This window comes from Rhodococcus sp. Q1, assembly GCF_004153645.1.
GTDB lineage: Bacteria > Actinomycetota > Actinomycetes > Mycobacteriales > Mycobacteriaceae > Rhodococcus > Rhodococcus gordoniae.
The window spans coordinates 679151-794493 of record NZ_SDMJ01000002.1 but is presented as its reverse complement, the minus strand read 5'-3'; the positions used below and the strand labels follow the sequence as shown (position 1 = coordinate 794493).

Here is a 115343-nt window from a genome sequence, read left to right as displayed (position 1 = left end):
CACTTCCGGTGGATGCCTGGTCGTTCCGCCGCCCGGACGGTATCTCGACCCTGCGGCGATGCTGGCCTTGATGGATCGGGAGGAGGTCACCACCTTCCACTCCGTACCGACCATGCTCGATATGCTCACCGCGGCAGCGACCGGCGGATACCCCGCCTCGTTGCGCCGGGTGCTGTCCATCGGGGAAGCGCTGTCGCCCGCCTCGGCCGAGGGATTCCGGAAGTGCTCGGATGCCGTGCTGACGAATCTCTACGGTCCCACCGAGGCGACCGTCTCGGTCACTGCCCACGAGGTGCGGGAGGACGACCGGCATGTCGTTCCGATCGGTGTGCCCGCATGGAACACGACCGTGCGCGTGCTCGATGGGCGCCTGAACCCGGTTCCGGTGGGGGTCGTGGGCGAGCTGTATCTGGGTGGGGTACAGCTTGCGCGCGGATACCTCGGCCGTACGGCGGAGACCGCCGCTCGGTTCGTCGCGGACCCGTTCGGCGACGGACGGTTGTACCGCACCGGTGATCTCGTGCGGTGGGTGGAGACATCGGCCGGCACCGAACTCGAGTATGTGGGACGTCGGGACCAGCAGGTGAAGATCCGCGGTTTCCGGGTCGAACTCGCCGAGATCGAGGATGCGCTGCGTTCGTGCCCGGGGGTGATCACCGCCGCCGCGGCGGTGCAGAAGGACGCGGACCGGGGAGACCGGCTGGTGGCCTTCGTCGTGGCGGACGACGACACCGACCTCGACGTGGAAGCGCTACGACCCGCCCTCACCGAGCGGCTGCCGGGATACATGATTCCGACCGCGATCGGCCTGCTCGACCGACTGCCCCGGGGGACCACCGGAAAACTCGACCGCAATGCTCTTCCCGTTCTGCGGGCCGAAGCCTCTCGGTACCGTCCGCCACGGACGGACACCGAAGCAGCTGTCGCGTCGGCATTCGCTCGCACGCTCCGGATCGAGCGAGTGGGACGGGACGACGACTTCTTCGCACTCGGCGGTACGTCGTTGCTCGCGATCGCCGTCAACGGCGAGTTGGCGGCTGCGGTGGGGCACACCGTGCCGGTCGAGTGGATCTTCGACAGTCCTGTGGTCGCCGATCTCGCGGAACGGATCGATCGCACCGACCCGACCGGCGAGGACGGACGCAGCGCGGCTTTCGACATCGTGCTACCGCTGCGCACACCGGATGCCGATGGTCCACCGGTGTTCTTCGTGCATCCCGTCGTCGGCCTGGCGTGGAGTTTCGCCGGGCTGGCCGAGTATGTGGAGGACGGACGCCCGGTTTACGGACTGCAGTCACCGGCACTGTCGGGTGACGCGCCGCTACCCGGGTCCATCGAGGAATGGGCGGCCGTCTACGTCGAGGCCGTTCGTGAAGTCCGGCCCGCCGGTCCGTATCACCTCGTCGGTTGGTCGATGGGTGGCGTCATCGCCCACGAGATGGCGGTCCGGTTGCAGCGTGCGGGATCGATCGTCTCGTCGCTGACCCTCCTCGACGCGCACGTACGGATCGTCCTGACCGATCGGGTCGATCCGGCGGAGGTCGCGATGGCAGGCCTGATGGGGGCCGGGCAGGGTGGCGACACACCACCCGCAGGTGTGTTTCGTTTCACAAACAACCCGGCCGACGACAACGGGCCGGCGCTCGGGTCGCTTCCCCTCGACGGGATTCTGCGCGGCATAACCCACTCCTTCGAGGTGCTCGAAGGTCACACACCGGGCCTGTTCGACGGGAACATGTTGTTCGTCGAGGCCGGGAAATCCTCCCGCCGGGAACAGCCTTCGCTTCGGGAGTGGGATCCGTTCGTCACCGGTCGCGTGGTGCGGCACATCGTGGACGTCGATCACTGGGGCATCACCTCCGATGAAGGATGCCGTGAGATCGGGCCGATCCTGGCGAAGTTCACCTGCGGTGAGAATGTCCGAATTGCCCAGTCGGGCAACCGGCGAGACGGAGTCGGTCCGTCCGTTCGAGTGGAGCCCTAGCCCGGCCTGTGCCAGACTCGATCACGATCGGCAGGTGTGGACCGGTAGTCGGGGACCAGTCCACACGGATGCTCGATCGATGGGCGCCGCGAACTCTCGCGACGTCTGGTTCTGCGTACCCCCGGCGAGATCGGGGAGGGCATGACCACCAGTGCAATCGGGCCGGAATCGAGTCCGGCGGTGTCCGCAGACGCTCACCGACAGCGCGGTTCTCGCCGGTGGAAGCACCGTCTACGCCGCCGTCCCGCGACCGCGCTTCTCCCGCATCTGCTGGCCGCGGCGGTCGAGCGCGATCCTTCCGGTATCGCGATGCTCTCCGAATCGGGATCGACGACCTACGCGGAACTCGACGCCGCTTCGTCACGTCTGGCGCGACTGCTGATCGGCCGTGGTATCGGCCCCGAGGACGTCGTAGCGCTGGCTTTCGTCCGGTCGCCGGAATCGGTGGTCGCCACCTGGGCCGTCGCCAAGACGGGCGCGGCCTTCGTACCCGTCGACCCCACATACCCGCCCGATCGGGTCGAGCACATGGTGGTCGACTCCGGCGCTGTTACCGGACTGACCCTTTCGGACACCGCTTCCTCGTTGCCGGAGACCGTCGAGTGGCTGCGGATCGATGCACCGGACGTGTCGTCCGAAGCGGAGGCGCTGGCCTCGACCCCGGTGGGCTTCGACGAGCGACGCGGTCCGCTGCGACCGGACAACGCCGCCTACGTCATCTACACGTCCGGTTCGACCGGACGGCCCAAGGGTGTGGTCGTCACCCACACCGGTCTCGCGAACTTCTGTGCGGAGCAGGTCGAACGCTACGGCCTGACGGCCGATTCGCGCACCCTGCACTTCGCATCGCCGAGTTTCGACGCTTCCGTCCTCGAACTGCTCCTGGCGATCGGGGCGTCGTCGACCATGGTCGTGACGCCGCGCTCGGTCTTCGGCGGTGGCGAATTCGCAGAATTCGTTCTGCGACACGGGGTCACCCACGCCTTCGTCACTCCGGCCGCGTTGTCCTCGGTGGACCCGTCCGGGCTCGGCGTGCTGGACACGGTCGTCGTCGGTGGTGAGGCGTGCCCGCCCGAACTGGTGACGCGATGGGCTCCCGGACGCCGATTCTTCAACGGCTACGGCCCCACCGAGACGACGATCATGTCGAACATCTCGGACGAACTCGCTCCCGGCGACCGGGTGACGATCGGGCCCCCGATCCGCAACGTGTCGGAGTCCGTGCTGGACTCGCGTCTGCATCCGGTTCCCGCAGGTGTCGTGGGGGAACTGTACGTCTCGGGTCCGGGCGTGGCCCGCGGCTATCACGGACGTCCCGGATTGACGGCGACACGATTCGTCGCGGCTGCCGGAGGCGCACGGATGTACCGCACCGGTGACGTCGTACGCGGACCCGAAAGCGCCGATGCGGGCATCGTCTACGTGGGCCGCAACGACTTCCAGGTGAAGGTGCGCGGATTCCGCATCGAACTCGGGGAGATCGACGGGGCGCTGTCGTCCTTCCCCGGAGTGGATTTCGCCGTCACCCTCGGCCGCCCGACACCTGCCGGGGAGACACGTCTCGTGGCGTACGTGCACGGGGCCGGCGCGGCGCTCGATGCGGATGTCCTCACCCGCCACGTCGCAGACCTGCTTCCGGCGTACATGGTTCCCGCAGCCGTCGTCGTCCTCGACCGGATTCCCCTCACCCCGTCCGGCAAGGTCGACCGCGCCGCCCTGCCGGAACCCGAGATCACGGCCACCGAGTTCCGTTCCCCCGCCACGGTATCGGAACGGGCGATCGCCGAGGTGTTCGCCGACGTGCTCGGTGTGGACCGGGTCGGGCTCGACGACAACTTCTTCGATCTCGGCGGCAACTCGCTGCTCGCGACCTCCGTCACCGGTCGTCTCCGGACACGTCTCGGAGTCACGGTCGGTGCCGCGGCGCTGTTCGAGGAACCGACCGTCGCGGGGCTCGCGGGCCGTCTCGACGCCACCTCGTCCGGCGGAACGGTGCCGCTCGTCGCACGGCCCAGACCCGCACGCCTGCCGCTGTCCTACGCCCAGCAGCGCATGTGGTTCCTCAACCGCCTCGATCCCGAGTCCGCCGTCTACAACATTCCGCTGGCGGTCCGGCTCGCGGGCACGCTCGACATCGACGCGATGCGTACGGCGTTCGCCGACATCGTCGAACGTCACGAGACCCTGCGCACGGTCTACCCGGAGGTCGACGGCACCGGGGAACAGCGCATCCTCGAACCCGGGAGGGTCGCGGTCGACGTGCCGGTGGAGCAGATTCCGGCAGAGGCACTGGTCGAGCGGCTCGCGGCCGTCGCCGGACGTGGATTCGACGTGACCGCGGAGGTGCCGGTCCGCGCGGCCCTGTTCGAGACCGGAACCGACGACCACGTGCTCATGCTCGTGATGCACCACATCGCCGGTGACGGCACGTCGCTCGCGCCGCTCGTGCGCGATCTCGTGACCGCGTACACCGCCCGCGCCGGAGGCCGTCCGCCGGCGTGGACGCCGCTGCCGGTGCAGTACGCCGACTACACGCTGTGGCAGCGCGAGGTCCTCGGCAGCGACGACGATCCCGGCTCCGTCGCCGGCCGGCAACTGGCGTACTGGACCGAAGCGCTCGCCGGTATCCCCGACCACCTCGACCTCGCCACCGACCACGTCCGCCCCGCCATCCTCGGCTCGGGCGGCGGCACCGTGCGCACCGAACTCGACGGCGACACCTACGAGTCGATCACCGCGCTGGCACGCCGCACCGGGACGACGCCGTTCATGGTCGTCCACGCCGCGCTCGCGGCGCTGCTGGCGCGACTGTCGAACACCCACGACGTGGTGATCGGGACGCCCGTCGCGGGCCGATCGGCACCCGAACTCGACGACCTCGTGGGCATGTTCGTCAACATGCTCGCCCTGCGCACCGACGTCGACCTCGGCGCGTCCTTCACCGAACTGCTCGACCAGGCGCGCCGGGTGGACATCGCGGCCTTCGACCACGCCGACGTCCCGTTCGAGCGGCTCGTGGAGGTGCTCGACCCGGTTCGGTCGCCGGCGCGCCATCCCCTCTTCCAAGTGGGCCTGTCGTACCACAATTTCACTCTCGACGCGCTCGAGTTGCCGGGCCTGCGGGTCGAACCGCTCGACGCCTCGTCCTCGTCGGTCCGGTTCGACCTCCACGTCACGATCGTCGACCGCGGCGTGAACGGCGGACCCGGTGGGTTCGACATCGAATTCGGTTACGCCACCGACCTGTTCGACGAGTCGTCCGTCCGCCGCATGGTCGACCGTTACCTGCGGATCCTGTCGGTCGTCGCCGACGACGCGGACGTCGTGGTCGGCGACATCGACCTGCACGATCCCGACCAGCTCGCCGCCATGCTCGAAGCATGGGAGGCCGAGCAGGTCGCGGTGGGCCCCGGCCGGACCCTCGCCGACCTGTTCGCCGACCAGGTCCGCGCAACACCGTCGGCCTGCGCGCTCGTCGATGCGAAGGGCGAACTCACCTACGGTGAATTCGCCACGCGGGTACGCCGTCTCGCACGGATGCTGATCGAACACGGAGTCGGCCCCGAGACGGTCGTCGCCCTCCCCATCCGTCGTTCGATCGATCTCGTCGTCGCGATGTATGCCGTCGTCGAGGCCGGTGGAGCGTACCTGCCGCTCGACCCCGACCATCCCCGCGAGCGGATCGAGTACATCGTGGAGTCGGCCGACCCGGCGTGTGTGCTCACCACCGGCCGCGACCGGATCGACCTCCCCGGTGACCGCCCGACGATCGAGGTCGACACGGTCGATCTCGCCGCGTACGACGGTCGCGCCCTGCGGAACTCCGACCGTCTCGCACCCCTGCGCGCCGGGAACGCGGCGTATGTGATCTACACCTCGGGCTCGACCGGCCGTCCGAAGGGAGTCGTCGTCTCGCACGAGGCGATCGTCAATCAGCTGGTCTGGAAGAAGAACGAGTACCGGCTCGGCGAGGGGGACGCGGTCCTCCTCAAGACCGCCGCGACCTTCGACCTGTCGGTGTGGGAGTTCTGGTCGGCGCCGACCTCGGGTGCGAAGCTCGTCGTCGCGTCGCCCGACGGACACCGTGACCCCGCCTACCTCAACGACTTGATCCGCCGCGAGAACGTGACGACCCTGCACGTCGTCCCCTCGATGCTCGATGCGCTGCTCGACGACGCAGAAGGAGAACTGCCGGGTTCGCTGCGACGCGTCCTGGCGATCGGCGAGGTACTTCCGGTCGACACCGCGGAGCGCACCCTCGAGCACTCCGACACGGACCTCGTCAACCTCTACGGTCCGACCGAGGCGGCGGTCTCGGTGACGGCTCACCGAGTCACCGAGACGGCGGACACATCCGTGCCCATCGGGGCGCCGATCCCCAACACGCAGGTGTTCGTCCTCGACGACCGCCTGCATCCGGTGCCGCCGGGTGTCGCGGGAGAGCTGTATCTCGCCGGTGCCCAGCTCGCTCGCGGTTACCTCGGGCGTCCCGAGCTCACCTCCGAACGGTTCGTGGCGAACCCGTTCGGTGCACCCGGTACGCGTCTGTACCGCACCGGCGACGTCGTGCGCTGGCGGTTCGACGAGGACGGGCTGTCGGGCACGCTCGAATACCTCGATCGCGCCGACTTCCAGGTGAAGGTGCGGGGTTTCCGCATCGAACTGGGGGAGATCGAATCGGCGTTGCGTGCGCTTCCGCAGGTTCGTGACGCCGTCGTCACCGTGCAGAACGGCGATCGGATCGTGGCATTCGTGGTTCCCGTCGCCGAATCGCCGGACATCGCGTCGATCCGCGCCGCGCTGACCCGGACCCTGCCGTCCTACATGGTCCCCCAGGGCTTCGTCACGCTCGACGTGCTGCCGCTCAACGTCAACGGCAAGGTCGACCGCAAGGCTCTTCCGGAAGCGGAGGTCGCCTCGGCGCCGTATCGCGCCCCGCGCAGCCGCACGGAGACGGTCGTCGCCTCGATCTACGCGGAAGTGCTCGGTACCCGGGACCGCGTGGGTCTCGACGACGACTTCTTCGGAATCGGGGGCAACTCGCTCAGCGCCGTGAAGGTCGCCGCACGCCTGCGGGACGTCCTCGACGCCCACGTCGAGTTGCCGTGGCTCTTCCTTCATCCGGGCGTCGAGGAACTCGCCGCCCGGATCGATGCGCACGGCGACTCGGCGCGAGACGCACTCGGCGACGCAGGCCTGGATCTCGTTCTACCCCTGCGTGCCGGTGGGGAGGGTGCGCCGGTGTTCTGCATCCATCCCGTGACGGGACTCGCATGGGGTTTCGCCGGTCTCGTCCCGTATCTGGGCGACCGTCCCGTCTACGGCCTGCAGTCGCCCGCCCTCGGGGCGAGTGGCGCTCTCCCCTCGAGCATCGATGCGTGGGCGGACGAGTACGCCCGGCGTATCCGGGAGATCCACCCTCACGGTCCCTACCATCTCGTCGGCTGGTCGATGGGAGGCATCCTCGCCCAGGCCGTCGCGATACGACTGCGCCGCGCCGGGCAGGAGGTTCCGACCCTCGCGCTGCTCGACGCCTACCCGGAGACACGAGGCGCTGCGGCTCCGGAGCGGGCGACCGCACCCACCGTCGCCGAGGTCCTCGGTTTCGGCGGGGACGTCCCGGAGGCCTCGGTGCCCTTCACCGAGCTCACCCCCGAGAACGCGCAGAAGATCGTCGAGGGTCTACCGGCCCCGTTCGACGTACTCACCCCGGAGCGGATCGAACGGATCGTCGAGGGTGTGCGTCACTCCTACACCCTCCTCGCGTCACATCGACCCGAGGTCTACGACGGGGACCTGACGGTCTTCGTCGCCGAGGCCGACCGCTCCGCGTCATCCGCGGAGACGTGGTATCCGTTCGTGAACGGACTGGTGACCACGCGCGAGGTCCCCGTCTCCCACTGGGACCTCGCCACCCGGAAGGCCTGGGCCGTGATCGGTCCCGCCCTCGGCCGACGGCTCGATTCGGGGCGCTGACCGGCAAGAACTCGATATCTCTGCCGCATGGGGCGAACCGCCGAGGGTCGCCCCATGCGGGCGTGCCCGAGGCTCGCCGTAACATGACGCCTTGCCCCGCGATGCTCTAATGGGGCAACTGACCACCCGGTAACAACGGGTGGTCGCGGCCGAAACGGGACGTTCGAGGGAATCGGTACCAGTGGTGAGTGAGTTCTCGCGCGAGGTCGGCGGGCAGCAGGGGGACGGGGCTCGGACGAACCTCGACGACGTCCGGAACGCCGATCCGGCACGGACGGACCGCGGCAGCCGGCCCCGTCGGCGCCCCGCCCGGCGGCGCGGACCGCGTGCCGTGCTCCTTCCGCAGTTGCTGGCGGCTGCCGTGGAACGAGACCCGGCGGCCACGGCCGTGGTCTTCGGCGACCGTTCCCTGACCTACGCCGAACTCGACGCCGCGTCGTCGCGAACGGCTCGTCTCCTGATCGACCGGGGGATCGGCCCCGAGGACGTGGTCGCGGTATCGCTCGCCCGTTCGATCGAGTCCGTGCTCGCGGTGTGGTCGGTCGCCAAGTCGGGCGCGGCATTCGTTCCCGTCGACCCGAACTATCCGGCAGACCGCATCGAGTTCATGATCGCCGACTCCGGCGCACGCCTGGGTCTGACCCGGGCGGCCTCGGTTGCCGCGCTGCCCGAGACCGTCGACTGGATCGCGCTCGACGATCCGCAGACGATCACCGATGCCGACGCTCTGCCGTCCGCTCCCGTGAGCTTCGACGAGCGGGTGCTGCCGCTGCGGGCCGAGAACCCGGCCTATGTCATCTACACCTCGGGTTCGACGGGCCGGCCGAAGGGCGTCCCCGTCACCCACACGGGCCTCGACGACCTCGCGCAGGAAGTCGCGGCACGCTTCGATCTGACACCGCAGTCGCGCGTGCTGCACGTGGCGTCGCCGAGCTTCGACGCGTCGGTCTTCGAATGGCTGATGACGATCTCCGTCGGCGCGACCATGGTCGTCGCACCGCCCACCGTGTTCGGCGGGGACGAGCTCGCCGAACTGCTACGCCGCGAGCGCGTGACGCACGCCGTGATCACCCCGGCCGTGCTGACCTCGATCGACCCGAGCACTCTGACCGATCTGGAGATGGTGCTCTCCGCTGGTGAGGCATGTCCGCCGGATGTCGTGGAGCGCTGGGCACCCGGGCGCCGATTCTTCAACGGTTACGGACCGACCGAGTCGACGATCATGACGCACTGCAGCGGGCCGCTCGAACCGGGACGGCCTGTGACGATCGGTACGCCGGTTCGCAATCTGAGCGCGTCCGTCCTCGACGCCCGCCTGAATCCGGTCGCTCCCGGCGTGGCCGGTGAACTGTACGTGTCCGGGACGGCTCTGGCCAGAGGCTATCGGGGACGCCCCGGTCTGACCGCAGAACGATTCGTCGCAGGACCGGGCGGTACCAGGCTCTACCGTACCGGCGATCTCGTCCGTACCTCCCGCGGCACGAACGGCGAATTGATCTACCTGGGACGCAACGACTTCCAGGTCAAGATCCGCGGTTTCCGAGTCGAACTCGGTGAGATAGACGCAGCGCTCGCCGCCTGTGACGGAGTCGATTTCGCGATGACGGTGGGTCGCGAGACGCCGGCGGGTCAAGCGCAGTTGGTGTCCTACCTGCACTCCTCGGAGGGGGTGGGGATCGACACCCGCGTGGTTACCGAAGAGATATCGAACGTTCTCCCGTCGCATATGGTTCCGTCGGTGATCGTCGTACTGGACGAGATCCCGCTGACGCCGTCCGGCAAGGTCGATCGCGCGGCGCTGCCGGACCCCGATCCGGTGACCGTCGAGTTCCGCCCGCCTGTCACGGATACCGAGATCGCTGTCGCCGAGGAGTTCGCGACGCTGCTCGGCCTGGAACGGGTGGGTCTCGACGACGACTTCTTCGATCTCGGCGGCAACTCGCTCGTGGCGACCCGGGTGGCGGCCCGGCTCGGTGAACGCCTCGACACCCGTGTGCCGGCCCGACTGTTGTTCGAGGGCTCGACCGTGGCTGCGCTCGCCGCGCTGATCGAACCCCTCGGCACCGGCGGCCGTATCCCGCTCACCGCCGGTACGCGGCCCGAGACGATTCCGCTGTCGCTCGCCCAGCAACGGATGTGGTTCCTCAGCCGGTTCGACACCGGCTCGGCAGCGAACAACATCCCCGTCGCGCTCCGGTTGCGCGGGGCGCTCGACGTCGACGCGCTCCGCGCGGCGATCGCCGACCTCGTGGATCGGCACGAAACGCTCCGCACCGTCTACCCCGATCGCGACGGGGTGGGCAGTCAGGTGATCCTTCCCCCGTCGGCGGCCACCCCGACGGTGCGTGTCGAGGACGTCCCGGTCTCCGAAGTGGAGAACCGCGTCCTGCGCACCGTGTCGGCCGGTTTCGACGTGACGACGGAGGTGCCGCTGCGGCTCGAACTCCTGCGGGTCGCGCTCGACGAGCACGTCCTGGTCATCGTCGTTCACCACATCGCCGCAGACGGGGCGTCCACCGAACCGTTCGTACGCGACCTCGTCACCGCCTACCTCGCCCGCACCGCCGGAGCGGTCCCCGGGTGGCAACCGCTCGCCGTGCAGTACGCCGACTACACCCTGTGGCAGCGTGCGGTGCTCGGCTCCGAGGACGATCCCGATTCTCCGGTGGCGAAGGAGATCGCGTACTGGACGTCAGTTCTCGCCGACCTACCGGACCGGCTCGAACTCCCTACGGACCGGCCCCGGCCGGTCGAGGCGTCGGGTCGCGGCGCCACCGTCGATTTCGAGATCGATCCGGCACTGCACGCGGCCGTCGCCGAACTCGGCCGGGCAGCGGGATGTTCGCCGTTCATGGTCGTCCACGCAGCCTTCGCGGTGTTGTTGTCGAGGATCTCGGGCGCACGCGACATCGCTATCGGCACACCCGTCGCCGGGCGTGGCGAACAGGCCCTCGACGACCTCATCGGCATGTTCGTCAACACCCTTGTGCTGCGCACCGACATCACGCCCGACCTGAGCTGCGCCGAGCTCCTGCACCGGGTCCGCGATACCGACATCGACGCATTCGCGCACGCCGATCTGCCGTTCGAGCGGCTCGTGGAGATCCTCGATCCGGTCCGCTCCGCGGGGCACCACCCGCTCTTCCAGGTCGCCCTGTTCTTCCAGAACATGGCGCAGCCCGAACTCGCGCTGCGCGATCTCGAGCTCGTACCGGTGGATCTCGGCGGAAGCATCGCCAAGTTCGATCTCCAGCTCACGGTGACCCCCCGGGAGGTGGACGGACGCCCCGCCGGAATCGGAGCCCAGTTCACCTACGCCACCGATCTTTTCGACGACTCGACCGTTCGCGCCCTGGCGGAGCGCCTCGTGTCGGTGCTCGGAGCCTTCGCGAGCGACGCCGACATCCCGGTCGGGGAGATCGACCTGCTGACCCCGCACGAGCGTCATGCACTCACCGTCGGGGTCAACGCGACCGACCATCCGACGGACACGGGGACACTGCTGTCACGCTATCGGGCCCAGGTCGACCGCGTCCCGGGAGCCACCGCGGTCCTCTTCGGCGACGAGTCGCTCACCTATGCCGAGTTCGACGCACGCGTCAACCGACTCGCGCGGCACCTGATCTCGTCCGGGGTCGGACCGGAATCGCTCGTGGCCCTGGGGATCCGGAGGTCGATCGATCTCGTGGTCGCCATGTACGCGGTCGTCACCGCCGGCGGTGCCTACGTGCCGCTCGATCCCGACCATCCGGCCGACCGGATCGGTCACATCCTCGACACCGCCCGACCGGTGTGTGTGCTCAGCACGAGCGCGGACACCGGCGACCTCCCCGAGGGAATCGCCCCGATCCTCCTCGACACCCTGGAGACGGATGGGTACGACGCGCATCCTGTCCGGGAGGACGAACTGCGCGGCACCGTACAGCCCGCATCACCGGCCTACGTGATCTTCACGTCGGGTTCGACGGGACGGCCGAAGGGTGTGTCCGTCCCCCACGAAGCGATCGTCAACCAGCTCGAGTGGATGGCTGCCGAGTACGACATCGCCGGGAGCGATGTGTACCTGCAGAAGACCGCCACGACCTTCGACGTCTCCCTCTGGGGCTACTTCCTGCCACTGCGCACCGGGGGCACCCTCGTCGTGGCGCCGCACGACGCCCATCGCGACCCCGCCTGGGTGGCGGATGCCGTCACACGCCACCGCGTCACCCTCACCGATTTCGTCCCGTCGATGCTCACCGTCTTCGCCGCACAGGCACCCGCCGGCAGCTGCGCGAGCCTGCGGCACGTGTTCGTCATCGGAGAGGCACTGCCGCCGGAAACGGTGTCGGCCTTCCGCCGGCTCGGCGATGCGGCGCTCCACAATCTCTACGGCCCGACCGAGGCGGCGGTCTCGGCGACCTACTGGCCGGCCGACGGCGACGGTCACGCCGTGCCGATCGGTGTGCCCGAGTGGAACGTGCAGGTCTACGTCCTCGACTCGGGCCTGGCTCCCACACCGGTCGGGACGCCGGGCGAGCTGTATCTCGGCGGGGTTCAACTCGCTCGGGGTTACGAGAAGCGCCCCGACCTGTCCTCCGACAGGTTCGTCGCGAGTCCGCTCGGACGACCGGGGAGCCGGATGTACCGCACCGGCGACCTCGTGCGGTGGCGTCGTACCGCTGCGGGAGAGCTCGTCCTGGACTATCTGGGTCGCACCGACTTCCAGGTCAAGTTCCGCGGCCAGCGCATCGAACTCGGCGAGATCGAGACGGCTCTGCTCGGCTGCGCCGAGGTATCGCAGGCAGTCGCGCTCGTCGTGCCCACCTCCACCGGTGAGCAACTGGTCGCGTACGTCGTGCCGGCACCGGGACACACCGTCGACCGGGCGGCGCTGCTCGATGCGGTGAAGAAGACGTTGCCTTCCTACATGGTGCCCTCGGCCGTCGTCGCGCTCGACGAGTTCCCCTTGAACACCAGCGGAAAGCTCGACCGCAAGGCCCTGCCCGCACCGGTCTTCGAAGCACGCGAGTTCCGTGCGGCCCGTACCCCGATCGAGGAGATCGTGGCAGGTGTCTACGCCGACGTGCTCGGCGTGGCCCGGGTGGGTGCCGACGACGACTTCTTCGAACTCGGCGGCAACTCGCTCGTCGCGACGCGCGTCGCATCACGGATCTCCGACGCACTCGGCACGCGGGTCCCGGTTCGGGAACTGTTCGAATCGCCCACGGTCGCGGCGCTGGCCGTGCGCCTCGAATCGCGCGGGACGGGTGAGGACCGGCCCCGTCTCGAGGCCCGGCCCCGTCCCGAGCGCGTGCCACTGTCGCTCGCACAGCAGCGCATGTGGTTCCTCAACCGATTCGATCCGGACTCGCCGGCCTACAACCTGCCGGTGGCGCTCCGGATCACGGGATCTCTCGACGCCCGGGCTCTCGAAGCCGCGGTCGCCGACGTGATCGATCGGCACGAAATCCTGCGCACCGTCTACCCGGAGTCCGAGGACGGTCCGGTGCAGGTCGTGCTGCCGGCGGCCGGGGCCGTTCCCGACCTGACACCGGTCGAGGTCGTCCCCGGCGATCTCGAGGCCGCCGTCACCGCGCTGGCCGTCGCCGGATTCGACGTCACAGCCGATGCCCCGCTTCGTGCCAGGCTGTTCCGCTTGGATGCCGACGACCACGTGCTCGCGTTCGTCGTCCACCACATCAGTGCCGACGCGTCGTCGATGGCGCCGCTCACCCGCGACCTGATGACCGCGTACATGTCGCGACTCGCAGGTGAACGTCCGTCGTGGACGCCGCTGCCGGTGCAGTACGCCGACTACAGCCTGTGGCAACGCGAGGTGCTCGGCTCCGAATCCGATGCGGATTCCGTCGCGGCAGCGCAGATCCGGTACTGGGTCGAGACCCTCGACGGTCTTCCCGACCAGCTGGAACTGCCGATCGACCGTCCCCGCCCACCGGTGCAGTCCCTGCGGGGCCGCCGCGTTCCGTTGCGGATCCCGGCGGACGTGCACTCCGCGCTGTCGTCTCTCTCGCGCGAGCGCGGGGCGTCGCTGTTCATGACGTTCCATGCAGCGCTCGCGGTCCTCCTGTCACGATTGAGCGCGAGTTCCGACGTCGCGGTCGGCACGCCGATCGCGGGTCGCGGCGAGGCCCGGCTCGACGACGTCATCGGCATGTTCGTCAACACGCTCGTGTTCCGCACCCGAGTGGACGACGACGCGCGATTCGGCGAGCTCCTCGACCGCGTGCGGGAGATCGATCTCGACGCCTACGCCAATGCGGACCTGCCGTTCGAGAGGATCGTCGAGATCCTCAACCCCACCAGATCGCAGGCGCGGCACCCCCTGTTCCAGGTCGGCCTGTCGTTCCAGAACGTCGAGCGGTCGAGCCTCGAACTGCCGGGCCTGACGGTCACGGGTCTCGACATCGAGACCGAGATCTCCCAATTCGACCTGCACTTCATCGTCGCGGACCATTACGCCGAGGACGGATCGCCCCTCGGTGTCGGCGGTTTCGTCACCTACGCCACCGACCTGTTCGACGAGTCCACGGTCGTGCGGTTCACCGAACTGCTCGAGACGGTCCTGCGCGCGGTGACCGCCGACCCGCACGTGGTGGTGGGCGACATCGATCTGCTCGGGGAGGCCGATCGGCGACGGCTCGCCGAGCTCGACGACACCGACCGGACCACGGACGGTTCCGCCACATTGGTGACCCTGTTCGACGAGCAGGTCGCACGCCGACCGGACGCGGTGGCTCTCGTATCGGGTGACAGGCACTGGACCTATGCGGAGCTCGACACCGAGGTCAACCGGCTCGCGCACATGCTGCTCGAGCGGGGTGTCGGTACGGAGGATCGTGTCGCGCTCCTCCTGCCGCGTTGTGCGGAGCTCCCCATCGCGATGTACGCGGTCGCGAAGACGGGTGCGGCATACGTACCGATCGATCCCGCGATGCCCGTGGCCCGCGTCGAGTACATCCTGGAGACGAGCGCCCCCACGGTCGTCCTCACGAACGGCGACGCTCGCCGGACCTGCGCCCTCGATCTGCCGAAGATCGTCGACCTCGACGAGATCGACACGGCCAGGTATCCGTCCGGTCCGGTACTCGACGCGCATCGGAGCTCACCGCTGCGGCCCGACGATCTCGCATACGTGATCTTCACGTCCGGGTCGACCGGCCGGCCGAAGGGCGTCGCGGTCGGCCACCGCGCCGTCACCAACCAGTTGCTCTGGAAGGCCGAGGAATTCGATCTCGGCCCCGACGACGTCGTGCTTCTCAAGACCGCCTCGACGTTCGACCTGTCGGTGTGGGAGTTCTGGTCGGCGCCCACCACAGGCGGCCGGTTGGTCGTGGCACGACCGGACGGTCATCAGGACCCGGACTATCTGCTTGCCACGATGCAGGAGCAGGGTGTCACCGTCGTGCACCTGGTGCCCTCGATGCTCGAGATGCTCATGACCGCCTCGGAGGGGTCGCTCCCCGAATCCGTGCGCGCCGTCCTCGCGATCGGTGAAGCGCTGCCGGCCACGACCGCTCGCGCGTTCCGCCGCACCCACCGTGCAGCACTGTTCAACCTCTACGGCCCGACCGAAGCCGCCGTGTCGGTCACCTCGCACGAGGTCGACGACGCGGACGAGCACGTCGTGCCCATCGGCACACCCGAATGGAACACCCGCGTCCACATCCTCGATCGGCGCCTCCATCCGGTGCCCGCCGGGGTGATCGGGGAGCTCTACCTCGCCGGTATCCAGCTCGCACGCGGCTACCAGGATCGACCGGCCCTGACGGCGGACCGCTTCGTCGCCGACCCGTTCGGACCGGCCGGGACGCGCATGTACCGCACCGGTGATCTCGCGGTGCTCCGCACCGACGGCGAGATCGAATACCGGGGCCGCTCCGACTTCCAGGTGAAGATCCGCGGTTTCCGCATCGAACTCGAGGAGATCGAATCGGCACTCCGTCGCCTCGACGACATCGCTGCGGCCGTCGTGACCGCGCACCACGATGCGCGTCTCGGTGATCGGCTCGTCGCGTACCTGGTTCCCGCTGCCGGTGCGGTCGTCGACACCGGCCGGGTTGCCGAGGCTCTCGCCCGGGAACTGCCCGGATACATGATCCCCGGGGCGTTCGTCGTTCTGACCGAGCTTCCGCTGACCGCCAACGGAAAGCTCCACCGCGCAGCACTTCCCGCGCCCGTCTTCGAGTCCACGGAGTTCCGCGCCCCGACCACGACGATCGAGCAGACCGTGGCCGGTGTGTTCGCGGATGTGCTCGGCGTCGACCGCATCGGTCTGGACGACGACTTCTTCGATCTCGGCGGCAACTCGTTGCTCGCCACCCAGGTCGTCGCGCGTCTCGGTAAGACGTCGGGACTGCGCGTTCCCGTCCGCGCACTGTTCGAGGCCCCCGGCGTGGGTGCGCTCGCTGCCCGCCTCGAGCAGTTCTCCGCGGTCGAACACCACGAACCTCTCGTCCCGGTGATTCGCCCGGTGGAGATTCCCCTCTCGCTCGCGCAGCAGCGGATGTGGTTCGTCAACCAGTTCGACACGTCCTCGCCCGCCTACAACGTCGCCGCGGCGGTGCGGCTGTCCGGATCGCTCGACGCCGAGGCCCTGCAGCACGCCGTCAACGACGTCGTGGCGCGACACGAGACCCTCCGTACGCGATATCCGCGCGGGACGGAAGGTCCGATCCAGCAGATCCTCCCGGCAGTGGAGGCCACCGTTCGCCTCGAACCCGTCGACGTGACCGAGACCGACCTGCCGGCCCGGGTACACGACATCGTCGCGCGCGGCTTCGATGTCACCACCGAGATCCCGGTCCGGCTCGCGCTGTTCCGTCTCGCCGCGACCGAGCACGTCCTCGTGACGGTGGTGCACCACATCAGCGCCGACGGCTGGTCGGTCGGGCCGCTCACGCGAGACCTCGTGGTCGCCTACAGCGCACGCTCGACGGGCGCGGTGCCCGCCTGGGCGGCACTCCCGATCCAGTACGCCGACTTCGCTCTGTGGCAGCGACGGATGCTCGGTTCGGAGGACGATCCCGCCTCGGTCCTCGCCGGACAGGCGGCCTACTGGAAGAACGCCCTCGCCGGGATCGCCGACGAGATCGCCCTGCCCACCGATCGTCCGCGCCCGCCCGTGCAGTCGATGCGAGGTGGCAAGGTGCGCTTCGTCGTCGACCCGTCGACCCATCACGGGCTCACCGAGGTCGCCCGCACGCACAACGCGACCCTGTTCATGGTGCTGCACGCCGCACTCGCCGGCTTCCTGCACCGCATCACCGGTGACGTCGACATCGCGATCGGTACGCCCGTCGCCGGCCGCGGACACGAGGAACTCGACGACCTGATCGGTATGTTCGTCAACACTCTCGTGCTGCGGACCGCGCCGCGTGGCGACCGGTCGTTCGCCGACCTGCTCGCCGAGGTACGTGAGACGGATCTCGATGCGTTCGCACACGCCGATATCCCGTTCGAGAGACTGGTCGAGATCCTGGCGCCGGAACGGTCCACCGCGCGGCAGCCACTGTTCCAGGTCGCACTCTCCTTCGAGAACCTGGGCCGGACCGGTTTCGATCTGCCGGGCCTGAGTTTCGGCATCGTGGATTCCGATATCGACGTCGCCAAATTCGACCTGTCGCTCACCCTCGCCGAACAATTCGATCAGGCCGGCGAACCGGCCGGTATGGCAGCCGAGTTCTCGTATGCGCGAGACCTGTTCGACGAGAACACGATCGACGGCTTCGCGCGTCGCTTCGTGCGTTTCCTCGACGGTGTCCTCACCGACACCGACCGGGCGATCGGCGACGTGGACATCCTCGACGCCGACGAACGTGCACGTCTCGCGGGAGTGCGTGGCGCCGAATCGGTCGAGCCGCAGACCCTGTCACGGCTCCTGTCGCTCGCCGTGGCGGGGGGGCCGGACCGCACCGCCGTGCGTTGCGGCGACGAGGCACTGACCTATCGCGAGCTGGACGAGCAGACGAACCGTCTCGCCCGGGTGCTCCTCGACCACGGTGCCGGTCCGGAGACGTTCGTCGGCCTCGCCTTCCCACGCTCGATCGACATGATCCGGGCGGTATGGGCGGTCGCCAAGACGGGGGCGGCCTATGTGCCCATCGACCCCGACTATCCGGCCGACCGTATCGCCTACATGCTGGAGGATTCGGGAGCACGTCTCGGCGTCACCTCCTCGGCTCACGCCGGCAGGCTCCCCGACGCCGAGTGGCTCGTGCTCGACGACGACGAGTTCCGGGACAGATGCGACCGGATGTCGTCCGAACCGATCGAGGCGACGGAACTGCACGGCGCGATCCGCGTCGGCAACGCGGCCTACGTCATCTACACTTCCGGCTCCACCGGCCGGCCGAAAGGTGTCGTCTCGACCCATGCGGGCCTGGCGAATCTCGCACGCGCGCAATGCGAGACCTTCCGAATCACGGCCGACGCACGCACCCTGCAGTTCGCTTCACCGAGCTTCGACGCGTCCGTGCTCGAGATGCTTCTCGCGGTCGGAGCGGGAGCGACGATGGTGATCGTGCCGCCCGCGATCTACGGCGGCGAGGAACTTGCGGCCGTCCTGCGGCGCGAGGCCGTCACGCACGCCTTCGTCACTCCGGCCGCGCTGGCCACCGTCGATCCGTCCGGCCTCGGTGAACTCGAGGCGGTGATGGTCGGCGGCGAGGCGTACTCCTCCGATCTGGTGACCCGGTGGGGAAGCGACCGTCGGTTCTACAACGTGTACGGCCCGACCGAGACCACGTGTATCACCACCAGCTCCGAACCGCTCGTGCCGGGAGGCGCGATGCCTATCGGTCATCCGTTGCGCGGTGTGGGTGCGCACGTGCTCGATGCCCGGCTGCATCCCGTCCCGCTCGGCGTCACCGGCGAGCTCTACCTCTCGGGACCGGCGCTGACCCGCGGATATCACCGCCGGGCCGGGCTCACCTCGGAACGGTTCGTCGCATCCCCGTTCGGCGACGGGCAACGCCTGTACCGCACGGGCGATCTCGTCCGCTGGGCCGCAGGCGGAGAACTCGAGTACGTCGGACGTGCCGACCAGCAGGTCAAGATCCGCGGGTTCCGGATCGAGCTGGGGGAGGTCGACGCGGCCTTCGTCGCACATCCGGACGTCGACTTCGCGGCTACTCTCGGGCACGAGACCGCAGCCGGCGCCGTAGTTCTCGTGACCTACGTCAAGCCGTGCGAAGCGCGGACCGTCGACACCGACGAACTGCTCGGGTTCGTGGCCGGGTCACTGCCCGACTACATGGTGCCCACGGCCGTCGTCGTCATCGACCGGGTGCCGTTGACCCCGGTGGGCAAGCTCGACAAGAAGGCCCTGCCGGAACCGGTGTTCGCTTCCACGGAGCGTCGCGCACCGTCGACTCCGGCGGAGACCGCGATCGCCGGGATCTTCGCCGAGATCCTCGGTGTCGACGAGATCGGCGCCGACGACTCGTTCTTCGCCCTCGGTGGCGACAGTATCGTGTCCATCCAGTTCGTCGCCCGAGCCCGGGCGCTCGGATTCGAACTGAGCCCGCGCGACGTCTTCGAACGGAAGACGGTCGCGGCGCTCGCCGAACTCGTCGATGCCGGGGCTGCCACGGAGGCAGGGGAGGCGGAGGCGGATCCTGCAGCCGAGGACACCGCTCCTCGGACACCCGAGATCGCGCGTGTTCGCGCAGGCGGGCACCCCGGTGTCACGAGTGTCGTCATCGAGATGCCGGGCGGAGTCGACGACGACGGGCCGGCCGAGTGCCTGACCGCTGTACTCGCGGCGCATCCGCTGCTACGTCTGGTCGTGCCGCGCGAGGTCGACGAGTCCCCGCGGGTCGTTGCCGCGTCGGCCCTCGATATCTCGAAGGTGTTGCGGCACCAGGTGATCGAAGGCCCCCTTGCGCTCGAGGAGATCGTCGACCGCGTCGTGTGGGAGGCCGCAGACCGGCTGGACCCGGCTGCCGGCATCGTCGTGCAATTCGTCCGGGTGTCCGCCGGTGACTCCGATCTGCTCGTGGCCGTCGGCGACGCGGTCGCCGTCGACGGAGTGTCGTGGCAGGTGCTCGCCGACGATCTGGCCGCCGCCTGGACCGCCCGTGCCGCCGGTCGCACCCCCACCGTGGCGGCCGAGAAGGTCTCGGCGCGGGCATGGTCGAACACGTTCGCGACGCCTCCGGCCGCGCCGGTGACGAGAGTCACGACTGCGGATTCGGACGAGCGGGCTCCCCTCGGGGCCACCGTCCGTCATTCGGCCTCGGACACCGCATCCGTCTTCGCCGATCTGGCTGCGGCCTTCCGCGCCGAACCGATCGACGTGCTCGTCGCGGTCGCTGCGGTCGCGGTCACCGGCACCGGCGGGTCGACACAGGTCGATCTCGTGGTGGGCGCCGACGGGCGACGACTCGCATCTGCGGCCGGTACGTCCCGGACGGTCGGCGGCCTGCAGGTGCAGTATCCGGCGCGCATTGACCTGGACGGGGTCGGGGAACTCACCGGGCCCGAAGGGGCGGCCCCACTCGTCAAGGCCGTCAAGGAACAACTCCGTGCGGCGCTGCGCCGGTCGCCCGACGACGCGGTGACGGCTGGTCCCGACACGATGGTGACCCTGCACGGCGAACCACGCGCCGGGGACATGCGTGAGGCCTGGCGGTTGTCCGCCGAGTACGGGATCCGGCCCGTCTTCCGTACCGCACCGGAACATCGGCTCGAAATCCACGCCTCGTCGGTTGCGGGGGAACTCGCCGTGACCCTCACCGCCGATCCCGCGCGCGTCCACGAAGACGAACTCGCCGACGTGGTCCGGACATGGACCGCGACGGTGGACGCACTCGCCCGGTACGCGGCACAACCCGGTATCGGCGGACTCACCCCCTCCGACCTGCCCCTCGTCGACGCGGATGCCGACGACATCGAGATATGGGAGCAGCGGTACCCGGGCCTCGAGGACGTGTGGCCGCTCACCCCGCTGCAGCAGGGCATGTTGTTCCACGCCCTGCTCGCGAGCGACGGCGTCGACGTGTACACGACCCAGTTCGTGCTCCGTCTCCGCGGTGATCTCGACACCGCCCGCTTGCACCGGGCCGCACAGACCCTGCTCGACCGTTACCCCAACCTGTGCGCGGCGTTCACCACGACGCGCAGCGGTGTGCCGGTGCAGGTCGTGCAGCGCGGGATCGAGGTTCCGTGGCGTGAGGTGGACGTCACCGAGGCCGGCGACCCGGACGCGATCGACGCGCGCATCGAGCAGGCGAAAGCAGAGGATCTCGCAACGCATTTCGTGATGGACCGCGCCCCGCTGCTGCGGTTCACCCTGTTCCGTGCCGCCTCGGACCGTGTCGATCTGCTCGTCACGAGCCATCACATCCTCATCGACGGCTGGTCGATGCCGCTGCTGATGCGCGACATGCTCGTGCTGTACGCAGCCGACGCGGATCCGGCCGTGCTGCCGCCCGTCGCTCCCTATCGGGACTATCTCGAGTGGCTGCACGCACGGGATCACGCCGAATCGAGGGAGGCATGGAAGCGCTCGCTCGACGGCCTGGACGGTCCCACGACGATCACCACGCTCGACACCGCTCGCGGGATCGAGGCGGGCATCGGCGAAGCCGGTTTCGAACTCACGCCGGACACCACGGCGAAGCTGTCCGCGACGGCGCGCCGACTCGGCGTCACCCTCAACACCATGGTGCAGACGGCATGGGGGCTGTTGCTCTCCCGGATGACCGACCGCGACGACGTCGTCTTCGGCGCCACCGTATCCGGACGTCCGCCACAGCTACCCGGTATCGAGTCGATGGTCGGCCTGTTCCTCAACGCCGTCCCCGTCCGGGTGCGCATCGACCCGGACGAGACCGTCGCGAACCTGGCGTCGACGGTGCAACGCGAACAGGGCGCGCTCCTCGACCACCACTATCTCGGGTTGGCCGAGATCCAGGAGTCGGCCGGTGCGGACGCACTGTTCGACTCGCTCGTGGTCTTCGAATCGTTCCCGGTGGACGCGGCCGCCCTGTCGGAGGCGCGTTCCGGCATCGGTCTCGACGTCGCCGCCGTGGACGCGGCCAGCGGCACACACTATCCGCTGACACTCATGGTGGTCGCCGACGACCGGGTTCGGGTGACGGTGAAGTATCTGGAGGACGTGATCGGCGGGACCTTCGCGCGCGACGTGGCCGGCCGGCTGGAGGTCGTGCTCGACGCGTTCGCCGAGTCGGTCGACCGGCGGATCGGGCAGCTCGACGTGTCGACCGGACACGATCGGGCGCGTCTCGACCGATGGAATGCGACGGACGTCCCCGAACTGCTCGACGAGGCGACGCTGGTGTCGTTGTTCGAGGAGCAGGCGGCCCGCACCCCACAGGTGCCGGCGCTCGTGTTCGAGGAGACCGAGTGGGACTACGCGACCTTCGACGCGGAAGCCAACCGGCTCGCCCGGCACCTCGTCGCACTGGGCGTGGGGCCGGAGACGCTCGTCGCGGTGGCGATGCGGCGCTCGCTCGAACTGCCGCTCGCGATCTACGCGATCGTCAAAGCCGGTGGTGGGTACGTACCCATCGACCCGGATCATCCCGCCGATCGCACCGCGCTCGTACTCGACGGGGCGCGTCCCGCATGCGTCCTCACCACGAGCCGTGACGGTGTCGACGTCGCGACGACCGTTCCGGTGATCGACGTGGACCGCCTCGACCTCGGTCACCTGCCCTCTCACCCCCTCGACGACTGCGAACGGCTCGGCTCCCTGAGGCCCGACAACACGGCCTACGTGATCTACACGTCGGGGTCGACGGGCCGTCCCAAGGGCGTCCAGATCACCCACCGGCAGGTCGCCAACCAGTTCCGCTGGGCGCAGCGCACATTCCCGCATTCCGTGGGGGATGTGGTCCTGCACAAGACTCCCGTCACCTTCGACATCTCCACATGGGAATTGTTCTGGCCGTTGCAGACCGGGGCGACGGTCGTGGTGGCCCGGCCCGACGGGCACCGCGACCCGCAGTATCTCGCCGAGACGATCCGTCGCCGGTCGGTGAGCTCGGTGCATTTCGTGCCGTCCATGCTCGATGTCTTCTGCGAGTCCGCGGATGCCGGCGACCTCGCATCGCTGAAGTACGTCTTCGCGGCCGGGGAGGAACTGACCGCCGACACCGTCGACGCCTACCGGGCGATCGGCACGGCGGCACTCGTCAACTGGTACGGCCCTGCGGAAGCAACCGTGGTCACCAGTGTGGACACGGCCCGAGTGCACGGCCGGCCGGTGCCGATCGGTGCACCGGTCGCCAACACGACGGTGCACGTACTCGACAGCCGGCTCCGGCCGGTGCCGGTCGGAAGCGTCGGCGAACTGTACGTCGGGGGAGTGCAACTCTCCCGCGGATACGCCCACGCAGCGGTTCTCACGGCGGAGCGTTTCGTCGCCGATCCCCGCAACACCGGAGCGCGGTTGTACCGCACCGGAGACCTCGTCCGGTGGAGGGAGGACGGCAGACTCGACTACCTCGGCCGGTCCGATTTCCAGGTCAAACTGCGCGGGCAGCGCATCGAGCTCGGTGAGATCGAAGCAGTGCTCGTATCGCGACCCGAGGTGGCGCGCGCCGTGGTCACCGTCGTCGCGGGACCGGACGGAGGCGACCGTCTCGCGGCCTATGTCGTCGCTGCCGAAGGATCGTCGCTGGATGTCGGCGAACTCGCCGTGCATGCGCGGCATTCGCTGCCGTCGTACATGGTGCCTGCGGTCCTCGTGCCCTTGCGCGAACTGCCGCTCAACGCCAACGGCAAGCTCGACCGGAAGGCGCTGCCCACCCCGGTGATCGACACCGTCGCGTACACGGCGCCGCGTACTCCGCTCGAGGAGCTCGTCGCAGGCGTCGTCGAGGAGGTCCTCGGCGTCGAGAAAGTCGGTGTGGACGACGACTTCTTCGCGCTCGGCGGCAACTCGTTGAATGCGACGCAGGTCGCGAGCCGGCTCCGCGACAGCGTGGGCGCCGACGTCCGCGTCCAGTGGTTGTTCACCGACCCCACCGTCGCTGCACTGGCAGGACGCATCTCGGCCGAACGCGACGCCGGCGAGGAGTTCGATCCCTTCGCCGACAGTGCGATGCAGGTGCTGCTCCCGCTCCGGGCACGCGGTTCCCGGGCCCCACTGTTCTGTGTCCATCCGATGTACGGACTCGCGTGGACGTACTCGGGCCTGACCCGCTTCGTGCACGATCGGCCGATCTACGGCATCCAGTCGAAGGCGCTGTCGGAGGACGGATACCTGCCGGACTCCCTGGCCGGGATGGCGGCGCGATACGTCGAGGAGATCCGGACGGTGCAGCCACACGGTCCGTACAACCTCATGGGCTGGTCGCTCGGTGGTGTGCTCGCGCACGAGATGGCCGTGCAACTGCAGGCGGCGGGGGAGAGCGTCGACTGCCTCGCCATGCTCGACAGCCATCTGAATCTCGATGTCGGCGACTTCCGGGGAGCGATCCGCGACGAGCTCGAACAGATCGGCGTCGTCCTCGACGACTCGGCCGACGTGACGAGCCTGTCGGACGAGCACCTCCAGCGCGTGATGGAGACCGTTCCGCAGGAGATGGTCACGCTCACCGCGGAGCGTTTCCGCAATCTGTACGAGAGTGCGCTGCGATCGGCGGAACTCATCGCGTCGCACACCCCAGGGGTGTTCGAAGGAGACCTGATGTACTTCAGCGCGGCCGATCATCCGCCCGCCCAGGACGGTGCCGCGGGACGCTGGTCGCACCTGGTGACCGGCACCATCTCGGACGTTCCGATCGACTGTGTGCACGGCGCGATGACCACACCCGAGTCGCTGGCAGCGATCGGGCCGGTGCTCGAGGAACACCTCCACAGGGAGTGGATGTAACGAGTTGCTCCCGGACGACGACGCATGTAACTGTACGTAGGCCGCCATCGGGTAGGTTCCGTTCGAGCATCGGACCGCACCGCGCCCGACGCCGACCACCACTGCCTATTCGAAAAGGTGAGAGAACCGTATGAGGCATCCGATGCGAGGATCCGGACGACTTCGCGTACTGACCGTCGGCGCGGCATGCGCAGTTTTCTCGGCTGCGTTGTCGGTGGCTCCGGCAATTGCCCAGCCGGCAGACCCTGTGGCCGAGAGCCAACAGCCGCTCCAGTCGGTGACCAGCGAAAACGGCTCGAAGATCACCCGTATCGAAAACTACGGCGAGCAGCAGCTGCTCGTCTACGTCTACTCCGCCTCGATGGACAAGGAGATCCTGCTCGACGTCTGGCGTCCCGCCGACACCAGCGAGCCGCGCCCGACGCTGTATCTCCTCAACGGAGCCGGTGGTGGCGAGGACAGCGCGACCTGGCGCTTCCGCACCGACGCGATCGAGTTCATGAAGGACAAGAACGTCAACGTCGTCTCCCCGGTCGGTGGCAAGTGGAGCTATTACACCGACTGGAAGGAAGAGGACCCGGTTCTCGGTGTCAACAAGTGGGAGACCTTCCTGACGAAGGAGATCCCGCCGCTGATCGACGCGGCGCTCGGTACGAACGGTATCAACGCGATCGCGGGTCTGTCGTCCTCGGGTACGTCGGTCCTGCAGCTGCCCATCGCTGCACCCGGCCTGTACCAGGGCGTCGCGGCGTACAGCGGCTGCGCCCAGACCTCCGACCCGATCGGGCAGCAGTTCGTCAAGCTCGTCGTCGAGACCTGGGGTGGCGGCGACACCCGCAACATGTGGGGTGAGTTGAACGATCCGGCCTGGGCCGAGAACGATCCCTACGTGCACGCCGAGGAGCTGCGCGGTCTCGATCTCTACATCTCCAACGGCACGGGCCTGCCGGGGCGCTACGACACCCTGAACGGTCCGGAGATCGACGGCCAGGTCGACGTGCTCGCCAACCAGATCGTGGTCGGCGGCGTCATCGAAGCGGCGACCAACTACTGCACGCACAACCTCCGTACCCGCCTCGACGAGCTGGACATCCCCGCCACCTACAACTTCCGCGACTCCGGCACCCATTCGTGGGGTTACTGGCAGGACGATCTGAAGGACTCGTGGCCGGTGCTGCAGAAGGCCCTCGGCCTCTGACCGTCCTCGTCGGTCGGTTCGTGTGACCGACCGGAAAGGCCCCTACCGCTTCCGGGCGGTAGGGGCCTTTCCGTGTCGACGAGCGAATCGCCGGGTGGCCGTGGCGACCGAGGTCGCCGACGCTATCCGTTCTCGGGTAGGTCGCACGGCACCGCGTGGGCCGCAGCGTATCCGGGGTCGAGCGCCGACTTCACGAGGTGGAGTGATTCGGGTCGTACGAGGATCGTGGAGTGGTCGGCGGGCGAAGCCGGGCAGCCGTCCTGAACCCACACGTTGTGGACCTCGGCGTCCGGTCCCGGGCGCAGGAACGAGCTCTCGGGCGGTGTGACGATCTGATCGTGGCGCGTCGCGATCGAGGTGTAGGTCACGCCGGGAAGCGTGTCGCCACCCTCGTTGAGATTGCTGAGCATGCGCGACCCGATCAGCTGCTGCTGCCCGGCCGCGCCGAGATTGCTCCCGCGGAACAGCAACTCGGCCACGGCATCGTTGCCGTTCGTCACGCCGAGCACCGCGAGCACCGTGTACAGCTGCTGCAGGCCGTTGAAGGTGGTGCCGTGATTCGTCGCGCCCAGCATGACGAGGTTCCGGACCCGGTTGCGGGAGGGATCCGTCGCGTCCGTCCCACCCTCGAACTTGAGGTACTGACGGGAGACGACGCCGCCCTGCGAGTGGCCGACCAGATCCACCTGTTCGGAGCCGGTGTGCTCGCGAACGGCATCGACGAACGTTCCGAGTTCCACGGCGGACCGTTCGATGTCCGAGACACCCCAGACCGTGCGCTCGGGATCGAAGTATCCCTGCGCAGCGCCGTAGTTCAACGCGTATACGCAGTAGCCGAGCCGTGCGAGTTCGGGAGCGACGTAGACCCATGTGGGGTACATGCCCGTCCCGGTGCCGTGCACGAGGACGACCGGCCGGGGATGGTCCGGCGACGGGACGCAACCGAGGTCGTTGGCTCCCTCGACCCCCTCGCCCATCGTGCTCAACAGGGTCGCGAGGGGGCTCCCCGGAGCGTCTGCCGAGGTGGGCAGGGGAACCGGATCGGGCACGGTGATGGTAGGCGCCGGCTCGGCCGGCGCGGCAGGGGCAGGATCGGCCGCCGATATCGCCGGGGTGGCGAACATCGACGACGCAAGGGCGAGGGCAGCAGTGGCTGTGGCTACGACGCTGCGACGCGCACGGATCATCGGTACTCCTCGACGAACATGGGGATCGTATGTTCGTGCTGGTTGGGGGATCGCCGAGTAGGTTAGCAGCCCGTCGGGGGACGTTCCGGGCAGCGGAAGATCAATTCTGTTCGGCCGAGCGCCGGTAACCGACGACGGCGGGGACCACGAAGACCGCCACCATCCCCACCGACCACGCGACCGTCTTCAGGAAGGGCTCGGCGACAGGCCCTCCCATCGCCAGCGCGCGCATCGTGTCGATCGCGCAGGACATCGGCTGGTTCGCCACGATGGGTTGCAACCAGCTCGGATACGCCATGACCGGCACGAACCCCGAGTTGAAGAACATGAGCAGGGTGCACAGGATCGAGACGGTCTCGACCAGGGGTGTGCGCCCCGGCAGGGTCGCCAGGGCGGTCACCATCATCGCGAAGCCCAGACCGAAGATCAGTGGGACCACGAGGATGAGCAGGGTGGGACCGAGGCCCTGGGTGAACCGGAAGCCCAGCGCCATGCCGGCGGCGAAGATCACGAGAGAGGTGACGAACACGCGCACCATCTCGGCCGTCAACCGGCCCACGAGCCCCGCCGAACGATGAACGGGCAGCGTGTGGAATCGGCTCAGCAGGCCGGAATCACGTTCGGTGCGCAATCCCACCGCGCTGACCACCGAACCGAACATCGCGCCGACGAGCACGATCATGGGGACGGTGCCGAAGATCGACGAATATCCGGTCGCGGCAGTGATGCTGTCACCGAGCACGATACGGAACATCACGAGCGTCAGCGCCGGATAGACGAGCGCCTGGATCATCGTGGCGGGATCGCGGGCCCACCTCAGCAGCAGCCGTCCGCACTGGAGACGGCTGTGCTCCCACAGGGCACCGAGCGAACGCTCGCCGCGGATGCGATCCGGCTCCGGGTAGGCGAAGCCGTGGCCCGGCCCCCGCGACGTCTCGACGGTTCCGCTCATCGCCTCACGCCCGTCTCGTCGCGGCCCATACGGCCCCCGGAATGCAGATCACGGCCAGCCCGATCATCCAGAACAGACTCGGGCGGAAGACCTCCCAGGTCACCCCGTCCTGGGCCATGTCGCGCATCGCGAAGGAGAACTGGGAGATCGGCTGGTTGCGGACGAACGGCCTGATCCACTCGGGGAACCCTTCCTCGGGCACGAAACCGCACGACAGCATCCCGAGGATCAACTGCGGCAGGGTCAGCGCCTGCGCGGTCGCTTCGGGGCTCCGGGACAGACAGCCGATCGCATCGGCGCCCAGGCACAACAGCACGCTGATGATCAGTGCGGTCGCGCAGAACAACACCGCCTGCCCGAGCCCTGCGGAGAAACGGAAACCGATCAGATAACCGAATCCGATCGCGGCCGCCAGGGAGATGACCGATCGCACCGTGCTCGCCGTCATCCGCGACGCCAACGGCGCCGCGGCGGCGACGGGCATCGTCTGCAGGCGGGAGGTCACACCGGTCGTGCCCTCCTGCGCCGCCAGCTGCGCCGCGGAGATGGCGGTGAACGCCATCGACTGCAACACGATGATGGGCATGAGGAACTGCGCGTAGTCGATGCCCTGCAGCTGCATGACGAACTTGAGCGGCAGGTAGAAACCCAGGCCGAAGACGAACGGTGCCAGGACCGCGAGGACCAGCTCGCCGTATCTGGCCATCGTGCGCAGCGAACGGACCGTCAGCACCCACCACTGGTCGAGCGAGGACGGGGTGATCCGGCGGTGCGCGCCGCCCCGGCGTGACGGAGGAGCGAACGAGGAGGACTCCGGTGAGCTTGCCACCGTCACCTCGTCGGTGCGGGCGGTCACGGTCGTTCCCCTGCCGGGGCAGGTCCCGCTCGCTCGGACGGAGGCGCAGCGGTTCCCTGGGCGAGCGCGGTCGGGTCGGTGTCGGACGCTTCCGGATCACAGCCGTCCGGGGTGGACGCTCCCGGAGCGTGACCGTCCGGAGTGGACGCCGAGTGCCCGGTGAGCCGGAGGAAGACGTCGTCGAGGGAGGGCCGCCGCAGGCCGATGTCGGCGAGCTCGACACCCAGGGGTTCGATACGCCGCAGCACCTCGGTGAGGGTCGCGGCGCCGCCGGGCGCCGGAACGGACACCCGATCCGTCTCGGGGACCGTGCCCTTCCTCGGATCCCGCGGGAGGAGACCGTCGAGTGCCCGGAGGAGCTCGGGTATCGCGCGCGGGTCGACCGGGACGATCTCGCAATGGGTGCCGCCTGCGGACGACTTCAACTGGTTCGCGGTGCCCTCCGCGATCACCGTCCCCTTGTCGATGACGATGATGTTGTCGCTCAGCACATCCGCTTCTTCGAGGTACTGCGTCGTCAGCAACACCGTGATGCCCTGCTCCTTGAGTGCCGCCACCAGCGACCACACACCCTGCCGGCTACGCGGGTCGAGTCCGGTGGTGGGCTCGTCGAGGAAGACCACCTTGGGGCGGACCACGAGGCCGCACGCGATGTCGACCCGTCGGCGCATGCCGCCGGAATAGCCCTTCACGGGGCGGCGACCGGCGTCGACGAGATCGAACTCCTCGAGCAGTTCGTCGGCCCGTCGCGTGGCGGACTTCTTGTCGAGCCCCATCAGGCGACCGAACAGGATCAGATTCTCGCGACCGGTGAGGGTGTCGTCGAGCGCGGCGAACTGACCGGTCATCATGATCGAACGCCGGACCGCAGCGGCCTCGGTCACCACGTCGTGCCCGGCGACCACGGCGCGACCCGAGGTGGGCCGCAGGAGGGTCGACAGCACTTTGACCATCGTGGTCTTGCCGGCACCGTTGGGGCCGAGAATGCCGAGGACGCGGCCCGGCGGTGCGGAAAAACTGATCCCGTCGAGCGCGTGGACCTCGCCGAAGGACTTGTGGACGTCCTCTACGAGAACTGCCTGGTCGTGATCGCTCACATCACACCCCGCCGTAGATCTCGGTCCCTGTCGGGGACGGGTCGGTCCGTCACCGTCGGAATCGTACCGGGACGCACGGTTCCGGGAGGTGCGGACGGACACGCTCGTCCGCGTCCGCAGGTCAGGACTGGACGCCGAGATCGTCGCGATGATCGACGAGGCGGCGGGCCCGTCGGTGAGGTGCGCGCGCCCGGCGGCTTCGACGTCGTCGCGGCGCAGTGCCTGCAGCAGCCGCTCGTGGGACGCGACCGCCTCCGTTCCCCGACCGCGATCGCGCAGGCCCCTCCCGACCCCGGTCCCGTCCCGGCGGATACGATGGAGCGGCTGCGCCGGTACGGACACTGCCGAGGAACCCATCGGCCAGGCTCGATCGCGCAGACCCGACCGCGCGGCGTGCCCTGTGGAGGCGCACATCACGCACCGTCGTGAGTTGAACTCTCGGCCGTGCTCCTGCATACTGGTCGGGTTGCCTTGACCGGGCCATGGATGTTTCGCGGCTCGGATCGGGAAAGACGTGACAGTCGCGGATCGAGCCTCACGGCCTGGTCGCGGCCACATGCAAGACGGAAGCAGTACCCCTGTGTGCTCCTGCGAGCACAGCCGGTTCCGTTCCTTGCGGTGTCGAAGCCTACGAGTCTCGACGCCGGGGAATGAGCGGCGGGCCGACACGCCCGACCGCGTGGGCCGGAGAACAATGACAGATGAACAGCGGCAAGCGGATCGGATACGTCCGGCTCGCACTGTGTTTCGAGTGCTGTTCTCGGTCGCCGTTCCTCGGGGAACTGTGCAGACGAGGTGATTTCCCGGCTCCGCCGGGGATCACGAAACGCGGCAAGAAAAGGACACTAAGCGTGGCGGGACAGAAGATCCGCATCAGGCTCAAGGCCTATGACCACGAGGCGATCGACGCATCTGCGCGCAAGATCGTCGAGACGGTGACCCGTACGGGTGCCCGCGTGGTCGGCCCGGTGCCGTTGCCCACTGAAAAGAACGTGTACTGCGTCATCCGCTCGCCGCACAAGTACAAGGACTCGCGCGAGCACTTCGAGATGCGGACGCACAAGCGGCTCATCGACATCCTCGACCCGACGCCGAAGACCGTCGACGCGCTCATGCGCATCGATCTCCCGGCAAGCGTCGACGTCAACATTCAGTGACATTCGATTACAGCGAGCTTGTGAAAGACGCAGCGGAGACAACACATGACTAACCAGATCAAGGGAATCCTGGGCACCAAGCTCGGCATGACCCAGGTCTTCGACGAGAACAACCGGGTCGTCCCGGTGACCGTCGTCAAGGCCGGACCGAACGTGGTCACGCAGATCCGTACCGAGGAGCGCGACGGCTACAACGCCGTGCAGCTCGCCTACGGTGCCATCGCGCCGCGCAAGGTCAACAAGCCGGTTCGCGGCCAGTTCGACAAGGCCGGCGTCACGCCGCGCCGTCACCTGGTCGAGCTCCGGGTCGAGGACGCCTCCGAGTACGAGGTCGGCCAGGAACTCACCGCGGAGGTCTTCGAGGACGGCGCCTACGTCGACGTCACCGGAACTTCCAAGGGCAAGGGCTTCGCCGGCACCATGAAGCGTCACGGCTTCGCCGGCCAGGGCGCGTCGCACGGTACGCAGGCCGTGCACCGCCGTCCGGGTTCCATCGGTGGCTGCGCCACCCCGGGCCGCGTGTTCAAGGGCACGCGCATGTCCGGCCGTATGGGCTCCGACCGCATCACGACGCAGAACCTCTCGGTCCACAAGGTGGACGCCGAGAACGGGCTGCTGCTGATCAAGGGCGCGATCCCGGGTCGCAAGGGCGGCCTCGTGATCGTCAAGACCGCAGTGAAGGGTGGTGCACGGGCATGACCAGCACCGAGACCGCAACCAAGCTGACCTTGGACGTCAAGGCCCCCGGTGGCCAGACCTCCGGCTCCGTCGATCTCCCCGCCGAGATCTTCGACGCTCCCGCGAACATCGCGCTGCTGCACCAGGTCGTCACCGCGCAGCTCGCCGCGGCTCGTCAGGGAACGCACTCCACCAAGACCCGCGGCGACGTCCGCGGTGGTGGCAAGAAGCCGTACCGCCAGAAGGGCACCGGCCGCGCACGTCAGGGCTCGACCCGTGCGCCGCAGTTCGCCGGCGGTGGCGTCGTCCACGGCCCGCAGCCGCGCGACTACAGCCAGCGCACCCCCAAGAAGATGAAGGCCGCCGCTCTGCGCGGTGCCCTCTCCGACCGGGCGCGCAACGAGCGCATCCACGTGATCACCGAGCTCGTCGCGGGCCAGACCCCGTCGACCAAGGGTGCCCGCACCTTCCTCGCTGAGCTGTCGGATCGCAAGAACCTGCTGCTCGTCGTCGGTCGCCAGGACATCGCGGCGTGGAAGTCCGCGCAGAACCTGCCGAACGTCCACGTGCTCGCGCCGGATCAGCTGAACACCTACGACGTGCTCTACAGCGATGACGTCGTGTTCAGCGTCGAGGCGCTCAACACGTTCATCCACGGGCCGGCCGAGTCCGGCCAGGAAGTGAAGGAGGAGAGCAAGTGAGCACGATCGCCGATCCTCGCGACATCCTGCTGGCTCCCGTCGTCTCCGAGAAGTCCTACGGGCTGATGGAAGAGGGCACCTACACCTTCCTGGTGCACCCGGACTCGAACAAGACGCAGATCAAGATTGCCGTCGAGAAGGTCTTCGGCGTCAAGGTGAGCAGCGTCAACACCGCCAACCGTCAGGGCAAGCGCAAGCGGACCCGTTTCGGTTACGGCAAGCGCAAGGACACCAAGCGCGCGCTCGTGACCCTCGCGGCCGACAGCAAGCCCATCGAGATCTTCGGAGGCCCGGTCGCCTAGCGATCGGAACTCTCGAGAGATAGAGGACGAGAAGACTCATGGCAATCCGTAAGTACAAGCCGACTACGCCGGGCCGCCGTGGCGCCAGCGTGTCGGACTTCGCCGAGATCACTCGGTCGACGCCCGAGAAGTCGCTGATCCGCCCGCTGCACGGTCGCGGTGGACGTAACGCGCACGGCCGCATCACCACCCGTCACAAGGGTGGCGGACACAAGCGCGCCTACCGCCTGATCGATTTCCGTCGCAACGACAAGGACGGCGTGCCGGCCAAGGTCGCTCACATCGAGTACGACCCCAACCGCACCGCGCGCATCGCGCTGCTCCACTACGTGGACGGCGAGAAGCGCTACATCATCGCTCCCAAGGGACTCGTGCAGGGCGCCGCGATCGAGTCGGGCCCCAACGCCGACATCAAGCCGGGCAACAACCTGCCGCTGCGCAACATCCCGACGGGTACGACCATCCACGCGGTCGAGCTGCGTCCGGGTGGCGGCGCCAAGATGGCCCGTTCCGCCGGTGCGAGCATCCAGCTCCTCGGTAAGGAAGGCACCTACGCCACGCTGCGTATGCCCTCCGGTGAGATCCGTCGCGTCGACGTGCGCTGCCGCGCCACCGTCGGCGAGGTCGGCAACGCCGAGCAGTCGAACATCAACTGGGGCAAGGCCGGCCGTATGCGCTGGAAGGGCAAGCGCCCGACGGTCCGTGGTGTCGTGATGAACCCGGTCGACCACCCGCACGGTGGTGGCGAGGGCAAGACCTCGGGTGGTCGCCACCCGGTCAGCCCGTGGGGCAAGCCCGAGGGCCGCACCCGCAAGAACAAGGCGTCCGACAAGCTCATCGTCCGTCGTCGCCGTACCGGCAAGAAGCGCTAGTCAAGGAGGGAGTTAGAGAATGCCACGCAGCCTCAAGAAGGGCCCGTTCGTCGACGACCACCTCCTGGCGAAGGTGGACACGCAGAACGAGAAGGGCACCAAGCAGGTCATCAAGACCTGGTCGCGCCGTTCCACGATTCTGCCCGACTTCATCGGTCATACGTTCGCTGTCCACGATGGACGCAAGCACGTGCCGGTGTTCGTCTCGGAGTCCATGGTCGGTCACAAGCTCGGTGAGTTCGCGCCGACCCGTACGTTCAAGGGCCACATCAAGGACGACCGGAAGAGCAAGCGTCGATGAGCACTGAAACCACCACCAACAGCGCTCGGGCTGTTGCGCGCCACGTGCGCGTGACCCCGATGAAGGCGCGCCGCGTCGTCGACATCGTTCGCGGTAAGTCCGTCGAGGAGGCCCTGGCCATCCTCAAGTTCGCGCCGCAGGCCGCGGCCGAGCCGGTCGCCAAGGTGATCGCGTCGGCCGCTGCGAACGCGCAGAACAACTACAACCTCGACCCCAGCACGCTCGTCGTCGCGACGGCGTACGTGGACGAGGGCGCGACCCTGAAGCGGTTCCAGCCGCGTGCCCAGGGCCGTGCGTTCCGCATCCGCAAGCGGTCGAGCCACATCACCGTGATCGTGGAAAGCGTCGGGTCGGCTTCGACTCGTAACCGCCGGAAGGGAGCTCAGTAGTGGGCCAGAAGATCAACCCGCACGGCTTCCGTCTGGGCATCACCACCGACTGGAAGTCTCGTTGGTACGCCGACAAGCAGTACGCGGACTACGTCAAGGAAGATGTCGCGATCCGCAAGTTCCTGGCCTCCGGCCTCGAGCGCGCCGGCATCGCGAAGGTCGAGATCGAGCGCACCCGCGACCGTGTGCGTGTGGACATCCACACCGCTCGTCCGGGCATCGTCATCGGACGCCGCGGCGCCGAGGCCGATCGCATCCGCGCCGAGCTGGAGAAGCTGACCGGTAAGCAGGTCCAGCTGAACATCCTCGAGGTCAAGAACTCGGAGTCCGAGGCTCAGCTCGTGGCGCAGGGCGTCGCCGAGCAGCTCTCGAACCGTGTCGCCTTCCGTCGTGCGATGCGCAAGGCCATCCAGTCGGCCATGCGTCAGCCGAACGTCAAGGGCATCCGCGTGCAGTGCTCGGGCCGCCTCGGTGGCGCCGAGATGTCGCGTTCGGAGTTCTACCGCGAAGGTCGCGTCCCGCTGCACACGCTGCGCGCGGATATCGACTACGGCCTCTACGAGGCACGGACCACCTTCGGTCGTATCGGCGTGAAGGTCTGGATCTACAAGGGCGACATCGTCGGTGGCCGTCGTGAGCTCGCTGCTGCTGCAGCCGCTCCCGCCGACCGGCCGCGTCGTGAGCGTCCGAGCCGCCCGCGTCGTTCCGGCGCGTCGGGCACCACCGCGACGAGCACCGAGGCCGGCCGCGCCGCATCGAGCGACGCTCCTGCCTCGACCGAGAACAAGGAGGGCTGACGCAATGTTGATCCCCCGGCGGGTCAAACACCGCAAGCAGCACCATCCGAGCCGTACGGGTGCCGCCAAGGGCGGAACCCAGGTGGCCTTCGGTGACTACGGCATCCAGGCTCTCGAGCCGGCCTACATCACCAACCGGCAGATCGAGTCCGCTCGTATCGCCATGACCCGGCACATCAAGCGTGGCGGCAAGATCTGGATCAACATCTTCCCGGATCGTCCGCTCACGAAGAAGCCCGCCGAGACCCGCATGGGTTCCGGTAAGGGTTCGCCGGAGTGGTGGGTCGCGAACGTCAAGCCCGGTCGCGTGCTGTTCGAGATGAGCTACCCCAACGAGGAGATTGCGCGCGAGGCCCTGCGTCGTGCGATGCACAAGCTCCCCTGCAAGTGCCGCATCGTGACGAGGGAGGAGCAGTTCTGATGGCTACCGGTACCCCCGCCGCAGAACTCCGCGAGCTGAGCGACGAGGAGCTGACCGACAAGCTCCGCGAGGCCAAGGAAGAGCTGTTCAACCTCCGCTTCCAGATGGCCACCGGCCAGCTGGACAACAACCGTCGGCTTCGCGTCGTGCGCAACGAGATCGCCCGTATCTACACGGTGCTGCGCGAGCGCGAGCTCGGACTGGCCACCGGCCCGAATGCGGGTGACGTGGCATGAGTGAGGAAAAGGCAGTGAGCAACCAGGAACAGCGCGCGAGCCGTAAGGTCCGCATCGGCTACGTCGTCTCCGACAAGATGGAGAAGACCATCGTCGTCGAGCTCGAGGACCGCGTGAAGCACCCGCTGTACGGCAAGATCATCCGCCGTACCACCAAGGTGAAGGCGCACGACGAGAACGGTCTGGCCGGCATCGGCGACCGCGTTCAGCTGATGGAGACCCGTCCGCTGTCCGCGTCGAAGCGCTGGCGTCTGGTCGAGGTGCTCGAGAAGGCCAAGTAGGCCTCCTCGTCCTCGACGGAACGAGATCATGCAGCACCCCACCGCCCGCATCACGGGTGGTGGGGTGCTGTGCGTCCGGTAGGCACCGCCGCTCGCGACACGCCCGGTTCCGGGGTGGGGAGGGGCATCACAATTCGCGAATTTGCCCTGCGTACGGTATATGGCCTACTCTGGACGGGTTGCTTACAGGACCCGTGTGTGATTCGCACGTGCGTCGTGTGCAGCCGACGACCGCGTACGTCCAGGTCGGAAATCTGACGTACACACCAATCCAGGTCAAGGAGAAGTAAGTGATCCAGCAGGAGTCGCGACTGCGTGTCGCCGACAACACGGGTGCCAAGGAGATCCTCTGCATCCGCGTTCTCGGTGGCTCGTCCCGTCGCTACGCCGGAATCGGTGACGTCATCGTCGCCACCGTCAAGGACGCGATCCCCGGCGGCAACGTCAAGCGCGGCGACGTCGTCAAGGCCGTGATCGTGCGCACCGCCAAGGAGCGCCGCCGGCCGGACGGCTCGTACATCAAGTTCGACGAGAACGCTGCCGTCATCATCAAGGGCGACAACGATCCTCGCGGCACCCGCATCTTCGGACCCGTCGGTCGCGAACTCCGCGACAAGCGGTTCATGAAGATCGTCTCGCTCGCTCCGGAGGTGCTGTGATGAAGGTGCACAAGGGTGACACCGTGCTCGTCATCTCGGGCAAGGACAAGGGCGCCAAGGGCAAGGTCATCGCGGCCTACCCGGCGACCGGCAAGGTCCTCGTCGAGGGCGTGAACCGTATCAAGAAGCACACCGCCGTCTCTGCGAACGAGCGTGGCGCCTCCTCCGGCGGCATCGTGACGCAGGAGGCCCCGATCCACGTTTCCAACGTTGCGGTCGTCGACTCGGACGGAAACCCCACTCGCGTGGGCTACCGCACCGACGAGGAAACCGGCAAGCGCGTTCGGATTTCCCGGAAGAACGGGAAGGACCTCTGACATGACTTCCACCGAGAACAAGACCCAGCCGCGCCTGAAGGCCCGCTACCGTGCCGAGATCAAGGACGCGCTGAACGCGGAGTTCGACTACGCGAACGTCATGCAGATCCCCGGCGTCGTGAAGGTCGTCGTCAACATGGGTGTCGGCGACGCCGCCCGCGACGCGAAGCTCATCAACGGAGCCGTCAACGACCTCGCGCTCATCACCGGTCAGAAGCCGGAGATCCGCAAGGCCCGCAAGTCCATCGCACAGTTCAAGCTGCGCGAGGGCATGCCGATCGGTGCGCGCGTCACGCTGCGCGGCGACCGCATGTGGGAGTTCCTGGACCGTCTCGTGTCCATCGCGCTTCCCCGTATCCGGGACTTCCGCGGCCTCAACGGCAACCAGTTCGACGGCAACGGCAACTACACGTTCGGCCTGAACGAGCAGTCGATGTTCCACGAGATCGACGTGGACAAGATCGACCGCCCGCGCGGCATGGACATCACTGTCGTGACCACCGCTACCAACAACGAAGAAGGCCGTGCCCTGCTCAAGCACCTCGGCTTCCCGTTCAAGGAGAACTGAGCCCATGGCTAAGAAGGCACTGGTCAACAAGGCCAACAAGAAGCCGAAGTTCGCGGTGCGCGCCTACACCCGCTGCCAGCGCTGCGGGCGCCCGCACTCGGTCTTCCGCAAGTTCGGACTCTGCCGCATCTGCCTTCGCGAGATGGCACACCGCGGAGAACTTCCGGGAGTTCACAAGAGCTCCTGGTGACGTGAGCGGTGGGCGGAGGACCGAGTAGTTCTCCGCCCACTGTCACGCTGTCATGGGTTCGTCGCCGATCCGTCGACGAATCCGCTATCGAAACCGAGTTTCGATGTAGGCCCACGGCCGGCATGTTCCGGCGTTGCATGGGAACCGCATCGAGAAAGGTGAACAGGTCAGCCATGACCATGACCGACCCCATCGCAGACTTCTTGACGCGTCTGCGTAACGCCAACACGGCGTACCACGACGAGGTCAAGCTCCCGTCCTCGAAGATCAAGGTGAACATCGCCGAGATCCTCAAGCGCGAGGGCTACATCTCCGACTACCGCACCGAGGACGCCGAGGTGGGCAAGACCCTCATCGTCGACCTCAAGTACGGACCTTCCCGTGAGCGCAGCCTTGCCGGCGTGCGCCGCGTGTCGAAGCCCGGCCTGCGCGTGTACGCGAAATCCACCAACCTGCCCAAGGTCCTGGGCGGCCTCGGCGTGGCGATCATCTCCACGTCCTCCGGCCTGCTCACCGATCGCCAGGCGGCCAAGCAGGGAGTGGGCGGGGAAGTCCTCGCCTACGTCTGGTAAAGGGAGGCCACCACAATGTCGCGAATCGGAAAACTCCCCGTTGCAGTTCCTTCGGGCGTCGAGATCACCATCGACGGCCAGGATGTTGCAGTCAAGGGCCCCAAGGGCAACCTGTCCCTGACGATCGCCGAGCCGATCGCCGTCGCCAAGGGCGAGGACGGGGCAATCAACGTCACGCGCCCGAACGACGAGCGTCGCAGCCGCGCGCTGCACGGCCTGTCGCGGACGCTCGTGCAGAACCTCATCGTCGGTGTGACCGAGGGTTACACCACCAAGATGGAGATCCACGGCGTCGGCTACCGCGTGGCCCTCAAGGGCAAGGACCTCGAGTTCTCGCTCGGCTACAGCCACCCCGTGCTGATCGAGGCGCCCGAGGGCATCACGTTCGCCGTCGAGAACCCCACGCGCTTCTCGATCTCGGGCATCGACAAGCAGAAGGTCGGCCAGATCGCGGCCAACATCCGCCGGCTGCGCAAGTCCGACCCCTACAAGGGCAAGGGCATCCGCTACGAGGGTGAACAGGTCCGTCGCAAGGTCGGAAAGACGGGTAAGTGATCATGAGCCAGACCGAGAACCAGAAGGCCAAGCGCATCCCGCGCGGCAAGGACGCCTCCACCACGCGTCGCCTTTCGAAGACGCGTCGTCACTTCCGCCTCCGCAAGAAGATCTCCGGCACCGCCGAGCGTCCCCGCCTCGTCGTCAACCGGTCGTCGCGTCACCTGCACGTGCAGCTGATCGACGATCTGACGGGCACCACCCTCGCCGCAGCGTCGTCCATCGAACCCGATGTGCGCGCTCTCGAGGGCGACAAGAAGGCTCGCGGCGCGAAGGTCGGTCAGCTGATCGCCGAGCGCGCGAAGGCTGCCGGCGTGGAAGCCGTGGTCTTCGACCGCGGTGGCCACACCTACAGCGGACGCATCGCGGCCCTCGCGGACGCGGCTCGCGAAAGCGGGTTGAAGTTCTGATGACCATTTTCTCGAACGGAAGGAACGCCTGATGCCGGGACGTCAGCGGCGTGACGGCGGCAACGGCCCCGCCGGACAGAACCCCAACAGCGGTGACAACCGCGGCGGTCGCGACCGCCGCGACCGCGACTCGCGTGGCGGCAACGCTGCCGAGAAGTCGAACTACATCGAGCGTGTCGTCTCGATCAACCGTGTGTCGAAGGTCGTCAAGGGCGGTCGTCGCTTCAGCTTCACCGCTCTGGTGATCGTGGGCGACGGCAACGGTCTGGTCGGCGTCGGCTACGGCAAGGCCAAGGAAGTTCCCGCGGCCATCCAGAAGGGTGTCGAGGAAGCTCGCAAGAACTTCTTCCGCGTCCCGCTCATCGGCGGAACCATCACCCACCCCGTTCAGGGAGAGGCTGCAGCCGGTGTCGTCCTGCTGCGTCCGGCTTCCCCCGGTACCGGTGTCATCGCCGGTGGCGCTGTGCGCGCGGTGCTGGAGTGCGCGGGTGTCCACGACATCCTGTCGAAGTCGCTCGGCTCCGACAACGCCATCAACGTGGTGCACGCGACGGTTGCGGCCCTCAAGGGTCTGCAGCGTCCCGAGGAAGTCGCGGCTCGCCGTGGCCTCACCCTCGAGGAAGTTGCCCCCGCCGGCATGCTGCGCGCACGTGCACAGGCTGCTGGGAGCGTGAAGTAATGGCAGAGCTGAAGATCACCCAGATCAAGAGCACCATCGGGGCCAAGTCGAATCAGCGCGACAGCCTCCGGACCCTCGGTCTGCGGAAGATCCGCCAGTCCGTCGTCCGCGAGGACAATGCGCAGAACCGTGGCCTCATCAACGTGGTGCGTCACCTCGTCACCGTTGAGGAGGTCTGAGAATGACCATCAAGCTGCATCACCTGCGCCCGGCTCCGGGTGCGAAGACGGACAAGACCCGCGTCGGACGCGGTGAGGGTTCGAAGGGCAAGACCGCCGGCCGCGGTACGAAGGGCACGAAGGCACGCAAGAACGTGTCGCCGGCCTTCGAGGGTGGCCAGATGCCCATCCACATGCGTCTGCCGAAGCTCAAGGGTTTCAAGAACGCATTCCGTACCGAGTACCAGATCGTCAACGTCGGGGACATCGCTCGCGTGTTCCCCGAGGGTGGACAGATCGGTGTCGCGGACCTCGTGGCGAAGGGTCTGGTTCGCAAGAACCAGCTCGTCAAGGTCCTCGGCGAGGGCGAGCTGACGGTGGCCGTGCAGGTCACCGCCCACAAGTTCTCCGCCTCCGCTCAGGAGAAGATCGCTGCCGCCGGTGGCAGCGCGACCGTCCAGGCCTGACCTGTACTTTCGCGTGTGAGTCACGGCTGTCGAACGGCCGCGGTGCAGATCCCTGCACCGCGGCCGTTCGCGCGTTCGCAGCGGTGACATAGGCTACCGGGCTACCCCTCTCCTCGGGGGCCACTGTTAGAGTTTCAGAGTTGTCTACCGTCCGACGGATCCTTCTCGATCCGTCGTCCCCGATCGGCCCGCCAGGAGGATCTTTGCTTTCCGCCTTCGTCTCGGCCCTCAGGACACCGGACCTGAGGCGGAAGATTCTCATCGCCCTCGGGCTCGTGGCGCTGTACCGCCTCGGCGCTACCGTGCCGTCCCCGGGCGTCGACTACGGCAACGTCCAGGCCTGTGTCGATCAGCTCGCCGGCAGCGAGCAGGCCGGTATCTACTCGCTGATCAACCTGTTCTCCGGCGGCGCGCTGTTGCAGCTGTCGGTCTTCGCGATCGGCATCATGCCGTTCATCACCGCGAGCATCATCGTGCAGCTGCTCACCGTGGTCATTCCACGCTTCGAGGAACTGCGCAAGGAAGGCCAGTCCGGCCAGGCCAAGATGACGCAGTACACGCGTTATCTCGCCGTCGCGCTCGCCGTTCTGCAAGCGACCGGCATCGTCGCCCTCGCCGCCCGAGGGCAGCTGCTGCAGGGCTGTTCGGAACCGATCCTCGCCGACGACAGCATCTTTGCGATGGTCGTCATCGTGCTGGTGATGACCGCGGGCGCCGCCGTCGTGATGTGGTTCGGTGAGCTCATCACCGAACGCGGGGTCGGCAACGGCATGTCGCTGCTGATCTTCTCGGGTATCGCGGCCGCGCTGCCGAGCGAGGGCCGCATGATCCTCGAATCCCGCGGTGGTCTCGTCTTCGCGATCGTCTGCGTCGTGGCCCTGGTCCTCATCACGGGTGTCGTGTTCATCGAGCAGGGACAGCGCCGGATCCCTGTCCAGTACGCCAAGCGCATGGTCGGCCGGCGCATGTACGGCGGGTCGTCGACCTACCTGCCGCTGAAGGTCAACCAGGCGGGCATCATCCCCGTCATCTTCGCGTCGTCGCTGCTGTACCTGCCGAATCTCGTCGCGCAGCTCACCGGTGCCACGACGAACCCCGATCCGAGCTGGTGGCAGCGGATCATCAACGAGTACCTGGTCAACCCGAACAACCCGGTCTATATCGCGATCTACTTCGCGCTGATCGTGTTCTTCGTCTTCTTCTACGTCGCCATCACCTTCAATCCGGAGGAACGAGCCGACGAGATGAAGAAGTACGGCGGGTTCATCCCGGGCATCCGGCCCGGGCGGCCGACCGCCGAATATCTCAGTTTCGTGCTCAACCGCATCACGGTTCCGGGCTCGATCTACCTCGGTCTCATCGCGACGCTGCCGAACTTCTTCCTGTCCGGCAGCCAGACGGCCTCGAGCATCTTCGGTGGCGCCGCGGTTCTCATTCTCGTCAGTGTCGCGCTGGACACTGTCAAGCAGATCGAAAGTCAATTGATGCAGCGCAACTACGAAGGGTTCCTCAAGTGAGACTTGTACTCCTCGGTCCTCCCGGTGCCGGCAAGGGCACGCAGGCCGCGATTCTGTCCGAGAAGCTCGGCGTCCCCGCCATCTCGACGGGCGATCTCTTCCGCGCGAACATCGGGCAGGGCACCCCGCTCGGCGTCGAGGCCAAGAAGTACATCGACGCTGGGGAGCTCGTCCCCGCCGAGATCACCAACAACATGGTGCGGGAGCGTCTGGCCGAGCCGGACGCCGCCAACGGCTTCCTCCTCGACGGTTTCCCGCGGAGCGTGGAGCAGGCCGAGGAACTCCGGAACATCTTGAAGGATCTCGGTGTCGAACTCGACGGCGTGCTGTCCTTCGTCGTCGACGAGGACGTGGTCGTCGAGCGCATGCTCGCCCGCGGTCGCGCCGACGACACCGAGGACGTGATCCGCAACCGCCTCCGGGTCTACCGTGAGGAGACGGCACCGCTTCTCGACTACTACACCGATTCGATCATCACGGTCGACGCGATCGGCGAGGTCGAGGAGATCAACGAGCGGGCTCTGTCCGCACTCGGAAAGTAGACGGGTAGTACGACATGGGTTTCGGGCGCAAGCGCTCAGTGGTTCCGTTCCGCACCTCGGGTGAACTCGACGCGATGGCGGCGGCCGGAGCCGTGGTCGGTTCCGCACTCGTCGCAGTGCGTGAGGCCGCCGAGCCGGGCGTGAGCACCCTCGAACTCGACCAGGTGGCGGAATCGGTCATCCGTGACGCGGGGGCCGTTCCGTCCTTCCTGGGCTACCACGGTTTCACCGGTTCGATCTGCTCGTCGGTCAACGAGGTCGTCGTCCACGGCATCCCGTCGACGTCGGTGGTCCTCGCGGAGGGCGATCTCGTCTCGATCGACTGCGGTGCGATCCTCGACGGCTGGCACGGCGACTCGGCGTGGACCTTCGGCATCGGCGAGCTGTCGCAGGCCGACATCGACCTCAGCGAGGCCACCCGCCTGTCGCTCGAGGCCGGCATCGCGGCGATGCTTCCGGGGAACCGTTTGACCGACGTCTCGCACGCGATCGAGCAGGGCACACACGCCGCGGAGAAGCTGCACGGCCGGTCGTACGGCATCGTCGACGGCTACGGCGGGCACGGTATCGGACGCGAGATGCACATGGATCCGTTCCTCCCCAACGAGGGCAAGCCCGGCAAGGGCCCGAAGCTCGTCGTCGGCTCGGTGCTCGCAGTCGAGCCGATGCTCACCCTCGGCACCTACGAGACCGAGGTCCTCGACGACGAGTGGACGGTCGTGACCGTCGACGGCAGCCGGGCCGCGCACTGGGAGCACACGGTCGCGGTGACCGAGGACGGCCCGCGGATCCTCACGCTCCGCCCCGAGTGACGAACCGGGTCACACCTCGACGAGGAGCGTGACGGGGCCGTCGTTGACGAGGCTCACTTCCATGTGTGCCCCGAACTTCCCCGTCTCGACGCTCGCGCCGAGATCGCGCAGGGCGTTCGCGAAGGCATCGACGAGAGGCTCGGCGACCGCACGTGGAGCGGCGGCCGACCAGGACGGGCGCCGGCTCTTCCTCGTGTCGGCCATGAGCGTGAACTGGCTGACCACGAGGATCGGAGCGTCGACGTCGGAAGCGGATCTCTCGTCCTCGAGGATGCGCATCGTCCACACCTTCCGGGCGAGCGTCGCGGCCTTCGCCTCGTCGTCGTCGTGCGTGACGCCGACGAGCACGAGAAGGCCGTGACTGCCGCCGGCCGGGATGATACGGGCCACCTCGACTCCGTCGACCGACACTGCCGCCGTGGTCACCCGTTGAATCAACGCCCGCACGCGACGTCCTCCTCGTAGTTGCAGGCACACGTGTGCCCGAGCTCATTTGTCCTGGACGGTCAACTTCCCGTACCATTGATCGGTGGTGCGCGCTGCGCTCCGATCGGTCCCGTGTCGATTTCCTGTCGAATGTCGGTTCGTGTCCGGTTCCGGAGTTGCCGAGCGTCACGGTAACGGATGCCGATGCAACCACAACGCCGAACAACGGATCGCGGAGGATATGGCTAAGAAAGACGGGGCAATCGAGGTCGAGGGCCGGGTAATCGAACCGCTGCCCAATGCGATGTTCCGCATCGAGCTGGAGAACGGGCACAAGGTTCTCGCCCACATCAGCGGAAAGATGCGTCAGCACTACATTCGTATCCTTCCCGAGGACCGCGTTGTCGTGGAGCTTTCTCCTTACGACCTCACGCGTGGACGCATCGTCTACCGCTACAAGTAACGAAGCTTCCCCGGCCACACGGTCGGGGGGAATCATGTCGCCGGGCCGGCTTCTGCCGTGTCCGGCGGCGCACATACAGGAGATCGGACTTACGTGAAGGTTCAGCCTAGCGTCAAGAAGATCTGCGAGAAGTGCAAGGTGATCCGCCGTAACGGGCGGGTCATGGTGATCTGCGAGAACCTGCGTCACAAGCAGCGTCAGGGCTAGATCCACCTTCGTCTCGAAGATCTGCTTGGCAACAAGCACGAAGACCTTCCAGCACCAGTCGCGTGGTTACGATCCTCGATCCGTCGAGGAGCTGCGCGATCAACCCCCGGTACGGAGGCCGGGGCCCCACTGTGTTCATGATCTACACAGTTCTTCGACGCAGGGGACGGGCTGGGAGCAGACCTCCGCACACCGAATAGGAATGCCACATGGCACGTCTCGCAGGTGTCGATCTTCCCCGCGAAAAGCGGATGGAGATCGCACTCACGTACATCTACGGCATCGGCCGTACCCGCTCCAAGGAGATCCTCGAGGCCACCGGCGTCAGCCCGGACCTGCGCAGCAAGGATCTGACGGACGAGGACCTCGCCAAGCTCCGCGAGTACATCGAGGAGAGCTACAAGGTCGAGGGCGACCTCCGTCGCGAGGTTCAGGCGGACATCCGCCGCAAGATCGAGATCGGCTGCTACCAGGGCCTGCGACACCGTCGTGGTCTGCCCGTGCGTGGACAGCGCACCAAGACCAACGCCCGCACCCGTAAGGGTCCGAAGCGCACCGTCGCAGGAAAGAAGAAGTAATGCCTCCCAAGTCACGCAGCACCGGTCCGAAGAAGACCCAGAAGGCACGGCGCAGGGACAAGAAGAACGTTCCGCACGGCGCCGCTCACATCAAGAGCACGTTCAACAACACCATCGTGTCCATCACGGACCCGCAGGGCAACGTGATCTCCTGGGCGTCCTCCGGCCACGTCGGCTTCAAGGGCTCGCGCAAGTCGACCCCGTTCGCCGCGCAGCTCGCCGCCGAGAACGCCGCCCGCAAGGCGCAGGAACACGGTGTCAAGAAGGTCGACGTCTTCGTCAAGGGCCCGGGTTCGGGTCGCGAGACGGCGATCCGTTCGCTCCAGGCCGCAGGCCTCGAGGTCGGCACCATCTCCGATGTCACCCCGCAGCCGCACAACGGTTGCCGTCCGCCCAAGCGGCGTCGCGTCTAACGGGAAAGGAAGGTAAAGAATAATGGCTCGTTATACCGGTCCCGTCACCCGTAAGTCGCGTCGTCTCCGTGTCGACCTGGTCGGAGGCGATCAGGCCTTCGAGCGTCGCCCCTACCCGCCCGGCCAGCACGGCCGCGCGCGGATCAAGGAGAGCGAGTACCTGCTCCAGCTGCAGGAGAAGCAGAAGGCCCGCTTCTCCTACGGTGTCATGGAGAAGCAGTTCCGCCGCTACTACGAAGAGGCCGCAAGCCGTCCCGGCAAGACCGGTGAGGTTCTGCTGGCCATCCTCGAGTCGCGTCTGGACAACGTCGTCTACCGTGCCGGCCTCGCCCGCACGCGTCGTCAGGCCCGCCAGCTGGTCAGCCACGGCCACTTCCTGGTCAACGGCAAGAAGGTCGACATCCCCAGCTACCGCGTCTCGCAGTACGACATCATCGATGTCCGCGAGAAGTCGCTGAGCACGCTGCCCTTCCAGGTCGCGCGCGAGACCCAGGGCGAGCGCCCGATCCCGGGTTGGCTGCAGGTCGTCGGTCCGCGTCTGCGGGTGCTGGTCCACCAGCTCCCCGAGCGCGCACAGATCGACATCCCGCTGCAGGAACAGCTGATCGTCGAGTACTACTCGAAGTAAGACACCTCGGTGTCGTGGTGTCCTCCGGTCCGCCCGGACGGGAGGACACCACTCCATTCCACTAGGGCGTCATATGGCGGACGCCCACAAGGAGGCAACAGATGCTCATCTCTCAGCGACCCACACTGACCGAAGAGGTCATCGCTGACAACCGCTCGAAGTTCGTCATCGAGCCGCTCGAGCCTGGCTTCGGGTACACCCTCGGCAACTCGCTTCGTCGCACCCTGCTCTCCTCGATCCCGGGCGCAGCCGTCACCAGCATCCGCATCGACGGCGTGCTCCACGAGTTCACCACCGTTCCCGGCGTGAAGGAGGATGTCACCGACATCATCCTGAACCTCAAGGGTCTCGTGGTCGGCTCGGAAGAGGACGAGCCGGTCACCATGTACGTCCGCAAGCAGGGACCGGGCACCGTCACGGCCGGCGACATCGTGCCCCCGGCCGGTGTCACCATCCACAACCCGGACCTGCACATCGCCACCCTGAACGACAAGGGCAAGCTGGAGATCGAGCTCGTCGTCGAGCGCGGTCGCGGCTACGTTCCTGCCGTGCAGAACAAGGCGTCCGGCGCCGAGATCGGCCGCATCCCGGTCGACTCGATCTACTCGCCGGTGCTCAAGGTGACGTACAAGGTGGAAGCGACCCGCGTCGAGCAGCGCACCGACTTCGATCGGCTCATTCTCGACGTGGAGACCAAGAACTCGATCAGCGCGCGGGACGCGCTCGCCTCGGCGGGCAAGACCCTCGTGGAGCTCTTCGGTCTGGCTCGTGAGCTGAACGTCGAAGCAGAAGGCATCGAGATCGGTCCCTCGCCCGCCGAGGCCGACCACATCGCCTCCTTCGGACTTCCGATCGAGGACCTCGACCTCACGGTCCGGTCCTACAACTGCCTCAAGCGCGAGGGTGTTCACACCGTCGGCGAGCTCGTGGCACGCACGGAGTCCGACCTGCTCGACATCCGCAACTTCGGCCAGAAGTCCATCGACGAGGTCAAGGTCAAGCTGCACTCGCTCGGCCTGTCCCTCAAGGACAGCCCGGCATCGTTCGACCCCAGCACCGTCGCCGGTTACGACGCCGCGACCGGTACCTGGAGCGACACCGACGCCGGCTCCTTCGGTGACAACGACGGCAACGAGGACTACGCCGAGACCGAGCAGCTGTAGCAGCTCACGGTCCGTTACTAGGAGAAAATCATGCCCAAGCCCAAGAAGGGCGCCCGCTTCGGCGGATCGGCCTCGCATCAGAAGGCGCTCATGGCCAACCTGGCCACCGCGCTCTTCGAGCACGGCCGCATCACCACCACCGAGGCCAAGGCCAAGGCCCTGCGCCCGTACGCCGAGAAGCTCGTCACGCACGCCAAGGCCGGCACGCTGGCCTCGCGTCGTGAGGTGCTGAAGGTCATCCGCAACAAGGACGTCGTCCACTCGCTGTTCGCGGAGATCGGTCCCTCCTTCGAGGACCGCAACGGCGGTTACACCCGCATCATCAAGACGATGCCGCGCAAGGGCGACAACGCCCCCATGGCCATCATCGAACTGGTGCGCGAGAAGACCGTCACCTCCGAGGCCGACCGCGCACGTCGCGTCGCCGCCTCGCAGGCACCCGCCGAGGACAACGCGGTCCAGGCCGTCGAGGCCGAGGCCACCGACGCCGAGGTCGCGAACGCCGACGCCGTCGTCGAGGGTGTCGAGGACACCAACGCCACGGCTGCCGACGCACCCGAGGCCGACGAGGCCAAGAAGGACTAGTCCACTTGGTTTCGGCATCTGCTGAAGCTCACGAGCCCGCCGTCCCTTCCGAGGGCGGCGGGCTCGTGGCTTCTCACGAGACGACACGTCTGCGACTCGACATCGCCTACGACGGCACCGACTTCTCCGGCTGGGCACGGCAACCCGGTCGCCGCACGGTGTGCGGGGAGATCGAGGAGAAGCTCTCCGCGATCGTCCGGACCCCCGTGCTGCTCACCGTCGCCGGTCGCACCGATGCCGGCGTGCACGCTTCCGGGCAGGTCGCACACGTGGACGTACCCACCGCGGCGCTGCCCGACGATCCGTCGCGCTGGGTCCGGCGTCTCGCGCGGTTCCTGCCCCGCGACGTGCGTGTCACCGGGATCTCCGTCGCCCCCGAGCATTTCGACGCGCGCTTCTCGGCGATTCGGCGTCACTACGAATACCGCCTCACCACAGCGGTGTACGGCGCCGAGCCGCTGCGGGCGCGCGACACCGTTTCGTGGCCGAAGGCCGTCGATCTCGATGCGATGCGACGCGCCTCGCACTCACTGCTCGGTCTCCACGACTTCGCCGCCTTCTGCAAGCGTCGCGAGGGTGCGACGACCGTACGCCAACTGCAGCGATACGACTGGACCCGCGAGGACGACATCCTCACCGCCTACGTCAGCGCCGACGCCTTCTGCTGGTCGATGGTGCGCAGTCTCGTCGGAGCGGCCCTGGCCGTGGGGGAGGGGCGCCGCAGCGTCGAGTGGATGACGGCCCTGCTCGAGGCGCGCGAACGCGCGGCGTCCGTTGCGGTGGCACCGGCTCACGGCCTGTCATTGGTCCGCGTCGACTACCCTGCTGACGAGGAACTGGCCGCGCGCAACGCTGCGACGCGGGAGATGCGCGGGCCCATCACGCCCGGCTGCTGCGGATGAAGGGAACGAATGTGCGCGCACGACGGTTTGCGTTGATGGGGACGATCGGGGCGCTCGCCGTCTCGTCGCTGGTCCTGCCCGGTGCCGCGGTTGCCCACGCCGACGAGTCCCCGGCTGCCGCGACCGGCGAGACCCGGTCGCAGAGCGCGACTGTCGAACGCATCGAGAAGCACACGGACCGCGACTGGTCGTTGTTCGTGTACTCGCCGTCGATGGATCGCACGATCGAGTTGCAGGTGCTGCGTCCGGCCGACACGAGCGCTCCGCGACCGGTCTTCTACCTGCTCAACGGTGCCGGCGGGGGACAGGACCGGGCGACCTGGCGCGAGCAGACCGACGTCGTGGAGTTCTTCGGCGACAAGAACGTCAACGTCGTCACCCCGATCGGTGGCGCGTTCAGCTACTACACCGACTGGCTCGAGGACGATCCCGTTCTCGGACGCAACAAGTGGACGACCTTCCTCACCGAGGAGGTCCCGTCGGTGGTCGACGCGACGCTCGGGGCGAGCGGCCGGAACGCGATCGCGGGTGTGTCGATGTCGGCGACGTCGGCGCTGGCCCTCGCCCAGCACGCGCCGGATCTCTACCAGGGTGTGGGGTCGTACAGCGGATGCGCCGAGACCGCCACGGAGACCGGTTCGCGTTACGCGGAGATCGTCGTCGGGTTCGGGGGCGGTGAGGCCGAGAACATGTGGGGACCGGTCGCAGGCGAATACTGGAACGAACAGGACGTCGTGCGCAACGCGGAGAAGTTGCGCGGCAAGGCCGTCTACGTCTCCACGAGTAGCGGTGTCCCCGGTCCGTACGAACTGAAGGCGTGGGAGCAGTCCGGTGTCGCCGTCCTTCCCGACGTGGCTCTGCTGGGGCTCATCGAGGCCGGTGTGAGCGACTGCACGACGCGGCTGCGTGGTGCGCTGGACGCAGCCGGCGTCGAGGCGACCTATTCCATCCGGTCCGAGGGCACCCATACCTGGGGTTACTGGCAGGAGGCCTTGCACGAGTCGTGGTCGGTGCTCGGCGAGGCCATCGCCGCCTGACACGACAACACTGCGCGGCACGCGCCGAGGGGGTGAGGTCCGCGACCTCGCCCCCTCGGGCGTTCTCATGTGCTCGTCGGATCAGCCGGTCCGGGAACTCGGGGACGTTGCCGATGAGCGCATCGAGCGAACCGAGAAGCATGTGATCGTCTCCGTGTATGCGTCGATGCGCTAGAACCGAGGGGCGAGCAGGAGCCTCGCGATCATGCGATGGCCCTCGGCCTCGTAGGAGTCGTCGCCCACATGGAAAGCCCACACCGCGACCGCGACCGCCGCGCGCACGCGCTGACGGAACCAGGCCTCCGCCTCCCGCGGATCCTCTCCGTAGCCGCGCAGGAAGGCCTGCTCGGCGCCCGGAACCCGGAGGAACTCGCGCACCGCGAGCCGTTCGAAGTCCTCACCCGCGGGACGCAGGGCGGCGCGGCCGAAATCGATCACCTTCACCACTCCCGCGTCGTCGGCGAGCCAGTTCCGGCTCTGCCAATCGCCGTGGGTGGGCACCAGGGTGGCCGTCGGTGTCGGCCATCCTTCGACCATCGCCCGCAGCCGGCCGGCGGCCTCGGGACCGATGCGGTGCGCCGCCGCCAGCCACCGCAGGGTCTTCGCGTTCGCCGATCGCTCGTACCCCTCGTCCACGATCCGCTCCTGGCGGTGGAACTGCGCGAGCAGCGCCCCGGCCTGCTCGTAGACATCGAGGGACGACGAGGCTGCCGTACCCTGGATCAACCGGCCCGGAAGATACTCCGTCACCACGAGTTTCGTCGCCCGGTCGGCGAACACCATCCGGGCGGCCCGCCCGCACCCCACCCACGGACCGGTCCAGCGCTCGTGGGCGCTGATCTCGCGTCCGATGTGGCGATCGGGCGCCCCACCGGCCTTCACGACGAGCCGACCCTCGGCGGTGTCGATCGCGAGGACGGTGGTCGACACCAGTCCCCAGCTCATGTCGGCGACCACGACCGTGCGGCCGAATCGCTGCGTCAGCAGGTGACGTTGCTGTGGGGTGAGCCGCTCCAGGGCGTCCGGCATGAAGGCACTCTAGCGACCTTCGTGCCGTGCGGCTGTCGTCCGATCGGTTATCCCGCCAGCGACCGCGCGATCACCAGCCGCTGAATCTGATTGGTGCCCTCGAAGATCTGGGTGATCTTCGCATCGCGCATGAAACGCTCGACCGGGAAGTCGCGGGTGTAGCCGTATCCACCGAGGACCTGGACGGCATCCGTCGTGACCTTCATCGCGGCGTCCGTCGCGACGAGCTTGGCCACCGACGCCTGCCGCGAGTAGGGCCGACCGGCATCCTTGCGCCGGGCGGCGTCGAGATAGGTGGCGCGGGCGGAGTCGACCGCGGCGGCCATGTCGGCGAGGACGAACCCGAGGCCCTGATGGTCGATGATGCGCTTGCCGAAGGCCTGCCGTTCCTTGGCGTAGGCCGTCGCCTCGTCGAGAGCGGCCTGGGCCAGGCCCGTCGCGACCGCGGCGATCCCCAGGCGTCCGGAGTCCAGCGCGCTGAACGCGATCGGCAGCCCCTGCCCCTCGGCGCCGATCCGGCGTTCGGCCGGGACGAAGGCGTCGTCGTAGTGGGCGGAGGTGGTGGGGATCGCGTGCAGGCCCATCTTCTCCTCGGGCTTGCCGAAGGACAGGCCCTCGGTGCCGGCGGGCACGAGGAAGCACGAGATGCCCTTGCTGCCGGTGTCGGCCGTGCGGGCGAACAGGGTGTAGAAGTCGGCCTTGCCGCCGTTGGTGATCCACGCTTTCGAGCCCGTGATGCGGTAGCCGCCCTCGACGGGCTTCGCGCGGCACGCGAGCGCCGCGGCGTCGGAGCCGGCCTGCGGCTCGGACAGGCTGTATGCACCGATGGTGTTGCCGCCCAGCATCTCCGGAAGCCACGTGTTCTTCTGCTCGTCGGTGCCGTGGGTGGCGAGCGCGAAGCACGACAGGCCGTGCACACTCACCGCGACCGCCACTGCGGCCCAACGGGCGCCGAGTTCTTCGAGGACCTGCAGGTACACCTCGTACGGCTGGTCGCCGCCGCCGAACTCCTCGGGGTACGGCAGGCTCAGCAGTCCGGCGGCGCCGAGTGCGGGGAACACGCCTTCGGGGAAGGTCTCCGCGCGTTCGTGCTCGTCGACGCGCGGCGCGAGCACCTTGTCGGCGACGTCGCGGGTGAGGTCGATCAGGTCGTAGGCCTCGCGGGTGGGAAGCAGACGCTCGACGGGCACGGTGGTTCCTCCTGGAAGGCTGGGACCGAAAGTAGTACTGACCATGATACTGCAGTACTGTTTTCCGTATGGCAAGAGTCGGTAGCCGGCGACCCACCGCCCGGCAGGCCCAACTGTTCGACGATCTGGTTGCGTTGTTCCTGGCAGAAGGCTTCGCACACCTGACCCTCGACGACGTCGCCGCGCGCCTGCGCTGCTCGAAATCCACGCTCTACGCACTCGCGGAGAACAAGAACCGGCTCGTCCACGCGGCAACCGTGCACTTCTTCAAGGGTGCCGCCGAGCGGGTCGAGGCCGACGTCGCACAGGCCGCGGACGCACAGGCACGCATCGGCACTTATCTCGAGGCCGTGGGACGCGAACTCGAACCGGCGTCCTCCCGATTCATGGAGGACATCGCCCACACGCCGGTCGCGCGCGAGGTGTACGAACGCAACACCCGCTTCGCTGCCGACCGGGTCCGCCAGCTCATCGCCGACGGCGTCACGTCCGGGGAACTGCGCGACGTCCACGCCGCCTTCGTCGCCGATGTCGTCGCGTCGGTCATGGTCCGCATCCAGCAACGACAGGTGGCCGAGGCGACGGGACTCGAAGACGCACGCGCCTACCGCGAACTCGCCGCACTGCTCGCACACGGACTGTCCGCCGCGCCCCACCTACGATCGACCCCATGACCACGGCAGCACCGAACGAACCGATCCGTCTCGAGGTCGTCGTCGCGAGTGTCCGTGCCGGTCGCATCGCCCCGATCGTCGCCGACTGGTTCGCGGCCACCGCGCGGAGCCGCTCCGAGTTCGACGTCGGCGTTCTCGATCTCGCCGAGACCCCGCTCCCGCAGGACCTCTCGGGCGGGCCCGGCGCCGACGCCTTCACCCGTCGTATCGGTGCCGCGGACGCCTTCGTGGTGGTGACCTCCGAGTACAACCACGGCTATCCCGCCGCACTGAAGACGGCCATCGACACCGTCAAGCACGAATGGCGCACCAAACCGGTCGGATTCGTCTCCTACGGCGGCCTGTCCGGCGGCCTGCGCGCGGTCGAACAGCTGCGGCAGGTCGTCGTCGAGGTCCACATGGTGCCGGTGCGGCAGTCGGTGAGTTTCCACCGCGTCAAGCACGCCTTCGCTGCCGACGGCACCACCACGGACGAGGCCGCGATCGACGGCGCGGAACGCATGCTCGACCAGATCGTATGGTGGGCGCGCACCGTCCGTGCCGGAAGCGCCCTCGACCGTTATCCCGGCTGAGGCGCCGGATCCGCCATGCGCGACCGGCCGAGATGGGTGCTCTCCGCCGCGATCGTCACGAGGGTGAGGGGTGTGCGTTCGTCGCCCGCCGTGAGCATGACGCGGTCCCCGGCCGCCCCGGGCTGCAGCAGCGACACCGTGGGACGCTCGCGCGGCCATCCGTCCGGGTGGATGTGCACGTGGATCGCGGTCGCGTGCGGCATGGACGAGGTGGGCGGGACACCGTCGTAGACGACCGTGTCGAAATCGCGGTCGCCCGCGTACTCGCCCGCCAGCCGCAGCCGGTCGGGTCCGGCGGCGGATCCGACCAGGCCGCGCCACGCGCCGGGGCGGTCGGTGTGGACGACGACCCGCGCCCCCACCGCGACGGCCCGGAAGACCACCTGCCGGGCGAGGTACAACTCGCCCGCGATATGGACCGAGCGGATGCCGGGACCGGTGAGGCGGGCGGTGACGGCGCGACCGGCGTCGTCCGATCCGACGAGTTGCCCGCACCCGCCGGCCGGCAGGGCGAGGGCATCGAGTTCCTCGGCGTCCGACTCGCGCAGGGGAACGAGCTCCTCCAGATGGGGGACACCGAGTGGCAGTGCTGCTGTGAGAAGTTCGGCGTGACGCCCGTAGGCCGGAAGCAGACCCGCAGCGGACGGGACGTCCGGCTCGCGCGTGGTGAACCGTGCCAGTGCCCCGAGCCGGACCGAACCGCGGTCGCCCGGCCGCAGCCGGAGTACCAGCGTCGACGCCGACGTCGGATGTGCCCACACCGCGGCGGTGTGGTGCCGGTCGATCCGTCGGGGTTCGAACATCCCTCCGGAATCGAAGGCGGAGGACAACGTGACGTGCCGGTGCGTCGGTACCCATTCCGTCGCCGGCACACCGTGGGAGATGCGCAGTGCCGCCTGTTCGATCTCGTTCGCGTTCAGCAGCCGCGCGGCGTATCCGTCGTCGCCGAGTGCGCGGATCACACGCCGCCCCGCCGCGACGACCGTGCGCGCGGCGCCCTCGGAGCCGCCGCCCCGGCGGGCCGCGGCGGCCGCACAGGACGTGACATCGAGGCGGAGCACCACGCGGACCGTACGTTCGGCAGCGGCAGGAAGCGGTCCGAGCAACTGCGCGTAGGCCTGTCCGGCGGGCGTCGAGTCGAGAACCCGGCGCCCCTGCACCACGACGTCGATCCCGTCGAGGACGACGTCGTGCCGGTACAGGCATGCGGCGATCGCACTCAGGGGGAGTGTTCGTCCCGATTCCTCGCTGTCACGGCCGAGCCTGGTGATCCTGCCGGCCGGTGGCGCGAGCTCGAGGACGACGGTCGCGTACGGGCCGTCCCATCGCACCCCCACCGGACCTGCCGCCCCGGCGTGGAAGTCGCGGAGGACACCCGACACGGGAACGCCGCCGGGGCGGCGCAAGACGGTCGCGATCCAGTCGGCTGTACCGCGTCCGCCGATCCGGAGGAGGCACGCCGCGGCGACCGGTACGGCGATCGCACAGGCCACCCACGCGGACGACCCCAGCGCCACCGCGAGCACCCCCATGGCGACGGCCACGCACTGCGCCCCCGTCAACCGGACTGCGACACGACTTCTCGCTTCACCTGCCGCGGTGACGATTCGCGCGTGCTCCGACGCGGTCACGAATTGCGCGTGCTCCGACGCGGTCACGAATTGCGCGTGCTCCGACGCGGTCACGAATTGCGCGTGCTCCGACGCGGACACGGTCCGTTGCATCGATCCCCCCGAACGACGGCCGGCAATCATTTCGACGCGGTACCGGCCTTCCCCTGTGCCGCGCGGCGCGCGTGCGATGAGCGCCCGACAGGACTGTACTGTGTTGCGCCAGAGAGCGTGCCGTACGGGGGGAGATCGATGGCAGCGCAACCGACCACACGGTGGCAGGTCAGTGGATACCGGTTCCTGGCACGACGCATGGATCATGCGTTGGTGCGGGGAGACGTACGGATGATCCACGACCCCATGCGTTCCCAGTTCCGGGCATCGGTCGTCGGAACGGTCGTCGCGTGTGTCGTGCTGGGAGGCTGTGCCGCACTCGCCCTGTTCCGTCCCCAGGACCGGGTCGGTGATGCCGCCGTCGTCGTCGGACGCGACTCCGGTGCGCTCTACGTCGCGATCGACACCACCTTCCACCCCGTCCTGAACCTGGCGTCGGCGCGGTTGATCCTCGGAGCTCCGGCCGAACCGGCGGTCGTGGCCGACGAGGAACTGACGAAGCGTCCGCGCGGCCCGCTCGTAGGGATACCGGGTGCGCCGTCCTCCCTGGTCCACGACGCGGAGGACACGCCGTGGACGGTCTGCGACGTCGCCGACCCCGACGGCCTGCAGTCCTCGACCACCGCCGTGCTCGCGGGCACCCCCGATCATCGGACGGGATCGGTGCTCGACGACGACGAAGCGCTCCTCGTGACGGCGGACGGCAGGTACCACCTGCTCTACGAGGGCAGACGCGCCGAGATCGATCCGAACGACCGGTCGCTCGTGCGGCTGCTGGGCATCGACATCTCCCGCGCACGACCCGCGAGTACCGGACTGCTCGCCGCCGTCCCGGAGGTGCCGAGGCTGACCGCACCTCCCATCGCCGGAGCCGGGGGTCCGCCGGTCGTGCCGATCCCGGGTACGCGCATCGGGTCGGTCGTCGCGGTGTCCGAACCCGACGGCCAGAGTTTCCACGTGGTGCTCGGGAACGGTGTGCAGGAGGTGTCACGGGCCACCGCGCACCTCATCCACTTCTCGGATTCGCAGGGGGCACCGGAGATTCCGGTGGTACCGCCCGACGTCCTCGCGGCCGCGCCGACGGTGCACGAACTCCCGGTCGACACCTTTCCCGAGTCCGTCCCGCGGATCGTCGACCCGGGGGAGAGCCCGGTGGCCTGCTCGACCTGGCAACCCGACGCGGGTGAGGACGACCGGCACCGGTCGTCGCTGCGACTGTCGGCGGGGACCGCGCTGCCCGTGGGGAAGGACGCCGTCCCCGTGACCCCGGCTCAGGCCGACGGTGCGGGACCACAGGTCGACGCGATCCACATCCCGCCGGGCCGTGGCCGATACGTGCAGGCCACCTCGCTGACCTCCGATACCGACCGACTCGGGTCGTTGTTCTACGTCGCCGACACCGGTGTGCGATACGGCATCACCGATGCGGCCGCCGCTGCGGCGCTCGGCTTCACGGATCCACCCGTCCGGGTCCCGTGGCCCGTCCTGCAGCTACTTGCTCCGGGACCCACGCTCGGCCGGGAGCAGGCGCTGCTCGCACACGACGGTGTCGCTGCCGATCCGGGAGCGGTCCCCGTACGGGCCGGCAACCGGCCGTCAGGTCCGTGACCGGGTGAGGCGTCGTGCCGGTGCGGTGAGGACGAGAACGAGGACGGTCACGGTGAGCACGGCCGCAGCCGAGACCAGCGCGATGCTGCGCGGCCGGTGATCCGGTACCGGGGGAGAGCTCGGTTCGTCCACGGACACCGCCGGCACCGGCGCCGCGCGATCGGCCGGCAATGGGGCGGTGACGGCCGCGAGCGGATCGACGACACCGTGCCCCACCCGTGGATTCCACCCTTCCGCAGGAGAGTGGGCGGTCCTCTCGATGCGCGCCATCACCTCCCGCGCGGACAACCGGGGGTGCCGGGACCGCACGAGCGCGACCGTCGCCGCGACGAGCGGTGCCGCGAAACTCGTTCCGGACACCGGCCTGCCGCCTTGCGGGCCGGGAATCAGATCGGCCAGTCCGTCGGTGCCGGGATCGAGCGACACGAGCCCGCTCCCGGGAGCAGCGACATCGACCCACGGCCCGGGAAGGCTGTATTCGGCGGGGGTACCGTCGTCCTCGACCGCGCCGACGGTGAGGACGTACTCGTCGTACCAGGCGGGAGACGCCAGGGTGACGACCGAATCCCACGGATCGGCACCGGGATCGGCCGGATCCACCGAGGACGGATTGCCCTCGCGGCAGGTGTCGGTGTTGCCGGCCGCCGCGACGACGACCGCGTCGTGCACATCGGTCGCGTACTGCACCGCCGCTCCCAGCGGACCGTCGGCGAGACCCTCGGCGACGGTCCGGCACGCGACCTCCGAGATGTTGACGACGGTGGCGCCGAGATCCACGGCGCGACGGACGGCCGCGGCGAGGGTCCGCACGTCGCCGTACCCGGATGCGTTGCGCGCAGCATCGTCGTCCGGCCGGGAGCGATCGGCGAAATGACCGCTGGACTGACGGATGGCGATCACCTCCACCTCGGGCGCGCCGCCGGCGAAGCCCGAGCCGGGTGCCGGGCGTGCCGCGATCAGTCCGGCGACGAGGGTGCCGTGCGCGTCGCAATCCTCGGTGCCGTCGCCCGTGGACACGTAGTCGCCGCCCGGCAGCGGAGCCGGCAGGCGCGGGTGCGGATGGACTCCGGTGTCGATGACGGCGACGACCTGTCCGGCCCCGCGTGTGATCGGCCAGACCGACGCGAAGTCGAGGATCCGTTGTGCCCGAGGGATCTGCGGCCCGTCGGGGGCGCGGGGAAGCTCCGCGCACAGCACCCGCAGTTCGGTGGCCTCGGGAGGTGCGGGCGTCGCCCCGGGAGGCAGTTGCGCGGGATCGGGTACCGGCGGCGCGGCGGCCGCGACACCCGTCGGGGCGGATGCCAGCAGGAGGGCCACGAGAAGGACCGTGAACGCCCGTAGCGGCTGCACCGTCACAGTCCGCGGATCGCCGCGTACACGCCGGCGACCCAGCACGCCAGTGGCACGACGGTTGTGATGGTCGCGTACTCGGCGAGTTCGGCGATCCGGCGTTGTACCGGAGTGAACGTCCGTCGCGGTGCGACCGCACCGAAGAGGAAGCCGGCAGACGCGAGTCCGGTTGCCGCCGTGAACGCCGCCCACGGTGGCAGCACCCCGGTCGCCGATGCACTCGCGAGCAACCCGAGCAGAAGCACCGCGCCGCCCGCTACGAGCGGAGCGGCCTGTGCGGCCGCGGTGTAGGTACGCCCCCGGAAGACCAGTACGACGGCTGCCGCAACGGCCAGTGCCACCGCGGGAACGAAGACCTCTCCGCCCCAAGGGAATGCGGCCCACCACGCCCCGGCCGCCGTGAGTACGACCACGGCGTGGACCATCCCGGTGAGTGCGCTCCGCGCGCGGTCGGCGCGGTGTTCGAGCTCCGCCGGTGACGGCAGTCCCGATATGTTCCCGTCCTCGGACGTCTCCGATTCGGGCGGTGCGCCGGGTGCGGGGACCGGTGGGATGGGAAGTTTCGCGAGCATTCCCGCGAGACGAGGCGCCATCCCGGCGAGCAGCAGTGCGGCCACCACCGTTCCGGATCCGAGGGCACGCGCCTCGAGATCGGTGGTCGAGGCGAGGACGGCGTTCACGCCGGCACCCGCAGCGATCACGGCGACCGCCGTGCACGACGCGAGGCCGATGCGGGCGACGCGCACGGCGATCACCGCGATCGTGCCGGTGAGTGCTGCCGCGAGAACGAGGCGAGGTGCCGGCGAACTCCCCGGGACGAGCAGCGCGCCGGCGGTCGACGCGAGTGGGAAGGCGCACCACAACAGCGCTGTGGCGGTGCGTCGATCGTCGTGCAGTCGCGCGAGGATGCCCGCGGCGAGCAGCAACAGAAGCGGCAGCACCGCGCACAGCCCACCCAGGACGAGACGGCTCACGCCGTCGGGCAGGGACAGCAACGGCAGGCATCCCGCAGCGAGGGCGACCGGGCCCAGGACCGCTGCCAGGAGACCCGCCGGACCCGCACCCCACGGCGTCGCCGTCCGGTCCGAGGATGCGACGCTGTACATGACGTCGTCGAACAACGGTGGAGGAGCGGGTGATCCGGCGTCCTCCAGGACGAGGATCTCGCCGTCGCGGACGCCGTGTTCGTCGAGGCTCAGCGCACCGGGCAGAGGAGCCCGGCCGATGCGTGCGAGCGCCCAGCCGTCGGGTTCCGTACGTTCCGGCGTCGCGTCGAAGTCGTTGTCCGGCCGGTGCCCGGCGACGAGATCCACGATCCCCGGCAGCAGCAGCGCCACCGGAACGTCGAGGGGCAGAGCGAGATCGACCTCGGTGTGGCGGGCGAGTACGGTGATCCGGCACAGATCCGGGGCTCCCACCTGCCCCGGGGTCTCGGATCGCGCACGCACAGATGTCATCGGCCTCGGTTCCCCCCGTCACTGCAGTCCGAACGACGCAGACCATACGACATCGTCCCGGGCGATGTCCCGTCCGAGTTCCCCGTCGAGGTACCGGCGGACGAGGAGGGGTACGGAAGGCCGCAGCGGTAGGTTAGTCTTCCACGACCGTGGGGCCGTAGGGGGCGGCCGACGGCGTTCCGGGGGGTGGCGAACGTGAGTACCGTACGTTTCGTGCGGAGAGCACGGCGGGAGGCGCCGCGCGTGCCCAGTGGCGAGGTGAGTGTCCAACCGCCGCCCGACATTCCCCGTGCCACACCCGGCAACCTGGTGACCAAACTGCTCCCGCTCGTAATGGTCGCGGCGATGATCGGGATGGTCGCGCTGATGTTCGGCACGGGAGCGGCGCGCAGCCCCATGGCGATGATCTTCCCGCTCATGATGGTCGTGTCCCTGGTGGGCATGCTCGCCAACGGTGGTCGCAGCGGTGGGACGAAGACCGCCGAGGCGAACGAGGACCGCAAGGACTATCTGAGATATCTCGACCGACTCCGGCGCGAGGTCACCGAGACGGCGCACGAACAACGTCGGGCGCTCGAATGGACGCATCCCGATCCGGCCCTGCTGTGGACCCTCGCCGGCACCGTCCGGATGTGGGAGCGGCGCAGCACCGATCCGGACTTCGGTCATCTCAGGGTGGGGCGCGGAGGCCAGCGACTCGCGACCCGGCTCGTGCCACCCGACACGGGACCGGTCGAGGATCTCGAACCGGTCGCCGCCGTTTCTCTGCGCCGGTTCGTGCGCGCGCATTCGGTGGTGCCGGCACTGCCCACGGCCGTGTCGCTGCGAGGTTTCGCCGCCATCGGTATCGACGGACACCGTGAGACGGCACGTTCGCTCGCGCGGGCGATGCTCGCGCAGGCGTGCACCTTCCACGGACCCGACATGCTGCAGGTCGCCGTCGTGTGCGGGCCCGACACCGCTGCGGAGTGGGAGTGGATCAAGTGGCTGCCGCACGCGCAGAACCCGGTCCTGCGCGACGGTGCGGGTAGCGCACGCACGGTGTTCGGCTCGGTGCTCGAACTCGAGACGGATCTCGCGACGGTGCTGGCCGGTCGCAGCAGGTTCGTCCGGAACGCCCCGGCCGACGAGGGCGCCGTGCACCTCGTCGTGGTCGTCGACGGCGGAGTCACGGGATCGGGTTCGGGTGTGCTCGACGACGGTCTCGACGCGGTGACCGTGCTCGACCTCTCCGGATACGCCGCACGGCTGAGCGCGACACGCGGTCTGCGTCTGGTGGTCGAGGAGGGGCGGGTCGGGGTCGCGACCGGCACCGACGTCGACGTCTTCGCCGATACCGACTCCATCGACGCCGCACAGGCACAGACCCTGGCGAGGCGGCTCGCCCCGTATCGGGTGACGAGCGGCGCGGTGGACGACAGCGCCGGCGACGACCGGCCGTCGAGCTGGCAGGAGTTGCTCGGGCTCGGGGACGTGGCGCGATTCGACCCCGACCAGGCGTGGGTCCCGCGCCGTGGACGCGACCGTCTGCGGGTTCCCATCGGCGTGGGCATCGACGGTGCGCCCGTCGAACTCGACCTCAAGGAGGCCGCCGAGAACGGGATGGGTCCGCACGGATTGTGCATCGGCGCAACTGGATCGGGAAAGAGTGAGTTCCTGCGGACACTGGTTCTGGGCCTCGTGGCGACGCACCCACCCGAGGCGCTCAACCTGGTCCTGGTGGACTTCAAGGGCGGCGCGACCTTCCTCGGACTCGAGCAGATCGCACACGTCGCGGCGGTGATCACCAATCTCGCGGACGAGATCGCGATGGTCGACCGTATGAAGGACGCGCTCGAAGGTGAGATGAACCGCCGGCAGGAGCTCCTCCGGACCGCAGGGAACTTCGCCAATGTCGGCGACTACGAGAAGGCCAGGGCGGCGGGCGCCCCGCTCGACCCGCTGCCCGCGCTGTTCATCGTGGTCGACGAGTTCTCCGAACTGCTCTCGCAGCAACCCGAATTCGCCGATCTCTTCGCGGCGATCGGGCGGCTGGGACGGTCGCTGCACATGCACCTGTTGCTGGCGAGCCAGCGACTCGACGAGGGCCGGCTCCGCGGCCTCGACAGTCACCTGTCGTACCGCATCGGTCTGAAGACGTTCTCCGCCAACGAATCGCGGAGCGTCCTCGGCGTCCCCGACGCCTACCACCTGCCGTCGACGCCCGGCGCGGGATACCTCCGGACCGATTCCGCAGACATCCAGCGGTTCTCCGCGGCGTACGTCTCGGGACCGTACGAACCCGGCCCTCCCACCCGGCGCATCCGGTCGGCGGCGCCGACCGGCGCGTCCCGGCCCCGCATCTTCACGGCCCGGACGGTGCCGGTCGAGTCCGGTCCGCCCGCTCCGGTCGCCGAGCCGCTCCCGGTCCCCGCCGCAGGCGACGGACGGAGCGTTCTCGAGGTGGTCGTCGACCGGATCCGGGGGCACGGCACACCGGCCCACGAGGTGTGGCTGCCCCCGCTCGACGAATCCCCGTCGCTGGACATACTCCTGCCCCGGTCGGTGCTCGCCGGCGACGTGCCACGTCATGCTGCGCTGCGCACCGTCGTCGGTGTCGTGGACCGGCCGTTCGAGCAACGCCGCGACCCGCTGGTGGTCGACCTGTCGGGGTCCGCCGGCAACGTCGTGGTCGTCGGTGGCCCGCAGTCCGGCAAGTCCACCCTGGTGCGCAGCCTCGTCCTGTCGATGGCACTGACGCACACCGCCGAACAGGTGCAGTTCTACGCTCTCGATTTCGGTGGCGGCACGTTGTCGGGTCTGGCCGGCCTGCCGCATGTCGGTTCCGTCGCCGGACGGCACGACACCGATCGGGTGCGCCGGACCGTTGCGGAGATGATGTCGCTGCTGCGCCGCCGCGAACGATCCTTCGCCGAGAACGGCATCGAGTCCATGGCCCAGGTGCGACGGATGCGCGCCGACGGAAACGCGCTCACCACCGACGATCCGTTCGGCGACGTCTTCCTCGTCGTCGACGGGTGGCCCAGCATCCGGCAGGATTTCGAGTCGCTGGAACAGACGATCGGGATCCTGGCGGCCCAAGGCCTGTCCTACGGCATCCACGTGGTGCTCAGCGCACCGCGCTGGGGCGACGTCCGGCCTGCCATGCGCGACCTGCTGGGTACGCGGCTCGAACTCCGACTCGGCGATCCGTCCGACTCCGAGTACGGCCGCAAGAGAGCGGCGACGGTGCCGGAAGGGCGACCCGGACGCGGCATCGACCGCGACGGACTGCACATCCTGGGCGCGTTGCCCCGGGTGGACGGAAGCTCCGATCCGGCCGATCTCGCGGCCGGTGTCGCCGCGGCGGTCGAGGCCGTCCGCGCTACCGCGTCCGGACGGTCGGCGCCGCCGGTCCGCATGCTGCCCGAGCACATCGACAGGTCCGACCTGCTCGCGGCAATGCCCACCGGATGGCCGCCGCCGGCCGATGCCTCCCGGTCCGCCCGGCTCCGTATCCCGATCGGCATCGACGAATCCGAACTCGCGCCCGTGTCGGTGGATCTCGCCGACAGTCCCCACCTGTTGATCTTCGGCGACTCGGAATGCGGCAAGACGAACCTGCTCCGGGGACTGTGCCGCGGATTGACCGAGTCCGGCAGCGGCGCCGAGATCAGGATCGTCATCGGCGACTACCGCCGGACCATGCTCGGCGTCGTCGGCGGTGGCCATCTCGGCGGATATGCGCCGTCGGCCACGGTCCTCGCGGCCATGATCCGGGAACTCGCCGCCATCTGCGAGCGTCGGCTGCCGGGCCCCGACACGACACAACAGCAGCTGCGCGACCGGTCGTGGTGGACCGGGCCCGAGGTGTTCGTGGTGATCGACGATTACGACATGGTCGCGACGTCGGGTCAGAACCCGGTGCTGCCGCTGCTCGACTACCTCCCACAAGGGCGGGACATCGGGTTGCACCTGGTGGTCGCGCGCCGTTCGGGCGGAGCGGGACGTGCGATGTACGAACCGATTCTGGGGCGCCTGCGGGAGCTGTCGAGTCCGGGTCTGATCATGAGCGGAAGCCGCGAGGAGGGAGCGCTCGTCGGCGCGGTCCGTCCGTCACCGATGCCACCGGGCCGCGGCACGCTCGTGCGACGCGACGGCACGTCGCTCGTCCAGACGGCATGGGCGCCGGAGGCGTGATGACGAGCCGGGACGAGGCGGTGGTTGCTGCGGTCGCGTTCACGATGACATCCGGGTCGATTCACATCGGATGGCCCGGAACGACGCGCAGTGTGCCGGCTCTGACGGCAGATGTGGGCGAGCGCCGGGTATTCGGAGCTCCCGCCGGTGAGGTGGCGGATCCGCTCGACGTCACAGAGTTCGCGGATATCGCCGCGGTCGGAACCGAACGCGAACTCGGGGAGTTGCTGACCGGACTCGTCGCGTACGGCGCGGCGACCGCGGGTGCGCCCGACACGGCCGGGCCGGCATGTGCGATACACCCCACCTGGTGGAACGAGCGGCGCCGCGACCTTCTCCGGACCGCCGTGCGGCAGGTCGCGGGCGACACGATCCTGCTCCCGGTCGCGGTGGCCGCCGCACGCGCCGCCGACACCGCTCCGCACGAGCGGTGCGCGGTGCTCGAATTCGCCGCCAGCGGAGTCACCGCGGTGAGTGTCGCCGGGTTCGCCCCCGACGGGCCGACCGTCCAGCGCGTCGCGCGGGATCCGGATCTGTCGCTGTATTCCCCGGACGCCGCGGCGCGTCTCGAGAGCCTGCTGACCTCGGTGTGCGGCGGGTCCGGACCGGAGGTGGTGGTGGTGACCGGCGGGCCGGGCGAACCGTCCGGTGTCGAACCGCTGGCCCTCGCGGTCGATCTCGTGGGTCCGGGCCGACGGGTCGTGCCCGTCGCGGCCTCGGAGATGCTCGTCGCGGTGACCGGTTCCCCCTCGGCGCCGACCACCCCGGGATCGGGTGCGCGGGGCGCACCTACCAGGTCGACGATCGACGGACCCGACCGGACGCTGCCGTGGCTGAACGAGGTACGCGCACGCCCGGATGCCGGCCGCCCCGGGCGGGACGGCCGGGTGCGCACATTGTTCGTGGCCGGCGCGGTGGTCCCGGCCCTGCTCGCCGGCGCGATATTCCTGTGGCCGCTCCTCGCAGGAGGAGACGACGCGGACGTTCGGAATCTGCCCGAAGTCGTTGCCGCGGAGGAGATGCCGAACACCGTCGAATCGCCCTCGGTGGTGCCCACCGGCGACCCCGGACATCGGGCGTCGACTCGGGTCGACGTCGGTCCGCTGAATCTCGAACTGCCCGACGGCTGGCGCATCCGGGACCCCGAGACCGTATCTGCGGGTCGTGCGGAACTGATACCGCTCGGCGGGGCCGATCGTCGGATCCTGGTCGTGTACCGGGATCTTCCCGACGGGACGGACGCGGGTTCCGTCGCATCCGCGTTGGTTGCGCGGGCGGCCGAACGTGCACCCGTCATCCGCGATCTCGACGCCGACACGACCTTCGCCGACCGCAAGGTCGTGGCGTACACGGAGGTTCCCGACGACTATTCGGTGGTGCGGTGGTCGGTGCTCGTCTTCCCCGGACTCCAGGTCTCGGTGGGATGCCAGTACCTCGAGGAGGATTGGACTCGTATCCGCAGTGAATGCGAGCAGGCCGTCCACACCCTCCGGCTCGGCTGACGACGAAGATTCGCGAATTTTCCGGACACGGCGGAACCGATACCGCACCGGGCGCGTCCAACCACATGTAAGAGCGAAGACCGGCTCGACGCCGAGCCGGGTGATCCACGCACGAGCGAAGGAGTACGCCGTTGAGTCAACCGACCGGCAATTCGAATCAACTCACCACCGATGTGGCGACCATGGAGGTCGTCGCGGGACAACTCCAGGACTCCCGCGCCGAACTCGACGCGATCCTCGGACGGCTGACGGGCGTGGTGCAGTCCGCGCCGGCGGTCTGGCGGAGCCGCTCGGCGGAACAGTTCGCCGGAATCATGGAGCGCTGGAACGTCAACCACACCAAGCTGTCGAACGCGTTGGACGAACTGGCCGAGGCCGTCCGCACCAGCGGACGGTCGTACGCCGCCGCCGAGGATCACCAGGCCCGGTCCCTGTCGGCGATCGACCCCGACGGCGGTTCGGTTCTCAACGGCTCGTTCACCTGATCCCCGGTCCTTCCGGCACACATTCGAGAACAAGGAGAACGATCCGTGTCCGAGATCTATCAGAACTTCGCCGGCGTCGCCGACCTGCACGCCCAGCTCGTGTCCGGTCAGAAGGCGATCGAGGCGACGCTCGACCGCATCGAGGGGCAGGTCGCGCCTCTCGTGGCCAGCTGGGACAGCGACGCGAAGGAGCGTTACGCCGCCACGCAGGCCCGCTGGAACGAGGCCGAGGCCGGTCTCATCCAGGTGCTGCACGACATCGGCCGGGTGGTCTCGACCGGTAACGACAACATGCAGGAGGTCGAGCGACTGAACCAGCAGCGCTTCCCGGGCTGATCCGGGTTCGTCGGATCCGACCGGTCCGGCGCTGTCACGTCCCGGTGGTGGAGAGGCCACCGGGACGTGACATGTCTCGGCGGCGCGTGCTCCCTGCACGGAGGCCGAGCACAGGAGCCTGCCGAGGCGCTTTGACCCGTCCGGTCTCGGCCCGGTAGAGTGTCCCCTCGGCGTGTCGCACGTCGTCGTGCCCTGTGGCGCGAGGAACATCTCTCCCGGGTCTCAACTGGCCGCCGGGCGTGACCATCGTCGACATGCAGGCCAGCAGCGAAACGATAGACGAGGAAGATCTGTGTCTACGTACACACCGAAGGCCGGCGACGTGACCCATCAGTGGCACGTCATCGACGCCACCGACGTGGTGCTCGGCCGCCTCGCGGTGCAGGCGGCAAACCTGCTCCGCGGCAAGCACAAGCCCACATTCGCGCCGCACGTCGACGGTGGTGACTTCGTCGTCATCATCAACGCCGACAAGGTTGCCGTCTCCGGCAACAAGCGGACCGACAAGTTCCTCTACAGCCACTCCGGTCACCCGGGCGGTCTGCGGGCTCGTTCGGTCGGCGAGGTTCTCGAGAAGAACCCCGACCGCCTCGTGGAGAAGGCCGTCACCGGCATGCTCCCGAAGAACAAGCTCGGTCGCGCCATCGCGAAGAAGCTGAAGGTCTACGCGGGCCCGAACCACCCCCACGCCGCGCAGCAGCCGGTGCCGTTCGAGATCAAGCAGGTGGCACAGTGACGACGCCCGAGGAACAGAACGTGAACCCCGAAGAGTACGTCGAGAACGTCGAGGTCGCTGCCGAGGAGTACGTCGAGGACGTCGTCGAGGCACCTGCTGCCCCGATCGTCTTCGACCGTCCGGTCCAGACCGTCGGTCGCCGTAAGGAGGCCGTCGTCCGCGTCCGCCTCGTGCCCGGCACCGGCAACTTCACCCTCAACGGCCGCACCATCGAGGACTACTTCCCGAACAAGGTGCACCAGCAGCTCGTGAAGTCGCCCCTGGTGACGGTCGAGCGCACCGAGTCGTTCGACATCCACGCACGCCTGCACGGCGGCGGCCCGTCCGGCCAGGCCGGCGCGCTGCGTCTCGCCATCGCGCGTGCACTCACCGAGGTCACCCCCGAGGATCGCCCCGCGCTCAAGCGTGCCGGCTTCCTCACGCGTGACCCGCGTGCCGTCGAGCGCAAGAAGTACGGCCTGAAGAAGGCCCGCAAGGCATCGCAGTACTCCAAGCGCTGATGTGCCGCCGACGCTGATTTCGTCAGAGTCGGCACCTGTTCCACCACGAGAGCAGGCGTCGGTAGACATTTCCTACCGGCGCCTGCTTTCGTGCATTCTGTCCTCTATCGGCACCCGCGGCGGGGGCCGCACACGACTGGGAGGCTGTGTACATGGGTCGGTTGTTCGGCACCGACGGAGTCCGGGGCTTGGCCAATGCCGAGCTCACAGTGGAGCTGGCAGTGCGCCTCGCAGGCGCTGCCGCAGCGGTGCTGGCCCCGCAGGGTGCCGACCGGCGGCCGGTTGCGGTCGTGGGTCGCGATCCCCGCGCGAGCGGCGAGATGCTCGAGGCGGCCGTCACGGCCGGACTCACCGCCGCCGGAGTCGACGTGCTGTCGGTGGGCGTGCTGCCCACCCCGGCCGTCGCATTCCTCACCGGTGACTACGAAGCCGACCTCGGTGTGATGATCTCCGCGTCGCACAATCCCATGCCCGACAACGGCATCAAAATCTTCGCGGCCGGCGGGCGCAAGCTCGACGACGAGGTCGAGGACCGGATCGAAGCGGTGCTGCACGGCGACGCCGCGACGGCCGCACGCCCGACCGGCGCCGGCATAGGCCGCGTACGCGCCGTGTCCGACGCACTCGACCGTTACCTCGCGCATCTCGCGGCTGCCGTGCACCGGCCCCTCACGGGTACGACCGTCGTGGTCGACTGTGCGCACGGTGCCGCCTCGACGGCCGGCCCGGCCGCCTACGCTGCCGCAGGCGCGACGGTGATCGCGATCAATGCCGAACCCGACGGACTGAACATCAACGACGGGTGCGGCTCCACGCACCTGTCCGTGCTGCAGCAAGCTGTGCTCGAGCACGGCGCCGACCTGGGCCTCGCGCACGACGGCGACGCCGATCGCTGCCTCGCGGTCGACGCGACCGGCACGGTGATCGACGGCGACGCCATCATGGCGATCCTCGCCCTCGGCATGCACGAAGCCGGCGAACTTCCCGACGACACCCTCGTCGCCACAGTGATGAGCAATCTCGGTCTGCACCTCGCGATGCGCGCGGCGGGGATCGAGGTGCGCACGGTCGGTGTGGGCGACCGCTACGTGCTCGAGGAGCTCCGGCGCGGTGGCTACGGCCTCGGTGGTGAACAGTCGGGTCACATCGTCCTTCCCGCGCACGGCACGACCGGCGACGGCGTGCTCACCGGTCTCCGCCTGATGGAACGGGTCGCGACGACGGGTCTGCCCCTCGCGAAGCTCGCCTCGGTGATGACTTCGCTCCCGCAGGTTCTCGTGAACGTGCGGGTCCACGACAAGGTCGCGGTGGCGAACGATCCTGCGGTGGCGGCTGCGGTCGCGGCCGCCGAGAGCGAACTCGGTGAGACCGGCCGGGTGCTGTTGCGTCCCTCGGGCACCGAACAGCTCGTGAGGGTCATGGTCGAAGCCGCCGACGACGATCACGCTCGCGCCGTCGCCGACCGTCTCGCGGAAGTCGTCGCCGCCGTCTGATCGCGAGCGGAACCGGATCGCCGCGCGCTGCGTCCAACCCCTTCGAGAGGGTTCGTCGGGACGGAGAGCGGACATGGACATACGGCAGGGCACGATCCGGTTCGACGGCGACGCGGTGCACGCGGTCGCGGCACGGCTGGCGGAGGTGGCCGAGGACGCCGACCGCGAGATCCGTCGCGGATTCGGCGGTCTCCGATTCGACGGGTCCGGCACCGGAGCGGCGCACCGCTCGGCCGGCGTCTGCGCCGAGACCGGATATCGCAGGGTGCGCGCCGCGTGCGAGACCTGGGTGGCCACCGTACAGGCGCATGCCGATGCGCTGCGCGCCGTGGCGGACGGCTACCTGGACCAGGACCTCACCATCGAGGTCGCACTCGCCGATGTGGCGGCCCGTGCCGCACTCGACCATTCGGGAGACCGCCGGTCGTGAGGAATCCTCCTGTGGACGTAGGCGACATCCTGGACGCCGGAGCGCCCGGCCTGGCCCGTCTGACCGACGACCTGCGATGCCTGCACGCTCTCGGCTGCACGACCGGAAGTACCGTCGCGGATGTCCGCGCCCGCTACGACGAGCACCGTGCCCTCTCCCTGCCGTCACTCACCGACGACGCGGCCGGAGCGCGCTCGCTCGCGGCATCCCTCGGCCGTCGGACCGACGAACAGCGTCGCCTCCTGCTGCGGCTCGACGAGGCATGGGACGGCTCCACCGCGGAGCACGCCCGCACGGCCCTGACGTCCACCATCGCCGGGGGAGTCGGATTGTGTGCGTCGCTGACCGATCTCGCGGGAGCGCTCGAGACGGCTGCTTCCGCGATCGCCGACGCGCTGCGTGAGAAGGCCCGCGTCGTCGGGGGTCTCGCGGAGCGGCCCGTGGACGGCCGGACGAGGGACGAGATCGACACGATCGTCGCCGGGGCGAGCGGCGGCCCGCACGGACCGACCCCGGAGGAGCGATCACGCTGGTTCGGCGATCCGCCCGGTGGGGGAGCAGCGGCAGACCCTGCCGTCGAGTGCCGGAGATGGGTCGAGGAACGACTGGTGCCGGCCGTCCGCGACGCCGTCGACGCACTGGTGCAGGCGTGCGACGACGCCGGTCGCCGGATCGCGGACAGTCTCACCGAGCTGTCGACCGCCACGGAACGCGCCGCGGACGGTGCCGAGGCGGCCGCAGATGCGTCCGGTGCCGAGACGGCCACAGGCGCCGAGGGCGGGTCCGTGCAGGACGTACCGATGACGCAGGACCGCGCCGATCACGGTGCGGCCGTGTCCGTTCCGGGTGTCCGGCCGGGCGAACGCAAACGCGAGCACCCACCCGGATCCGTCCAGGAGGTCCGCCCGCAGGACGAGAGCGACGAGAGCGACGACGACGTCGTACTCGCCGAAGCCGGACCGCTGTGACGCGAACGACGAGGCGCCGCGCTGTCAGCGTCCGAGGAGCAGATTGACCTGCGTGCCGAGATCGCGGTCGACGGCGTCGGGATCGGCGATCACCGTGGACCCGGGCAGTTCGGTGGTGGGATCGGAGAAGATCGCGTACGTCTTGTCGCCGGTCAAGCGATGGAGCAGGAAGCCGGTGAGCACGGCACGGGTGCGTTCCTGCGTGCGCCGCTCCGCACCGCCCACACCGAGGGCGCCGAGCAGGCGGCGACCCTCGACGAGCCCTTCGTCGTCGGCCTTGTCGACCACGCGCAGCTGCACGTCGTCGCTGCCCCAGCCCCGGGCGACCGCGACGGCGTCGCTGGTCATCGACCCGATGCTCTTCTCTCCGACGAGGACGAGGCCCGGTGCCCGGACTCGGGCGGCCGCCTCGGACGCGGCGGGGGAGACGGGCGAGGGGTAGAGCGCAGCGACGGTCGCGACCTCGCGTCTCGCGGCGGCGAGCACCGCCGCACCCGCACCGGAGCCGTGGCCCACCAGCGCGAGCTTCGACGGGTGGACACTGATCCGCCCGGTGCCGAGACGCACGCCGGCGCAGATGTCGAGGGTGGTGAGCAGGTCGGTCGACAACCCGATCGCCGATGGCACCGGTCCGCGCTCGGTGTTGGGAGCCCCCACCACGATTCCCCAGGACGCGAGGTGCTCGAAGAGTTTCGTGTACTTGGTCACCCCGGTGAGCCAGCCGTGCCCGAACGCGATCGCGGGCAGGTCGAAACCTTCCGCGGGGGTGTACACCACACCCGGCTGACCGGCGAGCGCCAGGTCGCCGCGCAGCACCGTGTGCGGGCCGCGCCGGGAGAGTTCCTGAGCCAGTTTCTTGGGGTTCGCCGCCACGGCCTGAACGTTAGCGGATGGCGCCGCCCGCCGGGGTCGGTGCGTACCGGACGGCGTGCCTCGATGCAGGTGCGCGGCCCCACCGGTGTGTTGTTCCCGGGCGGGGGTCGACCAGTACCCTGCTAGGCATGTGCGGAATCGTGGGCTATGTCGGGCACCGTCGTGCTCTCGACGTCGTGGTGGAGGCGCTGCGGCGGATGGAGTACCGGGGTTACGACTCGGCGGGCGTCGCCATCCTGGACGGCAAGGGTGGTCTGGCCGTCGAGCGGAAGGCGGGGCGGCTGGTCAACCTGGAGGCCGAGCTCGCCGAGATCGGCGAAGAGCATTTCGCCGGGACCGCGGGGATGGGGCACACCCGGTGGGCCACCCACGGGCGTCCCACCGACCGCAACGCGCACCCGCATCGCGACGCGACCGGCAAGGTCGCGGTGGTGCACAACGGCATCATCGAGAACTTCGCGCCGCTGCGCGAGGAGCTCGAGAAGTCGGGTGTGGAACTGGCCAGCGACACCGACACCGAGGTCGCGGTGCACCTGGTGGCCCGCGCCTACGCGGAGGGCCCGACGGCGGGCAACTTCGTCGACAGCGCCCGCAGTGTGCTGCGCCGTCTGCAGGGTGCGTTCACGCTGGTCTTCGCCCACTCCGATCATCCGGGCACGATCGTGGCGGCCCGCCGGTCGACGCCGCTGGTCGTCGGGGTCGGCGACGGCGAGATGTTCATCGCCTCGGACGTCGCGGCGTTCATCGAGTTCACCCGTGACGCCGTCGAGCTCGGTCAGGACCAGGTGGTGGTGATCACCAACGACTCCTACGAGGTCACCGACTTCGAGGGCGACACCGACGTGGCGACACGTCCGTTCACCATCGACTGGGATCTCGCCGCCGCCGAGAAGGGCGGCCACGACTACTTCATGCTCAAGGAGATCGAGGAGCAGCCGGCGGCGGTCGCCGACACCCTGCGCGGTCACTTCGTCGACGGCTGCATCGTGCTCGACGAGCAGCGCCTGTCCGATCAGGAACTGCGCGACATCGACAAGGTGTTCGTCGTCGCGTGCGGCAGCTCGTACCACTCGGGCCTGGTCGCCAAGTACGCGATCGAGCACTGGACCCGGCTGCCCGTCGAGGTCGAGCTGGCCTCGGAGTTCCGTTACCGCGACCCGGTGCTCGACCGGTCCACGCTGGTCGTGGCGATCTCGCAGTCCGGGGAGACCGCCGACACGCTCGAGGCGGTCCGCCACGCCAAGGACCAGAAGGCGCGCGTGCTGGCGGTGTGCAACACCAACGGCGCGCAGATCCCCCGCGAGGCCGACGCGGTGCTCTACACCCGCACCGGCCCGGAGATCGGGGTGGCGTCGACGAAGGCGTTCCTGGCGCAGATGGCCGCGAACTACCTGGTGGGTCTGGCACTGGCGCAGGCGCGCGGTACGAAGTATCCCGACGAGGTGGCTCGCGAGTACCAGGACCTGGCGGCGATGCCGGAGAAGATCGCCGAGCTGCTGACCGGGATGGAGCCCGTGCGGGCGCTGGCGCGGGAGCTGTCGGCCTCGCCGGCCGTGCTGTTCCTCGGCCGGCACGTGGGTTATCCGGTGGCGCTCGAGGGCGCCCTCAAGCTCAAGGAACTGGCGTACATGCATGCCGAGGGCTTCGCCGCCGGTGAGCTCAAGCACGGCCCGATCGCGCTGATCGAGGACGGCCTGCCGGTCATCGTGGTGATGCCGTCGCCGAAGGGCCGCGCCGTACTGCACAGCAAGTTGCTCAGCAACATCCGGGAGATCCAGGCCCGCGGGGCGGTCACCGTCGTCATCGCCGAGGAGGGCGACGAGACGGTCCGGCCGTTCGCCGACCACCTCGTCGAGATCCCGTCGGCGCCGTCGCTGATGCAGCCGCTGCTGTCGACGGTGCCGCTGCAGGTCTTCGCCGCGGAAGTCGCACAGGCCCGCGGATACGACGTCGACAAGCCCCGCAACCTCGCCAAATCGGTCACCGTCGAATAGCGGCCCACCTGCCGCCGGTGCAGGAGGGCGGTGCAGGAGGAACGATGCGCAGTTATCACCCGTCCGAGGTGGTCCGTGGGGCGGAGGCCCCGCTGCTGGCGGCCCTTCCGGAAGGGACGCTCATGCGGCGGGCGGCCTACGGGCTCGCACGGGTCGTGGCCTCCGAGTTGCGCGAACGTACCGGTGGGATCGCCGGTCGGCGGGTGAGCCTGCTCGTCGGATCGGGCGACAACGGCGGCGACGCGCTGTGGGCGGGCGCCTTCCTGCGCCGCCGCGGCGTGTCCGTCACGGCGCTGCTGCTCGACCCCGACCGCGCCCATCCCGCAGGCCTGCGGGCGCTGCGGCGGGCCGGCGGCCGGGTCGTGCCGGCGACGAGCGACCACCTCGGCGATCCCGACATCGTGCTCGACGGGATCGTCGGCATCTCGGGCCGCGGGTCGCTGCGACCGGTCGCTGCCGCCCTCGTCGACGCGATCTCCGCGCCGATCGTCGCGGTCGACACACCCAGCGGCGTCGACCCCGACACGGGGGCGACGGACGGACCTGCGGTGACGGCCGCGGTGACCGTCACCTTCGGCGCCTGCAAACCGGTGCATGCCCTCGCTCCGACACAGTGCGGACGGGTCGAGCTCGTCGATATCGGACTCACCCTTCCCGAAGCGCGGCTGGTCGCGGCCGAACCGTCGGAGGTCGGCGCGATCTGGCCGGTTCCCGGCGCCGACGACGACAAGTACAGCCAGGGCGTGGTGGGTATCCGCGCGGGCAGCGCGAGATATCCGGGCGCCGGCGTGCTGTGCACGGGCGCGGCCGTCGCCGCGACCTCCGGCATGGTGCGCTACGCCGGGTCGGGTGCCTCCGAGGTGCTCGCGCGGTTCCCCGAAGTCGTCGTGTCACCCTCGGTGGCCGAGACCGGACGAGTGCAGGCCTGGGTCGTCGGCCCCGGTGCCGGTACAGACGACGAGGCCTGCGCGACCCTGCGCGACATCCTCGCCACCGACCTGCCGGTGCTCGTCGACGCCGACGGGCTGACTCTGCTCGCCCGCGTCCCCGATCTGGTGCAAGGACGGTCCGCGCCCACCCTGCTCACCCCGCACGCCGGCGAATTCACACGTCTGACCGGGAATCGTCCCGAACCGGACCGAGTCGGGGCGGTCCGTTCCCTCGCCGCCGACTGGGGTGTGCACGTGCTGTTCAAGGGCCGCGCGACGCTCGTGGCACGACCCGACGGGCATGTCTTCGTCAACGACGCGGGCGGCTCGTGGGCGTCGACCGCGGGCGCCGGCGACGTGCTGGCCGGCATCATCGGGTCTCTGCTCTCGTCGGGCATGCCGGTCGACCTGGCCGCGGCCGCCGGTGCACGGGCCCACGCACTCGCCGCGAACCTCGCCGCGCAGGACCCGAGCGGCTCCGGAGCGGCACCGATCTCGGCGAGCGCGATCCTCTCGCGCATCGGCGACTCGATTCGCCTGCTGCGCACCCATATTGCCGAATCGTGACGTGGCACACGGGGACGCGACGTCGGCGTCCGGCGGCGCAGTGGCAGGATCGACAGACGTGACCACGACCCAACGCACCCCGCGACCTGCACGTACCGTCCTTCCCCAAGCGGAAGCGGTCATCGATCTCGATGCCGTGGCGGAGAATGTGCGAGCGCTGCGGGAGTACGCGGGTCCGGCCGCGGTCATGGCCGTGGTCAAGGCCGACGCCTACAACCACGGAGCCGTTCCGGTGGCGCGGGCCGCGCTCACCGCGGGCGCCCGCGAGCTGGGTGTGACGACGCTCGGCGAGGCCCTCGAACTTCGCGCCGCGGGCATCGAGGCACCGATCCTGTCGTGGCTGCACACCGCGGACTCCGACTTCGCTCCCGCGGTGGAGGCCGGGATCGAACTGGGTCTGTCCTCACCACGGCACCTCGCGGCCGTCGTCGAGGCGGCCCGGCGGGTCGGCATCACTGCGACCGTCACCGTCAAGGTCGACACCGGCCTGAACCGCAACGGTGTGGCGGTCGACGAGTGGGGCGACATGCTCCGCGATCTCGGCCGGGCACAGGCCGAGGGTGTGGTGCGCCTGCGCGGTGCCTTCTCCCACCTCGCTCACGGCGACGAGCCCGAGCATCCGGGTAACGCCGAGCAGCGCGACCGGCTGAGCGAGGCCGTCGCGGATCTGCGGCGGCATTCCCTGGCACCGGAGGTGGTGCATCTGTCGAATTCCGCGGCCACCGTCACCCGCTCCGACCTGCGATTCGACATGGTTCGGCCCGGAATTGCGATGTACGGATTGACACCGATCCCGGAACTCGGCGACATGGGCTTCCGGCCGGTGATGACCGTACGGGCGAGGGTGGTGCTGGTGAAGAAGGTGAAGGCGGGGGACGGCGTGTCCTACGGGCACACCTGGACCGCTCCCGCGGATACGACGGTGGCGCTGTTGCCTCTGGGATACGCGGACGGCGTCCGCCGCAATCTCAGCGGGCGCATCGAGGTGCAGCTCGGCGGACGCCGGTGCCCGCAGATCGGGCGCGTGTGCATGGACCAGGTCGTCGTCGACCTCGGTCCCGACGGCGCCGGAGTAAGCGAGGGCGACGAAGCGTTGTTCTTCGGTGACGGGCGTCACGGAGAGCCGAACGCCCAGGACTGGGCCGACAAACTGGACACGATCAACTACGAGATCGTGACCGGGATCGGCGGACGGACGGTCCGGACCTACGTCGGGAGCGAAGGGAGCGTGACGGCATGTCCCTCGTGAGCAGGATGGGACTCCTCGGTGCGAGCCTCGTGACGCTCGCATCCTCGGCGGGTCTGTACGCGGTCAGGACTGCGGGAGCGCCTGCCCACGAGATCTACCGGAACGAGGACTTCGACGAGATCCTCCGGCTCCCGCGCCGGATCGTCACCACCGAGGACGGTGTCAGGCTCGTGGTCCGCGAGAGCGGCTCGGCCCTCGCTCCGCTCACCGTCGTGTTCGTCCACGGCTACTGCCTGCGGATGCAGTCCTGGCACCTGCAGTACCGGCATATGCGCGAACAATGGGGACGCGACGTGCGCGCCGTCTTCTACGACCAGCGTGGCCACGGTGAATCCGGCTTCTCCGGTTCGTCGAAGTGCACCATCGCGCAGCTGGGCCGCGACCTGGGCCGGGTGATCGACGAGGTCGCGCCTACCGGTCCGGTGGTCGTCGTGGGCCACTCGATGGGGGGCATGACCGCGATCGCCCTCGCGTCCCAGCGACCCGAACTGTTCGGCGACCGCATCGTGGGGGTCGGACTCCTGGCGACCACCGCGGCAGGCCTCAGCAAGACCGGTATCGGACGCAATCTCGAGAATCCGGTGATCGACGCGTTCCGTTATGCGGCGCGCACCGCCCCCGGTTTCGTGCAGTTCGCGCGCGGCGCCGCGCGTGCCGTCGTGACGCCGATCCTGCGGGCGGCGTCCTACGGCACGGTGGTGAGCCCGCGCCTGGCGCAGTTGTCCGACCGGATGCTCGACGAGACGTCGGTGCCGACCATCGTCAACTTCCTCCGCACCCTCGAACTTCACGACGAGTCCGCGGCACTGCCCGTCCTGGGCACCGTTCCCGTCCTGGTGCTCTCGGGGGACGCCGACATGGTCATCCCGTACGCGAGTTCCGAGGCGCTGGCGGACGAGCTGCCCGACGTCGAACTCGAGCGGGTGCGCGGTGCCGGGCACCTGGTCCAGCTCGAGTTCCCCGAGGTGGTCGACCGTGCGCTCGACCGTCTGATCCAACGCAGTTTCACGCGGGAAGCGACCGGAAGGCAGATCGCAAGTGGGTGAGTTGCAATCGAATGGGTCGTGGGTGGGTGAGCAGAGCATCGAACTGCCGACCGTGGAGGACACCGAGGCCTTCGGCCGCCGGCTCGCAGCGGAGTTGCGTGCCGGCGACCTCGTGGTGCTCGACGGCCCTCTCGGCGCGGGCAAGACGGCACTGACCCGGGGAATCGCCGCCGGTCTCGGAGTCGAGGGACGCGTGACGTCGCCGACCTTCGTCATTGCACGCGAACACCGGCCGGGCAGTCCGGAGGGCCGCGAACCGGTGGGGCTCGTCCACGTCGACGCCTACCGTCTCGGCGACGGGCCGGACGCCCTCGACGAACTCGACGCGCTCGACCTCGACACCGATCTGACCGACACGGTCGTGGTGGTCGAATGGGGTGGTGGCCTGGTCGAACAGCTCGCCGAACGGCATCTGCGGGTCCGGCTCCGGCGCGATCCGGGCACCGACGTCCGGCGTGCCGCCTGGGAGTGGGTGGGCTGACCCTCCGGAAGCCTCCGGAGCGCACTGCCTGTCGGTGGCTTCGGTCACTGCGCACCGACCGGGCAGTTCGCGCGGGGTAGGCTGATACATCGTGCTCGTGCTCGCCGTCGATACCGCCACCCCCGCCGTGACCTCGGGAGTCGTCCGTCTCGACCGCGGTCGAAGCGACGCCCGGCCCGAGGTGGTCGCCGCACGGGTCACCGACAATCCTCGAGCGCACGCCGAAGTCCTCACGCCGCAGATCCTCGAGTGCCTCGCCGAAGCCGGTGCCGCACCCTCGGATCTCGACGCGATCGTCGTCGGCATCGGTCCCGGCCCGTTCACCGGTCTCCGCGTCGGCATGGCCACCGCCGCCGCCTTCGGCGATGCTCTCGGAATCCCCGTGCACGGTGTGTGCAGCCTCGATGCGATCGCCGCCGACGTCCACCGCGAACACGGTGCGGACGACGATCTGCTCGTGGTCACCGATGCCCGTCGTCGCGAGATCTACTGGTCGCGCTATTCCGGCGGTCGCCGGATCGATGGACCCGAGGTGCGCAAGCCCGCCGACGTGCCCGCGGAGCCGTCGGTGCGTGTCGCCGGATCGCCGTCGCATGTCGCGCTGTTCGACCTTCCGGAGGTGGACGTGCAGAGCCCGTCCCCGGCAGGACTGGTGGCCGTCGCCGCCGACGCCCTGCGCGCGGGTACCGAACCGGCTCCGCTCGTTCCCCTGTACCTGCGCCGGCCCGACGCGGTGGAGACCGCGAACCGTCGAGCATGAACGCGACCCCCGAGGAGAACACGGCCGCCGGCGACGCGGTCGTCATCGATGCGCTGCGTCCGGAGGATGCGCCGCGCTGCGCCGAACTCGAGCAGATCCTGTTCCCCGGCGACGACCCGTGGAGTGCGGATGCCTTCCGTTCGGAGCTGGCGTCGCCCCACAACCGCTACTTCGCCGCGCGCGACCCGCAGGGGCGCCTGATCGGTTACGCGGGGCTCGCGCGCCTCGGTACAGCGATCGGACCCGAGTCCGAGGTGCACACCATCGGCGTGGATCCCGCGGCGCGCCGCCGGGGGATCGGCGGGGCCCTGCTGGACGAGTTGCTGGCCGTGGCCGACCGCTGGGGAGGGCCGGTCTTCCTCGAGGTGCGCACCGACAACGACCCGGCGATCGCCCTGTACCGGCGCGAGGGCTTCGAGATCGTCGGAACCAGGAAGCGTTACTACCAGCCGAGCGGCGCGGACGCGTACACGATGCGTCGTCCGGATCCGCGAGAGGAGTCACCGGCGTGAGCACCACCAGTTCCCGATTCGAGCTGCCCGAGTGTCCCGTCGTGATGGGCATCGAGAGTTCGTGCGACGAGACCGGTGTCGGCATCGTCCGCTGGGTGGGCGACGGCACCCTCGAGCTGATGGCCGACGCGGTGGCGTCGAGTGTCGACGAGCATGCCCGATTCGGTGGTGTGGTGCCGGAGATCGCGTCGCGCGCCCACCTCGAGGCGATGGTGCCGACCATGCGGCGTGCGCTGGACGAAGCGGGGCTCGAGAAGCCGGACGCGGTGTGCGTGACGATCGGCCCCGGTCTCGCCGGGGCACTGCTCGTCGGTGTCGCGGCGGCCAAGGCCTACGCGGCGGCATGGAACGTGCCGTTCTTCGCGATCAACCACCTCGCGGGTCATGTCGCGGTCGACACCCTCGAACACGGGCCGATGCCGCCCTGCGTGGCGCTGCTCGTCTCCGGTGGCCACACCCATCTGCTGCACGTCGAACATCTCGGCAAGCCCATCGTCGAACTCGGCACGACCGTCGACGACGCCGCCGGTGAGGCCTTCGACAAGGTCGCCCGTCTGCTGGGGCTCGGCTACCCGGGGGGTCCCGAGGTCGACCGGCTGGCCCGCGAGGGCGATCCCACCGCGGTCGTCTTCCCCCGGGGTATGACCGGTCCGCGCGACGCACGCCACGACTTCTCGTTCTCCGGTCTCAAGACCGCGGTCGCCCGGTTCGTCGAAGCCAGGGAACGCGCGGGCGAGCCGGTGCCGGTCGCCGATGTCGCCGCGGGTTTCCAGGAGGCGGTGGCGGACGTGCTCACCATGAAGGCGGTACGGGCCGCGCAGGATCTCGGTGTCGACACGCTCGTCCTCGGTGGTGGAGCGACAGCCAACAGCCGACTGCGCGAGCTCGCCGAGGAGCGTTGTGCCGCCGCCGGGATCACCCTGAGGGTGCCCCGACCGAAGCTGTGCACCGACAACGGCGTCATGATCGCGTCGCTGGGTGCGCACCTCATCGCTGCGGGGGCGCAGCCCTCCTCGCTGGGAGCCGCGACGGATCCGGGTCTGTCGGTGTCGGTCTCGCAGGTGGTGGCCTGAGCCTTCCGATCGGGTCGTCCGGGCTCAGGTGGGGGCGATCGCCGAGGTGCCTGCTCCTGTCGTGGTCTCCGCTGACGTGCTCTCCTCCGTGACCGGCGCGATCGTCGAGGACGGCGACGCACCGGTGAGGGACGCGGCCGGCGACTCGACCGGTGACGTGCTCGACGGTGGCGTCGGGCTCACCCCGGTCCCCGGTTCGGTGGTCTCCGGATCGGTGGGAGCCGGGCTGGGGGTTGCCGGCGGAGTGCTCGGTTCGGTAGTGACCGGGGCCGGGGTGACCGGAGCTGTCGTGTCGGGGGCCGAGGTGTCGGGTGCCGTCGTGTCCGGGCTCGGCGTGGTCTCGGAACCCGGCGTCGTCGACGGCCGCGTGGTGTCGAATTCCTCCCCCGCGGACAATCCGGGTGTCGGCACCTGATCGATCGGCGTGGGCGTCACGGTGGTGCTCGGCGACTCGGGCACGGTGGGCCACGTCTCGCGGGTGGCCGGAGCGGTGTGCTCGACGGTCGGCAGCGGCCACGGGACCGTCGTCGGCGCGAGGATGTCCTCGGCGTCGCGGGACGTCACGGGTTCGGGCGGCGGGTCGTGGGACGGGATGCCCGTCTCACTCGGGCCGGCCTCCTGTGTAGGGACGGCTCCGCTGGTGAAGCGCGGCGACACCCGGGCGTCGGTGCTCTCGCGGCCGGTGAAGTGCTGGGTGGCGAAACCGGCCATGATCGCGCTGAGTACCAGCAGCCCGGCGACCGCGCCGGAGACGCGGCCCGAGGATCTGTTCCCGGTGTTCGGCAGTGCGCCGACCACGGCGTATCCGGTGGAGGAGGGGGAGTCGCCCGACAGCGCCGCGCCGATCGCGGCGGCCGCTGCCGGCTCGGGGACGGTGATGATCTCGCCGTCGAAATCCGCCGAGACGGCTGTGGCGAGCGCGGGGGAGGCGGCTGCGCCGCCGACGAGTGCCATCGTGTCGGGCACCGGATCGGTGCTCGAGCAGATGCGCCGAGTGAAGACTGCGGCCTCGGCCGCGAGTTCGGCGGTCAGTTCGTCCAGTTCCGCGCGGGTGAGGGTGACGGACGCGTCGGGGCCGGCCTCGGCGATGTCGATGCGGGTCGACGACGCGGTGGCGAGAGCCTCCTGGGCGCCCTGGCACCGGGCGGCGAGCAGTTCGGGGTCGATCTGCCGACGGGTGCGCATCCGTTCGGTGGCGGTGCGGACGTGATCGAGAACACGGGCGGCCAGGGCGTTGCCGCCGACGGTCTCGGTGCGTGCGGACCGCAGCAGGGTGCCGGTCTCCCGATCGAGAACGGAGACGGTCGTGCCGGTGGCTCCCATGTCGACGAGCGCGATCGCGCCGGGTTCGCGACGGACCCCCACGGTGTAGAGGTATTCGAGTGCGGCGGTGGTCTCCGGAACGAGGCGGACCATGTGGCCCGTCCGCTCCGCAGCCATGCGGATCTCGGTCGCCTGTTCCTCGGTGCGGTATGCGACGGTGACGGTGTCGGGGGTACCCGACCCCCGGGAGGACGTGAGCGAGACGGCGTCGAAGACGAGATCGCCGAGATCGCGGCCGGGCTGGGCTTCGGCGGCGAGTCTGCGGAATTCCGTTGTGGGCGCGGTTGCAGCGTCGACGCGCAGGGCCGAGCCGACGCCGGAGGCGCCGACAGAGATGCCGAGCGACGTGGGCATTGTTCACCTTCCGTGCGTGATCGACGACCAGGCGGTCGGCGCCCTACCTCAGCTGAGGTCACCGAACGATCACGCTCATCGGTTTCCGTTATTCAACCGTAACATAGCGTCGGGTTTTGTGCAGGTCGGCGTGTTTGCACCCGTTGCCCTTGAGCGCTGGCACTCGCGTGTATAGAGTGCTAGTGACACCGAGCGCCGGCCCGGCACCCGCGACGACGGGACGCGTGCGGAGTCACCGTGATGACTGAACACACCCGTGTTCGAGAACAACGATTCTCGGACCCCAATACCCCTGAAAGTGGAGGGCTCATCGTGGCGAGCGTGAACATCAAGCCGCTCGAGGACAAGATCCTCGTCCAGGCCAACGAGGCCGAGACGACGACTGCCTCCGGCCTGGTCATCCCGGACACGGCGAAGGAGAAGCCCCAGGAGGGCACCGTCGTCGCCGTCGGCCCCGGCCGCTGGGACGAAGATGGCGACAAGCGCATCCCGCTGGACGTCAAGGAAGGCGACGTCGTCATCTACAGCAAGTACGGCGGAACCGAGATCAAGTACGCCGGCGAGGAGTACCTGATCCTGTCTGCGCGCGACGTCCTGGCTGTCGTCGCCAAGTAGGCCGCTTGCATTCCGCCCCGGTGTCCCGTTTCGGACCCGGGGCGGAATACGTTGGGGAACATCCGAGTCCAGGAGTAGTCGCAGAACATGTCCAAGCAAATCGAGTTCAACGAGACCGCGCGGCGGGCTCTCGAGCGCGGCGTCGACCAGCTGGCCGACGCCGTCAAGGTGACGCTCGGCCCGCGTGGCCGGCACGTCGTGCTCGCCAAGGCCTTCGGTGGTCCGACCGTCACGAACGACGGTGTGAGCATCGCCCGGGAGATCGAGCTGGAGGATCCTTTCGAGAACCTCGGCGCCCAGCTCGTCAAGAGTGTCGCGACCAAGACCAACGACGTTGCGGGTGACGGCACCACCACCGCCACCGTTCTGGCGCAGGCACTGGTCAAGGCCGGCCTGAAGAACGTTGCCGCAGGCGCCAATCCGATCTCGCTCGGAGCCGGTATCGCCCAGGGGGCGGACAAGGTGAGCGAGGCCCTGCTCGCGGCCGCCACCCCCGTCGAGGGCAAGACCGCCATCGCGCAGGTCGCCACCGTGTCCTCGCGCGACGAGGAGATCGGCGAGATGGTCGGCGAGGCGCTGACCCGAGTCGGGAAGAACGGTGTCGTCACCGTCGAGGAATCCTCCACGCTGCACACCGAACTGGTCGTCACGGAGGGCGTGCAGTTCGACAAGGGCTTCCTCTCGCCCTACTTCATCACGGACATCGAGGCGCAGGAGGCCGTCCTCGAGGACGCGCTCGTCCTGCTCTACCGCGAGAAGATCACCTCGCTTCCCGATTTCCTTCCGCTCCTCGAGAAGATCGCAGAGTCCGGTAAGCCGGTTGTGATCATCGCCGAGGACATCGAGGGTGAGCCGCTGTCGACTCTCGTGGTCAACGCGATCCGCAAGACCCTCAAGGCCGTTGCCGTCAAGGCTCCGTACTTCGGTGATCGCCGGAAGGCGTTCCTCGAGGACCTCGCCGTCGTCACCGCGGGCACGGTCATCAATTCCGATCTGGGTCTGTCCCTCAAGGAGGCCGGACTCGATCTGCTCGGTTCGGCCCGCCGCGTCGTCGTGACCAAGGACAGCACCACGATCGTCGACGGTGCCGGCACGGCCGAGGACATCGAGGCGCGTGCGGCCCAGCTGCGTCGCGAGATCGAGGCCACCGATTCCGACTGGGACCGCGAGAAGCTCGAAGAGCGCCTGGCGAAGCTCGCCGGTGGCGTCGCCGTCATCCGCGTGGGTGCGGCGACCGAGACGGATCTGAAGGAACGCAAGTTCCGCGTCGAGGACGCCGTCAACGCTGCGAAGGCGGCCATCGAGGAGGGCATCGTCCCCGGTGGCGGTTCGGCTCTCGTGCAGGCCGCGCGTTCGCTCGAAGAGCTCCAGGCCTCTCTCTCCGGTGACGCCGCGACGGGCGTCGCCGCCCTGCGTACCGCGCTCACCGCACCGCTGTACTGGATCGCCGCCAACGCGGGCGTCGACGGTGCGGTGGTCGTGAGCAAGGTGGGGGAGAGCGGACAGGGCTTCAACGCCGCGACCCTCTCGTACGGCGACCTCGTAGCCGAGGGCGTCGTCGACCCGGTGAAGGTGACGCGCTCGGCCGTCGTGAACGCCGCGTCGGTGGCGCGCATGGTGCTCACCACCGAGAGCGCCGTCGTCGACAAGCCGGAAGAAGCAGCCGAGGCCGGACACGGCCACGGACACGCCCACTGAGCGACCGGGCACGCCTACGGGCCCGTCGTCCGGGCCCGTAGGCCGCACCGGACGTGGAAGCCGTTCCGGGTGGTACGAACACAGCGAGGCCCCGCAAGGAATGTTCGCATTCCCTGCGGGGCCTCCGTCGTGTCGGCGCATGCTCGCAGTCGCATCGTCACGGTCCTGTCACCGCACGGTCACGACCGTGCGGGCGTTGTCACGGGACCGGTGACGGTCTCACACCGCAACCTTCCGCCGCCGTTGCCTCGTGTACATCTCGCGCTCGGTCTCCGACATGCCACCCCAGATCCCGTACGGTTCGGCGACCGCCAAGGCGTGGTCGCGGCAGCGGGCCAGCACGGGGCAGGTGCGGCACAGCTCCTTCGCGCGGTTCTCCCGCTGGGCACGTGCACGACCGCGCTCACCGTCGGGGTGGAAGAACACGGAGGAGTCGACACCACGACACTTGCCGTGCATCTGCCAATCCCAGAGGTCCGCGTTGGGGCCGGGCAGTGTGTGTGGTGCAGGCATGGAGCACTCCTTTGCAGCAAGCTCGCGTGTGTGGGCGAGCGGACCGTGGACACATCGGTATTCCCGCTGTGATCCGAATCAAACAAACTCACCGTAGGATCTGTATCGATTCGTCGTCAATATTTTCGATGAGTGGGATAGTCCATAACCGGAAGTCCAAGATTTAACTGCGAGAATATTTACTTTCGCCAGAAGTCATGCGTGGGCCCCGTGAAACGGGAGCAATCGGAGGCGCCCTCCGTGCCGGATGTGGGTCCAACGGCTCTTACTCGCTGGTAACAGGGCTTCCGAGGGTGGGTGAGGCCCTTTCTTGCGCTCGGGGCGCCGCGACTGCACGCTACATGCAGCACGTATGTTTAATCCGATGTTTAACAAAATGTTCGGAAATCGCTTCGGGGGAGCGCTGCGTTCCAATAGTCGAGACTATTTGCGCTCCCGGTGAGAATTTCTCCGGCAAATGCCCGGCTCTGCCTCGGCAGCCTCTGCCTTCCACCGGGATCCGGGAGTGCGATGATTCCGCGATGGCATCTTCCGACCGCCGGTCGTATACGACCGCGAGCACGTCCGACCGCCACGCGGTCCTGGTTTCTGCGGCCTTCGGCCCCACGCCGGGACTGCATCCGTTGCCGGCCGCCCACGGGCCGGAACAGAGCTGGTTGCGCGCTGTCGCACTGGGTGGGCAGGGACGCTATGCCGCTGCACGCGCCGAGCTCGCCCGGGTACGGGGAAGCGGTGGAGTGTGGTCGTCGTCGGCAGCAAGCACCGAGGCCTCCCTGCTCCGGCAGCTGGGCGGTCATCGCCTCGCCTCCGCATCGGACGGGCGCGCACTCGCTGAGGCGAGTGCGCTGCGGCGCGGGTCCGAGCGGGTCCTCGGCGTGTGGTGCGATGCCGCGACCGGGCTTGCCGCCGATGCACTCGGGCGAGGTCGCCTCCCCGTGTGCGGATACCTCCTCGACCGATGCGCATCCGCCCTGGACGCCGCCGAAGCGGAGGCCGGTGAGCGGGCCTTCGTGCGGCAACGGATCCGGCTCGCATGGGTCGGGGCCGAATCCGCTCTCGCCGCAGGGGACTTCACCCGTGCCCGCAGTCACGCGGACCGCGCCGTGGAACTGGCGGACGGATTCGGGTCGATCCGGCACGGGGTGAAATCCGATCTCGTCAGGGCGGCCTCGCTGACCGGACTGCCCGACCGTGGCCCGGCGACGACGCTGGCCGCCGATGTTCTCGCGCGCGCGGAGGAACACGGGCTGATCCCGTTGCAATGGGCGGCGGCGATGCTCCTCGTCGGACTGGGCACCGGAGACGATGCGGGTCGTGGCCGTGGCGTCGATGCGGGTCGTGGCCGTGACGTCGATGCGGGTCGCGTCCGTGACTTCTGCGCGACCGTCATCGGGCGGCGTGGTGGCCGGTTCGTGACCCCGTCCGCTCGCTGAGTTCCGTTTGCGCGCGGGGGGTGGCCCGATCGGTCGGTCACTGTAGTTACTCTGGGGGTGTTCCACGGTCAGGTGGAATCCCGCCCGGGGGGGTGGTGCCGACTGTAACGCCAGGACTTGCGCAATCGATGACTGTTATGGGTGAGGAGCTGGACTCCGCGGTTGCTGCGGCTGCACAGGGCGACCGGGCGGCTCTCGCTCAGGTTCTTGCAAGTGTCCGGCCCCTCGTCGTGCGGTATTGCCGCGCTCGGGTCGGATCTGCAGAGCGCGGCCAGCTCTCTGCAGACGACGTTGCACAGGAGGTGTGCCTGGCTGTGATGACCGCTCTGCCGAGATATCAGGACCAAGGCCGCCCTTTCATGGCCTTCGTATACGGAATTGCTGCTCACAAGGTCGCCGATGCGCACCGTAGTGCAGCCCGCAACCGTGCGGAACCGGTGGCGGATGTGCCGGAGGTGATGTCGCTCGACGACAGCCCGGAGGAATACGCGATCAACTCCGAGGCGGGCCGGCAGATGAAGCAGTTGCTGGCCATCCTGCCCGAGAAGCAACGCGAGATTCTCATCCTCCGTCTCGTCATGGGGTTGTCGGCCGAGGAGACGGCCGCAGCGGTGGGCAGTACTGCAGGAGCGATCAGGGTGGCCCAGCACCGGGCCATCGCGAGACTCAAGAAGGAAGTCACGAGAGCAGGTGAGCGGAATGGGTAGGGGGCGTTTTTCGGGCGACGGCTTCGACGACGAGTTTCCCGACGACGAAACCTCCGTGGACCTCGCCGCCGTGCGTCGTGACGACACGCTGATCGATGCGATCGCGGGCAACGGGCTGGTCGAGACGAAGGACACCGAGGAGTACGAACTCGCCACTCTGCTCGCCGACTGGCGTGCGGAGATCTTGGCCGATCCGATGCCTGCCGGCCCCGACCTCGACGAAGTGGTGGCCGCCGTCCATCGCGAACTGGGGACGCGGGAAACGCTCACCGCAGCGCCGGAGGTACCTCCGCTGCGCCCGAGATCGAGGGGGCAACTGCGGTTGCTCCGTCCCCTCGCAGGTGCAGCAGCGCTCGTCGCCGTCGCCGTCGGCGCCGCGACCGCGGTGTCCTACGGAGCCGAACCCGGCGACCCCTTGTGGGGCGTCAAGCAGGTCGTCTTCAGCGAGCAGGCGCAATCCACCGAGGCCCGGATCGACACCACTTCGACCCTGCAGCGTGCCGAGCAGCTGATCGCCGAGGGCAATGCGGAAGAAGCTCGCGAGTTGCTGACCTCAGCGGAGTCCCGCTCGGGCGACGTCCGGGACGCCCAGGAGCGCGACGCGCTCGGAGACTGGCTGCACCGTCTCGCCGATGAACTCGGCAAGATGATGCCGCAGCTTCCTCCACCGCCGGTCCCCGCGGTGCCCGCGGTGCCGGCGCCCGGTGTTGTCGTTCCTCCGCCGGCCACGGCTCCCGGCACGGAAGGGCAGCTGCCTGCCCCGTCGACCGGTGCGGAAAGCGGCACGACCGTGCCGCCCACTACCACGACGGTGCCTCCGACCATCCTGCAAGCGCCGCCGCCGGTGTCGAACACCACGACGCCGTCGCCGACCGCGCCGCCGCCACCGTCGAGCACGCCGGCTCCGTCGGTGCCCAGCGAGCCTCCTCCGCCCACCTCCGCTTCTCCGACTTCCGTTCCGACGACGACGGCATCGTCGCCGCGTCCGACGCAGAACGGACCGGGAACAGATCTCGCTCCGGCGTCCGTGACCTTCTCGGAAGGCGGCTAGAAGTACGAACGAACCCGGGCCCGGCAGCACATGCTGCCGGGCCCGGGTTCGTTCGTGGAAGTGCCGTGATGCGTGGTCCGCGTGGGACGGGGTAGGTCAGGAGTCCATACCGTAGGGATCGACGGGCAGGGCCTCGTTCATGGACGCGTCCGCGTACCCGCGGCAGTAGTCCCAGGTGACGTAGGCGTCGGGAGAGGGATCGAAGGCCGGCTCGTGCGGTCTGACGGTGCCGTCGACGAGCAACTGGAGCAGGTTGGCTCGCAGCATGTCCCAGTCGTGGTAGTGGTCCTGGTGGCAGTCCTCGCAGCACACCACGAGTCCGCGGACGCCGCGGGGAGCCAGCAGCGCCTCGTAGACGGCCAGGTCTGCGAGGTCCTCTTCCACCGCGAGTCGCTCCGCAGGATCCAGGGGCTGGCCCGGCTCGATCGCGTCCAGTGCTGCGGACGGATCGTCGGGGTCTCCTGCGAACGGGTCCGGTGGGAGTCCGGGAGGCAACTGATCACGCACGACTCCACGGTACGCAGACCGAGGGGGTCTGCGCCAGCGGTCGCCAGGGGACACGCCGTGAAATCACAGGACGTGATGTGACGAACATCGGGGAACAGGGTGGTAGCCGAGCTTGTTCCCAGGAACAGATAACATGGACAGGTGCGTGCCGCTCTCCATCCGCCCGTCGGTGCGACGAGCGCGCACAGCCTTCATTCATTCCTGCTGCCGGACGGTTCTCCCGTCCGCTCCCATCGACTGTCACGGAGGGTCCGAACCGCATGAGTAGTACCGGAGGGCGCGTGCACACCGGCGGTGACGACCCGAACAAGGTCGCGATGCTGGGTCTGACCTTCGACGACGTGCTGCTGCTTCCCGCGGCTTCCGACGTCGTCCCGAGTCAGGTCGACACGTCGAGTCAGCTCACCCGTGAGATCCGTCTGCGGATCCCGCTGGTCAGCTCGGCAATGGACACCGTCACCGAGTCCCGCATGGCCATCGCGATGGCGCGGGCCGGCGGCATGGGCGTGCTGCACCGCAACATGCCGGCCGAGGTGCAGGCCGCGCAGGTCGAGACCGTCAAGAGGTCGGAGGCCGGCATGGTCACCGACCCGGTCACCTGCAAGCCGAGCGACACGCTGGCCGAGGTCGACGCGAAGTGCGCGCGATTCCGCATCTCGGGTCTGCCGGTGACCGACGACGCGGGCCAGCTCGTCGGCATCATCACCAACCGCGACATGCGGTTCGAGGTCGACCAGAACCGCCCGGTCGCCGAGGTCATGACGAAGGCCCCGCTCGTCACCGCCCGCGAGGGTGTCACCGCGGAGGCCGCGCTCGGTCTCCTGCGTCGCCACAAGATCGAGAAGCTGCCGATCGTGGACGGTCAGGGCAAGCTCACCGGTCTGATCACCGTCAAGGATTTCGTCAAGACCGAGCAGCACCCCAACGCCACGAAGGACCGCGACGGCCGCCTGCTCGTCGGCGCCGCCGTGGGTGTCGGCGACGACTCCTGGACCCGCGCCATGACGCTGGTCGATGCCGGAGCCGACGTCCTCGTCGTCGACAGCGCCCACGGCCACTCGGCAAACGTGCTGTCGATGATCTCCAAGCTCAAGAGCGAGGTCGGCGACCGCGTGCAGATCATCGGCGGCAACGTCGCGACCCGCGCGGGCACCGAGGCGCTCATCGGCGCCGGTGTCGACGCGGTCAAGGTCGGTATCGGCCCCGGCTCGATCTGCACCACGCGTGTCGTCGCGGGTGTCGGCGCGCCGCAGATCACGGCGATCCTCGAAGCGTCCACGGTGGCGCGCGCCCACGGTGTGCCGGTCATCGCCGACGGCGGTATGCAGTTCTCCGGCGACGTCGCCAAGGCCCTGGCGGCCGGTGCGTCCACCGCGATGCTCGGTTCGCTGCTCGCCGGCACCACCGAGTCCCCGGGTGAGCTGATCCTGGTCAACGGCAAGCAGTTCAAGAGCTATCGCGGCATGGGTTCGCTCGGCGCGATGCAGAGCCGCGGCGAGGCCAAGTCCTACTCGAAGGACCGCTACTTCCAGGACGACGTGCTCTCCGAGGACAAGCTCGTGCCCGAGGGCATCGAGGGACGCGTGCCGTTCCGCGGTCCGCTGCAGCAGGTCACGCACCAGCTCATCGGTGGTCTGCGCGCAGCGATGGGCTACACCGGCGCGACGACGATCGAGCGGCTGCAGGAGGCGCAGTTCGTGCAGATCACCGCCGCCGGCCTCAAGGAGAGCCACCCGCACGACATCACGATCACCGCCGAGGCACCGAACTACGTGGTCCGGTAGTTTTCGCGTCCGCAGCAGGGTCCCGTTCCGAGTAGGACGGGAGCATCGTCCAAGAGGAGAAAGGGGCGCGCGTGCGCGACCTCGTTGAAATCGGCATGGGTCGCACGGCCCGACGTACGTACGAACTGAGTGACGTGGACATCGTCCCGTCGCGCCGGACGCGTTCGTCGAAGGAGGTGTCGACGGCCTGGCAGATCGACGCCTACCGTTTCGACATCCCGGTGCTGGCTCACCCCACCGATGCGCTGGTGTCGCCCACCTTCGCGATCGAGCTGGGCAAGGCCGGCGGTCTCGGCGTCATCAACGGTGAGGGCCTGTGGGGTCGTCATGCCGATGTCGACGCCGTCGTCTCCCGTCTCGCGGAGGTCGCGAGCACGGATCCGCGCGCGGCCGTCCGCTACCTGCAGGAACTGCACGCGGCTCCGCTGCAGGGCGATCTGCTGGCCGCCGCCGTCGCACAGGTGCGGGATGCGGGTGTCACCACCGCGGTCCGCGTCAGCCCGCAGAACGCGCGCACGCTCACGCCCGAACTCGTGAAGGCGGGTATCGATCTCCTCGTCGTCCAGGGCACCATCATCTCGGCCGAGCACGTGGCCCACGGTGAGGACGAGCCGCTGAACCTCAAGACGTTCATCTCGGAGCTCGACGTGCCGGTCATCGCCGGTGGTGTCAGCGACCACCGCACCGCGCTGCACCTGATGCGCACGGGTGCGGCCGGTGTCATCGTCGGCTTCGGCTCCACGAAGCAGGCGACCACCACGTCCTCCTCGCTCGGCATCGGCATCCCGATGGCCACCGCCATCGCCGACGCCGCTGCGGCCCGGCGCGACTACCTCGACGAGACCGGGGGGCGCTACGTCCACGTGCTCGCCGACGGCGACATCGAAACCGCGGGCGACCTCGCGAAGGCGATCGCGTGCGGCGCCGACGCCGTCGTGCTCGGGGCACCGCTGGCCCTCGCCGAGGAGGCGGCCGGCCGGGGATGGTACTGGCCGTCCGTGGCCGGACATCCGTCGATGCCGCGCGGTGCTGCCGTCCGGATCGCCCAGGACGGACGCCCGGGCCTCGGCCGGGTGCTGTTCGGTCCGTCCGACGATCCGTCGGGCTCGCTCAATCTCGTCGGTGGTCTGCGTCGCTCGATGGCGAAGGCCGGATACTCGGACCTGAAGGAATTCCAGAAGGTCGGTCTGTCGGTCCGCGGATAGAGCGGACTCTCTTCTCGGCACTTCCTGGTGGCCGGTCACAGCGTCGGACGACGCGGTGACCGGCCACCGGCGTTCGTGCAGTTCTTTTCGTGCAACTTCCCGTAACGGGTAGAGTCGGGTCTGTGCCTGTAGTCACACCGCCGAGGTGCATACTGGCCGGTAACAACTCTCGTCGCTGGAGGTTCCATGGGTAGGCAACGGGTCACGGACTACGACGTCCTGATCGTCGGTTCGGGTTTCGGTGGGAGCGTCACGGCGTTGCGCCTCGTCGAAAAGGGCTACAAGGTCGGCGTTCTCGAGGCCGGTCGCCGCTACGCCGACGCCGACTTCGCGAAGACGAGCTGGGACCTGCGACGCTTCTTGTGGGCTCCGAAGCTGGGCTGCTTCGGCATCCAGCGCGTCCACCTGCTGCGCGACTGCCTGATCCTCGCCGGTGCAGGCGTGGGCGGTGGGTCGCTGAACTATGCCAACACCCTCTACAAGCCCCCGATGCAGTTCTTCGAGGACCGTCAGTGGGCCCACATCACCGACTGGCACGACGAGCTGAGCCCCTACTACGACCAGGCGAAGCGGATGCTCGGTGTGGTGCAGTACGGCCGGATGACCGACGCCGACAAGGTGATCAAGTCGGTGGCCGACGACATGGGTGTCGGCGACACCTTCATTCAGACGCCCGTGGGCGTGTTCTTCGGCGAACCCGGCCGCACGGTGGCCGACCCCTACTTCGGTGGCGCGGGCCCCGACCGCACCGGCTGCATCGAGTGCGGCGAGTGCATGACGGGATGCCGTCACGGGGCGAAGAACACCCTCGTGAAGAACTACCTGGGTCTTGCCGAGCGGGCGGGAGCCGAGATCCTCCCCTCGACCACCGTCACCGACCTCCGCCAGGCAGCCGACGGCACGTGGGACGTGATCACCGAACGTACCGGCGCCTGGGTCCGCAAGGGGCGGCGCACCTACACGGCCGCGCACGTCGTCCTCGCGGCCGGAACGTGGGGAACGCAGCATCTGCTGCACCATCTCAAGGACACCGGGGCGTTGCCCGAGCTCTCCGACAAGGTCGGCGAACTGACCCGCACCAACTCCGAATCCATCGTCGGCGCAGGCAAGATGAGTGTCGATCCCGATATGAACCTCACCGACGGGGTGGCCATCACCTCCTCGTTCCACCCGACGCCCGACACCCACATCGAACCGGTGCGTTACGGCAAGGGCTCCAACGCGATGGGGTTGCTGCAGACGCTCATGACCGACGGCGACGGGCGCACCCCGCGCTGGGTGAAGTTCCTCGGGGAGGTCGTGAGGAACCCGGTGAAGATGCTCCGGATGCTCTCGGTGCACCGGTGGAGCGAGCGCACCATCATCGCTCTGGTGATGCAGAACCTCGACAACTCCATCACGACCTACACGACCAAGGGTCTGTTCGGTCGGCGCAAGGTGACCAGCAAGCAGGGGCACGGACAGCCGAACCCCACGTGGATCCCGGCCGGCAACGAGGCGACGCGCCGCATGGCCGAGAAGATCGACGGTGTCGCAGGCGGAACGTGGGGTGAGATCTTCAACATCCCGCTCACCGCGCACTTCCTCGGCGGCGCGGTGATCGGGTCCGATCCCGAACACGGGGTCATCGATCCCTACCAGCGCGTGTACGGCTATCCGACGCTGAGCGTCGTCGACGGCGCGGCGGTCTCCGCGAACCTCGGTGTGAACCCGTCGCTCACCATCGCGGCGCAAGCCGAACGCGTTGCGGCGTTGTGGCCCAACAAGGGTGAGGACGACCAGCGTCCCGCGCAGGGGCAGCCGTACCGTCGCGTCGCGCCGGTCGAACCGAAGAACCCCGTGGTGCCCGTCGACGCGCCCGGTGCGTTGCGTCTGCCGGTCGTCGGGATCACGCACAGCGGCGTCGCGTAGCGACCAGCAGAGAGACCGGATGAGCGGCCGCGTCGGGATCACCCGGCGCGGCCGCTTAGACTGTTCGAGTGTCGTCGCAAAGCCAGCAGTCCAGACCGGTCGTCGTCGTCGATTTCGGAGCCCAGTACGCGCAGCTGATCGCTCGCCGCGTACGTGAGGCCAATGTCTACTCGGAGGTCGTGCCGCACACGGCCGGTGTCGAGGAGATCGCAGCGAAGAACCCGCGCGCAGTGGTGCTGTCCGGCGGCCCTGCGAGCGTGTACGAGGAGGGCGCACCGCGCCTCGATCCCACACTGTTCGACCTCGACGTCCCCGTCTTCGGCATCTGCTACGGCTTTCAGGCCATGGCGCAGGCGCTCGGCGGCACGGTCGCGCACACCGGTTCGCGCGAGTACGGCCGCACCGAACTGTCGGTGGCCGGTGGCGTGCTGCACGACGGCCTCCCCGAGACGCAGCCCGTCTGGATGAGCCACGGCGACGGTGTCACCGAGGCGCCCGAGGGCTTCGAGGTCACGGCGACCAGCGCCGGTGCTCCGGTCGCGGCATTCGAGGACCGGGCCCGCCGCCTCGCCGGCGTCCAGTACCACCCCGAGGTGCTGCATTCGCCCCACGGCCAGCAGGTGCTCAGCCGGTTCCTGCACGACATCGCCGGCATCCCGGGCGACTGGACCGCCGCGAACATCGCCGACGCGCTCGTCGAGCAGGTCCGCGAGCAGATCGGCGACGGTCGTGCCATCTGCGGTCTGTCCGGTGGTGTCGACTCCGCCGTGGCCGCCGCGCTGGTGCAGCGTGCCATCGGTGATCGCCTGACCTGTGTGTTCGTCGACCACGGCCTGATGCGTGAAGGCGAACGGCAGCAGGTCGAGAAGGACTTCGTCGCCGCGACCGGTGCCCGTCTGATCACCGTCGACGCGTCCGAGACGTTCCTGCGCGAGCTCGCCGGCGTCACCGACCCCGAGACCAAGCGCAAGATCATCGGCCGCGAGTTCATCCGCTCCTTCGAGGGCGCGGTCGCCGAGGTGCTCGGTGAGGGTGCCGACAAGGGCGAGACCGTGAAGTTCCTCGTGCAGGGCACCCTGTATCCGGACGTCGTGGAGTCCGGCGGCGGTTCCGGCACCGCGAACATCAAGAGCCACCACAACGTCGGTGGGCTTCCCGAAGACCTCGAGTTCGAGCTCGTCGAGCCGCTGCGCCTGCTGTTCAAGGACGAGGTGCGTGCGGTCGGACGTCAGCTCGGTCTGCCCGAGGAGATCGTCGGACGCCAGCCGTTCCCCGGCCCCGGTCTCGGCATCCGCATCATCGGCGAGGTCACCCGCGAGCGTCTCGAGATCCTGCGCCGCGCCGACTCGATCGCCCGGGAGGAGCTCACCTCCGCCGGTCTCGACGGGCAGATCTGGCAGTGCCCGGTCGTGCTGCTCGCCGACGTCCGCAGCGTGGGCGTGCAGGGCGACGGCCGCACCTACGGTCACCCGATCGTGCTGCGTCCGGTGTCGAGCGAGGACGCGATGACCGCCGACTGGACGCGCCTGCCCTACGAGACCCTCGAGCGGATCTCCACTCGCATCACCAACGAGGTGGCGGAGGTCAACCGCGTGGTGCTCGACGTGACGAGCAAGCCCCCGGGAACCATCGAGTGGGAGTGATCCCCGCTCGTGTGACCGAGTGGGAGTGATCCCCGCTCGTGTGACCGAGTGGGAGTGATCCCCGCTCGTGTGACCGAGTGGAAGTGATCTGCGCTCGTGTGACCGAGTGGAAGTGATCTGCGCTCGCCGGAAGCGGCGAAACGGCGACGTCCCCCGGACCGATTCGGTCCGGGGGACGTCGCGTGGATGGGGTCGCTATCTCCGGCGGTTGGGGAGGAAGACCAACACCGCTCCGATCAGCAGTGCCGCGCCCACCAGGACCCACCCGAGGTCGACGGCCGCGAGGAATTCGACCGAGAACGGTCCGATCATGGCCCATCCGCTCACGACCAGCGCTGCCAGTGCGGCCAGCAGGAGCAGGAGCGACGGTCCCGTGCGCATGCGTTCGGCCCGACCCTCGGTGTGTGTTCCGGTTTCGTGATCAGCCACGACGCACCTCCAGAGATCCGAATTCCATGTTCGCCTTCAGGTTCAGGACCGGCCCGTCGTCCACTCCGTCCGCACCGCCGTCGATGCCGGGGCCGGGGCATCCTTTGATCTCACCCGGGCCGATCGTGCAATCGGCGCGGACGTCGAGGTTCTCCGGCAGCAGCACCTCGACGCTGCCGAACCGGCCGTCGACCTGCACCGTGCGGTCCTCGGTGAGTTCGAGTCGCCGGAGGTCGAGGGTCATCGCGCCGAACTGGGAGCTGTACTCGGCCTGCAGCTGGTCCCCGTTCGCCGGCGCCCAGGTCCGGCTGCCCCAGTTCGAGGTATCGACCGGTCCGGCGATCGAGGCGAGGACGACGAATCCGAGCAGGGGCCCGGTCACCACGAGAAGTCCGTGACCGCGGTGCAGGAACGCGCCGATCAGCAGGCCCAGACCGATGACTGCGAGGGCCACGGCACCTACGCGGGCCGGGGTCACCCAGGCCAGGTCGGCGGCGGCACCGAGGGCGCCGGTCACGGCAGCGGCGATGACGGCCAGACCGAGGACCGTGGTGGTCAGGCGCGAACGGCGGTTCGTGACGACCGCAGGTTGGTGTGTCGGTGTGGGTTCGGGCAGGTCCCACGCGAACGGGGCGACCCCGAGGGGATCCCATGCCGGCGGTGACGGCCGTCGGGGCGAGAGCGCGTCGGCACCCGGAAGCGGAGCGTCGGTGTCCTTGCGTAGGTCGGGCATCGGGGACGTCTTCCTCTCCGTGGTGTCCGTCGTGTCGGTTGCGCCGGTGGTGTTCACGACCTCTGTCGCGTCGGTGGTCTGCGAAGGCGTGGCCGTCTCTGTGCCGCTCGTCTCCGAGCGGGTTGTTTCTCCGGCCGGTGTCTCCGTGGCCGCCGGGCCCGCGTGCATGTTCCATGCACCGGTGTGTGCGCTCCACGGGGAGTGGTACGGGTTCGTCACCGGAGGCTGAGGAAAGGCCGGTTGGTTCGAGAAGGACGATCCGTCCGTTGCAGGCAACAGGGGCGGCTCGGGACGCCGCTGGTAGAGCAGCCACCATCCGCCGAGCATGAGCAGTGTTCCGATGAACCCGGAACCACCCGAGCCCGCGCCCACCGGTCCGATGGCCCCTGCCGCGATGGCCAGGGCCACGAGGATCACGACGACCTTGGTGGTCGAGTCCGAGCTCGCGCCTCGCCCGACGAGTGATTCGAGTGAGGAGACCTGGTCGCCGTGACGGGGGAACAGCAGCCAGGCCGCCAGGTAGAGGACGAGACCGCCACCGCCGAACAGCGCCGAGGCGACGAACACGACACGGATCAGCACGGGATCGATGCCGTATCGCACTCCGATACCCGAGCACACACCCGCGATGTGCCCTTCCTTCGGCAGGCGCACGGGACGGGTCCGCCACATGTCCGCCACCTGGTCCTGAAAGCTCCTCGTGTCCATGGCACCCATCCTGCTGGGCTTCCGCGCGCGGCACATCAGGGACCAACCCTGATTTCCGGGGACCCGATCGGAACCCGGACATCAGGGTTCGTCCCCGATGCCGGGCCGGCGATCTCCGTGCCAGTATCGAGGTGTGCAACCGGTACCTGGATTACCCGTGACCGTTCCCCGCCTCGAACGGCGGGTGGGCGGTCGCATCGTGGGTGGCGTGGCCGGCGGTGTCGCCGACCACCTCGGCATCGACGCCACCAAGGTGCGGGTCGCGTTCACGGTGCTCGCCGCTCTCGGCGGATTCGGGATCGCGTCCTACGGCCTGCTGTGGATGTTCGTGCCCCCGGGCTCCGACACCGACCGTCCCACCGGCCCCGAACGCCGTCGCGCCATCGGCCTCGCCTTCATGGGTGTCGGTCTGGCAGTGGGTCTTTCGTGGCTGTTCAGCGGTGGTGCCGCCGGCGTGGTGTTCCCGATCGTCGTGGTCGTCGTGGGTGCGGCGCTCGTATGGCGCGAGTTCGACATCGAAGGGCCCAGATCGGTACTCGGTCTGCCCGCCCACCCGACGGTCCTCACCTGGGCTCGCGTGCTCGGTGGACTGACCCTCGTCGTCACCGGACTCGGGGTGATGGTCATCGCACAGGTCGACGTCGCGGCGCTGCGCTCGTCGCTGGTGGCGGTGGTGGTCACGCTGGTCGGTGCCGCACTGCTGTCGGTGCCGTTGTGGATCCGGATGTGGCGTGCGCTCGAGACCGAGCGCGCCGCCCGGGTGCGCAACGAGGAGCGCGAGGAGATCGCGTCGCACCTGCACGACTCGGTGCTCCAGACACTCGCACTCATCCAGAAACAGGCAGGCGACCAGCAGGAGGTCGTGCGTCTGGCACGCAGCCAGGAACGCGAACTGCGCCGCTGGCTGTTCGGTGGGGACGAGACGCCGAGCACCTCGCTCGCCGAGACGCTGCGCACCATCGCAGGTGAGGTGGAGGACCAGTACGGCCTGTCGGTCGAACCCGTCATCGTCGGCGACATCGCGCCGGACGACAGCGATCTGACCCCCGAGGTCGCGACCGCCGTCCTCGGCGCGACCCGCGAGGCGCTCGTGAACGCGGCCAAACACGCCGGGGTGGAGAGTGTGGACCTGTTCGCGGAGGTGGAACCGCATCAGGTGAGCGTGTTCGTGCGCGATCGCGGCGTCGGATTCGATCCCGACGAGGTTCCCGCCGACCGGCAGGGGCTGGCCAGGTCGATCCGGGCGCGGATCGAACGTCGCGGTGGCCGCACCGTCGTGAAGTCGAGTCCCGGAAAGGGAACCGAGGTGCGCATCCACGTGCCGCGCGCGGGCCGGACGGATGCCGAACGCGAACAGGACACCGAGTCGACCTTAGAGTGGGGGGTGACCGACCCCCACCCCGAGGAGCAGACACAGTGACTTCGATTCCGGCGACATCGTCCGATGCCACCGAGAACAACCGTCCCTATCGTGTCTTCCTGGTGGACGACCACGCCGTCTTCCGCTCCGGGGTGCGCACCGAACTGGGACGCGAGACCGACATGGAGATCGTCGGCGAGGCCGGGGGAGTTGCCGAGTCCGTCGCCGGGATCGAGGCGACCAAGCCGGATGTCGTGCTCCTCGACGTCCACATGCCGGACGGCGGCGGTGTCGCCGTCCTCCAGCGGATCCCCGACGGCCCGGTGTGCCTGGCGCTCAGCGTGTCCGACGCGGCCGAGGACGTCATCGCCGTCATCCGGGCCGGGGCGCGCGGGTACGTGACGAAGACGATCTCCGGTCCGGATCTGGCCGACGCCGTGCGACGGGTCGCCGGGGGAGACGCCGTGTTCAGCCCGCGCCTGGCCGGTTTCGTGCTCGACTCGTTCACCGGCCGGTCCTCCGCCCCGGAACCGCCCCTCGATCCCGAACTCGACTCGCTGACCCCGCGAGAACTCGAGGTGCTACGTCTGCTGGCTCGCGGGTACACCTACCGCGAGATCGCCGAGGAACTCGTGATCTCGGTGAAGACCGTCGAAACGCACGCGTCGAACGTCCTGCGCAAGACGCAGCAGTCCAACCGCAATGCGCTGACACGCTGGGCGCACCGGCGGCGCATCGACTGAGCGTGGCGTCGGATCAGACGAGCAGTGCGATGACGACGGCGACGAGCAGCGCCACCAGGATCACCGCGACCATCGCCGCCATCGCCAGGGGTGCATAGGCGACGATGCGGTCCTGCGGGTTGTCGGGCACCGGCCCCTTCGGGAGCAGACGATCGAGCAGGTCCGCCGGGGCGAAACCCTTCGCCGGTCTCTTCGCGCCGCCGGAGGCCTGCGTCGCGGCGCCGAGGGACCGGTCGACGAAGGAACTGCGGGGGCGCGAGGGCTCGACGAAGGGGGTGGAACGTTGCGCCCACGACGGGATCGTGCCGTCCTCGTTCTGGATGGGACGGCCGCGCAGGGCTGCCGCGGACCCGTTCGGTCCGAGGGCCACACGGGCGAGCAGATCGCGGGCCTGCGCCATCGTCGGGCGCCGCGACGGGTCGGGCCGGAGCATCTCGAGCAGGGGTTCGGTGAGCGGACCCGTGTGCGTGGGCATGATGATCTCCGCCCGGGCGACCCGGTGCAGCAACGCGATCGAGTCGGCCTCGAAACCGAAGGGCGGCTGCCCCTCGACCGCGGTGTAGAGGGTTGCGCCGAGCGAGAACACGTCGCTGGCCTCGGTGGGGTCGTTGCCGCGCGCGACCTCGGGAGCGAAATAGGCCGGGGTTCCGATGATCACGCCCTCGGGGTCGTTGTCGCCCTTCGCGCGGGCGATACCGAAGTCGCTGATCTTCACGATGCCGGCGTCGCGGCCACGCTCGGCGATGAGGATGTTGCCGGGTTTGACGTCGCGGTGGACGATTCCGGCGGCGTGCGCGGCGGTGAGGGCGTCGGCGACGTTCGCGCCGATCTGCGCCACCACGTACGGCGGGAGGGTGTCGACGACGTTCATCACCTGGGCCAGACTGCGGGACGGCAGGTGTTCCATGACGAGCCACGGTTCGCCGTAGTGCAGTGCCATGTCGTACATCGAGATGGCGTGCTCGTGGGCGAGCTGGGCGGCCGCCCGGCCTTCCCGGAGTGCGCGGCGACGGAGATCCTCGGCCTCGTCGGGATCGAGGTCGGCGGTGGAGATCACCTGTTTGACGGCGACGTCCCGGCCCAGGCGGTTGTCGCGCGCAAGCCAGACGGCACCCATGCCGCCACCTCCGAGCTTGGAATCGAGCCGATATCGACCGGCCACCAAGTGATCCGGCCCTACGGCCCGTCCTGCCCACGCCTGCTCCGCCACTCGATCGAGAGTAGTCGATCGGAGGTGATCGGCCCGGCCGAAAGGCGTGTGAGCTGCACTGTAGTCCTCGCTCGGAAGGGTGGCGTGTCGACTTGACGGAAGGAAGGGAGGTCGGGTCTACTTGATAAAGATCGAAAGTATGTTCGAATAGAGTTCGAGCCGGGCCACGACTTCCCCGTGGTCGGCCGGTCGTGTGTGTCAGGCGGCAGGCGGATGACAGGGGTGACAGTGGGCGAGGTGGCCGAATTTCCGGTGGGCGACGAGGAAGCGGGTCGCGCGGAACGAATCGAGGCGTTGCGGCGTCGTATCGCGGCGGTGCCGGCACGTGGCGAGGGGCAGTCCGTCGCGCGAGGCGGGGTCGGAACCACGTCCGACCGCATCCTGCCCGTCCCGGATCCTCTCGCGGAACTGTTACCGCAGGGCGGCCTGGCGCGGGGGAGCGTCGTCTCCGTCTCCGGTGCCACCTCGATTCTCCTCGGGATGCTCGCGTCCGTGACGGCCTCCGGCGGATACGCCGCCGTGATCGGTCAGCGCCGGTTGGGTCTGCTCGCCGCCGCGGAGATGGGCGCCCGATTGCACCGGTTGGCGGTGATCCCCGATCCGGGACCGGATCCCGTGGAGATCGCCGCGGTGCTGCTCGACGGGATCGACCTGGTGGTGCTGGGGCTCGGTGGGGCGTCGGTGTCCCCGTCCCGTGCCCGCGCGGTCGCCGCCCGGGCGCGGAGCAAGCAGTCCGTCCTCGTGGTCACGGACGGTCGCTGGGAGGGGGCCCATGTGCGCCTGGAGGCGCGGATCGACGGATATCGGGGGGTGGACGGTCCCGGCAGGGACCGGCTGTGCGCGACCCGGCTGTCGGTCCGGGCCCACGGGCGGGCGTTCCCCCCGCGCATCACCCGCGTCGAGGTGTGCGCCGACCGCAGTGCCGTCGAGTGGGCGAGCGCGGAGCGGAACCGGCTGGAGGACGGGCGTTTCCGTAAAGCGATCCGGTGAACGATTCGTCCCCTCGATGGGCGCCCGTGCGGGTCGTGGCCCTCTGGTGCCCCGACTGGCCCGCGGTCGCCGCCGCCACCGCCGCGGAGTTGCCCGCGACCGTCCCGATCGCGGTGGTCTCGGCGAATCGCGTCGTCGCCTGTTCTGCCTCGGCGCGGGCCGCGGGGGTCCGGCGCGGCCTGAGGCGGCGTGAGGCCCAGGCCCGCTGCCCGGAACTGCATGTGGCCCGCTCGGATCCGGATCTGGAGGCGAGGACGTTCGAGGCGGTGGTGGTCGCGATCGATGCGGTGGCCCCGGGCGTGGAGGTGCTGCGTCCGGGTCTGGTGGTGCTCGCCGCGCGCGGTGTGGTCCGGTGGTTCGGTTCGGAGGAGGCCGCCGCGGAGGCCCTGATCGACGCGGTCGCGGCGACCGGAGTGGAATGCCAGATCGGTATCGCCGACGAGTTGTCCACCGCAGTGCTCGCCGCGAGACGGAATGCGCTGGTGCCGACAGGGCAATGCGCCGAGTTCCTCGCACCGCTGCCCGTCTCGTATCTCGCGGTGGAACCGGCGCCGGCGGCTCCCCGACGGGTCGACACGGTGGACCTGTTGCGTCGCCTCGGTATCCGCACCATCGGAGCGTTCGCCGCGTTGTCCCCGGTCGACGTGGCGTCACGCTTCGACGCGGACGTCGTCGCTGCGCACCGGAGCGCGCGGGGACTGCCCGAACGCCCCCCGTCGGGGCGGCCGATCTCTCCGGACCTGACGGTGGAGCATCCCTGCGACCCGCCGCTGGAACGGGTCGACGCTGCGGCCTTCGCCGGTCGCGCACTCGCCGAACTGCTCCACACCAGGCTCGCGGCAGCGGGAGTCGCGTGCACGCGGCTGCTCGTGACGGCACGTACCGGGGCCGGGGAGGAACTCGCACGCACCTGGCGCTGCGCCGAGCCGCTCACCCCCGAGGGCACGGCCGATCGTGTGCGGTGGCAGCTCGACGGGTGGCTCACCGGTCGCGCCACGAACCGGCCCACGGCGGGAATCGTGTTGCTGCGGCTCCAACCGGTCGAGGTCGTGGCCGCCGGCGCGCTGCAACTCGGGTTGTGGGGCGGTGTCGGCGACGAGGGCGAACGGGCACGTCGGGCGCTCGTCCGGGTGCAGGGTCTGCTCGGTGGGGACGCCGTCCGGATCGGCGTGCTCGGCGGCGGCCGAGGGCCCACCGAACGGATCGTCCTCGTGCCCGTCGGCGAGGAGGCGATACCGCACTCCGACCCGGACGCGCCCTGGCCGGGCCGGCTGCCGCCCCCGGCCCCCGCGCTGGTGTTGCACACCCCTCCCGCGATCCGTGTGGACGACGACGTGGGAAATCCGGTCTCGGTGACCGAGCGCGGTCTGCTCAGCGGATCACCTGCTCGGCTGCGATGGGGAAGTCGCAGCTGGACGGTGATCGGATGGGCAGGCCCGTGGCCGGTCGACGAGTACTGGTGGGATCCGGCCGCCGCCCGGTGCGCCGCCCGCCTGCAGGTGCTGCTCGAGGAATCACGGGCGTTGCTGGTGTTCTTCGGTGCCGACGGCTGGCGGGTGGAGGGCGTCTACGACTGAGTAGGCTCGAACATCATGAGATCTCCGGTCCTCACCGCCGCGCCGAACGGGGTCACCGTCGCCTATCGCGACTTCACGACGTCCGCCGCCGCTCGTTCCGTCCCCGTGCTGCTGGTGCACGGTCTGGGTGGCGACGGGCGCACGTGGAGCCGCTTCGCCGGATCCCTGGCGAAGGCGGGCCGGCGGGTGATCACCGTCGACCTGCGCGGACACGGACGTAGTGGCCGGGCCGTCTCGTACCGTTTCGGTGAGTTCGCCGCCGATGTCGCCGGACTGTGCGCCCATCTCGGCGTCGATGCCGTCGACCTCGTCGGGCACTCGTTGGGCGGTCACGTGGGATCGCTTGTCGCGCAACAGCATCCGGGCCTCGTCCGGCGGCTGGTCCTGGAGGAGACACCCCTTCCGTTGCGGGAGGGCGATCCGGTGCCGGAGGTGCCCGCGCACCGTCCGACTCCTGCGGAGTTGTGGCACGCCGCGACCAGCATGGCACTCAACCCGCGCGCGGTCACCGCATTCGACCGTTCGATGACGCCCTCGGTGGTCGCCCAGTTCCACACGCCGAATCCGGCGTGGTGGCAGCGCCTTCCGTCCGTCGCCGCCCCGACCCTGCTGTTGCGCGGTGTTCGGCGCGGCAGCATGGTCGACCCGCGACTCCTGAGGGCGGCAGTCGAGGCGCTGCCCTCGGCCTCGGTGCGGGAGATCGGATGCGGGCACAGCATCCACCGCGACCGTGCCCGCGATTTCGCAGCGACGGTCGTCCCGTTCCTCACGGATCGAGCGGTTGCCTAGACTGAACGATCGTGCGCATCGCGACCTTCAACATCAACGGAATCCGTGCCGCACAGCGACGCGGGTTCGAGGACTGGCTACGTGAGCGCAACCCCGATGTGGTGGCCCTGCAGGAGGTCCGCGCCCCGGCGGCCGCGATCCCGCAGGGTGTCTTCGGCAAGTATCACCTCGCCTACGACGAGGGCACCCTGCCCGGCCGCAACGGTGTCGGGATCCTGACCCTCCACGAGCCGGCCGCCGTGCGCACCTGGAGCGGCACGGCTCTGCTGCGGCTTCCCGGTGAGGAACACGTCGACCGGATCGAGTTCGATCGGGGACCGCTGGCACGCGGACTGGCCGAATTCGCTCACGAGGGACGGTACGTCGAGGTCGACCTTGCCGACGCGCCGATCACCGTCGCGTCGCTGTACCTGCCGAAAGGCGGCCTCCCGGCACACCTTCAGAAGCCCGGGCGTATGCGCGACGAACCGGACGGCGGAGTGCGCTACCAGCGCAAGATGCGGTTCCTGTCGGCCTTCGCCCGGCAGCTGACCCGCACCCGGCTCGCGGCGCGCGCCCGAGGGCGGGAGTTCCTCGTCATGGGCGATTTCAACGTCGCCCACACCCGTTACGACGTGCGCAACTGGCGGCGTCGCGGGCAGGCCGAGGGCTTCCTGCCGGAGGAACGCGCCTGGTTCGATTCGCTGTTGTCACCGCGTACCCTCGTCGACGTCGTCCGCCGGCAGCATCCCGAAGCCGACGGCCCCTATTCGTGGTGGTCGTGGCTGGGGGAGTCGTTCGCATCCGATTCGGGGTGGCGGATCGACTACCACCTCGCCACCCCGCAGCTGGCCCGCACCACGATCTCGGCGGGGACCGACCGTGATCCGGCGCCGGACCGGAGGATCAGCGATCACGCGCCGGTGGTCGTGGACTACGACATCTGAACTACTACCGACAGGGAATGGATGCTCAGTCCATGGTGAGGATCTGACGGAGGGCGGTTCCGTCGGCCAGGGCGTCCATCGCCTCGTTGATCCGGCCCAGCGGCAGACGGTCGGTGACGAGCCGCTCGACCGGCAGTCGTCCCTCGCGCCACATGTCCACGAACCGGGGGATGTCGCGGGCCGGGACGGCGGAGCCGAGATAGCTGCCCACCAGCGAGCGGCCCTCACCGACGAGAGCGGTGGGCGAGATCTCGAGCCGGGCGTCGGGTGCGGGCAGTCCGACGGTGATCGTGATGCCTCCCGGCCCGGTGAGCGCGACCGCCGTGGTGAGCGCGGGCACGCTCCCCGCGGCCTCGATGACCAACCGTGCCTTCACGCCCTGCTCGACGGCCTCGTCCGGTGAGAGGACGCGTTCGGCTCCCCACGAACGTGCCGTGTCGCGCTTGTCGGGGGAGGTGTCGACGGCGATCACGGTGACGTCGTCGTGGGCCAGCGCCACGAGCAGCGCGGCCATGCCCACTCCACCGAGACCGACGACGACGAGCGTGTCTCCGGCCCGGGGCCGGGCGGCATTGACGACCGCGCCGCCGCCGGTCAGCACGGCACAGCCCATGAGCGCGGCGACCTCGGCGGGTACGTCGTCGCCGACACCGACCAAGGACCGCGTGTCGACGACGGCGTGGGTCGCGAAGGCCGATGCTCCCAGGTGGTGGTGGACGTCGTTCCCGTCGCGGTGCAGCCGCCGGGCGCCCGACAGCAGGGTCCCCGCAGCGTTCGCGGCCGATCCCGGGATGCAGGGGCGGATGCCGTTGCTCGCGCAGCCCTCGCACTCGCCGCAGCGGGGCATGAAGGTCATGACCACCCGCTCGCCGACGGAGAAGCCGGAGCTCTCGTCACCGAGTTCGACGATGCGTCCGGCCGCTTCGTGCCCGAGGAGCATGGGCACCGGGCGGGGCCGGTTGCCGTCGACCACGGACAGATCGGAGTGGCATACGCCGGCGCATTCGATCTCGACCAGCGCCTCACCCGGTCCCGGCGGGTCGAGTTCGAGAAGGTCGACGCTGAGCGGGGTGGACTCCTCGTACCGCCGTCGACGTCCGATCTCCTCCAGGACTGCTCCGGTGATCTGCACGGCTCTCCCTTCCGTAGGGTCGCGGATTCTCTGCCCCTAGCATCACGAGCATGACACTCACCCGGGCGGACCGCTTCCTCATCGGTGCTGCCGCCGTCTTCCTCGTGTCCCAGGCGAACATCGGCCGGGTTCTCGGCTCCACGGCGCCGACGGTGGGCGCCGTCCAGACCACCTTCTCGGCCTCGAGGTACCGGAAGATCCTCGACGATCTCGGTCCCGACGAGATCGAGCGATATCGGCGGCACTACCACTGGGACATGGTGCACCCGGCGACCTTCGCGATCGCCCTGCGAGCCGGAGCACGATCACTCGACGAGCACCGTCCGCTGTCACCGAGCACGCGCCGGATCCTGATGACCGCGCCGGTCGTCGCCGCGGCGGGAGACTACGTGGAGAACGTCGTCGGCCTGTACCTGCTGGATCACCGCACGCGGATCGACGACCGGACGGTCCGGGCCGCCTCGACCGTCAGCGTCACCAAGTGGGTGCTGGCGTTGGGCAGCTTCGCATACCTGTCGCAGGGATTCCTGCGGATGTGGGGTGGTGCGGCACGGCGGTGTTTGCGCCGCGGCTGACCGTTCACCGCGGGGTGCCGAGCCGTCGCGGGAGTATCCGGGCCACAATGTCCGCGTGACCACCATTGCCGCTCCCACCTGCTCCGCACTGTCCGCTCTCGATGAGCCGCTGCCCGGCACAGCCGCCACCTCGCCGGGCTACGTGTGCCTCGAGGTGCCGTCGGGGTGGGGCCGTGACGTGCTGGACGGCACCGCCCTCGGCCCCGAGTTGTCGGACGAGCTGTCCGCCCGGGCGAAGGCCGCGGACGTGCGGATCCTGTTCATCCGCAGACCCGGCCGCGACGTGGAGCGCGAGACCCGGACGGTCCTGCTGGCCCGCACCGAACCGGAGGACACCTGGTGCGAGCGGCTCGAGATCACCGATCCGGCGGAGTTGCTCGACATCGTTCCTCGCGTGGTCGCGGGTCCGGCTCCCGGTATCGGCGCTGCGGTGCAGGATCCGATCGTCCTGGTGTGTGCTCACGGCAAGCGGGACCGGTGCTGTGCTGTGCTGGGGCGTCCGATCGCGGCCGCTCTCACCGCCGAGTTCGGGCCGGACGTGTGGGAGTGCTCGCACACCGGCGGGCACCGTTTCGCGCCGTCGATGATCATGCTGCCCACCGGCTACACCTACGGACGGCTCGACGAGGACGACAGCCTCGCCGCGGTCCGTGAGGCCCGGAAGGGACACGTCTACGCGGGCGGTTTGCGGGGTCGCAGCACGTGGAGTGCGGCCGGGCAGGCCGCCGAGATCGCGGTACGCGAAGAGCTCGCCGGCTTCGCGATCGGCGCCGTGACGGTCGAGGACGGCGACGAGCCGATCGTGCGTCATCGCGACGGCCGGGCATGGCGGGTCGGGGTGGAGACCTCGGAACTACCGGCCCGGCCGGCAAGCTGCGGGGCCCCCGCCAAGCCGGCGCGTCCCGTCGTCGCGACGACGATCACGCCGCTGTAGTAGACGCCCCGGGCAACGATCCAGGGATCTGCGGTCTCAGTGACCCAGCCCGACCTTCGCGTGCACGCGCTTCATCCACGCCGGTGCCCACCAGTTGGCCTCGCCCATGAGCTTGACCAGTGACGGCACGAGCAGCATGCGCACGATCGTCGCGTCGATGACGAGCGCGACGATCATGCCGACGCCGAGGAACCGCATGATCGACAGGCCGGAGATGGTGAAGGCCCCGGTGACCACGATCAGCAGCAGTGCAGCGGCGGTGACGACACGTCCGGTGCGGGCGATGCCGTACTCGACGGCTTCTACCGTCGTCGCTCCGGCCGCGCGGGCCTCCATCATGCGCGACATGAGGAACACCTCGTAGTCGGTGGACAGACCGAACACCACCGCGAGGATGAGGACGACGAAGGTCGGCTCCATCGCCGCGGGAACGACGTGCAGCCACGAGGCGCCGTGCCCCAGCTGGAACACCCAGGTCAGCACGCCGAAGGTCGCGGCGAGGCTCAGGGCCGCCATGAGCACCGCCTTGATCGGCAGGGCCACCGACCCGAATGCCAGGAACAGCAGCACCAGGGTCGAGAGCACCATGATCGTGATCATCCAGGGCAGCGAATCCGAGACGGCCTGGTTGGCGTCGTCGACGAGGGCCCGGCCACCGCCCACGAGCAGGTCGGTGCCGTCCGGCACGTCCAGGGCACGCAGTTCGCCGGTGATCTCGCTCGCTCGTGCGGTGCCGTCCACGCCCTGCGCGTAGAGCGCTTGCAGGACCACGACGTCGGATTCCTGCCCGACGATGACGGTCTGCGAGATGCCGTCGACCTTGGCGACCTCGGTGGACACCGTGCGCACGGCAGTGCTGTCCGGCGCCTGGCCGTTCTCGCCGCGTAGAACGAGCGTCGCGCCGTTGCCGGTGCTCGGGAACTCGTCGAGCAGGGTCTGGGTGGCCGCGCGGGCCTGGCTGTCCTCGGGCAGCGCGGTGTATTCGATCTCCCCGAACCGGGCCTCCACCACGGGCGACGCGAGCACGAGCAGACCACCGGTGATCACCACGGCGATCAGGGCGGGACGGCGCACGACCTTGCGCACGACTCCACCCCAGAAGCGGCGCGCCCGCGCTTCGGCGCGGGTGGAGGTCTCACGGTCCCAGGTCCACGCGTTGATGCGGTGACCGAGCATTGTCAGCAGCGCGGGGACGGCGGTCAGCGACAGCACGGCGGCACCGAGCACGGCGGCCATGGCGCCGAGGCCGAGCGACCGCAACACCGTCTGAGGAAAGACGAGCATGCCCGCGAACGCGCAGACCAGCAGGGCGGCGGAGAACATCACGGTGTGACCGGCGGTGGCCATCGTCCGCTTGACCGCCGACGTGACGTCCGAGCCGGCGGCGAGTTCCTCGCGGTAGCGGCTGACGATGAACAATCCGTAGTCGATGGCCAGACCCAGGCCGATCAGCGACGTGATGTTCAGCGCGTACGACGACACCTCGGTGAAGTTCGACAGCAGGCGCAGGGTGGCGAGGGACGAGAAGATCGCGAGCACACCCACGAAGACCGGGACCGCGGCGGCGATGACACCGCCGAAGATGAACACCAGCAGCACCAGCGTGATGGGTATCGCGATGAGCTCGGAGCGGACGAGATCGCTCTCGAGGGTGTCGGTGAACTCGATCGCGACCACGGTGTTGCCGGCGAACTGCGACTCCACGCCGGGCACCTCGAGCAGCTCGAGTGCCTCGGGGAAGGTCGCGGCGGTCAATCCGGAGTTCGCGCCGAGGGTGATCGAGGCGGCCACGCTGCGCTGGTCGGTCGACAGCAGCAGCTGGTTCATCGGCGGGGGAGCGGTCCAGTAGGTCCGGATCGACTCGGCGGGGACCGCGTCCTGGAACCCGGCGAGGGTTCTCTCGATGTCGGGACGGATGTCGTCGATCGTGCGTCCCTCGGGCGCGGTGTACAGCGCGATGATGTCCGCGGCCTGCGACCCGAAGTTCTCGTAGATGATCTGCTCGACCTCGACGGCCTCGCTGTTCGGGTCGTAGTAGCCCGTGCCGGTCAGCTTGCCGAAGATCCCGACGCCCCACGCGCCGGCGAAGAGCACGACGAGCAGCACGATCGCCAGTACCCATCGGCTCCTGGTGACGACGATCTCGGCCCAGCGACTCATGCCCACTCCCGGTTCCGCTGACGATTGTGACGATCGGCAACTGTACTGGCGTGGAACGGGCGGGCTTCACCCTGCTCGGCCGGACCGGGGCCGGAGTGCAGGGAAAGAAGTAGGTGGACCGACGCGCCGGATGCCTCACGGCACGGTGCGCAACGTGGCTCCAGCCGGACGGTATTCCACGAAGGCGGTTTCTCATCGGCTCCGGGGCGTACGCGACGCGCCGATCCACACTCCTCAACAGGGCCGGCCGCCGATCCATTCCCGACGCGGTGGACGTGACGGGGTTCACTCGCCGTTGTCCTCTCGGGAAGCACTGTGCAGGCGCGCCGCCTGCCGCACGAGATGGTCGCGTTCGGGGATGCTGGTCGCCAGGTGCGCGGCTTCCGCATACAACCGGGCCGCCGTCGCCGTATCGCCGGCACGTTCGTGGAGATACGCCGCGGCGGCCGTGTACCGGGGCAGACCGGGATCGAGTTCGGCCAGGGCCGCGAGACCGGCGTGCGGTCCGTCGGCCTCCCCGAGAGCGACGGCACGGTTGAGGCGGGCCACGGGATTGTCGGTGAACCGCAGGAGTTCGTCGTACCACTCGACGATCTGCACCCAGTCCGTCTCTTCTGCGGTACGGGCATCGGCGTGCAGGGCGGCGACGGCCGCCTGCGCCTGGAATTCCCCGAGCCGATCGCGGGCGAGTGCGGCCTGCAGGATCTCCACGCCTTCACCGATCATCTGCGTGTCCCACGATCGGCGGTCCTGTTCGGCGAGGGGGACGAGGCTGCCGTCCGGTCGGGTGCGTGCCGGGCGCCGGGCGTGGTGCAACAGCATCAGCGCGAGCAGACCCGACACCTCCTCGTGATCGATCACCGCTGCCAGCCGGCGCGTGAGCCGGATGGCCTCGGTTGCCAGATCGACGTCGCCCGAATAGCCCTCGTTGAACACGAGATAGAGCACCCGTAGCACCGTCGCGACGTCCCCCGGCCGGTCCAGCCGGACGTCCGCGATCGTGCGCTTGGCCCGGCTGATGCGTTGGGCCATCGTCGCTTCCGGGACGAGACAGGCCTGCGCGATCTGCCGGGTGGTCAACCCACCGACGGCCCGCAGGGTGAGCGCGACCGCCGATCCGGGCGTGAGCGACGGGTGGGCACACAGGAAGTACAACGCGAGCGTGTCGTCCACCGGTGCGCCCGGACCGGGCCGGGGCTCGGCGTCGACGAGGATCTCGCGGCGTCGACGGGAGCTGTCGGCGCGCACGGTGTCGAGAAACCGGCGCCACGCCACCGCGACCAGCCAGCCCTTCGGATCGCGCGGCGGGTCCTCCGGCCACACCCGCAGGGCTTCGACGAGCGCGTCCTGCACGGCATCCTCGGCCGACGCGAAATCCGCTCCGCGGCGGACGAGGATGCCGATCACGGTGGGGACGAGCGTGCGCAACAGCGCCTCGTCCATATCTCACTCCGTGACGGTCGGCGGCTCGGACATGAACGGGCGCACCTCGAGCCATTCGTGGATCGGCTTCCCACCGGCTCCCGGCGCGGCCGACAGTTCGGCGGCCAACTCCAGTGCCCGGTCGTAGCTGTCGGTGTCGATCACCATCCATCCGGCGATGAGATCCTTCGTCTCCGGGAACGGCCCGTCGGTGACCGGTGGACGTCCCTCGCCGTCATAGCGGACGAAGGTGCCCTCCGGGGAGAGCGCCTGCGCGTCGACGAATTCGCCGGTGCTTTCGAGACGAGCGGCGAAGTCCTGCATGAAACGGATGTGGGCCGACACCTCCTCCGGCTCCCACTGATCCATGGGTACGTCGTTCACCGCTGCCGGGGCGCCGCGGTAATGCTTGAGCAGCAGGTACCTGGCCATGATGTTCTCCTCTGTGCGGTACGGCCCATTGTGGCCGCGTTCATGGAGGAGACGGAACCGCTTCACGATTCTCGACATCCCGTCCCCGCCCGTTCGCGGTTAGGGTCACGGTATGCGTGTTCATCTCGGCCCCGGCCACGACGACCACCTCGCCGCAGCGATCGTCTCCGGCGGCGGAACCCTCTCCGAACTGCACGACGCCGATGCCCTGGTGTGGGACGGCAGCGCCGAGGAGTTCCCCGACCTGCCCGACACCGTGCGGTGGGTGCAGCTCACCTATGCCGGCATCGAACCGTTCTTCCGGGCCGGTCTGATCGACGACCGGCGGGTGTGGGCGAACGCGTCCGGTGTGTACGCCGACAACGTGGCCGAATATGCGGTGGGAGCGCTGCTCGTGGGGTTGCGCCAGTTCCACGCCTCGGTCGCCGCGAAGCGGTGGACGAAGGATGTTCTCGACCCGCGGGTGCGGACCCTCCACGGATCGACCGTGGCCATCGTCGGATGCGGCGGTATCGGCCGGGCGATGATTCCGCGTCTGCAGGCCCTCGGCGCGCACGTCGTCGCGGTCAACCGTTCGGGCCGACCCGTCGACGGCGCGAAGGTCACGTTGCCGGCCGACCGCACGTCGGAGGTGTGGTCGATGGCCGATCACTTCGTCGTCGCCGCACCCGCGACCGCCGAGACCGATCATCTCGTCGACGCCGCCGCGCTCGCGGCGATGCCCGGGTCGGCATGGCTCGTGAACGTCGCGCGGGGCAACCTCGTCGACACCGACGCGTTGGTGGAGGCGCTCGGGGACGGTGCGATCGCCGGGGCGGTCCTCGACGTGACCGATCCCGAACCGTTGCCCGAGGGTCATCCGCTGTGGGATCTCGACAACGCCGTGATCACACCGCACATCGCCAACACGCGCAGCCGGCTGACGCAGACGTTCGCGCCGACCCTCGAGGAGAACGTGCGCCGGTTCGTCGCGGGTGAGGAGTTGATCGCCCGGGTCGATGCGAACGCGGGTTACTGAGGCCGCTCGGCCGCCTTCTTGATCGCGGACAGGCGACGGTCCCAGCCGGTCCCCACCGCGTCGATCGCACGCCCGACCGCGCTCAGCCGCGATCCGGCGGCGGAGAAGCGGATTTCCCGCCCGGCGCGCTCGGAGGTCACGAGACCGCACCGTTCGAGCACCGCCAGATGCTTGGCGATGGCCTGACGGGAGACCGTGAACTCGGCCGCGAGCCCGGACGCCGACGCCGGGGATCGGCCCAGTCGCTGCAGGATGCGCCACCGGGTGTCGTCGGCCAGGGCCGCGAAGACGGGATGCAGGTCGGCGGAGAACTCAGCGTCGGGCAACGCTTCCGTCTTTCTCGAGATGTCGCTTGGCGATCTCCAGTTCGGTGGTCCAGCCGCGGGAGTTCTCCTCGAAGCGGGTGCGGCGTTCGCTCGCGTCGCCGGGCAGGGAGTCGAATCCGGTTTCCGTGACGCGTAATTCGGTCATCCCGGTGTCGAGGGTGGTGAGCCGGAACTCGACGAGGGTCGACGGACTGTCGGGATCGGTGTGGTCGGCGAGCCAGCGGAAGGCCGCGTAGTGCGGTTCGTCGAGGGTCACGGTGCGGAAGACGAAGGCGCCGTGGACCGGATCGTGCACGGTGGTGAGGTCTCCGTCGTGTTCGAGGCGATGCGCGGTCCACTCGTGGTCGTTGATGTACCAGCCGGGTTCGGCCACGAGTGTCCACACCCGCTCCACGGGGGCGTCGATGGTGATGTCGCGTTCGATGCGGTCGAGTTCGTCGGTCATGACTGTCTCCTCCGATGGGAATGCAACTCCAGGGTTGCATCACATCGCTCATGATGCAACCGCCTGGTTGCAGTCGATCGCGCAGTTCTCGTCGGCGGCTCCCGGTGTGACGCGACGAGAACTGCATGTGTTCGAGCATCGTGTTCGAACGCATGTGCGATACTGAACCGGTCGAGGAGGTGTCGGAGTGGGATGGGGAAACGGGCCGCCGACCTGGTCGGAGATGGAGCGTGTGCTCTCGGGACGACCCGGCACTTCCCGCCGCGATGCCGAACATCCCGGCGACGGGGGCGACAGCCCGGCGTGGTCGCGTACCCGCGCCGAGTACGGGGCGCGGGTCCGTCGTCCGGAGGGACCGGTCGTGCCCTACGCCGAACTGCACGCACACTCCGCGTTCAGCTTCCTCGACGGTGCCTCCACACCGGAGGAGCTCACCGAGGAGGCGGCACGGCTCGGCCTCGAGGCGCTTGCGGTGACCGACCACGACGGACTGTACGGAGCGGTGCGATTCGCCGAAGCCGCACGCGAACTCGACATCCGCACCGTCTTCGGAGCCGAACTGGGCCTCGGCGATGCCCACCTGCTCGTCCTCGCCCGCGGGCAGGAGGGCTATCGACTCCTGTCGCGGCAGATCGCCCACGCTCACCTCACGGGAGGGGAGAAGAACAACCCGACGTACGACTACGACGCACTCACCGACGCCGCCGGTGGGCACTGGCAGATCCTCACCGGCTGCCGTCGGGGGCACCTGCGGCAGGCGCTCGCCACGGGCGGGATCCCCGCCGCCGAAGCGGCTTTGCTCGACCTCGTCGACCGGTTCGGCGCCGACCGCGTGACCGTCGAACTCACCCCGCACGGATATCCCGACGACCACGAACGCAACGCCGCCCTCTTCGACCTCGCGTCACGGCACGGCATCCCGTATATCGCAAGCACGGGCGCGCACTTCGCGCACCCCCGGCGGAGACGTCTGGCGATGGCCGTGGCGGCGATCTCCGACCGGCAGAGCCTCGACGACGCCGCCGGCCGGATCCCGCCGGCCGGCGGCGGGCACCTGCGGTCGGGGGAGGAGATGACACGGCTGTTCGAGGCCTTTCCGGGCGCCGTGCACAACGCCGCCGAGCTCGGTCGGGAATGCGCCTTCGACCTGCGTCTCGTCGCCCCGAAACTGCCGCCCTTCGATGTTCCCGAGGGTCACACCGAATTCACCTGGCTGCGCGAACTCACCTACGACGGGGCGCGTCGTCGTTACGGTCCGGTCGAGCGCCGTCCCGACGCCTATCGGCAGATCGAACACGAACTCGACGTCGTCGGCCGATTGGGGTTCCCGGGATACTTCCTCGTCGTCCACGACATCGTCGACTTCTGCAAGCGGAACGACATCCTCTGTCAGGGAAGGGGATCGGCCGCCAATTCGGCGGTCTGCTACGCCATCGGCATCACCAATGTCGACCCCGTCGGCAACAAGTTGCTGTTCGAACGCTTCCTGTCGCCCGAACGCGACGGTCCGCCCGACATCGACCTCGACATCGAATCCGACCGGCGCGAGGAGGCGATCCAGTACGTCTACCGCAAGTACGGACGGATCAATGCAGCGCAGGTCGCGAACGTCATCACCTACCGCGGTCGATCCGCCGTCCGCGATATGGCCCGCGCTCTCGGATATTCGCAGGGACAACAGGACGCGTGGAGCAAGCTCATCGGCCGGTGGGGTGGTGTGCGGGCCGAGACCGACGAGCGGATCCCGGAGACGGTTCTCGACCTCGCCGAACAGATCGAAGGTCTCCCGCGGCATCTCGGCATCCATTCGGGCGGAATGGTGATCTGCGACCGGCCCGTCGCCGACGTGTGCCCCGTCGAATGGGCACGGATGGAAGGTCGCACCGTCCTGCAATGGGACAAGGACGACTGTGCCGCAGCAGGTCTCGTGAAGTTCGACCTGCTCGGCCTCGGTATGCTCTCCGCGCTGCACTACATGATCGACCTCGTCGACGAACACGAAGGCGTGCGGGTCGATCTCGCGCATCTCGACCTCTCCGAGCCGGGGGTGTACGAGATGCTGTGCCGTGCAGACTCGGTGGGCGTCTTCCAGGTGGAGTCGCGGGCCCAGATGGCCACTCTGCCGCGGTTGAAGCCGCGCTGCTTCTACGATCTGGTCATCGAGGTGGCCATCATCCGGCCCGGCCCCATCCAGGGTGGTTCGGTGCACCCCTACATCCGGCGGCGCAACGGTCTCGAACCCGTCACCTACGACCATCCGTGCCTCGAGAAGGCCCTCGAACGTACCCTCGGCGTTCCGCTCTTCCAGGAACAACTCATGCAGATGGCCGTCGACGCCGCGGGATTCAGCGCGGCGGAGGCCGATCGGTTGCGTCGCGCCATGGGATCGAAACGATCGACGGAGAAGATGGAGCGTCTGCGCGGACGCCTCTACCAGGGGATGCGAGACCTGCACGGCATCACGGGCGACGTTGCCGACCGCATCTACGAGAAACTCTACGCCTTCGCGAATTTCGGTTTCCCCGAGAGTCATTCGCAGAGCTTCGCCTCGCTTGTGTTCTATTCGGCGTGGTTCAAGCTGCACCATCCCGCAGCGTTCTGCGCGGGTCTGCTGCGTGCTCAGCCGATGGGTTTCTACTCGCCGCAATCGCTGGTCGCCGATGCCCGACGTCACGGTGTGGTCGTCCACGGCCCCGACATCGCGGCGAGCCTCGCGCACGCCACCCTCGAGAACAAAGGCCGGGAGGTCCGGATCGGCCTGGCCACGGTGCGGAACATCGGCGACGACCTCGCCGAACGCATCGTGGCCGAACGTCGCGACCACGGCCCGTACACCTCACCCGCCGATCTCGCCGCCCGCGTCGGTCCCACCACGGCGCAGATCGAGGCGCTGG

Annotated in this window: 99 protein-coding genes (2 of these 99 running past the window's edge); 76 read left to right on the top strand and 23 right to left on the bottom strand. The window is 68.9% G+C overall.

Annotation, left to right across the window (positions count from 1 at the left end):
- The 4 genes from EQ874_RS08520 to EQ874_RS08505 form a co-directional block, all read left to right on the top strand.
- Positions 1 to 1984: the 3' end of a non-ribosomal peptide synthetase gene (locus EQ874_RS08520; RefSeq protein ID WP_207213507.1), read on the top strand. It extends 2132 nt beyond the left edge of the window; 1984 of the gene's 4116 nt are visible here — the last part of the coding sequence; its start codon lies off the left edge, out of view; it ends in the stop codon at positions 1982 to 1984.
- Between the two features lie 141 nt (positions 1985 to 2125).
- Positions 2126 to 7960 (top strand): non-ribosomal peptide synthetase, encoded by a 5835-nt coding sequence (locus tag EQ874_RS08515; protein ID WP_129976491.1) that lies wholly within the window; start codon positions 2126 to 2128, stop codon positions 7958 to 7960.
- 184 nt (positions 7961 to 8144) lie between these two features.
- Positions 8145 to 24806, top strand: coding sequence for a non-ribosomal peptide synthetase (locus EQ874_RS08510; protein ID WP_242496681.1), 16662 nt, complete (start codon positions 8145 to 8147; stop codon positions 24804 to 24806).
- 142 nt (positions 24807 to 24948) lie between these two features.
- The gene (locus EQ874_RS08505) at positions 24949 to 26004 is read left to right on the top strand and encodes an alpha/beta hydrolase family protein (protein WP_037222322.1); all 1056 of its coding nucleotides are present in this window, start codon (positions 24949 to 24951) and stop codon (positions 26002 to 26004) included.
- A gap of 122 nt (positions 26005 to 26126) precedes the next feature.
- Here the strand turns inward: EQ874_RS08505 and EQ874_RS08500 are convergent, their stop codons facing one another.
- The 4 genes from EQ874_RS08500 to EQ874_RS08485 form a co-directional block, all read right to left on the bottom strand.
- Entirely contained in the window at positions 26127 to 27191 is a 1065-nt protein-coding gene (locus EQ874_RS08500) for an alpha/beta fold hydrolase (protein WP_129976490.1), read from the bottom strand.
- A 100-nt stretch (positions 27192 to 27291) separates the two neighbouring features.
- Positions 27292 to 28143, bottom strand: coding sequence for an ABC transporter permease (locus EQ874_RS08495; RefSeq protein ID WP_129976489.1), 852 nt, complete (start codon positions 28141 to 28143; stop codon positions 27292 to 27294).
- Between the two features lie 4 nt (positions 28144 to 28147).
- On the bottom strand, positions 28148 to 28978 hold the full coding sequence (locus EQ874_RS08490) for an ABC transporter permease (RefSeq protein WP_242496696.1): 831 nt from the start codon (positions 28976 to 28978) through the stop codon (positions 28148 to 28150).
- A gap of 17 nt (positions 28979 to 28995) precedes the next feature.
- Positions 28996 to 30096 carry a daunorubicin/doxorubicin resistance ABC transporter ATP-binding protein DrrA gene (locus EQ874_RS08485; protein ID WP_064063875.1) on the bottom strand — a complete coding sequence of 367 codons (1101 nt, stop codon included), beginning with the start codon at positions 30094 to 30096 and terminating at the stop codon, positions 28996 to 28998.
- Between the two features lie 851 nt (positions 30097 to 30947).
- Between EQ874_RS08485 and rpsJ the strand changes: the two genes are divergently transcribed.
- From rpsJ to map, 24 genes are all read left to right on the top strand, one after another.
- On the top strand, positions 30948 to 31253 hold the full coding sequence (rpsJ, locus tag EQ874_RS08480) for a 30S ribosomal protein S10 (protein WP_003938093.1): 306 nt from the start codon (positions 30948 to 30950) through the stop codon (positions 31251 to 31253).
- Positions 31254 to 31298: 45 nt separating this feature from the next.
- Complete coding sequence (gene rplC, locus EQ874_RS08475) at positions 31299 to 31952, top strand: 50S ribosomal protein L3 (RefSeq protein WP_064063811.1); 654 nt, start codon at positions 31299 to 31301, stop codon at positions 31950 to 31952.
- Positions 31949 to 32632: a 50S ribosomal protein L4 gene (gene rplD, locus EQ874_RS08470; RefSeq protein WP_064063812.1), complete on the top strand. Its 684-nt coding sequence runs from the start codon at positions 31949 to 31951 to the stop codon at positions 32630 to 32632. Before rplC ends, rplD begins: the two co-directional genes overlap by 4 nt.
- Positions 32629 to 32934 carry a 50S ribosomal protein L23 gene (gene rplW / locus EQ874_RS08465; protein ID WP_016935026.1) on the top strand — a complete coding sequence of 102 codons (306 nt, stop codon included), beginning with the start codon at positions 32629 to 32631 and terminating at the stop codon, positions 32932 to 32934. The genes rplD and rplW overlap by 4 nt, the downstream gene beginning before the upstream one ends.
- A 38-nt stretch (positions 32935 to 32972) precedes the next feature.
- Positions 32973 to 33806: a 50S ribosomal protein L2 gene (gene rplB, locus EQ874_RS08460; protein WP_129976488.1), complete on the top strand. Its 834-nt coding sequence runs from the start codon at positions 32973 to 32975 to the stop codon at positions 33804 to 33806.
- Positions 33807 to 33825: 19 nt separating this feature from the next.
- Positions 33826 to 34107 (top strand): 30S ribosomal protein S19, encoded by a 282-nt coding sequence (rpsS, locus tag EQ874_RS08455; protein WP_003938088.1) that lies wholly within the window; start codon positions 33826 to 33828, stop codon positions 34105 to 34107.
- Positions 34104 to 34496, top strand: coding sequence for a 50S ribosomal protein L22 (gene rplV / locus EQ874_RS08450; RefSeq protein WP_006554606.1), 393 nt, complete (start codon positions 34104 to 34106; stop codon positions 34494 to 34496). The genes rpsS and rplV overlap by 4 nt, the downstream gene beginning before the upstream one ends.
- The gene (gene rpsC / locus EQ874_RS08445) at positions 34496 to 35293 is read left to right on the top strand and encodes a 30S ribosomal protein S3 (protein ID WP_059382415.1); all 798 of its coding nucleotides are present in this window, start codon (positions 34496 to 34498) and stop codon (positions 35291 to 35293) included. Before rplV ends, rpsC begins: the two co-directional genes overlap by 1 nt.
- 4 nt (positions 35294 to 35297) lie before the next feature.
- Positions 35298 to 35714, top strand: coding sequence for a 50S ribosomal protein L16 (rplP, locus tag EQ874_RS08440; RefSeq protein WP_006554604.1), 417 nt, complete (start codon positions 35298 to 35300; stop codon positions 35712 to 35714).
- Positions 35714 to 35950 (top strand): 50S ribosomal protein L29, encoded by a 237-nt coding sequence (rpmC, locus tag EQ874_RS08435; RefSeq protein WP_006554603.1) that lies wholly within the window; start codon positions 35714 to 35716, stop codon positions 35948 to 35950. The genes rplP and rpmC overlap by 1 nt, the downstream gene beginning before the upstream one ends.
- Positions 35947 to 36231, top strand: coding sequence for a 30S ribosomal protein S17 (rpsQ, locus tag EQ874_RS08430; RefSeq protein WP_024101619.1), 285 nt, complete (start codon positions 35947 to 35949; stop codon positions 36229 to 36231). The genes rpmC and rpsQ overlap by 4 nt, the downstream gene beginning before the upstream one ends.
- 290 nt (positions 36232 to 36521) lie before the next feature.
- The gene (gene rplN, locus EQ874_RS08425; protein ID WP_006554601.1) at positions 36522 to 36890 is read left to right on the top strand and encodes a 50S ribosomal protein L14; all 369 of its coding nucleotides are present in this window, start codon (positions 36522 to 36524) and stop codon (positions 36888 to 36890) included.
- On the top strand, positions 36890 to 37207 hold the full coding sequence (gene rplX, locus EQ874_RS08420) for a 50S ribosomal protein L24 (protein WP_006554600.1): 318 nt from the start codon (positions 36890 to 36892) through the stop codon (positions 37205 to 37207). The genes rplN and rplX overlap by 1 nt, the downstream gene beginning before the upstream one ends.
- A gap of 1 nt (position 37208) precedes the next feature.
- Positions 37209 to 37775 carry a 50S ribosomal protein L5 gene (rplE, locus tag EQ874_RS08415; protein WP_006554599.1) on the top strand — a complete coding sequence of 189 codons (567 nt, stop codon included), beginning with the start codon at positions 37209 to 37211 and terminating at the stop codon, positions 37773 to 37775.
- Between the two features lie 4 nt (positions 37776 to 37779).
- A complete protein-coding gene (locus EQ874_RS08410; RefSeq protein ID WP_006554598.1) occupies positions 37780 to 37965 on the top strand; it encodes a type Z 30S ribosomal protein S14 in 186 nt (61 codons plus the stop codon).
- Positions 37966 to 38138: 173 nt separating this feature from the next.
- Positions 38139 to 38537, top strand: a complete 399-nt coding sequence (rpsH, locus tag EQ874_RS08405; RefSeq protein WP_006554597.1) for a 30S ribosomal protein S8 — start codon at positions 38139 to 38141, stop codon at positions 38535 to 38537.
- 15 nt (positions 38538 to 38552) lie between these two features.
- Positions 38553 to 39092, top strand: coding sequence for a 50S ribosomal protein L6 (gene rplF / locus EQ874_RS08400; protein ID WP_006554596.1), 540 nt, complete (start codon positions 38553 to 38555; stop codon positions 39090 to 39092).
- A gap of 2 nt (positions 39093 to 39094) precedes the next feature.
- The gene (rplR, locus tag EQ874_RS08395; RefSeq protein ID WP_026002910.1) at positions 39095 to 39502 is read left to right on the top strand and encodes a 50S ribosomal protein L18; all 408 of its coding nucleotides are present in this window, start codon (positions 39095 to 39097) and stop codon (positions 39500 to 39502) included.
- Between the two features lie 31 nt (positions 39503 to 39533).
- A complete protein-coding gene (rpsE, locus tag EQ874_RS08390) occupies positions 39534 to 40181 on the top strand; it encodes a 30S ribosomal protein S5 (protein WP_006554594.1) in 648 nt (215 codons plus the stop codon).
- The gene (gene rpmD / locus EQ874_RS08385) at positions 40181 to 40360 is read left to right on the top strand and encodes a 50S ribosomal protein L30 (protein ID WP_006554593.1); all 180 of its coding nucleotides are present in this window, start codon (positions 40181 to 40183) and stop codon (positions 40358 to 40360) included. Before rpsE ends, rpmD begins: the two co-directional genes overlap by 1 nt.
- Before the next feature lie 2 nt (positions 40361 to 40362).
- On the top strand, positions 40363 to 40806 hold the full coding sequence (gene rplO / locus EQ874_RS08380; RefSeq protein WP_016932433.1) for a 50S ribosomal protein L15: 444 nt from the start codon (positions 40363 to 40365) through the stop codon (positions 40804 to 40806).
- A gap of 203 nt (positions 40807 to 41009) precedes the next feature.
- The gene (secY, locus tag EQ874_RS08375) at positions 41010 to 42323 is read left to right on the top strand and encodes a preprotein translocase subunit SecY (protein WP_016932432.1); all 1314 of its coding nucleotides are present in this window, start codon (positions 41010 to 41012) and stop codon (positions 42321 to 42323) included.
- Positions 42320 to 42865, top strand: a complete 546-nt coding sequence (locus EQ874_RS08370; protein ID WP_016932431.1) for an adenylate kinase — start codon at positions 42320 to 42322, stop codon at positions 42863 to 42865. Before secY ends, EQ874_RS08370 begins: the two co-directional genes overlap by 4 nt.
- Before the next feature lie 14 nt (positions 42866 to 42879).
- Positions 42880 to 43677: a type I methionyl aminopeptidase gene (gene map / locus EQ874_RS08365; protein ID WP_129976487.1), complete on the top strand. Its 798-nt coding sequence runs from the start codon at positions 42880 to 42882 to the stop codon at positions 43675 to 43677.
- Positions 43678 to 43686: 9 nt separating this feature from the next.
- Here the strand turns inward: map and dtd are convergent, their stop codons facing one another.
- A complete protein-coding gene (gene dtd, locus EQ874_RS08360; RefSeq protein ID WP_129976486.1) occupies positions 43687 to 44124 on the bottom strand; it encodes a D-aminoacyl-tRNA deacylase in 438 nt (145 codons plus the stop codon).
- Between the two features lie 220 nt (positions 44125 to 44344).
- On the opposite strand from dtd, the gene infA reads away from it, so the two are divergent.
- From infA to EQ874_RS08315, 9 genes are all read left to right on the top strand, one after another.
- Complete coding sequence (gene infA, locus EQ874_RS08355; protein WP_006554587.1) at positions 44345 to 44566, top strand: translation initiation factor IF-1; 222 nt, start codon at positions 44345 to 44347, stop codon at positions 44564 to 44566.
- A gap of 93 nt (positions 44567 to 44659) precedes the next feature.
- Positions 44660 to 44773, top strand: coding sequence for a 50S ribosomal protein L36 (gene rpmJ, locus EQ874_RS08350; RefSeq protein ID WP_003938068.1), 114 nt, complete (start codon positions 44660 to 44662; stop codon positions 44771 to 44773).
- 209 nt (positions 44774 to 44982) lie between these two features.
- Positions 44983 to 45351, top strand: coding sequence for a 30S ribosomal protein S13 (rpsM, locus tag EQ874_RS08345; protein ID WP_016932426.1), 369 nt, complete (start codon positions 44983 to 44985; stop codon positions 45349 to 45351).
- Positions 45351 to 45764, top strand: a complete 414-nt coding sequence (gene rpsK, locus EQ874_RS08340) for a 30S ribosomal protein S11 (protein ID WP_006554585.1) — start codon at positions 45351 to 45353, stop codon at positions 45762 to 45764. The genes rpsM and rpsK overlap by 1 nt, the downstream gene beginning before the upstream one ends.
- Before the next feature lie 22 nt (positions 45765 to 45786).
- Positions 45787 to 46392: a 30S ribosomal protein S4 gene (gene rpsD, locus EQ874_RS08335; RefSeq protein ID WP_016932425.1), complete on the top strand. Its 606-nt coding sequence runs from the start codon at positions 45787 to 45789 to the stop codon at positions 46390 to 46392.
- A gap of 101 nt (positions 46393 to 46493) precedes the next feature.
- The gene (locus EQ874_RS08330; protein WP_016932424.1) at positions 46494 to 47555 is read left to right on the top strand and encodes a DNA-directed RNA polymerase subunit alpha; all 1062 of its coding nucleotides are present in this window, start codon (positions 46494 to 46496) and stop codon (positions 47553 to 47555) included.
- A gap of 30 nt (positions 47556 to 47585) precedes the next feature.
- Positions 47586 to 48140 (top strand): 50S ribosomal protein L17, encoded by a 555-nt coding sequence (rplQ, locus tag EQ874_RS08325; protein WP_006554582.1) that lies wholly within the window; start codon positions 47586 to 47588, stop codon positions 48138 to 48140.
- 65 nt (positions 48141 to 48205) lie between these two features.
- Positions 48206 to 49042: a tRNA pseudouridine(38-40) synthase TruA gene (truA, locus tag EQ874_RS08320; protein ID WP_016932423.1), complete on the top strand. Its 837-nt coding sequence runs from the start codon at positions 48206 to 48208 to the stop codon at positions 49040 to 49042.
- A gap of 35 nt (positions 49043 to 49077) precedes the next feature.
- Complete coding sequence (locus EQ874_RS08315) at positions 49078 to 50079, top strand: alpha/beta hydrolase family protein (RefSeq protein WP_129976529.1); 1002 nt, start codon at positions 49078 to 49080, stop codon at positions 50077 to 50079.
- Between the two features lie 171 nt (positions 50080 to 50250).
- Here EQ874_RS08315 and EQ874_RS08310 read toward each other — a convergent pair whose 3' ends face one another.
- Both EQ874_RS08310 and EQ874_RS08305 read right to left on the bottom strand, forming a co-directional pair.
- Positions 50251 to 51108 carry a phosphotransferase gene (locus EQ874_RS08310; protein WP_242496680.1) on the bottom strand — a complete coding sequence of 286 codons (858 nt, stop codon included), beginning with the start codon at positions 51106 to 51108 and terminating at the stop codon, positions 50251 to 50253.
- 47 nt (positions 51109 to 51155) lie between these two features.
- Positions 51156 to 52298 carry an acyl-CoA dehydrogenase family protein gene (locus tag EQ874_RS08305; RefSeq protein ID WP_129976485.1) on the bottom strand — a complete coding sequence of 381 codons (1143 nt, stop codon included), beginning with the start codon at positions 52296 to 52298 and terminating at the stop codon, positions 51156 to 51158.
- A 68-nt stretch (positions 52299 to 52366) separates the two neighbouring features.
- Here EQ874_RS08305 and EQ874_RS08300 point away from each other — a divergent pair, with 68 nt between their 5' ends.
- Both EQ874_RS08300 and EQ874_RS08295 read left to right on the top strand, forming a co-directional pair.
- The gene (locus EQ874_RS08300) at positions 52367 to 52972 is read left to right on the top strand and encodes a TetR family transcriptional regulator (RefSeq protein ID WP_026002907.1); all 606 of its coding nucleotides are present in this window, start codon (positions 52367 to 52369) and stop codon (positions 52970 to 52972) included.
- On the top strand, positions 52969 to 53544 hold the full coding sequence (locus tag EQ874_RS08295) for an NAD(P)H-dependent oxidoreductase (protein WP_129976484.1): 576 nt from the start codon (positions 52969 to 52971) through the stop codon (positions 53542 to 53544). The genes EQ874_RS08300 and EQ874_RS08295 overlap by 4 nt, the downstream gene beginning before the upstream one ends.
- Here the strand turns inward: EQ874_RS08295 and eccE are convergent.
- Positions 53532 to 55229: a type VII secretion protein EccE gene (gene eccE, locus EQ874_RS08290; protein WP_165369219.1), complete on the bottom strand. Its 1698-nt coding sequence runs from the start codon at positions 55227 to 55229 to the stop codon at positions 53532 to 53534. The two genes, EQ874_RS08295 and eccE, sit on opposite strands and share 13 nt — an antisense overlap.
- Before the next feature lie 177 nt (positions 55230 to 55406).
- On the opposite strand from eccE, the gene eccB reads away from it, so the two are divergent.
- Complete coding sequence (eccB, locus tag EQ874_RS08285) at positions 55407 to 56876, top strand: type VII secretion protein EccB (RefSeq protein WP_129976482.1); 1470 nt, start codon at positions 55407 to 55409, stop codon at positions 56874 to 56876.
- On the opposite strand, the gene mycP is transcribed toward eccB, so the two are convergent.
- Entirely contained in the window at positions 56865 to 58193 is a 1329-nt protein-coding gene (gene mycP / locus EQ874_RS08280; RefSeq protein ID WP_165369218.1) for a type VII secretion-associated serine protease mycosin, read from the bottom strand. The genes eccB and mycP overlap by 12 nt on opposite strands.
- 35 nt (positions 58194 to 58228) lie before the next feature.
- A complete protein-coding gene (gene eccD, locus EQ874_RS08275; RefSeq protein ID WP_242496679.1) occupies positions 58229 to 59683 on the bottom strand; it encodes a type VII secretion integral membrane protein EccD in 1455 nt (484 codons plus the stop codon).
- Positions 59684 to 59878: 195 nt separating this feature from the next.
- Between eccD and eccCa the strand changes: the two genes are divergently transcribed.
- From eccCa to EQ874_RS08230, 9 genes are all read left to right on the top strand, one after another.
- Positions 59879 to 63862: a type VII secretion protein EccCa gene (gene eccCa, locus EQ874_RS08270; RefSeq protein ID WP_129976480.1), complete on the top strand. Its 3984-nt coding sequence runs from the start codon at positions 59879 to 59881 to the stop codon at positions 63860 to 63862.
- Positions 63862 to 65364: a type VII secretion-associated protein gene (locus EQ874_RS08265; protein WP_242496678.1), complete on the top strand. Its 1503-nt coding sequence runs from the start codon at positions 63862 to 63864 to the stop codon at positions 65362 to 65364. Before eccCa ends, EQ874_RS08265 begins: the two co-directional genes overlap by 1 nt.
- Before the next feature lie 131 nt (positions 65365 to 65495).
- A complete protein-coding gene (locus tag EQ874_RS08260; protein WP_232284691.1) occupies positions 65496 to 65849 on the top strand; it encodes a WXG100 family type VII secretion target in 354 nt (117 codons plus the stop codon).
- Positions 65850 to 65894: 45 nt separating this feature from the next.
- Entirely contained in the window at positions 65895 to 66185 is a 291-nt protein-coding gene (locus EQ874_RS08255; protein WP_016932690.1) for a WXG100 family type VII secretion target, read from the top strand.
- 292 nt (positions 66186 to 66477) lie between these two features.
- A complete protein-coding gene (rplM, locus tag EQ874_RS08250; protein ID WP_006550055.1) occupies positions 66478 to 66921 on the top strand; it encodes a 50S ribosomal protein L13 in 444 nt (147 codons plus the stop codon).
- A complete protein-coding gene (gene rpsI / locus EQ874_RS08245) occupies positions 66918 to 67421 on the top strand; it encodes a 30S ribosomal protein S9 (protein ID WP_085470052.1) in 504 nt (167 codons plus the stop codon). The genes rplM and rpsI overlap by 4 nt, the downstream gene beginning before the upstream one ends.
- Before the next feature lie 152 nt (positions 67422 to 67573).
- On the top strand, positions 67574 to 68914 hold the full coding sequence (glmM, locus tag EQ874_RS08240; RefSeq protein WP_129976478.1) for a phosphoglucosamine mutase: 1341 nt from the start codon (positions 67574 to 67576) through the stop codon (positions 68912 to 68914).
- A 73-nt stretch (positions 68915 to 68987) separates the two neighbouring features.
- Positions 68988 to 69344 carry a hypothetical protein gene (locus EQ874_RS08235; protein WP_129976477.1) on the top strand — a complete coding sequence of 119 codons (357 nt, stop codon included), beginning with the start codon at positions 68988 to 68990 and terminating at the stop codon, positions 69342 to 69344.
- Between the two features lie 11 nt (positions 69345 to 69355).
- Entirely contained in the window at positions 69356 to 70312 is a 957-nt protein-coding gene (locus EQ874_RS08230; protein WP_129976476.1) for a hypothetical protein, read from the top strand.
- Between the two features lie 24 nt (positions 70313 to 70336).
- Here EQ874_RS08230 and EQ874_RS08225 read toward each other — a convergent pair whose 3' ends face one another.
- Entirely contained in the window at positions 70337 to 71185 is an 849-nt protein-coding gene (locus EQ874_RS08225; RefSeq protein ID WP_064063822.1) for a hypothetical protein, read from the bottom strand.
- A gap of 128 nt (positions 71186 to 71313) precedes the next feature.
- Here EQ874_RS08225 and glmS point away from each other — a divergent pair, with 128 nt between their 5' ends.
- The 8 genes from glmS (at position 71314) to tsaD (ending at position 79796) form a co-directional block, all read left to right on the top strand.
- Complete coding sequence (gene glmS, locus EQ874_RS08220; protein WP_129976475.1) at positions 71314 to 73179, top strand: glutamine--fructose-6-phosphate transaminase (isomerizing); 1866 nt, start codon at positions 71314 to 71316, stop codon at positions 73177 to 73179.
- Positions 73180 to 73223: 44 nt separating this feature from the next.
- Complete coding sequence (locus EQ874_RS08215; RefSeq protein ID WP_129976474.1) at positions 73224 to 74675, top strand: NAD(P)H-hydrate dehydratase; 1452 nt, start codon at positions 73224 to 73226, stop codon at positions 74673 to 74675.
- A 58-nt stretch (positions 74676 to 74733) separates the two neighbouring features.
- Positions 74734 to 75924, top strand: a complete 1191-nt coding sequence (gene alr / locus EQ874_RS08210) for an alanine racemase (RefSeq protein ID WP_129976473.1) — start codon at positions 74734 to 74736, stop codon at positions 75922 to 75924.
- Positions 75912 to 76970 carry an alpha/beta hydrolase gene (locus tag EQ874_RS08205; protein ID WP_129976472.1) on the top strand — a complete coding sequence of 353 codons (1059 nt, stop codon included), beginning with the start codon at positions 75912 to 75914 and terminating at the stop codon, positions 76968 to 76970. The genes alr and EQ874_RS08205 overlap by 13 nt, the downstream gene beginning before the upstream one ends.
- A 22-nt stretch (positions 76971 to 76992) precedes the next feature.
- Positions 76993 to 77451 (top strand): tRNA (adenosine(37)-N6)-threonylcarbamoyltransferase complex ATPase subunit type 1 TsaE, encoded by a 459-nt coding sequence (gene tsaE, locus EQ874_RS08200; RefSeq protein WP_084421696.1) that lies wholly within the window; start codon positions 76993 to 76995, stop codon positions 77449 to 77451.
- A 91-nt stretch (positions 77452 to 77542) separates the two neighbouring features.
- The gene (gene tsaB / locus EQ874_RS08195; protein ID WP_064063827.1) at positions 77543 to 78211 is read left to right on the top strand and encodes a tRNA (adenosine(37)-N6)-threonylcarbamoyltransferase complex dimerization subunit type 1 TsaB; all 669 of its coding nucleotides are present in this window, start codon (positions 77543 to 77545) and stop codon (positions 78209 to 78211) included.
- Positions 78208 to 78723, top strand: coding sequence for a ribosomal protein S18-alanine N-acetyltransferase (gene rimI / locus EQ874_RS08190; protein ID WP_064063828.1), 516 nt, complete (start codon positions 78208 to 78210; stop codon positions 78721 to 78723). The genes tsaB and rimI overlap by 4 nt, the downstream gene beginning before the upstream one ends.
- A 44-nt stretch (positions 78724 to 78767) precedes the next feature.
- Positions 78768 to 79796, top strand: a complete 1029-nt coding sequence (gene tsaD / locus EQ874_RS08185) for a tRNA (adenosine(37)-N6)-threonylcarbamoyltransferase complex transferase subunit TsaD (RefSeq protein WP_064063883.1) — start codon at positions 78768 to 78770, stop codon at positions 79794 to 79796.
- Between the two features lie 24 nt (positions 79797 to 79820).
- Here the strand turns inward: tsaD and EQ874_RS08180 are convergent, their stop codons facing one another.
- Entirely contained in the window at positions 79821 to 81473 is a 1653-nt protein-coding gene (locus EQ874_RS08180; protein ID WP_129976471.1) for an Hsp70 family protein, read from the bottom strand.
- Between the two features lie 312 nt (positions 81474 to 81785).
- Between EQ874_RS08180 and groES the strand changes: the two genes are divergently transcribed.
- Both groES and groL read left to right on the top strand, forming a co-directional pair.
- Positions 81786 to 82088, top strand: coding sequence for a co-chaperone GroES (gene groES, locus EQ874_RS08175; protein WP_006550071.1), 303 nt, complete (start codon positions 81786 to 81788; stop codon positions 82086 to 82088).
- Between the two features lie 87 nt (positions 82089 to 82175).
- The gene (gene groL / locus EQ874_RS08170) at positions 82176 to 83786 is read left to right on the top strand and encodes a chaperonin GroEL (RefSeq protein ID WP_016934255.1); all 1611 of its coding nucleotides are present in this window, start codon (positions 82176 to 82178) and stop codon (positions 83784 to 83786) included.
- Positions 83787 to 84005: 219 nt separating this feature from the next.
- On the opposite strand, the gene EQ874_RS08165 is transcribed toward groL, so the two are convergent.
- Positions 84006 to 84299 (bottom strand): WhiB family transcriptional regulator, encoded by a 294-nt coding sequence (locus EQ874_RS08165; protein ID WP_006550073.1) that lies wholly within the window; start codon positions 84297 to 84299, stop codon positions 84006 to 84008.
- Positions 84300 to 84820: 521 nt separating this feature from the next.
- Between EQ874_RS08165 and EQ874_RS08160 the strand changes: the two genes are divergently transcribed.
- The 3 genes from EQ874_RS08160 (at position 84821) to EQ874_RS08150 (ending at position 87490) form a co-directional block, all read left to right on the top strand.
- Positions 84821 to 85732, top strand: a complete 912-nt coding sequence (locus EQ874_RS08160) for a hypothetical protein (protein WP_129976470.1) — start codon at positions 84821 to 84823, stop codon at positions 85730 to 85732.
- Between the two features lie 128 nt (positions 85733 to 85860).
- Positions 85861 to 86439 carry a sigma-70 family RNA polymerase sigma factor gene (locus EQ874_RS08155; protein ID WP_026003555.1) on the top strand — a complete coding sequence of 193 codons (579 nt, stop codon included), beginning with the start codon at positions 85861 to 85863 and terminating at the stop codon, positions 86437 to 86439.
- A complete protein-coding gene (locus EQ874_RS08150) occupies positions 86432 to 87490 on the top strand; it encodes an anti-sigma-D factor RsdA (RefSeq protein ID WP_129976469.1) in 1059 nt (352 codons plus the stop codon). The genes EQ874_RS08155 and EQ874_RS08150 overlap by 8 nt, the downstream gene beginning before the upstream one ends.
- Positions 87491 to 87586: 96 nt before the next feature.
- Here EQ874_RS08150 and EQ874_RS08145 read toward each other — a convergent pair whose 3' ends face one another.
- Entirely contained in the window at positions 87587 to 87997 is a 411-nt protein-coding gene (locus EQ874_RS08145; RefSeq protein WP_016934277.1) for a DUF5319 domain-containing protein, read from the bottom strand.
- Between the two features lie 260 nt (positions 87998 to 88257).
- On the opposite strand from EQ874_RS08145, the gene guaB reads away from it, so the two are divergent.
- The 4 genes from guaB to guaA all read left to right on the top strand — a co-directional run bounded on the left by guaB (position 88258) and on the right by guaA (position 94540).
- Positions 88258 to 89781: an IMP dehydrogenase gene (gene guaB / locus EQ874_RS08140; protein WP_064063832.1), complete on the top strand. Its 1524-nt coding sequence runs from the start codon at positions 88258 to 88260 to the stop codon at positions 89779 to 89781.
- A gap of 71 nt (positions 89782 to 89852) precedes the next feature.
- Positions 89853 to 90986, top strand: coding sequence for a GuaB3 family IMP dehydrogenase-related protein (locus EQ874_RS08135; protein WP_129976468.1), 1134 nt, complete (start codon positions 89853 to 89855; stop codon positions 90984 to 90986).
- A 186-nt stretch (positions 90987 to 91172) separates the two neighbouring features.
- Entirely contained in the window at positions 91173 to 92897 is a 1725-nt protein-coding gene (locus EQ874_RS08130; protein WP_129976467.1) for a GMC family oxidoreductase, read from the top strand.
- A gap of 68 nt (positions 92898 to 92965) precedes the next feature.
- A complete protein-coding gene (gene guaA / locus EQ874_RS08125) occupies positions 92966 to 94540 on the top strand; it encodes a glutamine-hydrolyzing GMP synthase (RefSeq protein ID WP_129976466.1) in 1575 nt (524 codons plus the stop codon).
- Between the two features lie 195 nt (positions 94541 to 94735).
- On the opposite strand, the gene EQ874_RS08120 is transcribed toward guaA, so the two are convergent.
- Both EQ874_RS08120 and EQ874_RS08115 read right to left on the bottom strand, forming a co-directional pair.
- Positions 94736 to 94969, bottom strand: coding sequence for a hypothetical protein (locus EQ874_RS08120; protein ID WP_064063836.1), 234 nt, complete (start codon positions 94967 to 94969; stop codon positions 94736 to 94738).
- Positions 94962 to 96410 carry a PspC domain-containing protein gene (locus EQ874_RS08115; RefSeq protein WP_165369217.1) on the bottom strand — a complete coding sequence of 483 codons (1449 nt, stop codon included), beginning with the start codon at positions 96408 to 96410 and terminating at the stop codon, positions 94962 to 94964. Before EQ874_RS08115 ends, EQ874_RS08120 begins: the two co-directional genes overlap by 8 nt.
- A 97-nt stretch (positions 96411 to 96507) precedes the next feature.
- Between EQ874_RS08115 and EQ874_RS08110 the strand changes: the two genes are divergently transcribed.
- A complete protein-coding gene (locus EQ874_RS08110; protein WP_242496677.1) occupies positions 96508 to 97830 on the top strand; it encodes an ATP-binding protein in 1323 nt (440 codons plus the stop codon).
- Positions 97827 to 98513 carry a response regulator transcription factor gene (locus EQ874_RS08105; protein WP_129976465.1) on the top strand — a complete coding sequence of 229 codons (687 nt, stop codon included), beginning with the start codon at positions 97827 to 97829 and terminating at the stop codon, positions 98511 to 98513. The genes EQ874_RS08110 and EQ874_RS08105 overlap by 4 nt, the downstream gene beginning before the upstream one ends.
- Before the next feature lie 13 nt (positions 98514 to 98526).
- Here the strand turns inward: EQ874_RS08105 and EQ874_RS08100 are convergent, their stop codons facing one another.
- Positions 98527 to 99675 (bottom strand): serine/threonine-protein kinase, encoded by a 1149-nt coding sequence (locus tag EQ874_RS08100; RefSeq protein ID WP_084421700.1) that lies wholly within the window; start codon positions 99673 to 99675, stop codon positions 98527 to 98529.
- 276 nt (positions 99676 to 99951) lie between these two features.
- On the opposite strand from EQ874_RS08100, the gene EQ874_RS08095 reads away from it, so the two are divergent.
- The 4 genes from EQ874_RS08095 to EQ874_RS08080 are packed head-to-tail and all read left to right on the top strand — an operon-like array spanning position 99952 to position 104005.
- Positions 99952 to 100713, top strand: a complete 762-nt coding sequence (locus EQ874_RS08095; protein WP_129976525.1) for a hypothetical protein — start codon at positions 99952 to 99954, stop codon at positions 100711 to 100713.
- Complete coding sequence (locus EQ874_RS08090) at positions 100710 to 102290, top strand: DNA polymerase Y family protein (RefSeq protein WP_129976464.1); 1581 nt, start codon at positions 100710 to 100712, stop codon at positions 102288 to 102290. The genes EQ874_RS08095 and EQ874_RS08090 overlap by 4 nt, the downstream gene beginning before the upstream one ends.
- A gap of 15 nt (positions 102291 to 102305) precedes the next feature.
- Positions 102306 to 103079: an alpha/beta hydrolase gene (locus EQ874_RS08085; protein ID WP_129976463.1), complete on the top strand. Its 774-nt coding sequence runs from the start codon at positions 102306 to 102308 to the stop codon at positions 103077 to 103079.
- Positions 103080 to 103090: 11 nt separating this feature from the next.
- Positions 103091 to 104005, top strand: coding sequence for an exodeoxyribonuclease III (locus EQ874_RS08080; protein ID WP_129976462.1), 915 nt, complete (start codon positions 103091 to 103093; stop codon positions 104003 to 104005).
- A gap of 25 nt (positions 104006 to 104030) precedes the next feature.
- On the opposite strand, the gene EQ874_RS08075 is transcribed toward EQ874_RS08080, so the two are convergent.
- Entirely contained in the window at positions 104031 to 105137 is a 1107-nt protein-coding gene (locus EQ874_RS08075) for an alcohol dehydrogenase catalytic domain-containing protein (protein ID WP_129976461.1), read from the bottom strand.
- 50 nt (positions 105138 to 105187) lie between these two features.
- Here EQ874_RS08075 and EQ874_RS08070 point away from each other — a divergent pair, with 50 nt between their 5' ends.
- On the top strand, positions 105188 to 105712 hold the full coding sequence (locus EQ874_RS08070) for a hypothetical protein (RefSeq protein WP_129976460.1): 525 nt from the start codon (positions 105188 to 105190) through the stop codon (positions 105710 to 105712).
- A gap of 55 nt (positions 105713 to 105767) precedes the next feature.
- Positions 105768 to 106646: a sucrase ferredoxin gene (locus tag EQ874_RS08065; RefSeq protein ID WP_129976459.1), complete on the top strand. Its 879-nt coding sequence runs from the start codon at positions 105768 to 105770 to the stop codon at positions 106644 to 106646.
- Positions 106647 to 106682: 36 nt separating this feature from the next.
- On the opposite strand, the gene EQ874_RS08060 is transcribed toward EQ874_RS08065, so the two are convergent.
- The 3 genes from EQ874_RS08060 to EQ874_RS08050 form a co-directional block, all read right to left on the bottom strand.
- Positions 106683 to 108806, bottom strand: a complete 2124-nt coding sequence (locus EQ874_RS08060) for an MMPL family transporter (protein WP_129976458.1) — start codon at positions 108804 to 108806, stop codon at positions 106683 to 106685.
- A gap of 285 nt (positions 108807 to 109091) precedes the next feature.
- Positions 109092 to 110249, bottom strand: a complete 1158-nt coding sequence (locus EQ874_RS08055; RefSeq protein ID WP_129976457.1) for a DUF6596 domain-containing protein — start codon at positions 110247 to 110249, stop codon at positions 109092 to 109094.
- Positions 110250 to 110252: 3 nt separating this feature from the next.
- On the bottom strand, positions 110253 to 110660 hold the full coding sequence (locus tag EQ874_RS08050) for a YciI family protein (protein WP_129976456.1): 408 nt from the start codon (positions 110658 to 110660) through the stop codon (positions 110253 to 110255).
- A 112-nt stretch (positions 110661 to 110772) separates the two neighbouring features.
- Between EQ874_RS08050 and EQ874_RS08045 the strand changes: the two genes are divergently transcribed.
- Entirely contained in the window at positions 110773 to 111678 is a 906-nt protein-coding gene (locus EQ874_RS08045; RefSeq protein ID WP_129976455.1) for a D-isomer specific 2-hydroxyacid dehydrogenase family protein, read from the top strand.
- Here EQ874_RS08045 and EQ874_RS08040 read toward each other — a convergent pair.
- Together EQ874_RS08040 and EQ874_RS08035 are read right to left on the bottom strand one after the other, a co-directional pair.
- Complete coding sequence (locus EQ874_RS08040) at positions 111672 to 112004, bottom strand: metalloregulator ArsR/SmtB family transcription factor (protein WP_129976454.1); 333 nt, start codon at positions 112002 to 112004, stop codon at positions 111672 to 111674. The two genes, EQ874_RS08045 and EQ874_RS08040, sit on opposite strands and share 7 nt — an antisense overlap.
- Complete coding sequence (locus EQ874_RS08035; protein WP_129976453.1) at positions 111991 to 112449, bottom strand: SRPBCC domain-containing protein; 459 nt, start codon at positions 112447 to 112449, stop codon at positions 111991 to 111993. Before EQ874_RS08035 ends, EQ874_RS08040 begins: the two co-directional genes overlap by 14 nt.
- Before the next feature lie 187 nt (positions 112450 to 112636).
- Between EQ874_RS08035 and EQ874_RS08030 the strand changes: the two genes are divergently transcribed.
- Positions 112637 to 115343, top strand: partial view of an error-prone DNA polymerase gene (locus EQ874_RS08030; RefSeq protein WP_129976452.1) — the 5' portion only. The gene runs 545 nt beyond the window's last position; the window shows 2707 of its 3252 coding nt (coding positions 1-2707); it begins with the start codon at positions 112637 to 112639; its stop codon lies off the right edge, out of view.

Excerpts from the sequence above, each read along its gene's own strand:
- EQ874_RS08515 (WP_129976491.1), top strand. The coding sequence starts at position 2,126 with ATGACCACCAGTGCAATCGGGCCGGAATCGAGTCCGGCGGTGTCCGCA.
- EQ874_RS08505 (WP_037222322.1), top strand. The coding sequence starts at position 24,949 with ATGCGAGGATCCGGACGACTTCGCGTACTGACCGTCGGCGCGGCATGC.
- EQ874_RS08500 (WP_129976490.1), bottom strand. The coding sequence starts at position 27,191 with ATGATCCGTGCGCGTCGCAGCGTCGTAGCCACAGCCACTGCTGCCCTC.
- EQ874_RS08495 (WP_129976489.1), bottom strand. The coding sequence starts at position 28,143 with ATGAGCGGAACCGTCGAGACGTCGCGGGGGCCGGGCCACGGCTTCGCC.
- rplC (WP_064063811.1), top strand. The coding sequence starts at position 31,299 with ATGACTAACCAGATCAAGGGAATCCTGGGCACCAAGCTCGGCATGACC.
- rplD (WP_064063812.1), top strand. The coding sequence starts at position 31,949 with ATGACCAGCACCGAGACCGCAACCAAGCTGACCTTGGACGTCAAGGCC.
- rplB (WP_129976488.1), top strand. The coding sequence starts at position 32,973 with ATGGCAATCCGTAAGTACAAGCCGACTACGCCGGGCCGCCGTGGCGCC.
- rpsS (WP_003938088.1), top strand. The coding sequence starts at position 33,826 with ATGCCACGCAGCCTCAAGAAGGGCCCGTTCGTCGACGACCACCTCCTG.
- rplV (WP_006554606.1), top strand. The coding sequence starts at position 34,104 with ATGAGCACTGAAACCACCACCAACAGCGCTCGGGCTGTTGCGCGCCAC.
- rplP (WP_006554604.1), top strand. The coding sequence starts at position 35,298 with ATGTTGATCCCCCGGCGGGTCAAACACCGCAAGCAGCACCATCCGAGC.
- rpmC (WP_006554603.1), top strand. The coding sequence starts at position 35,714 with ATGGCTACCGGTACCCCCGCCGCAGAACTCCGCGAGCTGAGCGACGAG.
- rpsQ (WP_024101619.1), top strand. The coding sequence starts at position 35,947 with ATGAGTGAGGAAAAGGCAGTGAGCAACCAGGAACAGCGCGCGAGCCGT.
- rplX (WP_006554600.1), top strand. The coding sequence starts at position 36,890 with ATGAAGGTGCACAAGGGTGACACCGTGCTCGTCATCTCGGGCAAGGAC.
- rplE (WP_006554599.1), top strand. The coding sequence starts at position 37,209 with ATGACTTCCACCGAGAACAAGACCCAGCCGCGCCTGAAGGCCCGCTAC.
- EQ874_RS08410 (WP_006554598.1), top strand. The coding sequence starts at position 37,780 with ATGGCTAAGAAGGCACTGGTCAACAAGGCCAACAAGAAGCCGAAGTTC.
- rpsH (WP_006554597.1), top strand. The coding sequence starts at position 38,139 with ATGACCATGACCGACCCCATCGCAGACTTCTTGACGCGTCTGCGTAAC.
- rplF (WP_006554596.1), top strand. The coding sequence starts at position 38,553 with ATGTCGCGAATCGGAAAACTCCCCGTTGCAGTTCCTTCGGGCGTCGAG.
- rplR (WP_026002910.1), top strand. The coding sequence starts at position 39,095 with ATGAGCCAGACCGAGAACCAGAAGGCCAAGCGCATCCCGCGCGGCAAG.
- rpsE (WP_006554594.1), top strand. The coding sequence starts at position 39,534 with ATGCCGGGACGTCAGCGGCGTGACGGCGGCAACGGCCCCGCCGGACAG.
- rpmD (WP_006554593.1), top strand. The coding sequence starts at position 40,181 with ATGGCAGAGCTGAAGATCACCCAGATCAAGAGCACCATCGGGGCCAAG.
- rplO (WP_016932433.1), top strand. The coding sequence starts at position 40,363 with ATGACCATCAAGCTGCATCACCTGCGCCCGGCTCCGGGTGCGAAGACG.
- map (WP_129976487.1), top strand. The coding sequence starts at position 42,880 with ATGGGTTTCGGGCGCAAGCGCTCAGTGGTTCCGTTCCGCACCTCGGGT.
- infA (WP_006554587.1), top strand. The coding sequence starts at position 44,345 with ATGGCTAAGAAAGACGGGGCAATCGAGGTCGAGGGCCGGGTAATCGAA.
- rpsM (WP_016932426.1), top strand. The coding sequence starts at position 44,983 with ATGGCACGTCTCGCAGGTGTCGATCTTCCCCGCGAAAAGCGGATGGAG.
- rpsK (WP_006554585.1), top strand. The coding sequence starts at position 45,351 with ATGCCTCCCAAGTCACGCAGCACCGGTCCGAAGAAGACCCAGAAGGCA.
- rpsD (WP_016932425.1), top strand. The coding sequence starts at position 45,787 with ATGGCTCGTTATACCGGTCCCGTCACCCGTAAGTCGCGTCGTCTCCGT.
- EQ874_RS08330 (WP_016932424.1), top strand. The coding sequence starts at position 46,494 with ATGCTCATCTCTCAGCGACCCACACTGACCGAAGAGGTCATCGCTGAC.
- rplQ (WP_006554582.1), top strand. The coding sequence starts at position 47,586 with ATGCCCAAGCCCAAGAAGGGCGCCCGCTTCGGCGGATCGGCCTCGCAT.
- EQ874_RS08315 (WP_129976529.1), top strand. The coding sequence starts at position 49,078 with ATGGGGACGATCGGGGCGCTCGCCGTCTCGTCGCTGGTCCTGCCCGGT.
- EQ874_RS08310 (WP_242496680.1), bottom strand. The coding sequence starts at position 51,108 with ATGCCGGACGCCCTGGAGCGGCTCACCCCACAGCAACGTCACCTGCTG.
- EQ874_RS08300 (WP_026002907.1), top strand. The coding sequence starts at position 52,367 with ATGGCAAGAGTCGGTAGCCGGCGACCCACCGCCCGGCAGGCCCAACTG.
- EQ874_RS08295 (WP_129976484.1), top strand. The coding sequence starts at position 52,969 with ATGACCACGGCAGCACCGAACGAACCGATCCGTCTCGAGGTCGTCGTC.
- eccB (WP_129976482.1), top strand. The coding sequence starts at position 55,407 with ATGGCAGCGCAACCGACCACACGGTGGCAGGTCAGTGGATACCGGTTC.
- eccD (WP_242496679.1), bottom strand. The coding sequence starts at position 59,683 with ATGACATCTGTGCGTGCGCGATCCGAGACCCCGGGGCAGGTGGGAGCC.
- EQ874_RS08265 (WP_242496678.1), top strand. The coding sequence starts at position 63,862 with ATGACGAGCCGGGACGAGGCGGTGGTTGCTGCGGTCGCGTTCACGATG.
- glmM (WP_129976478.1), top strand. The coding sequence starts at position 67,574 with ATGGGTCGGTTGTTCGGCACCGACGGAGTCCGGGGCTTGGCCAATGCC.
- EQ874_RS08235 (WP_129976477.1), top strand. The coding sequence starts at position 68,988 with ATGGACATACGGCAGGGCACGATCCGGTTCGACGGCGACGCGGTGCAC.
- glmS (WP_129976475.1), top strand. The coding sequence starts at position 71,314 with ATGTGCGGAATCGTGGGCTATGTCGGGCACCGTCGTGCTCTCGACGTC.
- EQ874_RS08215 (WP_129976474.1), top strand. The coding sequence starts at position 73,224 with ATGCGCAGTTATCACCCGTCCGAGGTGGTCCGTGGGGCGGAGGCCCCG.
- EQ874_RS08205 (WP_129976472.1), top strand. The coding sequence starts at position 75,912 with ATGTCCCTCGTGAGCAGGATGGGACTCCTCGGTGCGAGCCTCGTGACG.
- rimI (WP_064063828.1), top strand. The coding sequence starts at position 78,208 with ATGAACGCGACCCCCGAGGAGAACACGGCCGCCGGCGACGCGGTCGTC.
- tsaD (WP_064063883.1), top strand. The coding sequence starts at position 78,768 with ATGGGCATCGAGAGTTCGTGCGACGAGACCGGTGTCGGCATCGTCCGC.
- EQ874_RS08180 (WP_129976471.1), bottom strand. The coding sequence starts at position 81,473 with ATGCCCACGTCGCTCGGCATCTCTGTCGGCGCCTCCGGCGTCGGCTCG.
- groL (WP_016934255.1), top strand. The coding sequence starts at position 82,176 with ATGTCCAAGCAAATCGAGTTCAACGAGACCGCGCGGCGGGCTCTCGAG.
- EQ874_RS08165 (WP_006550073.1), bottom strand. The coding sequence starts at position 84,299 with ATGCCTGCACCACACACACTGCCCGGCCCCAACGCGGACCTCTGGGAT.
- EQ874_RS08160 (WP_129976470.1), top strand. The coding sequence starts at position 84,821 with ATGGCATCTTCCGACCGCCGGTCGTATACGACCGCGAGCACGTCCGAC.
- EQ874_RS08155 (WP_026003555.1), top strand. The coding sequence starts at position 85,861 with ATGACTGTTATGGGTGAGGAGCTGGACTCCGCGGTTGCTGCGGCTGCA.
- EQ874_RS08150 (WP_129976469.1), top strand. The coding sequence starts at position 86,432 with ATGGGTAGGGGGCGTTTTTCGGGCGACGGCTTCGACGACGAGTTTCCC.
- guaB (WP_064063832.1), top strand. The coding sequence starts at position 88,258 with ATGAGTAGTACCGGAGGGCGCGTGCACACCGGCGGTGACGACCCGAAC.
- EQ874_RS08130 (WP_129976467.1), top strand. The coding sequence starts at position 91,173 with ATGGGTAGGCAACGGGTCACGGACTACGACGTCCTGATCGTCGGTTCG.
- EQ874_RS08115 (WP_165369217.1), bottom strand. The coding sequence starts at position 96,410 with ATGGACACGAGGAGCTTTCAGGACCAGGTGGCGGACATGTGGCGGACC.
- EQ874_RS08110 (WP_242496677.1), top strand. The coding sequence starts at position 96,508 with ATGCCGGGCCGGCGATCTCCGTGCCAGTATCGAGGTGTGCAACCGGTA.
- EQ874_RS08085 (WP_129976463.1), top strand. The coding sequence starts at position 102,306 with ATGAGATCTCCGGTCCTCACCGCCGCGCCGAACGGGGTCACCGTCGCC.
- EQ874_RS08070 (WP_129976460.1), top strand. The coding sequence starts at position 105,188 with ATGACACTCACCCGGGCGGACCGCTTCCTCATCGGTGCTGCCGCCGTC.
- EQ874_RS08060 (WP_129976458.1), bottom strand. The coding sequence starts at position 108,806 with ATGAGTCGCTGGGCCGAGATCGTCGTCACCAGGAGCCGATGGGTACTG.
- EQ874_RS08055 (WP_129976457.1), bottom strand. The coding sequence starts at position 110,249 with ATGGACGAGGCGCTGTTGCGCACGCTCGTCCCCACCGTGATCGGCATC.
- EQ874_RS08050 (WP_129976456.1), bottom strand. The coding sequence starts at position 110,660 with ATGGCCAGGTACCTGCTGCTCAAGCATTACCGCGGCGCCCCGGCAGCG.
- EQ874_RS08045 (WP_129976455.1), top strand. The coding sequence starts at position 110,773 with ATGCGTGTTCATCTCGGCCCCGGCCACGACGACCACCTCGCCGCAGCG.
- EQ874_RS08035 (WP_129976453.1), bottom strand. The coding sequence starts at position 112,449 with ATGACCGACGAACTCGACCGCATCGAACGCGACATCACCATCGACGCC.